Raw genomic sequence first — 114821 nt, forward strand, 5'->3', positions numbered from 1 at the left:
GCTGCAGCAGGACGTTGCCGATCGGATCGGACGGCCACAAGCCTTTGTGTCCAAGGTCGAGAGCGGCGCCCGCCGCCTGGATGTGGTCGAACTGCTCGACTTCTTGCGCGTGCTGGAAGCTGACCCGCATGCCTTCATCGACACGCTTCTGGACAAGCCAATGTCGGCGCTGCCGCGCTGACGATCAGTAATCATCCGGCAGCAGGACCGTCGTCATCGACCGGTCCCACTCCGTCACAACCCACACCTTCTGCCCACCGGGCAGCAGGTAGCTGGACAGCACGCGCTGTCCTGTCATGGCAGCCAGGTTGTTTTGCTGGTGATCTTCCTCCGACAGGTCTCCCCAATCGCCTCGGGCGTGGCGGTTGAGCAGGTTGAAGACCGACACACCAGCCGCAGACAAAGCGGCAGCCGCAGCGGGTGTCGCCAGAAGCTGGCCGAGTGGTAGACGCGGTGGTGACTGCGCCGGTACGGATGGCTCCGTCATGAAATTCTCCTGAAAATGGGCGAACGTCGGCCTCCGGCACAGCCGGATGCTAGATCGCAGAAATAGAGGGAAAGAGGCTGGACGCAGAACGCGCCCGGGGACTACCGTGCTTCCGAGGCAAGCGCGTTCGGGTAATGTTTGGCGAGAATCAGGTTCATCTTCTCAATCAACTCGGGCCGTTTGAAGGTCAGGTGCCCGTTGCCGTTCTTGAACCACTGCAGACGGAGATAGTCGTTTTCCGCCTCGGTCTGCCCTTGCTGCCGTGCGCCGTCGACCAGGTAGTAGACGCTGTGACGGTGATCCGCCTCGGGCTTGCCGTCCAACACATGGAACACGCGCATGAGATCGTCCAGTTCGTTGATGGCGCGGTGGTTGGGGAACCCGTGGCTGACCAAGCTGGTCACGATGATGCGCTTGCCGAAGCGGAACGGCTGATTGGTCCGGTAGTTCCACGACAGCCGGCGGAAGCACTGAATTACGCCACGCTCGAACATGTCGCCGCGTGCGCCGTGCAGTTCTGTGAACGTGGCTTCGATGTTTGCGGCGGTCAGCTCTGGAACCTCGCCTTCGCGAATCTGCTGGTGCCACTGCTCGCGGGCCCGAGCGTCCATGAAGGTGCGCAGCCCGGATTCGCTCAACAGGTAGTCCCAACCCTGCGCATCGACCGTATGCAGGATCGCTTTTTGCGCATCGGCGCGGCTCGCGTACTCGCCTGTCAGTGCCTGGGCTCCACGGAGTGCATGGCTATCGTCCAGCACCAGGCGGGGGAATCCCAGGTGAGCGGTCTTGGCCAACTGTTCGGCTTCGGTGAGCAGGTCGAGTGCTGTTCGGATACGTTCGGCGACAGCGGCGCGCCGGTTGGCGAGGTTGGTGATGCTGAGGCTTTTGACGAGATCGGAAGATTTCATACGTGCGCCCTTCTGTGGTTGCCTTCGGAAAACACCACCGCCTGCGGGTGGAGGTGAGCGAGTCGCGAATACCACCATGGCGGTTTATTGCAGATGCGGTGCCAGTCGCCAGTGCCATCGTTGTCGCTGACGTGGACTTCGAGACAGCGCTCGCAGGCCAGCATGTCGGCCACCAGCTCATCCTCGCGGCCATAGCGGTGCGCGACGATGTTCAGGTGCGAAAGGTCAAGCGCGTATGGCATGCCGGATTCGAAGACCGTGCGGTATTCGTCCCACGTCGAGACCAGTTGCGCGCCATGCCGGTCGGGATAGAGCCCTTCGATGGCGACGGGACAGCCGAACAAGTCGGCGCAGCGCCGAGCGTTGTCCAGCACCCCGGTGAGCGTTGCACGACGCCGGTCACCAGCATGCGCGCTGTAGGCCGGTGCACCGAGACGTTGGCTGATGCGCGCAGCTTGGTCGAACCAGTCGCGATCACCCTCGAAGGTGGACAGATCCGCCATCCGGTGTCGTGCCAGCACTCGCACGTTGGCGTGCAGGCGGAAACGGGCAGCAGGAAACGCGGCAAGCAGCTCATCGACCCGCGCTTCATCGAGCCAGCCGACGCTCTGGGGCACGAGCTGCACGTGCTCGATCGATAGCGTGCCGAACAGCGGTTCGGTATGCGTGCCGGCCAGCAGCTCCGGCATGTGGCCATAGTCCAGCCCCGGCCAGCAGGCGAGCGACAGACAGGCGTTCATAGGTCGGTATCCGTGGCGACTTGCTCGGTATAGAAATCGCGGTGAGCCACGCGTACCGCGTCCGAAGCGCAGTCGAAGGTGATGTCGCCCTCACCTCCTTCACCATTCCAATAGCCGGGGTGATAGCGACCCACCGCACGGTCGGCGAAACCATCCAGTGCGTCGTGCAAGCTCATCTCGACCATGGCGTACGTGGATTGCCATTGGCCGTCGGCGTAGTGGCGGTCCTCCCGCATGATGCTGACGGCGTGGTCTCCATTGACCTCCTGGCCCTCGGCGTCGAGGATCTGGATTTCGTTGGCGTTACCGCTGTCGCCATAGCCGGAATAACTGATGACGGCGGAAGTGGCGCCGGCCGTGCGCAGCGCATCAAGCAGCACTGCACGGTTGTGCGACAGGACAGGATCCGCCTGAGTGTTGGACATAAGAGGCTCCAGGGTAAGGACGTGTGCGGGCCTCCGGAGAAAGCGGATGCGCACGTCGGGTGGAAACAGAAGGGAAAAGACAGCCGGGCCAGAAGGCCCGACTTATGCCGTCAGATCAAGTCGAGCGCGGCGAGCTGACGGCGCAGCGCTGTTGCCCTCGATTGGGAACAGCAGAGATGGCGCCGAATGTCCGCGACGGTCGGGCGGACTCGTCCCGCAGCAACCTCTTGGACGAGCCGAATCATCTCGGAGTCATCCAGTGCTGGATGCGGCAACGGCGCGACCAGATCATTCTCCAGTGCGTCACGGGTGGTGACTGGCTCCTGACTCGCTACCGCTGGCGCGCGACTCTGGGTGACGGGTAGGGATCGCAGCGTGATCGTCCACAACAGGCAGGCAACTCCCTCCAAGACCGCCGCGAACACCAAGCCCGACAGGAGATCCATGCGGGGAACGGTCGTGCCCAGTAACGCTGCCAGTCTCGCCGTGACCGGATCGGCCACCAAAGCGTCACGTCGCGCCACGGCTCGGTCATCCGCTGACTGCCAGCGCCGGATGTCGCCAGCTTCAGCCTCCAGCACGTCAAGCCTGGCGGTCAGCGTGACGCGACGCGCCTCGAGCGTCGTGCAATTGCCGGTACAGCGCTGCATATTGATTGCCGCCAGTCGAGCAATGACACCAGCCCGTTCCGCCATGACCGCCGTGAGACTGCGGCTGGCAGGTACCGGCTCGGCTACAGGAACAGCCGAAGCCCGCAGTTCCCCGGCATGCCGCTGGGCCAGCAGGAAGAACGTCACATGCCCATAGCCGACAGCCACCATGCAACCGAGCCATAACACACCGGCGACGGCACGCGCCCGGTACGGTGACTCCCGGACCAGCGCCGGCAGCAGGTGCGCACTGACGACCAGCACGATGCCGATAGAGACCCACACCAGCCGTTCAGGCAGCGAGCCACCCCGTTGCCAAGCGGCCAAGACCGACAGGCAGACCGCGGTGCCGGTCGCACCGACGGCCAGCACCAGGCAGGACGGCCGGATCATGCGGCCGCCCCGCCGAGCAGCGCCGCCTTGCGGTCCAGCTTGTCGCGCAGCGTGGGGGGCTTGGCATCATCGCCCTTCGCTGCGTCGCCGGGCTCCGAAGTGCTTGCAGTGGCCTCGGGATAGAACTCCTCCATGACGGCTGCCGCCTCTTCCGGGCTGTCCTCGAAGGCTCCATTGCCAAAGCCCAGCTTGGCGGCGGCATCCAACGCAGCCTGGTCGAACCCGGCGGCCTTGCGCCGGGCATCCAACTCCCGTGCCTCGGTGATGGTAGATTCCAGCGTACTGCCTGACCGCACGCCCAAGTCGACGTAATAGATGGCCGACCGGTAGCTCTGGGCCGTGGATTTGCCCCGCAGCTTCAGTTCCAGCGACAGACTGGCCAGCAGGTTGCCGGACACAGCACTGAAGTAATGCAGCCGTGCGGCAAGCGTACGGATCGAGTTGTACGAGGTGGTGCGGAAGATAAAACTGCCCATCTCGTCCTCGTCCCCGACGATTACGTTCAGCCGGCCATACGGCTTGCAGCCACCGGGACCGCCAAACTGGCAGCCTTCTGGCGACGGGCACGGCAAAACCGCAATGCCGTCCCGCTCCACGCGCTTGCATCGCTCACCATAGCCGACGCAGACGGGGCGCCCGGTGTCCCGGTCGAACAGGCAGTATTCGGCGCGCAGGTTCAGGTCAGGCTCGTTGAACAGCAGCCGTACCGGGATCGAGCGTAGCTTGCCGGGTGCTGCTTTGCGCAGCGATTCATTCAATGGGTGCAGCATCCAGCCGTCGCGGTTCTGTACCTGAGTGGTCAAGGTGAACTGGTCGTCCTTCTCCGGCAGGCGTTTGCCGTTCTTCTCGACCACGCGACCAATGGAAATCCGCCCGATGATGGGCGGGGTGATGGCGAGTCCTTTGAGCATGGGGTGACTCCGATTCAGGGATAGATGAGAAAGCGGCGCGAGCCGGCTTTGGGGATGGCGTACTGCTGGGCAAGATCCGGGTGGTCGGCCAGCAGCCGTTCCAGGTCGGTGCTGGTGCCGTCCTTGCTGCGCTTGAAGGTCACTTCACCGGTTTCGAAAAGCGCGCGCGAGGCGTCGCCCATGGCGTACTGAAGGGTCTGTTTGAGCTTGGCGGCCGCCACTTCCTGCGCCTCGATCTGTTCACGGACAGCCACCAGGTCAGCAAAGACAGCCGACAACTGGCGGTCCCCAGAGAAATCCACCGTGCCACCGCTGTCTCTCGGGTACAGGCAGCGCAGTGCGCGGTCGGCCGATTCGGAACCGTCCCCGGGTGGCGGGGTGTCAGTCTCGACGTAGTGCCAGAACTGCGCTTCCAACGGGATCAGCCGGGCGATCAGGTCGTCGTCCCGCTCGATGCGGTGGACTTCCAGGGCCTGCCCGCCGAGCAGGACGGCAACATCGGCAGCGCGCTTGCCCGTCACCGCCAACTGGTGCTGCACCTGCAACTGCACGTATTCAGGCACGCCGTCCTGCCAGTGGCGAGCTCCGAATTCGCCGGCCGTCTTGCATTCCAGGATTTGCACGTCGGGCACGCCGACCACTTCCCTGTCCAGGTTGGCGAGCATGAAGGGGATGGTGGGGTGTTGCAGCACGGCGTTGACCTTGCGCACCCTGTGGCCGGTCTGCTGCGTGTAGGCCGCCGCTACGATCGGCTCCAGCAAGGTGCCCCAGTAGACCGCCTCCGTGGTGTCGTTGGGATCGGGCTTTGGCAGCTCGGCATCGCGGCCGGTCTTCTCCAGCCACAGTTCCAATTGGCTCTTGTAGGGGTTCAGGCCGACGGCTGCCGCAGCATCGGAGCCGCCGATGCCGGTCTTGCGAACGGCCAGCCAGTCGGTACGGGTGAGTTCAGTTGTCTTGACCAGCTTGAGCGCAGCACGACGGGGCCTGGACCGAGTCGGTTCGAGGGCATTCATTGCAACCTCCGGAAAAAGACACGGCCCGGTGAGCGAACTCGACCGGGCCGGTATGTCAGGGAAGAATCGGATACAGCTACACCACGAGCTTGAGCGCTTCCTCGAATGCTTTCTGCTTGAGCGCAGCTCCGGCGCCAAACCAAGCAGCATCGAGCCGGTGGTCACCACTGCGGGCACGGCGGTGGTGGTCGACGTACTCTGTGACCGAATTGAGCAAGCCCCAGGCGGTGCCGGACGCGGACGGCAGACCAGCGCCCTTCCCTCGCCCGCCATAGAGTTGTCCGACCGCCTTGATGGCGCGTTCGTTAACGGCAAGGGTGTCTCGGTCGTCGCCAGTGGTGGTCGAATAGGTCAACACGCGCCGAAAGAACGCTTCTGCGGCCGAATCTGTGACCTTGCGCTCGGCCAGCGCCTTGGTACGGGCCATGAAGGCGTCCCAGGACGACACGGCAATGCCGAGCTGGCGTTTGACCGCCTGGGCGTCGAACTGGCTGCGGTGCGGCACCTTGACGACGCCCGTACCCTCACCCAACGCGATCTGCAGCGTGTTGTTGCAGACGACGCGGACCGACGTGAACTGGGCAGTCGTGGCGAGCGACCCATCGCAGGCCGTCGCCAGCAACAGGTAGCCATCCACTTTGTCTTTGCCCTTGAGCATGCCGGTCTGACCGGTCTTGGCGAGCGCCCAGAGTTTCTTGCCGGATTTGAGGACTCCTGCTGTTTCCAGTTCGAAGCCGCCGACCTCGGTCAGGTCTCGGTAGAACTCCAAAATCTCGGCGGGCTGGACGACCTGATAGCGCGCGGAGACGACTGACAAGGGCGCCTTGGTATCCGAGCGGTACAGCACCTTCTGAGCCGGGAAGGCGTGGATAGCGCCGATGTTGCCTACGCCACTGACAAAACGGACTTCGGATGATTCGATGGTCCAGTTCATGCCGGCGTGTTCCGCCCACGCTTCAAGCGATTGCTTCGGCGCAAGTTTGTTGCCGAGGCCATGCCATGGTTGCTGGCCAACGTAGGCCATGGTTTGAACGAGATGCATGGAAACTCCTTTCCAAAAGACGAGTGCATAAGGCCCGGCGCAAGGCCGGGCCGATAGTCGAAAAGAAACGGGGGAAGAGAGAAACGAAGCCGGTCAGCCCGGCTGGCTGGTGAAGGTTCGGCCGCAGTCGAAGCAGCGCCAGTTGTCGAGCACCATGTGGTCGATGGCTTGGCCGCAGGCGGCGCCCGTGGCACAGCCGGCAGCGCCTGCGACGAGCCCTGCGAGAATGGCGCCGGCGATGCCGCCGCACGCCACACCGATGGGGCCGCCTATCAGGCCGACTGCCGCACCGGCTTCCGCACCAGACAACATGACCGCAATACCGCTGGTCACGCCTGCCGTCGCGCCGACTGCACCGCCAATCCGCCTCGCGACATGGCGCTGCTCAGTCCGCAGGGATTGGCATTGCGGACATGGGTAAGCCACGCCAATCGCGCCAGGGCGGGAGCGAAAGAATTCGCTGGCATCCGGCCGGCGTGCGTCCGCGTCCGACGACCATGCCTCGTCATCGTCGAACCGGGAATGGTCATGCATGTGCTGTGGCCTCCCGTCGGAACTTGCCGATGAAGGCACACATCGACAACAGCGCGCCGCCGGCGAAAGCGAGCGCAAAAGCGGCGAGGTACTCGAGGGGAGAGATAGGAAGCATCACCGGACTCCTTGGATGACGCCGGCACACCATTGTGCTGGCGGAGCGGCAGTCATCTGCCGTGCTCGGGTCGGTGATATGTGGTTGAAAATTTTTTCGAATCAGCGCTGCTTGCGGATCAGCGGAAGGACCGTCAGTACACGATATCAGCAGCGTTGTGGCTTCTAGAGTTGATGACCGCGAAGTAGTGGGCAAGCGGGCCAAACTGGATTCAGGATCAACAACTGCCGCCGGGCTCGCGTAACCCCTACTCGAACGAGGCGCCGGCTCTTCGGGTATGGAGCTTCGTCTCCCCGCCAAACAAATGACGACTCCGCGTTGTTGCCGGTATGGCGAAGTTCCCTTACAAGAATCACGCCGTCGAACTGCTTCCCTTTAGCCTTGTGGATATTCATCACCTGCAGGCCCGGAGGCTCCTCTACCCCGTCCAGTATCTGCTCTTGGGCCAATGCACTATCGAGGGCAAGTCTCGCCCGGGTGTAAGCACCGTCGCGCAGCCATTCATCGGAGAGTGCGGCCGAAATGCGATGCCCGCGCTGAAACGCCACGAGGAAGTCGAGCTGTGCGGCCGCGCGCATCAGTTCAGCTTGGCCGGTGGCGCGCAGTGTGTGTTTCACGAACAACCAGTCTGCAGCCGGATCACCTGCAAATCCTTCTTCACGAATCCGAACCATCACGGATCGCAGGGCCTTTACAAGGTTGATCGTAAGTACCTTCTCTGCCCTGATCTTGGCCGCCTGCTCCAATAACTTATTGACCGCCGCCTTGCCGGTCCCTGTGGCTCTTCTCGCTGTAGCGAGCAACTCCATGCAGGTAGCAATATCCAGATCAGTTGCGGTCTCTTGCTTGGGCTCCAACAGGAACGCCGCGAAGCGTGCAGTCAACAGAGCCTCAGCCTCGTCAAATAGGAGCTTGTGACGGACCACTTTGCCTTGATTCGAGCCCAGCGCATTCAGCGCATTAGAGACCTTCAGCGCGCCCCCCTTTCCCATCGTGAGTATGGCCGCGGACTTCGCAGATCCCTTTCCGTCTGCACGCATGTGTCTGTGCAACACGGACAACGCCCTTCGGAGTAGGTGATTCCAATTCGGTGCGTTCCGTCCTACTCCATAGGCGATGGAGGAAACACCCTTGTACGGGCCGCTTCTCGGTTTTGCGGTCAAGATGTCGTTGCCGAAGGCAAGAATCTCGGTGTCTGGGCTGCGATGGTTGTCGTTCCCCAAATCGACGTCTAGGGGAGCAAGCGCGGCACGAATCTCCTTGATTCGTTCTGGGCCAACCCCTGGAAGAAAATCGAAAATTTGCTGCTCCAGATCGGCCAGACAAATGACCTGCGTATGCGATGACAGCAGTTCAATACAGCGCCAGGCGTTCGCTCCGGTATCCTGCGCTTCATCCACGATGATCAGGGGATAGCTCAGCGCGATGTTGTTCAGGATGTGAGCGCTTTGCTCCAGTAGCTTCGCCGCGTTAGATGCGAACAGATCGAAGGCAACACGTCCCTCCTCCCTGAAGAGCCGATCGCGTTCTGCCAGCCAGGCGCTCCAACCGTCATCGTCCTCATCGATGCCTCCTGATAGCGCCTTCTCGTCTTGGGGCAACAGAATCGCGAGTTTTCGCGGCGCCCCCGTGAGATAGGCGTGAGCCTTCAGTAGCTCCCAGAAGAACGAGTGGAACGTCTGAACTGAAAGCAGCGATAGTTCGCTCCTGGGGACGACAACCTTGGCAGCATCGAGGACTCGGGTAACTGCCGCCCGGGAAAAGCTGAGAAACAGGACGGTTTGCCCGGGAACCACGCCTTCGCGGATGCGCGCCAGAGCCTTTTTCAACGCCAAGGTGGTTTTTCCGCTGCCTGGACCGCCAATGACAAGGGCATGGCCCTTGCAGGCCATGACATGCTCACGCGGATCAGCCTCTTCCTGCCCCATCAAAGCGCTTCCTCATTGGGCGGCATCTCTTCTGCCTCTTGAGCCTCCACGACGTCAGGGATCTGCGGCAATGCCGCGTAGACTGCGAGGAGAAAGTTCATGACCGATCCCGGAATCTCGCTAAACTCACATTCCTCGAACAGCCGCGCGGCCCAGCCAGCACCTTTGCTGCTCTTCAAGGCATTGCGGGCAAGTGTACGAACGCCCGCATCGTCGGGACGTGCAGCCGGCACCCCGATGTTTGCTGCCTCGCCGCTATCACGAAGCGCTGACAGGAACATCCACAATCGATCCGCCGGCATCTCGGCGGCGATCAGGTCCTCGAAGCCCTTATATGCATGCTCCGTATTGATGTCGAAGTTGGCGGCCAAGCTAGCCTTCTGCACTGGCGGGCGATTCGTGACAAGATCATAGAAGGCGAAGGTCTTAAGCCCCAGCGTCTTGAAGAACTTTCCGAACTTCGGTACGTTGGACTCACCATATGCGTAAAAGAAAGTCGCGCCCAGGATATCGAGTGGTTGGAAACCAAGACCGCCCAATGATTCCTCAATGCGCCTGGCTGCTACCGGCAACGCATGGAACTCGGTCAATCCTTCCACCACGATCGCAGCCTTGCCCAACATACATTCGCACAAGCCCCAACGGACGTACTGCTTGAACTCCTTGTCGGTGAGCCCCGCCGCTTCCGAAACCTTGCGCGAAGTCACCACCCCATCTGCACGTGAGAGAAGCAACGTATGCGAAGGCTCGAATCGCTCGATCACGAAGGGCGAATGGGACGTGACGAATGCCTGGGTCGTCTTGGTCAGGAGGTAGTGCGCGATACGGCGCTGTGTGTGCGGTGGGACAGCAATCTCCGGCTCCTCCATCGCGAAGATGACTGTGTCGGGCTTCAACTCAGCGATGAAGGTCAGCAGAGCCAAGACCAAGGTATTCAACGTTCCGGTGCCCGCGTGTGCGAACGGGACATGTTCTTGATCCGGCGAGAGCGCGAGAAAAAATGCCATTGTCTTGCGCAGATGATCTCGGGTCAGCTCTGAGACATGCAGTTTTGTCGCATGACCTCCGGCCTCCATTGCGATGTATCGGGAAAGACGCTGCTCGATGTTCCGCAGGACGGGTGTGATTTCCGCCGCATCGTCCTCCAAATCGAGGGCACGCAGGCGCTGAATGGACTTTTCCCAAAGAGTCGTGCGAATGCCCTTCGCGCGAAGAATGATGTCCAGCAGGCTTCCCCTCTCCAGGCTCAACGCGCGAGTGCCCGTTCGTAACGCACGCAGGTACAAGAAGCCAAAGAGCCGCTTGATCGGTCGTGGCACCGCCTTGAGCTTGCCCTCCTCCTCGTCGGGGCTTCGCGAGAAGTACGTCTTGGCGACGAACTCGTCCTCTTCGGGGTCATACTCCCCGACAGTTTCCAGCCGCAAGCAGCGCACGGAAATCGGTGGGTTCGCAAGTGCAGCCTCCCCCTCCACAAGCAGACGTTGTTCGGCGACGTGCCAGAACTCCAGGTGCCCTCCGCACTTGATCAGAACCTCATCGCTAGGCTCGATCAGAACAACCTCAATCCTGAGTTTTGTCAACGCCGGCGACTCCCCTTCGTGTGGAGCAGGGGTCAAATACCGCGCGTTATAAAAATCGAACTCGTCGATTGGAGGGAACCGATTGAGACGATCCGCCCCCAATACCAGATCAAGCGCTTCGCATATCGTGCTCTTGCCGACATTGTTCGATGCGACAAGGAGGGTATGGCCATCGAACAGAAGCTCGGCCGACTTGATTCCCCGGAAATTACTGATCGTCAACCGAACGACCTTCATGCCGATGCCTCCTCTGGTGGCGTGTACCTCCGAGTCACCAGAGATAAACTCTTGGCGACCATTACCCCAGAGGATACATTTTTTTATTATCCAGAAGGTAGCCTACCGCCTCCCACTGGCAATATCCAGCGTTGGGGGCTTTCATTTTCCTACCTCTGCGGCACGGCTGACTTCATGCTCCACGCAGCAGCATCCGCCAATGTCGAGCCGGCGATGCCCCCGATACCCCTCAACATCGTTCCCCAACCCGCCACTGCCGACGTACCCCCCCCGGCGGTAGACGACAGGATAATCTGGTTCCACACCATCTGCGTACGGCACTAAGTTTCTCGACAGGATCAAAGGAAAATCAATCCAACCATTAAATCAGTCGCTCAAGTATTGATGATATTTTATCAATTTAATTTTTGCATCATACAAGAGTTCAATTTGCTCCTCATGCGAGATAACCAAGCTATCGATACACTTCTCATCGGAGGTCTCAAAGCGCTTTTTCATGTCACGCAAAATTACGTCCCCAAACGTTCTCCCGCGAGCATGCCCTCCCACCTTGGTTACAGGCACTTCACCACGCTTCAATACGGGAGTCTCGTCGCAACTCGCAGATGCCAGCTCATAGAACTGCTGACTGTGCACCTCACCATTATTTACAACATCCGAAAGATGACGAAAGCAAACATTTTTTGGCTGATTGATAAGTGACACAAATGCGCGCAAGTCAGATTTTTCATCCTGACTAAGCCCAAACGTTGTAGGAATCGCCTTGATGCGACGTCTTAGCTGGCGCTCCAAACATTGCAGCTTAAAGCCGTCCAAAGGCTTAACCTCACACCCCGACCGATCTGGCCAATTCCCGTTACAGTATGTGAATGACGTTTGAGAAACCACCTCCGGACTATCGAAATTTAGGTGCACAAAGTAAAGCTTTTTCTTTAACAGGCGATTTACATCCTCCCAGTCCAATCGCACGCCACCCCCACAAACATCGTCTGGCAAACCATCTTTCTCGCACAGCTCCTCACTCCCTGGCGGCATAAACAAGCGCGACTTGAATTCGCCGAGAAGTCTGGCCCTATTTGCCGCAAGCAAAGCATCAAAGCTGGCGAGCGCACTCTTGTGATCGAATAACCAGCCCACCGGAGATGACTCATGAGAGTTTGTGTCACTATGAACCCCTTGCTTCCCGAATGCATCGACCGAGAGAACAGCGATAGTTTCACAGTCCCTTAGCAGCCGATAATCATTCTCGAGAAGCGCCCGCTTGACGCCAAGCAACCCTAGATTGTCAGCGTTCCCCCCATCAATAAGATGCACAAATCTCGGTTTTCCAAGTTGAACTTCGTGCACGCTGCGTCGATAGCGAGGTAGCGTTACAGCAGAAAGCAATCCAGGAAAAGCCGCCGAAGCAGACACAGCCTTCGCGATCGATACCGAATCAATGTCGTCCCCAATTCTAGCGAGATCCGGCCTCGAGAAAACGAATAGCGAACCAAACGGCCTGGGAGCGAAGGAATCCTCTCCTTCAGATGTTGCCATCGCCGAAATAACAAAAATTGGAGGGCGTGACTTATTCAACGATCGATAAGTTATTGGACTCCCTTGGTTAAGAAATATTTCCTTCTCGATTGCTACCTGAAGCAAATCCGTTCTGGTCAGATCCCCGAAAAGATAGGACGACAGAAGGTACGGCTTCACAAGCTCAGTCGCCATCGATCGCCCTAGCGGCTTCGATAGCACATCGTCTGTCAGATTTTCTGACCAAATCGGCCAGACGTGATCATCATTTCCCACTTCAGGCTCATCTCGACTCACGCCGTACAACGCAGCAGTAATGCTTCCACCTGAAACCGAGAATATTCCGTCAATATTTTTTGTAAGCGGGGCTCGATCTACCTGATCTATCTCATGTAGAACACGCGCCGCGAAGTATGCAGCACGACTTCCCCCACCTGACAGAGTGACAAAGAAGGCTGTTTTTCTTTTTCCAGGGCCGCAGAGACCATCACTCATCAAGTGATTCTTTCCCACCTTCTTGTACTCGAACCAGTCATTGAACAGTAGCGAATCCCTCTGGATCGCGCCCGTAGCTTCGTTTACCGGCCGTATATCGTCAACACTCGCAGCACAACCTACCAAACTGAGAACTGCCGCACAGATAGCCAACCCCTTTACCATATCCAATTTAAATATCGACCGATGCATTTTCTCTTAAGAGGTTGTTGCCATTGATATGCTTGACGGCACGTATGGCAATTTCTTGAGTACGTGGGTAACTAGAGCAAAATCGTCAACCGGCATAGTCACTTACAAGGACCATCACCGAACAACCCTCTTGTTCCGGTCGAAACGTGAGACCGACACTTCGGACACGCAAAGGCACAGGTAAGTCCACCCATTGCCGATAGGCAGAGCGCTTGGTGTCACATCCGAATCGACTGGGCACAATTGAAGCGACACGTAGAGGCATCTCCAGCCGTCACCCCTCATCAGCTTCTCGACACTGATTACTGTTGTATGTATTTTTATAACTCCCCTTATATGGTATGCGGGAGAGTAATCAAGCTGATTGGCAGAGCATCTTCGATAGTAGAGAAGGGATACAAGAGAGAAAACCAACCCTATACAAGAGAGGATATAGGGACGCGCACTTAACCTTTCTCATAATCCGGCATCAACGCCACTCTGAATACCCTACCCGCAAGCAGCCAGCGAGATCATTTCGCTGGCTTTTTTATTCATATTCAAGAAAGGGTAGTAACACCATGGCAAGCTTCCACCATTGCATCAAGAGCGGTAAGAAGGGTACCGCTGCGAATCACGCGGCCTACATTGCCCGGCAGGGCAAGTACGGCCAGCGGGAAGATCTTATCTCTACGGGGCACGGCAACATGCCGGCATGGGCAAGCGACAACCCCGCGCTGTTCTGGAAAGCCGGAGACAAACACGAACGCGCCAACGGCGCTGTCTATCGCGAGCATGAAATCGCGCTACCAGCCGAGCTGACGCACGAGCAGCGGAAAGAGTTGGTGGATGACTTGATCCCGGCGATGGTAGGCGACAAGCCCTACCAGTACGCGGTGCATGCCCCCCGGTCCGCCCTCGAAGGGAAAACCAATGCGCACCTCCACGTGATGTTCTCCGATCGCATGCACGACGGCATCGAGCGGTCGCCGGAGCAAATGTTCAGCCGATACAACGCCAAGCATCCGGAGCGAGGTGGTTGCAGGAAGGATAGCGGCGGGAAGAACCGACTGGCGCTGCGAGACGAAGTCATTCAAACGCGCAAGACATGCGCCGAGCTGCAAAACGCTGCATTGGAGAAGGCAGGACAGACAGCACGGGTCGATCACCGGACACTCAAAGAGCAAGGCATTGACCGAACACCGGAACGTCATCTCGGGCCAGTGCGTATCCAGGCGATGTCAGAAGACGAAAAGGCGAGCGTTGTGGAGGCAAGAAGGGATCATCTGCATCGCAGGGCCATGTAAAGATCATGACAGGTACAGGCCGAGCTCTCGGAAGCCGGAACGTCGGCACTTTACGTACAGCCCGAGTCCAGCAAAGCGCAACAGGCTGCCAGAGAGGGCCTTCGCACATGCGGAAGAGAAACAATCGATGTCACTTTGCGATCTCGACAGGCGTCTGCGCCTTGCAAGCCGGTCAGCCACCGGAATGGGAGGCGCCGCTGCTGAGATTTCGGCCATTCCCGCGCTCACGCGCGTTTCGGCTCGCGTGAGAGCAGCAATGGCGCCCTTCGGGAACAAACCGGATCAACCAGTGCCGACCTCATTAATTCGTGGGTGCCATTCCCCAAGACATGCGATTCATGCGACTAGTCGCATGAATCGCATGTCAAATCCGGAGGCTCAAGGAAAAATTGACACGGACCGCACAATCTACCCAGCACGGCCGGGGATGCTTCTATTTTTTTAAGGAGAGTCCGCCGGAATGCGCCCACATCGCGTCTTTCGCGCGGCTGGGCTGGCGAGTGGCCACTTGGAACCGCCGTCACCGCCGAGCAACAACAGATTGCGCCCGTCATTGCATCGACTTCATCTGATCTCATTCCGGCATGCATTGACATCGCCTTGCACCTGCATGGCGCGCAACTGATCAGCACCGCAGTGTTCACGGAACAAAAAAGAGGGCAACTTGCGCCCTCTTCTCACAGCTCACAAAAAGTCCTCTGCCTCGAAACATCCGGCGTGGCCCCAAGGCACCCGACCGCGTACGGCCAATGCCTCAGAATCCCATCGTCGTCTGCGACCCGAAGTATGCCTGGTTGAGATTGATATATTGCTCGTTGCGCAGCCCGACTCCGACCCACACGGCGCCCGCAGCATTCAAGCAGTCCAACGCGGCATCAAGGCGCGACACTGGACGTACCGGCCCATTCCGTAGCACCTTATTTTTCTCCACCACCCATCGGTTCCAACGCGCGTAGCGTTTCCGCAGATAACGTTCGAGCACCTGTGCATCCGCTTGCTCCTGCGGAACGGCATATTCAGGCGAGAAGATTCGCCTGAATTCGTCGATATGCCACCCGACGATGGAAACCGCCCTATTTAGCGTATCAACCGAGATCGCCCCTTCTTGCATCGAGAACACATGCAGCAATGCCGCGACACGACCCGTTATCTCCAACGCCTTGGATGCATGGTCCTTGATATCGTGCAGATCGCCATCAAGGCCCAAGGCGGATTCGAGTTCATTTCCCAGGACGATCCAGCGCGAACTCGCGTCCTCCATGAACTCCAACGTCGTTCGCTCCATGACACCGGCGTCGATACGGCGCCCCCGTTCGTTAAGCACGTCACGCATGCACTCGTGGAACCTCGGCAAATGGCGCCACTCGTTGGTTAGCCGATACGTAAAGCGGATGCCCTGGGTCGACGTCGGACAGCCTACAAGGTATCGCGCCCAGTGACCTGATCCACGCATGACGTCACCCCGCCGGTCTAAGAGCTCTTTGAGGACGGCAGGCTGCACTTGGTAGGAAACCGTCACACGCGGGTTGCGCACAACGATGCTGACGCCATTGCTCCGATCCATCGTCAGCATCTGCGCGCCATCCCACGCCTTATTGAGCACGCCGAGCTGTTTGAGCGCGCCCCCCTTGATGATGACGTCGCCTTCATCGCTGATGAATGCGATGGATTCGCCGTCCCCCTCAAGCGCATCCATGATGGCGCGTTCAGTCGCGTTCTGATGCATGATGCGCCGAGGCCTGGGCATTACCGGTTTAGCCGCCGCTTGCTCGGACAACTGGAGGCACGTCTCTTCGATTGGCTTATCCTCCTGCGTCAGCTTGGTGAGCCGACGACGCAGGCCCTTATCGATCTGCTCCCAGACACGCATATCAAGCTCATATTGCGCGAAATCGGCCTCGTGCCTCCGTATGCGCTCCTGGTCAAACTCATAGAGCGGCGCCGCCACCAGATCGTGCACACCCGTCTTACGTTCGCCCGAGTCCGCAACCGTAAGCAGATTGAGCGAGAGCGGACGAATCTGGCCGGTCGGCAAACGCACGTCGTAAAGTCCTTGCGCCGATGCCGACATATTGGTCAGAAATTCCATCCCGACCAAAGCATCCGGCGCTTGAACGTGCCTCACAACTTCTTCTGCCGCCTCCTTGATAACGAGATGAAACGCATTCAATGGGTAAGGCTGCTGTAGCGTCGTCAACGGATCCACGCAAACCTCCTTACGCCCGATCCGGTATGGCATGCAAATGACATCTGCATGATGTTGCCCAGGCCCTTCTCGCGTTTTACGTAAATCTTCAATGACATGCACTGCCCCGAGGAAGACGGTGCGTGGTCTTTCCTGGCATTCATTTTTCGTCTTTCCAACATGGCTGACTCACGGCTGTACGCTTTCCGTCCCGATCAGGCTGGCCAATCTCGGCGCACCTCTCGAATTCGAGGCGGCGCTCGATGCCGGTAGGACGGAGCCGCAGAATTCACAGCAAACGTACTCGCCCTGCTCGGCGCGCTGTTTGCGCTCAGCTTCGAGTAACGAGCGGAAACCTCCCATGGAGAGAGGCAAGCCCCGAGTTGTCAATTCCGCGATGACCGCTTTCTGCGGTACTTCGCGCGCCAGTGCTCGCTCAATTGCGGGATACAGCTTCCGGAACAACGTCGTCTTTTGCTGTTGCTTGCCCGGCTGTAACGCATCCAGTTGTTCGATCAACTGCTCTGCGTTCGCCAGGGTGAGGGTGCCGGTCGTATTTTGAGGTTCCATCGTTGACTCTCATGCGCGTATGTTGGTTGGAAATCGCTGCCAATCTTCAATTGGCGTAAGCACATCGCGTCAATCAACTGGCCTGTGGGCGACTCGCCAACCAGGCATCCACCTCGGCCTCAAACCAACCGACCGCCCCCAGTCCAAGCCGTATCGGTTTGGGAAACGTTGCGTCGTAATACTTGCTGCGAGGATTGAGCTTGTTGTAGATGCTGCTCCCCGAGATCCCCGTTTTTTCCTTCATGCGTTTCAGGCGAAGGACTTTGCTGCGTGTATTGGCACTCATCGAATAGCTCCTTGGTTTCAGTTGGATTCGATGAACGCAATTTAGGGAAAGCCGCCCCTGACGGATATGCCGTGTGCCGGCAAACTGTGCAGAGAATTTTCTGGGGGAGCGACGTCAGGCGTATTTCGCACAACCGTGACGGGGTGTTCCGGGGGCGTGGCCCCGAAAGGCAGCAGGCGCTGCGCGTACACGTACGCGGCGCCGACCGAAATGAGGTGGCACTGCTCGGGCTGCTGGTTCAGCAGGTGTCAGGCTTTCGTTTTCCTGGATGGGAACAGCACCGATGCGTCTGGCATCTGGGCGAGCCAGCCGTCAAGCGTCCGGCGTAGGCTGTCATTTTTCTTCAGCGCTGGCCCGTGCTCCAGCGAGAAAGCATGGACTTCCTCTTTGATTTTATCCACAGCCTGAGCGCGGGACTGCCAGCCCGATGCCGGCCTGCGCTCCCACGCCAATTGATAGGCACGTTCCTGAACTGGCGCATATGCCCTTTTTCGGGCTTCCGCGCCTGACTTCGCCTTCATGACCAGGGCCTCGGCCGAAGCTTCCCCGATCACCAGTTCACGCGCCTCATCAAGGCCTTGACTCGACATCGCAACACCACACCAATACCGGGCATCGGCCATATTGGACCATGCGAGATTCGGATCGCCCGCCTCCATGACGTCCATGGCCCGCAGGCAGTATGTGCATGACACGAGCACCGAACAGATGGGGGACTTTGCAGCCCACGCCTGCCCTTTGATTTTTTCGGCGTCGGACACGAACTGCATGACGATTTCCAGCGGTTCTTCGACCGAGGAATCGTCTCGCATCTCCACGACGTTGAGGATCTCTCGCATGAAATCCGTCGGCTGCGCCCCCGGCCTGAGGCTAGCGTGGCAGCTTACGAGGTTCCAGAGCGTCATGTTGAGGAACCAGTTGAAATCGCGTTCATGACGCGGCGACCGGCGCGGAATGTTCATATCGATCCTTAGGCTTGGACAATTGGCGATGGGGTGCAGCCCTTTGCCAACGCGGTTTAGCGTTGAATCGCGGCGGGCCGCAACAACGATCTGGTTAACGGCTTCGACGCTATGAGGTTTTACCGCCTTCGTTGTCTTTCAGGATGGTTCGACAGGTAAACAGGAAGCCGCACTATGCCGTGCTCGAATTGGATAGGACTGGCGGCCACCTGCAATGAGGGAGCGACAGATGTTGCCATCGATGGCCAGCAGCGGTCGGGGACCAATACTAGGCTGCGCCCCATAACGCTACTAGCCCAAGCCGGATGATGGGTCGGGTGATGGGCCAAAAAAAACAAAAACCCCGTAAGTCCTTGAACTTACGGGGTTTTTATGCCATTTCTGGCGGAGAGGGTGGGATTCGAACCCACGGTACCGTCGCCGGTACGCCTGATTTCGAGTCAGGTACATTCGACCACTCTGCCACCTCTCCGGTAACTGGGTCGCTGAATCGCGAAACCGCGACTATAACAGAGGTTTGTCGCCCGAATCAAGAGGGCCAACGCAACTCCATCAAACTGCCGGCTTCAGCACTTCCTGGCCGCCCAGGTACGGGCGCAGCGCTGCCGGCACCGTCACCGAGCCGTCCGCGTTCTGGTAGTTTTCCAGCACGGCCACCAGCGTACGGCCCACGGCGAGGCCGGAGCCGTTGAGCGTATGCACCAGTTCCGGCTTGCCCTGGGCATTGCGGAAGCGGGCTTGCATGCGGCGGGCCTGGAAGTCGCCCATGTTCGAGCACGAGCTGATTTCGCGGTAGGTGTTCTGCGCCGGGATCCACACCTCGATGTCGTAGGTCTTGGTGCTGCCGAAGCCCATGTCGCCCGTGCACAGCACGACGGTGCGGAACGGCAGCTCCAGCTTGCGCAGGATGTTTTCCGCGCAGTTGGTCATGGCGTCCAGCGCGGCGAACGACGTCTCGGGTTGCACGATCTGCACCATCTCGACCTTGTCGAACTGATGCTGGCGGATCATGCCGCGCGTGTCCTTGCCATACGAGCCGGCTTCGGAGCGGAAGCACGGCGAATGCGCGGCGAACATCATCGGCAGCGCGTCGGCGGCGATGATCTCGTCGCGCACGAGGTTCGTGAGCGGCACCTCGGCGGTCGGGATCAGGTAGAAGTTTTCGACGCGCTCGCCGTCTTCACCCTCGGCACCGTGACCCATCTTGCGCGGCACGCGGAACAGGTCCTCCTCGAACTTCGGCAATTGGCCCGTGCCACGCATCGACGCGGCGTTGACGATGTACGGCACGTACGCTTCGGTGTAACCGTGCTCCAGCGTGTGCGTATCGAGCATGAACTGCGCGAGCGCGCGATGCAGGCGCGCCACCTGCCCCTTGAGGACCGTGAAGCGCGCGCCCGACAGCTTGGCGCCAGCATCAAAATCCAATCCCAGCGCGGCGCCCAGGTCCACGTGGTCCTTGACCGGGAAGTCGAACGTGCGCGGCGTGCCTTCGCGGCGCACTTCCACGTTCTGCGTTTCGTCGCGGCCGGTCGGCACGCTCTCGTGCGGCACGTTCGGGATCGACAGCATCAGATCCTGCAGCTTGGCCTGCACCACGTCGAGCTGCGCGGCCGATGCCTTGAGCTCATCACCGATGCCCGACACCTCGGCCATCACCGCCGATGCGTCTTCGCCCTTGCCCTTGAGCATGCCGATCTGCTTGGACAGGCTGTTACGGCGCGCCTGCAGCTCTTCGGTGCGGGTCTGAATGGCCTTGCGTTCGGCCTCGAGGGCGGCAAAACCGGCCACGTCGAGCACATAGCCGCGGTCTTTGAGGCGCGCAGCGACGGCGTCGATGTCTTTGCGCAGCAGTTGGATATCAAGCATGGTGGGGAAAAGAACCCGAGGATTGCGAACGATCGAAAGAACCGATTTTATCGCACCGGCCCGTAGATCTTATTTGTTGCGGGAGGATTTGCCTTGTTCGGCGTGCCACTGCGCATCCAACTCGCGCAGGTGCCGCAGCTTGTCGCCGATCTTGCCCTCCAGGCCGCGCGGCGTCGGCACGTACCAGTTCTGCGCGGGCAGATCGTCAGGGAAGTAGGTTTCGCCGGCGGCGTAGGCTTCGGGCTCGTCGTGGGCGTAGCGGTAGGCGTGGCCGTAGCCGAGCTCCTTCATCAGCTTGGTCGGCGCGTTGCGCAGGTGCACGGGCACGGTGCGCGACTTGTCCTGGCTGACGAACGCGCGTGCGGCATTGTAGGCGTTGTAGCCGGCGTTGGACTTGGGCGCGATAGCGAGGTAGATCAGTGCCTGAGCCAGCGCCAACTCACCTTCCGGTGAGCCGAGGCGTTCGTAAGTTTCCGCGGCATCCAGCGTGATGCGACCCGCGCGGGGGTCGGCCAGGCCGATGTCTTCCCACGCCATGCGCACGATGCGGCGCGCAAGGTAGCGCGGGTCGGCGCCGCCGTCGAGCATGCGGCAGAACCAGTACAGCGCTGCATCCGGGTCGGAGCCGCGCACTGACTTGTGCAGCGCGCTGATCTGGTCGTAAAACGCATCGCCACCCTTGTCGAACCGGCGCAGGTTTTCCGACAGCGCGGACGCCAGCAGCGCCTCGTCAATTACCGGAACGGTATCGCCTTCGGCCTGCGAGCGTGCGGCGCGCGTGACGATCTCGACGTTGTTGAGCAGCTTACGGCCATCGCCATCGGCAGACGCAACGATGGCGTCGAGCGCGGTTGGCGTCCATTCCAGGCCGCCCAGCTCCTGGCGCGCTCGCTCGGCCAACTGCTTCAGCTCATCGTCCGACAGGCTCTTGAGCACGTACACCGCGGCACGTGATAACAACGCCCCGTTCACCTCGAACGACGGGTTCTCTGTGGTCGCGCCGATGAAGGTGAACAGGCCGCTTTCCACGTGCGGCAGGAAGGCGTCCTGCTGGCTCTTGTTGAAGCGGTGGACTTCATCGACGAACACCAGCGTGCGGCGGCCGTTGGCGCGGAATTGCTCGGCGCGTTCGACCGCTTCGCGGATGTCCTTCACGCCCGACAGCACGGCAGACAGCGCGATGAATTCTGCGTCAAACGCATTGGCCATCAGCCGCGCCAGCGTGGTCTTGCCGACGCCGGGCGGGCCCCAGAGGATCATCGAATGCGGCTCGCCGGAGGCAAAGGCCACGCGCAGCGGCTTGCCCGGCCCGAGCAGATGCTGCTGACCGATCACATCGTCGGCGGTATGCGGGCGGAGGCGCTCGGCCAGCGGCATGTGAGCGGGCGCATCCGGAAAGAGAGAAGCAGAAGCGTTCATGCGGGGATTGTCGCAGAAACCGGGCGCAGCCCCGGCGCCCCTCTTCCGCGACGCGCGCTCAGTTCGACGCGCGCTGCACCAGCCCCATGAACGCCTTGGCCGGCAGCGGCCCATGGCACGATTGCGCGCCGTTGGGCGAGCGCAGCAGCAGCCAGACATTCTCGCTGGCCGGCGGCTGGACCACGAATGGCTGGCGCGCCGAGGCCTCGGGCAGGCGCGGGTCGGCCGGCGCCTGGATCGGCACAACCTGTCCGGCGTGCCCCTTCACCAAGGCGCTGCATTCGGCACTCGGCAACTCAGTGGCGTGCAGGAAATCCTTGTTGACCAGCGCTTCGGCCAGCACCGTGTCGGGCGCGGTCAGAAAGGAATCAACATCAAAACGGGATGCGCCCGTGGAGGCGCATCCCGCAAACACCACCGCCGACGCGGAAACAGCGGCTGCACGTTGCAGCGATGTGGTGAACGGCAAAGGCATGGTCGGTCTCCTTGTCGAAAACCGGCCTGCACGCGTTACTGCTTGATGACGTCGGCCCCTTTGGGCGGCGTAAAGCGGAACGCGTTGGCCGGCAGTTGCGGATTCTTCTGAATGTTCGAGAACGTCAACAGGGTGGTGTTCCCGAACGCGTCACGCAGCTCCATCCCCTGCAGTTCGCCGCTGCGGAAGCCGATGGCGATGCGCTCGAACTGGGTGTCTTTCGCCTTGGGCGTGAGTTCGGCCCAGTCGATGCCGTCCTTGGTACCGCCTTCCTTGAGCGTGAAGTTCTTCGCCAGGTCATTGCTGCCGAACAGGATGGCGGCCGGGCTGGAGCCCAGCGACGCATCGAGCTTGCGCTCCGTCACCTGATTCAAGTCCTTGTCGAAGATGTAGAGCGTCTGGCCGTCGGCGGAGAGCTGCTGTTCGTACGGCTTCACATAGCGCCAGACGAAGCGGCCCGGGCGCGAGAAGACAAAGTCGCCGCTCGACGTGCCGGCCACGCGCAGCGGGCTGCCATTGGTGCCGCCCTTCACTTGCCGCTGCACGAATTCGCCACGTGCGGTGCTGACGTTACTCACAAAGGCATTGAGCTGCTCGACCGCGCCTGCGTAGGCCCCGGCCGACCACGCCGCCAGCGACACGAGCCCAGCGGCCATCAGGTGACGTGCTTTCAACACAAACATAGGAGTCCCGGTTTTCAGTTGATCTTGTTGTTAGTAGCCGGCCACGCCAGAACATTCCGCTGACGCGGTAACGCGATGTAACGGCAACGTCATTCCTCTTCGACGACGTTGCCGTTACGGTTCGGCGCCAGGATTTCGCGGTTGCCGTTGCCGGACATGGCGGATACGAGCCCCGCCTTTTCCATGTCTTCCAGCAGGCGCGCGGCGCGGTTGTAGCCGATGCGCAGGTGACGCTGCACCAGCGAGATCGACGCTCGGCGGTTCTTGAGCACCACGTCGACGGCCTGGTCGTACAGCGGGTCCGCTTCGCCGCCACCAGCGCCTGCAATGCCTGCGCCACCGCCAAAGCCATCGCCGCCGCCCTCGTCGGCCACGCCGCCTTCGAGGATGCCCTCGATGTAGTTCGGCTCGCCCTGCGCCTTGAGGTTGTCGACCACGCGGTGCACTTCGTCATCCGAGACGAACGCGCCGTGCACGCGCACCGGCAAACCCGTGCCCGGCGCGAGGTAGAGCATGTCACCCATGCCGAGCAGTGCCTCGGCGCCCTGCTGGTCGAGAATCGTGCGCGAGTCGATCTTGCTGCTGACCTGGAACGCAATCCGCGTCGGCACGTTCGCCTTGATTAGGCCGGTGATCACATCCACCGACGGACGCTGTGTCGCCAGCACCAAGTGAATGCCTGCGGCACGCGCCTTCTGCGCAATCCGCGCAATCAGCTCTTCGACCTTCTTGCCGACCACCATCATCAGGTCGGCCAGTTCGTCGATCACGATGACGATCATCGGCAGCTTGTCGAGCGGTTCCGGCGCATCGGGCGTGAGGCTGAACGGGTTGGGGATCTTCTCTTCGCGCGCGGCGGCTTCTTCGATCTTCTTGTTGAAGCCGGCCAGGTTGCGCACGCCCATCTTGCTCATGAGCTTGTAGCGGCGCTCCATCTCGCCCACGGCCCAGTTCAGGGCGTGGCCAGCCTGGCGCATGTCGGTCACCACCGGGCACAGCAGGTGCGGAATGCCTTCGTAGATGCTCAGTTCCAGCATCTTCGGGTCGATCAGGATCAAGCGCACAGCATCGGCCTTGGCCTTGTACAGCAGCGACAGGATCATCGCGTTGATGCCGACCGACTTACCCGAACCCGTCGTACCGGCCACCATGCAGTGCGGCATCTTGGCCAGATCCGCCACCACCGGCTTGCCGGCGATGTCCTTGCCGAGCGCCATCGTCAATTGCGAAGCGCTCTCGTTGTAGACCTGCGAGCCGAGAATCTCCGACAGGCGTACGGCCTGGCGCTTCGGATTCGGCAACTCAAGGCCCATGTAGTTCTTGCCCGGAATCGTCTCCACCACGCGGATGGACACCAGCGACAGCGAGCGCGCCAAGTCCTTGGCGAGGTTCACGATCTGGCTGCCCTTTACGCCCGTGGCGGGCTCAATCTCATAGCGCGTGATGACGGGGCCCGGATAGGCCGCCACCACCTGCACTTCCACGCCAAAGTCCTTGAGCTTCTTCTCGATCAGGCGCGAGGTGAATTCCAGCGTCTCCGCGCTCACGGTTTCCACCACCGGCGGGATCGGGTCGAGCAGCGCCAGCGGCGGGAGGTCGGAATCCTCGATGTCGACAAACAGCGGCTGCTGCTTCTCGCGCTCCACGCGCTCGCTCTTGACCACGGCGGTCGGGCGGACGATCTGTACCGGCGGTGCTTCTTCAATGCGCACCCGGCGGGTTTCGACCACTTCTTCGCGCGCAGCCACGGCCGCCTCGCCAATGGCGCGGTCCTGCTTGTTCTCGCGGCGGGTCTTGAAGCCGACGAACAGCATTTCGACGCCAGCGCCGATCTGCTCGGCCAGGTTCAGCCACGAGAAATGGAAAAACAGCGAGAGCCCGACCAGAAACGTAAACAGCAGCGCCAGCGTGCCGCCGGTAAAACCCAGCGAATGCTGCATCGCCCCGCCGATCACATCGCCCAGCACGCCGCCGGGCGCACGCGGCAGCTTCATGTGCAGCGAGTACATGCGAATCGCTTCCAGGCCCATGCTGGAGGCCAGGATCAGCGCAAAGCCGATCCACGTGACGCTGGCGTCCACGCGCGGCATGGACGTGCGTGGCAAGCGCTCATCCGACATCAATTCGCGCCAGCCACGCCAGACCTTGCGCACCAGAAGTACCGCCCACCAGTAGGCGGACGCGCCAAAGACGAACAGCAGCAGATCGGCCAGCCACGCACCCACGCGGCCACCCAGGTTACGGATTTCGTCGACCTGGCTGGCGTGGGTGAAACCGGGGTCTGCCCGGTTGTATGACAGAAGAATGATCAGGAAGGCGATGGTCACCGCCAGCAACAGGAACCAGCGGACCTCGCCCAGCAGGCGTCCAATGCGGGACGGTAGTGCGGCGGGGTCGGTACGGGTTGTCGGAGTGGTGGAAGCTCGAGCCATGCGGGAGACGGGTGCGCCGCTTGGGACAAGGCCCGCGCGGCTTAAAGACAGCACAAATGCGATGGCAACGATTGTAACGCGGCCCTATCACTGCCATTGGAATTTACAACCGGGCGGACGAGGGGGTGCCACTTTATAATGGCGGCCGTCACCCTCACCTAGCTTGCACGGCGGCCGCTTTACTTTCACCCTCCCCCCCGTGCCGCACACCTACCGAACGCATCATGGCAAAACACGCAAAAGTGCTGATCCTCGGCTCCGGCCCCGCCGGCTACACGGCCGCCATCTACGCCGCCCGGGCCAACCTGAACCCCGTGCTGGTCACGGGCCTGGCGCAGGGCGGCCAGCTCATGACCACCACCGACGTGGAAAACTGGCCAGCCGACAAGGAACATCTGCAAGGCCCCGAGTTGATGCAGCGCTTCCTGGAGCACGCCGAGCGCTTCAAGACCGAAGTGCTGTTCGACCACATCCACACCGCGCATCTGAATGAGAAGCCGATCCGCCTGATCGGTGATTCGGGCGAATACACCTGCGACGCGCTGATCGTCTCCACGGGCGCATCGGCCCAGTACCTGGGGCTGCCCTCGGAAGAGAAGTTTGCCGGCCGCGGCGTGTCCGCCTGCGCCACGTGCGACGGCTTCTTCTACAAGGGCCAGGAAGTGGCCGTGGTGGGCGGCGGCAACACCGCCGTGGAAGAAGCGCTGTACCTGGCCAACATCGCCAGCAAGGTCACGCTCATCCACCGCCGCGACAAGTTCCGCGCCGAGCCGATCCTGATCGACCGCCTGCATGAGCAGGAGAAGAAGGGCAAGATCGAGATCAAGACCAACATGGTGCTCGACGAAATCCTGGGCGACGATTCCGGCGTGACGGGCGCCCGCCTGAAAGGCACGCACGAGAACGAAGGCAAGACCGAAGAGATCAAGGTGGCAGGCGTGTTCATCGCCATCGGCCACAAGCCGAACACGGACATCTTCCGCGGCCAGCTCGACATGAACGACACGGGCTACATCACCACGAAGAGCGGTCTGGCCGGCATGGCCACCGCCACCAACATCCCGGGTGTGTTTGCCGCCGGCGACGTGCAGGACCACATCTACCGCCAGGCCATCACCAGCGCCGGCACAGGCTGCATGGCCGCGCTGGACGCCCAGCGCTACCTGGAAAGCCTGGAATAAGCCGCATCCGACTCCGGGTTCCGGCAGCGGCCGATGGGAAACCATCGGCCGTTTTGCCATGTGCCGCGCATTCGTATAATCCACGCACGCTCGACCTTGATTCGCCCCTCGCCATGAAACGTGCCCCCACCCCCAATGCCAAACTCAGCCTGACCGATCTGGCCAAGTTGCGCGACCAGCTCAAGGTCGAGACCGAGGCACGCGAGGCCGAACGCCAGCGCGCCGAGGAAGCCAAGCGCAAGGCCGCCGAGGAGGCCAACGTGTTCCGCGCCAGCATCGGCGAGGTGAGTGCGCTGCGCCAGAACAAGCGCGTCGAGCATCCGCGCAATCCGCCCGCACCCGACCCGGTGCACTCCCGTGCCGAGGACAAACGCGTGCTGGATGCCTCGCTGTCAGACGAGTTCGACGTCGACAACCTGCTCGACACCGACGACACCCTCTCCTACCGCCGCCCCGGCATCGGCGAAGACGTGCTTAAAAAGCTGCGCCGCGGCGAATGGGCGACGCAAGACCAGATCGACCTGCACGGCCTGCGCCGCGAGGAAGCCCGCGAGGCGCTAGCCGCCTTCCTGCGACGCGCCGTGCAGCGCGGCATCCGCTGCGTACGCGTCATTCACGGCAAAGGCCTGGGCTCGCCGGACAAGACGCCGGTACTCAAGGGCAAAGTGCGCTCCTGGCTGGTGCAGAAGGAAGAAGTGATCGCCTTCGTCGAGCCACGCAACACGGCGGGCGGCGCGGGCGCGGTGCTGGTGCTGCTGCGGCAGCCGCACGGCGCCTGACCGTTTTTCACCCCGAACAATAAGAACACCCCCGAACACCAATGCACGTCGGCCGGCTCGATTTGATCATGCACTGGATGGAGATCCTCGCGGTCTTCTCGTTTGCCATCTCGGGCTTGGCCGAGGCCAAACGGCGCCGGCTCGATGCCGTGGGCGCGTTCATCGTCGCCTTCCTGACCGCGTTTGGCGGCGGAACGCTGCGCGACCTGCTGCTCGATCGCCGGCCCTTTTACTGGGTCGAGCACGAGCAATACCTGCTCGCGCTGTTCGTCATGAGCCTGTTTGCCAACTGGGTGATCCGGCTGGTGAGCCAGCTGGTATCCGACCGCGTGCTGATCGTGGCAGACGCCATCGGCATGGGGCTCTTTGGCGTGCTGGGCACGCAACTGGCGCTCGATGCGGGCGTGCCGGTTTTCGTGTCGGTGATGATGGGCGTGATCACGTCGGCCTTCGGCGGCCTGCTGCGGGACGTGGTCTGCAATGAGGTGCCCATGCTGCTGCGGGACAACCGCCCGTACGCGACCTGCGCGTTTCTCGGGTGCTTCCTCTACATCGGACTGACGCACACGGATTTGCTGCCGAGCGTGTCCGTGGTGATCGCCACGCTGGCGATCGTGACCGGGCGGCTGGTGACGCTGCGCTGGAACATCACCCTGCCGCGCTGACCGGCGATGGTCGCGCGGGCCGGCGCAGGCGCGCCAGCCTGACTGCAACGGATTAAACCGCCGCTTCGTCCTTCTCGCCGGTGCGGATACGGATCACCTGCTCCACCGGCATCACGAAGATCTTGCCGTCGCCGATCTTGCCGGTCTTGGCAGCCTTGACGATGGTATCGATCACGTTTTCGACTTGGCTGTCGGCCACCACCACCTCGATCTTGATCTTCGGCAGGAAGTCGACCACGTATTCAGCGCCGCGATACAGCTCGGTGTGGCCCTTCTGGCGGCCGAAACCCTTGACCTCGGTGACGGTCAGGCCGGTCACCCCCACGTCGGCGAGCGACTCGCGCACTTCGTCCAGTTTGAAGGGCTTGATGATGGCGGTGATCTGTTTCATGGGTGTCTCGCTAACTAGTGGGTGAGGTATTCAAGCGTCCAATAATACTGGAGCCGGTTAATGCGCACATCCTGGGCGATGCCGGCCACCGTCTGCAGCAGGGTCGGATCGTCGGGAAAGTTTTTCAGTACGTCGTGTTCGGTACCGTCCTGCAAGGGTCGGCGCTGCCAAGTGTTGCCATGTTCATCGTTGTAGGCGATGGGCGTGCTGGAGCCGGGCACATACTGGTTATCGAACCACAATACGCGCACGCCCGGGCCAAGCACGTGGTGCAGCGCTTCAACATGCTGACGCAGACGCTGCTGCGGTACATGTGACCACCAGCAGCCCGCCGTCATCACGTCGAACGTGCCGGGCGCAAACGGCAGCGCGTCGTTATCCGCCCGCACGAACGATGCACCGGCGATGCCCTTGTCGAGCGCAATGCGCAGCACGGTGTCGTTGTAGTCGGCGCCGACGATGCTGCGCGCATCCGTCATCGCCTCGGTCCAGAAACCGGTGCCGCAGGCCAGGTCCAGCACGCGTGCGCCGCGTGTGAGGTCACCCACGCGCGCCTTCAACCACGCCAAGTCACCCTGCCGTTCCGGTTTCGCATAGATGCGTTCGTATTCGGGGGCGCGCTTGGCGTAGTAGTCGAGCATGCGGTTTGCTGTTCCCCGCTTATTCCTTGAACCGCGACGTGATCGGATACCGCCAGTCCCGCCCGAACGCCCGCTGCGTCACGCGGATGCCCACCGGCGCCTGACGGCGCTTGTACTCGTTGATCTTGATGAGGCGCACGATCTTCTGCACGTCGCCCTGCGCAAACCCGGCGGCGATGATGTCGGCCACCGGCTGGTTCTGCTCCATATACCGCTGCACGATCGCGTCGAGCGCGTCGTATTCGGGCAGGCTGTCCTGGTCGGTCTGGTTTTCGCGCAGCTCGGCCGACGGCGCACGCGTGAGAATGCGTTCCGGAATCACGTCCGACAACGTATTGCGGTAGCGGCACAGCCGGTAGACCAGCGTCTTGAAGATGTCCTTGATGACCGCAAAACCGCCGGCCATGTCGCCGTACAGCGTGCAGTAGCCGACCGCCATTTCGCTCTTGTTGCCGGTGGTCAGTACGATGCGGCCGGACTTATTGGACAGCGCCATCAGCAATGTGCCGCGGATGCGCGCCTGGATGTTCTCTTCCGTCGCGTCTTCGGGCAGGTTGCGGAATTCCTCGGCCAGCGCGCCCTTGAACGCGTCGAACATCGGCGCGATGGGGATTTCGTCGTACTGCACGCCCAGGCGGGCCGCCATATCGCGCGCATCCACCCACGAGATGTCGGCGGTGTAGCGCGAAGGCATCATCACCGCGCGCACACGATCGGCGCCCAGCGCATCGACGGCAATTGCCAGCACGAGCGCGGAATCGACACCGCCCGACAAACCGATGATCGCGCCCGGGAAGCCGTTCTTGCCGAGGTAGTCACGCACGCCAAGCTTGAGCGCCTCATACACCTGCGCTTCCAGCGAAGCCTCCGGAACAATCGCGCCGGGCAACGCCTTGCCGCCATCGAACTGCACGGTACCGACACCCTCGGCAAACTGGCCCATCTGCACAACGACCTTGCCGTCGGCATCAAGCACGAACGAGCCGCCGTCGAACACGAGTTCATCCTGCCCACCGACGAGGTTCGCGTACACATGCGGCAGGCCCGATTCCTTCACCCGCGCGCCGATGATCTGCTCGCGCAGGTCTTCCTTGTCGAGGTGATACGGCGAGGCGTTGGGAATGAGCACCACCTGCGCGCCGGCTGCGCGGGCGTAGGCTGTGGCGGTGGGGTACCAGGCGTCTTCGCAGATGATGACGCCGAAGCGCGTGCCATCGACCTCGAACACGAAGGGCTCGGTGCCTGGCTGGAAGTAACGCTTTTCGTCGAAAACTTCGTTATTGGGCAGCTCAAGCTTGTGATAGCGGCCGACCACCCGGCCATCGGCGGCCACAGTGCAACTATTGGTCGGCTTGGGCAGCACGCCGGGCGCGGGCGCTTCCAGCGAGATCTGCGGGTGCCCGATCAGCACATGCAGGCCGGAAAAAGCCGCCAACTCGGCGATGAGCGCATCGAGCGCACGGGCGCTGGCGTCGATGAATGCCGGACGCAGCAGCAGGTCTTCGGGAGGATAGCCGGTGAGCGACAGTTCCGGCGTCACGAGAATACGCGCACCAGCCAGGTGCGCCTCGCGTGCGGCGGCGACGATGCGGGCAGCATTGCCGGCGAAATCGCCGACGGTGCAGTTGATCTGGGCGAGAGCGACTGAGACGGTCATGGGGGCAATGTGGAATGCAAGCGCGGCGCTCAAGGCTGGAATTAGAATCGGCGGCATGACCTCCCGCCCCCTCGTTCCTGAGCCCGAAGCTCGCGCTGGTTCGCGACACGAATCGGCCAATTATCGCACGCGACTTGTGACCGACCTGCGCGACATCGGCCGCGATGCGTGGGATGCCTTGCTCGCCCTGCAGCCGGAGTCGACGCCCTTCCTGCGCTTCGACTTCCTGCAGGCCCTGCACGAGAGCGGCAGCGCATCACCAGATACCGGGTGGTCGCCGCAATACCTGACGCTGTGGGAGGACGGCCCGGATGGCCAAGTGCTCGCCGCCGCCGTGCCGCTGTACGTGAAGGGCCACTCCTATGGCGAATATGTCTTCGACTGGGCGTGGGCGAATGCCTATGCACAGCATGGGTTGGAGTACTACCCGAAATGGCTGTCGGCGGTGCCGTTTACCCCGGTGCAGGGGGCGCGGCTGCTGGCGCGTGATGCGGCCGTGCGAGCAGCGCTGCTTGAGACCCTGCTGGACATTGCGCGACGCAGCGAATTGTCATCGCTGCATGTGCTTTTCCCCACCGCCCACGAGGCTGAACAACTGCGCGCGGCCGGCATGCTGCTGCGCCAAGGCGTGCAATTCCACTGGTGCAATACCGGCTTTGCCAGCTTCGACGATTTCCTGGCCGCCCTGGAACAGAAGAAGCGCAAGAACATCCGCGCCGAACGCCGCCGCGTGCACGACGCCGGCATCACCTTCCGCCAGGTGCCCGGCGCAGCCGCCACCGATGCCGATTGGCGCTTCTTCCACCGCTGCTACCGCACGACCTACCGCGAGCACCACTCCTCGCCATACCTGAACCTGGAGTTCTTCCGCCAGATCGGACAGACGATGCCCGAGAACCTGCTGCTGGTGATCGCGCAGCGCGCAGGCAACGACATTGCCTGCGCACTGCTGGTAATCGACCCACGGCCCGAGGCGTCCGTCATGTACGGCCGCTACTGGGGCGCGGTCGAGCATCACCCCTGCCTGCACTTCGAGACGGCCTATTACCAGCCGCTGGCGTACTGCATCGAGCACGGCATCCGCACCTTTGAAGGCGGCGCCCAAGGCGAGCACAAGATGGCGCGCGGCTTTGAGCCGGTGGTCACGCTGTCGGCGCACTGGCTCGCACACCCCGCCTTTGCCGATGCGGTGAGCCGGTTCCTCGACCGCGAAACGGCCGGCATGGAAGCCTATCGGGATGAACTGACGGACCGTTCCCCGTTCAGGCAGCGGCCGGATTCAGACTAGCGACGGGGAGAACTGCAGAGGCGGGAAAGACAGCGTCCGCACGAACGGCGGACGCGAGGTAAAGCTTAGTGCGCAGCAGGCGGCTGCTGGGCGATCACGCAATGTGCCACCGCCGAATCGGCAGCCACGGCGGTGGCCAGCGCGACAGCGCGCTCGCCCGCATGAGCGGCATCCGACGGGCCAACCAGCAGCGCCCACACGGTGAATGCTGCCATGGCCACAGCGGAAAGCACGGGAACGACAACGGTCTTGTTCAACATCGCAGTACCAGGGGTTGGAGTCAAACTTGACGGGGAGTCTAGAGGCGTCGTTTCCCCCGGGCAAATGAGCGTTACTTAAATCTCTGTGTAGCGCGGCTATCTGACCCAAGCATGCAAATCGTGAAAAATTCAACAGAAAATGCATACTTGAACCCCGCCCCTCCCGCAAAGGGCCGTGCAGTGCGGCTTCGGCAAGTGTGATACCCGGCAGGAATCACGCTCGCCCAAACAAAAATCCCGGCGCTCCATCCGGAGGCCGGGATCTTGTCAGACATGCCATACGGCAAAATCCAGAAAAGTCTTACTTCTTATAGTTGGCAACGCCGTCGGCGATTTCCTTATGGGCTTCTTCGATGCCGCCCCAGCCTTCGACCTTGACCCACTTGCCAGCTTCCAGCGCCTTGTATTGCTCGAAGAAGTGCTTGATCTGGTCCAGCAGGTTCTGGCCAATGTCCGACAGATCGGTCATGTGGGCCGTGGCCGGGCTCAGCTTGTTGACGGGCACCGCCACCAGCTTGGCGTCCACGCCCGATTCGTCCGTCATCTTCAGCATGCCCAGGGCGCGGCAGCGCACCACGCAGCCGTGGATGAGCGGGAACGGCGTGACGACCAGCACGTCGACCGGGTCACCGTCGCCCGACAGCGTCTGCGGGATGAAGCCGTAGTTGGCCGGATAGCGCATGCCGGTGCCAACGAAGCGGTCCACGTGCAGCATGCCGGTTTCCTTGTCGGCTTCATACTTGACCGGGTCGCTTTGCGCCGGGATCTCGATGATGACGTTGAAGTCGTTGGGGATGTCCTTGCCCGGCGAGACGTTGTTGAAGCTCATGGAAATGCTCCGGAATGCGCGAAGTGCGTGAAAACGCGACGCAAATGGTTGAAAGGAAGCGTGAAAAACTGTCGGCGGGCATTATAGCCCGTGACACCCGGGCAACCCCCTGCCGTCCCCCGGCCCGTGCGAAAATCGCGCGTTGCCGATCTTTGCAGGAACCCCTCATGCATGCCCAGCACTTCATCGCCAACCGCCTGATGTCGCCCGATTCGGGGATGCGCATCAAGGTATTCGACCCGTCTGACGGCCAGTCCTTCGCCGAGATCGCCCGGGGCAACGCCACCGACATCAGCGTGGCCGTCCATGCCGCGCGGCGCGCATTTGAGGGCGTCTGGGGCCAGATCAGCCCCGCCGAGCGCGGCCGGCTGCTCATGCGCGTGGCGCTGCGCCTGGCCGATCACGAAGAAGAACTCGCCCGCCTGGAAGCCCGCGACACCGGCAAGCCGATGCGCCAGGCCCGCGCCGACGCCCGCGCCATCGCCCGCTATTTCGAGTTCTATGCCGGCGCGGCCGACAAGCTGCACGGCCAGACCATCCCCTATCCGGCCGATACCACCGTGCTGACCGTGCGCGAGCCGCATGGGGTGACGGCGCACATCATCCCCTGGAACTACCCGATGCAGATCTTCGGGCGCAGCGTGGGCGCCGCATTGGCGGCAGGCAATGCCTGCGTGGTCAAGCCGGCCGAAGATGCGTGCCTGTCGATCCTGCGCGTGGCCGAGCTGGCCGCCGAAACCGGACTGCCTGATGGGGCACTCAACGTGGTGACCGGCTACGGCCATGAGGCGGGCGCGGCACTGGCGGCGCATCCCGGTATCAATCATGTGTCGTTTACCGGGTCGCCCGAGACGGGCAAGGCCATCGTTCGCGCGGCGGCTGAAAACCACGTGCCCGTCACGCTGGAGCTGGGCGGCAAGTCGCCGCAGATCCTGTTTGCCGATGCGGACCTGGAAGCGGCGATTCCGGCGGTGGTCAACGGCATCATCCAGAACGCGGGGCAGACGTGCTCGGCCGGCAGCCGCGTGCTGATCGAGCGCGGAATCTACGAAGCGGTGCTGGACCAGCTAGCCACGGTGTTCGAATCCATCAAGGTCGGCCCTGCGTCGCTGGACCTGGACTGCGGCCCGCTCATCAACCCGAAGCAGCAGCAGCGCGTGTGGGATTTCGTCTCGGACGCGCAGCACGCCAACATCCCGGTGATGGCGCAGGGTCAGGTGGTGCCCGAAGCGCCCGAAACCGGCTATTACCAAGCCCCGATGCTACTGCGCGACGTGCCGCACACACACCGCCTGGCGCAGCAGGAAGTGTTCGGCCCGCTGCTGGCGGCCATGCCGTTCGACACCGAGGCCGAAGCCCTGGCACTGGCCAACGGCACGCCGTACGGCCTGGTGGCTGGCGTATGGACGCGCGATGGCGGCCGCCAATTGCGTCTGGCGCGCAAGCTCAAGGCCGGCCAGGTCTTCATCAACAACTACGGCGCCGGCGGCGGCGTGGAGCTGCCCTTCGGCGGCACGGGCCAATCGGGCCACGGGCGCGAGAAGGGCTTCGAGGCGTTATACGGCTTCACCACGCTCAAGACCATCGCTATCCGCCACGGTTAAAAGCAGCACCAACCCACAACACGAGGAGACACCATGCGGCTTGCCGGCAAGATCGCCATCGTCACAGGCGCGGGTTCGGGTTTCGGCGAGGGTATCGCCAACACCTTTGCCCGCGAGGGCGCGCGCGTCGTCGTCAACGACTTGAATGCGCAAGCGGGCGAACGCGTGGCCAACGCCATCCGCGTGGCCGGCGGCGACGCGCATTTCGTGCAGGCCGACGTGTCCGATGGGGATTCCGTTGCCAAGCTGCTCGGTGCCACGCTGGCGCGCTATGGCGATCTGCACATCGTCGTGAACAACGCGGGCACCACGCACAAGAACAAGCCGCTGCTGCAGATCACTGAAGACGAGTTCGACCGCGTGATGGCCGTCAACGTGAAGAGCATCTACTGGACGGCGCACCACATGGTGCCGCACTTCCGGGAGCGCGGCGGCGGCGTGTTCGTCAACGTGGCGTCGACCGCGGGTATCCGGCCGCGGCCCGGGCTCGTTTGGTACAACGCCAGCAAGGGTGCCGTCATCACGGCCAGCAAGGCGATGGCGGCCGAGCTGGGCCCCGACAAGATCCGCGTGAACTGCGTGAACCCGGTGATGGGCGCCACGGGCCTGATCGAACAGTTCATGGGCATGCCCGACACGCCCGAGAACCGCGCGCGCTTTCTGGCGACGATCCCGATGGGGCGGCTGTCCACGCCGCAGGATGTGGCCAACGCGTGCCTCTATCTGGCGTCGGATGAGGCCGAGTTCATCACCGGCACCTGCCTGGAGGTGGACGGCGGGCGTTGCGTGTAGCGCTTTCGCGGTTCAGTGCGCCGCTTGCGCCGAGACCTGCAGCGGATGCACGGTTCCCTGGTCATCGATCCACGCGCCCTCCAGCGAAAGCGCTTGGCCGGGTGACAGGCTGATGCCGCGTAGTTGCAAACGTGCTTCAGACTGCGGCGCAATGGTCCCGGCCTGCAACTGGTCGACCAGGTCCTGACCCTGCCCTCGCAGCGCGTTGAGGCTGACATGCCACGGCGTCGGGTTCTCGACCACCAGCGTTGCGGCACTGTCGGACTGACCCTGCTGCCAGCGCCAACGCAGCGCTGCCGGCGCCTGCGCGGGGTCGCCAGCCAATCCTTGCGGGCGATAAAACAGCTTGATGCGGGAGCGGATGGTGACCGCCATCTGGCTGTCACCCGGCGCCGGTGTCTTCGCCCCTTCAGCGATGCCGCGCACGTTGAGCCAGAACATGGACTCTCGGTCGATCGGCAACCTGGCTGTGGAAAGCCGCGCAATCCGCATGGAGCGCTGGCTGTTGGCCTCCACGCGCACCACCGGGGGTGTCACGGCAAAGGGCGCTTTGCTGGTCTCGGGCGGCTGATTGGCGTCACCCTCGTCCACCCAGGCGGTAACGCGCTCTGCTGGGCCGTCGTTGCCCAATGTGAGAGACACGTCCGAGCGACTGCCATCAAATACGACCCGCGTGCCAGGCAGCAACACCGCAGCCTGGCTGGAAAGCGATGCCATTGCCGTACCCACCGCCAGCAACAGGGCATGCGCTCGAAGGGTGGAAGGCAAACCAGAAAGACGCCAACGCACGAAAATGCCTCCTTGATTCGGGAACAACGTCAGTTGTAGGTGAACGTGTACGACACCGTGGCGTCGGCCTTGCCCGCCTGCGCAATCGGGCCGGTCTGGATGTAGCGGGCACGAAAATCGACCTGCTCGCGGCCACCGGCAGATGTGATATTGGCGTCGAACGTCTGCCCGAGCGTCACGGGATTGCCGTTGTAGATGACCTGAAGACCGACGCCACGCGCAGTGGAACCCGGCGTGAGGGCCACGGTGCCGTTTTCCGGGGGGCCCACCCGCGTGCCATCGAGCGCCACCGAGAGCCTGGTGCCGGCATCGCACATCATGGCGATAAAAAACGGGGTCTCTCCGGCCGTGGTGCCTACGCCGTGGAAGTCCATGGTCGTTGTCCGGCTCATGTTGATGGTGAAGGCTGTGGATACCGGCTGGCATGCCACCTGGGTGACGCCGCCCGCGGTGAAGCTGCCTTGTGCAACGCTCAGCGTGCCCCCGCCGGTTTGCGGCACGGTCCAGGTAAATGCCGTCACGGGCAAGATAGGGGCACTCGTGATGGCGCCAGTCTTCGCCAGACGGATACGGAAAGGGCCCGGGATGTAATAGGGGGCATTGAACTGCCAGCGCGTGGCCAGATTCGTAAATTGCCGATCGGCCAACGCGGTCGGATAGTCGACTCGCACCGCGACACCGGTGATGTTGGTTGTGTAGTAACCGGCCATTCCCGGCACCGCACGTGCACCAGGAAACGCCATCCAACTGGCCTGCCCATTGCCTGTTCCGGTACAAGTCAACAGCGTGCGGTTGTATTGGCTCGACGTGAGTTCACGATCCAGCAACACCGTGCCCACCGGCGCATCGCGCTGCGCAATAAGGTTGCCGATATTGATGTTCCAGACCAGTTCGGAAGCCCCTGCCGCTCGGGTGCAAGAAGCCTGCGCAGCCGCCTTGGCAGACAGCATCAGCAACAGGATCGCAATGGCGGAATGGTAGGTCTTATGCATGTGCAAATCTCGCTGGGAAATCCAAACAGTGATCCGGGTGTGCCGACTCATTCGGAAGCGGGCAATTCACCGCTGCACTGGCTGACCACCATATCGCCGCTGGCTACACCGGCCAGATTGTAGTCAACCGCGCATTGCTCCGCAGCGTCTTCGCCCCAGCGCACGAACAGCCGGCCGCGCTCTTCGACGCCGCGCACCCACAGGCGGCTGGCCTGCCCCACCACGCCGACGACTTCGCCTGCTTCGTTGGCCACGTCCACGCCGAAGGGCAGCGGCTGACCGTCCGCACGCAGGGCTTCGATCAGCGCAGTCCGGCCGCTGCTGGTCGGAACGACCACCCGCACCACCGCACCCGCGGTCGGCACCGTGGTGACCGAGGCGCTCTTGAGTTCAACGTCCAGCGGCAGGCCCTTCGGGTCGATGGTGACTTCATTGCGGCGGTACGGGCTCAGGTACGGCACGACCGCATAGCCGCGCGCATCGGTCTTGACACCGATCGCGTTGTCGATGGCGGCGCCCGGTGCATCAGGCACGTGCACGATGCCGACGGTGTCGCCCATCTGCTGCGAGAACACCACCCCGTCGCTGTGCAGGATCACCCCACCGGACGCGCCGAGCGAGAGCTGCTGGCTGCCATGTCCGCCGCTGTAGCCGGCGCTGAGGTTGGCCACGGACGTCATGTAGCTGACGTCGCCGTTAAAGCGTGCGCCGTCTTGCCCGTTGTGGGTGGCCGAGGCGTTGTAGTTGCCCTGCCGCTGCTCGCCAAAGCTGCCGGATACACCGGCGCGCAGGTTCTGACGGCCGTCGCTATCACGGTCCATGCTGGTGGTCAGGCGCGCGGCATTCCCGGCCTTGCCCAGCGGAATGCTCAGGCTCAGGTTGATGCTGTTCGTCTGGCGCGAGTCTTCATTGCCGTACAGCGAGCGCTCCATCGTGCGCTGCGCCGAAACGGTGTAGGTGACCGGCCCCCAGGTGTTGCTGTAGCCCAGCGTAAAGCTGGTGGCGCGCTGGCCACGGTTCCAATAGTCGGCGCTGCTGGCGGTGACGAACAGAGAGCCGCCACGATCCCCCAGGCGCTGGTTGACGGTCAGATCGAGGCGGCCGCGCTGGCGGGCCACGTCTTGCCCGCCAAAACCTTCGCGCAACGCGCCGCGCACGCGTGCAGCGTCGGCAAGCGACAGATACCCCCGGGTGGAATAGCGATAGGCCGCCACCGTGATGTTCGTATTGGTGGAAGGCAGGTCCTTGCTATAGGTCAGCCGATACGACTGGCCGCTCATGCTGCTGTCAAACCCGGCCTGCTCGCCCGGCAACTGCGTTCTGGCGAAGCTGACATCGCCGGAAAACGCACCGATGGGTGTGTTGACCGCGCCACCGAGGAGCACCGCGCCATAGCCGTTCGATGCCGTCACGCCGCCGAACAGCGTGACCTGATCGCTCACACCGCGCCGCAGCGTGGCCTCGACAAACTGGGCGGTGCCGGGCAAGCCGGTGTCGCGCAGCTGGCCCGCCGTCATGCTGTAGCGCTGCTGGCCCTTGCGCAGCAGCTGAGGCACGGCGGCAAAGGGCACCACGAAGCGCTGCACGCGGCCATCGGCTTCGATCACCTCGACGTTCAGGTCGCCGCTGGACGCGGTGCTGTACAGATCGTTGATCTCGAACGGGCCCGGCGCCACCATGGTTTCGTAGATGACGTTGCCGCGCTGGCGAATGACAACGCGCGCATTGCTTTGGGCCACGCCACGCACGCTCGGTGCATAGCCGTTCTGCGAATCGGGCAGCATGCGCGCATCGGTGCTCACGCTCACGCCGCGGTAGTTCACGCCGTCGAACAGGTCGCCCGCCGTCGCCGCTTCACCCAGCGTGAGCTGCGCATCCATGCCCGGCAGATCGCGCTGGACCAGGGTGCGCCCCGGGCGGTAGCTGCCGCCGGCCTGGCTGTCGTAGGCAAAGTAGCCATCGTGGCGAAAGCGCCAAGCACCCAGGTTGACGCCGGCATTGACCATGGCGCTGGTGGAGCTGCGGCTGCCGTAGCCGCTGGTGTGCATCTGCTGGTGGTTGACGTAGTAGTTCAGGCGCGCGGCGTTGATGCCGTTGTCGCGCAGTTCCGGGTTGACCCAACCGCGCGGATCGTGCGTCAGGTAGGCCTGCGGGATGCCGATTTCCAGCACCTGCTCGCCCGCATCGAAGTTGACGGTGGCGTCGGGCACGTAGTTGGCCAGCACATCGCAGAACACCTCGGTGGGCAGCGGGCGCAGTGGCTTGTCGGAAGCGGCACTCGCCTCTTGCGCTCGGGCCACGCGGCCGGCATCCAGGCCAAGTTGCTCGAACCATGCCGGGTCCAGGCAGACCTGTGTGCGGCCATCATCGGTGGCACGGACTTCGATATCGCGCCGGACCACGAACGTGCCGTTGACGCGGATATCTGCGCTGTAGGTGCCCGCCACATGTTCGTTGCTGGCAAAGCGGCTCCAGTTCGTGCTGCTCGCCGATTCGCCGTAGACCAGGCGCGGGTCGAATTCCACCGCCGCCAGCGCAACGCCCGGCAGCACGCCCGCCACCAGAGCCGCGATGAGGCGGCTCAGGTAGGCAGGCTGCAGTGGACGGCGATGGCGAGTGTTCATGGCACAGGAGCGATCGGTGGGCGGACGCATCCCCCCGCAGCCCGTCACGAACGACGGTCTGGGCGGATTGCACAAACGGGGAACAGACGACTGCGGCGCGCGCGAAGGCGGCCTTGGACTGCGCGGCTACGGCACGCTCAGGGGCACAGAACGCGTGAGGTTGGCCCCCTGGTCAGTGACGTACACGTACTGCACGTCGGCCTGGACCGGCTTGCTGCCGAGGCCCGGCAACGCGAAGGTGGCCGTGGACAGCGGCGGCACCATGCCGATGTCCGAGTGGGGATATGCCTTGCCGCCAGCTTGCAAATCGATCTGGCTGAAGTTGACGTAGTACGGCGTGGGGTTGCTCGCTTGCAGTGCCCAGCCCTTGCCTTCGGGCACCACCTTCCATTGCACCTTTTCATGCGCGGCGGCTGCAGCGCTGGCGGTCAGGCCCTTCGGGCGATAGAAGATCTTGATGCGGGTGCGCACGCTGAACTGCAAGAAGTTGCCGCTCGGCACCTTGTCGGCCGAGGGCTTGGGCGGGATGTCGAGCGCGTTGAACCAGTAGAGGCTCTCGCGATCCTGCGGCAGCGCAGCGCCCGTGAACTGCATGCGCACGACCTGACTCTTGCCTGCATCCAGGCGAAATACTGGCGGACGCAGCAGGAATGGCGTGCTTGCGGTCTCCGGCTTGGCTTCCGGGTTGCCGTCGTCCGTCCAGGTTTGCACCAGGGCCGCACGCTCGGCGGTGTTCTGGAGGCGCACGGTCACTTCCCGCTGGTCGCCCGGAAAGATCACCCGCGTGCCATGGACGATGACCTGTGCCTGTGCCGAAGCGGCAGCAAACGCCAGCACGCCCATCAGGGTGGTGCGGATCGTGGTGTTCATGGTCGTGTTCCTCCGTAACGGTTGGGGGCATCGGCACCCCGGGGATGCCGGAGACGCGAGCCCCCGGCGTGTGTCATCGCGCACCGTTGCGATTACGGATAGACGATCGAGTATTCGACACCGGTGTTCACCGTACCGGCCCCAACGGCACCCGTGGCGTAGTACTGGCCAAAGAAATCGAGCTTGGCGGTACCGCCCGAGATAGGCACCGTCTTCGAGTTGGTGTTGTTGGTCAGGTCGATGTCCTGGTGGTCCGCGTTGAGCACCGCAACGTTGAGGTTGGTGGCAGTGCCCGTGTTGTTCAGCCGACCTGCGGCGTTGACACTGCCGCGATTGTGGAAATACGCCTGCACGTTGTTTTGGGTGCAGGGGGTGCCAGCAGAGCCGACCGTGATGCTGAACGGCGTATCACCGATGCGAGCGCCATTGGCATTCAACGAGTTCTGAGCAACGTTCGGCAGCGTCACGGTTGCGTTGGCGACACCCGAGCCTCCCGCATCGATGACGCAACTGGTAGCGAGCACCTCTCCGGTAAAAGTAATGGTGCCGTCGGATTGGGCCTGCGCCGACGCAGCGGCCCCCAGAGTCAGAGCACCAGCAAGCGCGATAGCGATTTTGTTCATGGTTGGAAGATCCCTTTGATTGACATGGAGAAGTGCTGCGTTCGTAAAGCCGGTCACAGCATTGGGTTGAAGGCGTGTGTTTTTCCCTCAACACAAGGTTACTTTTCGGGCCCAAACCGATGAATGAGAACGCTCCTAAATCGTCAAGAACTGTTGCCGGCAAAGGGCCAACGGCCACTTTGCGGTGCCTCTTAGGGTCGCCACAGCGCGGCGCTTGGCGACACGGGCCAACCCAGCGCACAATGCGCTGGCGGTACATCGGACCAGTCCTATTCTGTCGACCAGCCAGGTTGGGCATCGCAGCGTTGTCGAAGAATTGGATCGGCCCGCTTCACAACAACACAGGAGACCCGATGGCCCTCACCACTCCACCGCTGGGTAGCGCGAGCACCCTGGCACAATCCGCAAGTGATTTCGAAGAAGCCACCTACCGCAAGGTGACGTGGCGCCTGGTTCCGTTTCTGCTGCTGTGCTACGTGGTCGCATATCTGGATCGCGTGAACGTTGGCTTTGCCAAGCTGCAGATGCTCAACGACCTGAAGTTCAGCGAGACCATCTACGGGTTGGGCGCGGGCATCTTCTTCATCGGCTACTTCCTCTTTGAAGTGCCGAGCAATGTGATCCTGCATCGCGTGGGCGCGCGCATGTGGATCGCGCGGATCATGATCTCGTGGGGGATCATCTCGGCCGCCATGATGTTCGTGACCTCGCCGGCCATGTTCTACGTGATGCGCTTCCTGCTGGGCCTGGCCGAGGCCGGCTTCTTCCCGGGCATCATCCTGTACCTCACCTATTGGTATCCAGCGCAGCGGCGTGGGCGCACCACCACGTTCTTCATGACGGCGGTGGCACTCTCTGGCGTGATCGGCGGGCCGCTGTCAGGCTGGGCGCTGAAAAGCTTCGCTGGCGTCTATGGCCTGGCCGGCTGGCAGTGGATGTTCCTAATCGAGGGCCTCCCGTCGGTCGTCATCGGTATCGTCGTGCTGCTCTATCTCGATGACCGCATCAGTCACGCCAAGTGGCTAACCGACGACGAAAAAGCCCTGCTCGCCCGCAACGTCGCCGCCGAAGACGCCGACAAGGAAGACCCCGCCATCGCCACCGTCCTGGCCAGTCCGCGCGTGTGGCTGATGAGCCTGATCTACTTCACCTTCGTGATGGGCCTGTACGGCGTGAGCTTCTGGCTGCCGACGTTGATCAAGCAGACCGGCGTGGCCGATCCGCTCTCGGTCGGCCTGCTGACGGCGATTCCGTATGGCGCGGCGGTGGTCGCGATGATCCTGGTGGCGCGCAGCTCGGACCGCACGCGCGAGCGCCGCTGGCACATCGCGATTCCCGCCGTCGCGGGCGCCGTCGGTCTCGTGCTTTCGGCCGTGTGGCATACCAACACGACGCTGGCGATGGCCGCGCTCACGCTCGGCACCATGGGCATCCTGACCACGCTGCCGCTGTTCTGGAGCCTGCCGACGGCCTTTCTGGCTGGCACCGCCGCCGCCGCGGGCATCGCGCTCATCAACTCGCTGGGCAATCTGGCGGGCTTCCTCAGCCCCTATGCCGTGGGCTGGCTGAAAGACGCCACGCAGAGCACCGACTCCGGCATGTACATGCTGGCCGCGTCGATGGTACTGGGGGCGATCCTCACACTGTCGGTACCGGCGCGGATGGTAAACAAGTAGGCCCGCCTGTGCTCGCGCCACCGCCTCGCGCGGTGGCGTCCCCCTTCCCCGCATTCCCTTCCTTTCCATCGCATTACGTCAGGCCGCCCCCGCGGAAACCACGTATTGCGAATCATTCTCGATTGCCCTAGCCTGCGTCTTCCTGAACCGTCATGCAAAAGGAGACCGCATGCTGAAGATCACCGCCGCCGCCCTGGCCATCGCTTGCTCCACGAGCGCCTTTGCCAGCGCCAAGTGCACCAAGCACCCGAAGACCGAATGGATGCCCGAGGCCGAAGCCCAGGCCAAGATCAAAGCCGAGGGCTACACCATCAAGAAGTTCAAGGTGGACGGCAACTGCTACGAGATTTACGGCACCAACAAGGACGGCAAGAAGGCCGAGATCTACTACGACACCAAGACGCTGGAGGTCGTGAAGTCCGAGATCGAGAAGTAAGACGGTGGTATCGGAATCGCCAACACACGTTCCCGTGTGGGACCGGGTCGTCCGCATCACGCACTGGAGCGTGGCGATGCTGGTGCTGTGGGACCTGTTCGAAGATTCGGGCGGGCCCCTGCATCGCAACGTCGGCTATATCGCCGCCGGGCTCGTGGCGGTGCGGCTGACGTGGGGTGTGGTCGGCAGCCCGAACGCGCGCTTTGCCACGTGGTGGCCGCGGCTGTCGGCCTTGCGCGGCTATGTGGCTTCGCTGCGCGCGGGCACGCCGATGAAGTTTGTAAGCCACAACCCCATCGGCGCGCTGGGCATGCTGACCATGTGGGGACTTATTCTTGCGCTGGCCTTCACAGGATGGCTATCGCGGCTCGATGCACTGTGGGGTGAAGACTGGCCGCGGGATCTGCACGCCTGGCTGGCGTACACGCTGGCCGCGCTGGTGACGGTGCATGTGAGCGCGGCCATTGTCATGAGCATGCTGCACAAGGACAACCTCGTCCTCGCGATGCTCACGGGCAAGAAGCGGCGCCACGACTGACGCCGCTTCCAGCGCGACTTATTTGACCGCCAGCAACGCGCTTTGGCGATAGTGGCGCTGAGCCTCTTCCAGCCGCTCGGTCTGCTCGTACATCTGCGCGAGCGCCAGATGCGCATGAGCGCGCAGATTGCCCGAATGATCCGCATCCGCGTACTTCAACGCCGACTCCAGGTTCGACTGGGCCTTGCCCCAGAGCTGCTCCTTGAAGCACAGCATGCCAAGCGTGTAGAACAGGTCGGCATCCACCGGATGCTGGCTGAGCCATTTCTCGGCCTGCTGGATCAACGGCAGCGCCTTGCCTGGCACCGCGCAATCGGCATAACGGCGGATCAGGCGGCCATCCCAATGCGTCTTCAGGCCATCCTCGACGATGCGCTTGGCTTCGTCGGTGCGACCGAGCTGCGCAAAGTACAGCGCCGCCTGGGATGCAATGCGCGGCGAGCGGCGCTCTTCGGTGGTCAGCTCACGCCAGAAGCCGTTCAGCGCATCGGCATCGTGCCGGCGTTCCGCCAGCAGGGTTTCGCACGCCATCTGCTTGAGGCGCGCGGCCAACACGGAATGGATGGCGTTGCGCTTTTCCAGCGCACGCGTCAGGCGCAGGACTTCGCTCCAGTTCTTCAGGTGCTGGTGCGCGCGCAGCGCAATGCGCTGTGCCTGAATCTGCCGTGAACCCTGCGATTGCAGTTGCGCGATCTTCTCGAGCGCACCTTCCGCATCACGCGCATCGACCAGCAGTTCGGCCATCGACACGAGCTTGGCCTGCTCGCGATCGGGCGAGGCGACCTCGGCCATCCATGCGTCGCGGCGGTCGGTTTCCTGCATGCGGTGCGCGGCGCGGGCACCGATGAGCGCGGCCGTCTCGCGTTGCGGCTCCCACGCCTGGGCTTCACGCGCGAGGCGCTCGGCGCGGCCAAAACGGCCGGCGAACAGGCTTTCCATCGCTTCACGCAGTGCGGCGGACGCCTTCAGGATGCGGTTGCGCTCGCGGTAGGCCGCCGCACGCGCCGGCATGCCCGCCACATGGTGAAACAGGCGCATCACCAGATGCAGCGCCACGAAGGTCAGCAGCAATGCTGCCAGCACGAAGTTGAGTGACATCTCCACCCGGTACGGCGGGTAGAACAGTACGACGTTGCTCAGGTTCAGTTCAGTGAACAGCGCCAGCCCGACGGCGGCGGCAAACAGCAGCGCGACCCAGAATATCCAGCGCATGCTCACTCCTTGCCCTGACCGCGCACGGCGGCAAGGCTGTCGGCCAGCGTCGGTACCTGCAGCGTGCCGGCCGTGGTGCGCACTTGCGCCAACTGGTTCTGCACCGTGGTCACGCGCGAAGACTGCGTATCGAAATAGCGCGCGAGCAGCGCATCGGCGCGGCCCAGATCAGCGCGGAACACCGCGTCGTTGCGCGAGAGCAGCGCCAGGCGCGCGTTCATCAGCCGCAGCTTCAGGTTTTCACGCAGGAACCACGCCTGGTCGGAAGACAGCAGCAGCGCCTCGGTCTGGTCAACGCGGCGCACCTGCACGATCTGGCCCAGTTCACCACGCACGTCGCCCCACAGGCGGCCCCACCAGGCGCGCACGCCGGCGGACCAGCCCGCGTTGGTGGATGTCGAAGCGGCCGGTTCCGATGCGGCAGCAGCGTGAGCCTTGGCACTCTTCGTCGACTTTGCGGCAGCGTGCGGCATCTGTGCGGCCACCTCTGCATCCAGCGGCTGAGCCGACGAGATGAGCGGCAGCGTATCGACCGCGTTGATGGCGTCATCCAGGCGCAGCGCGGCGCCGGCCAGATCAAACGACGGCATGGCCTTGAGCTTGGCCATGTCACGCGAAACAGCGCGGCGCACGGCGTTGAACTGCGGCTTGTCGAGCGTGGCCAGGCGCGCGTCGACGGCTTGCAGTGTCGCCAGCGCACCGGCCACGTTGCCAGTCAGTTGAAGCTGCTCGGCCGTGACCTCGAGCGATCGCTGGATCTCGGCGCGCTGCCAGTCGTCGCGATTGCGCAGCAGATCCTGGTTGGCTTGTTCGAGCGCGGCCTGCCGGTCGCGGGTTTCCGTGGTGCGGGCATCCAGCGCGCCGAACTTCTGCTGCAACTGGGCAACCGAATCCTGATCCGCACGCGAGAGCACGCGCATCTCCTGCGCCAGAGCGTCATTCTGCTGCCCGCGCTGGCGGATATCACGCGCGAGGCGCTCGTTGCGCACCTGCAGCGCAGCGACTGCCGCCACAACCACCACCAGCACGACCCAGATCAGCCAACTGCCGCGGCGCGGTGCAGGGTCGACAGCCTGGGCGGATGTGGAAGCGACCGGTGCGGCGGCGGGCGTCGGGGCCGGGCTCGGCTTGGTGGCCTCGGGTGCGGGCGTCGAACCGGCAGCGGGGGCTGAAGCGGAAGCGGACGAGGAAACGGGAGTCTGCGTCACAGTGGAAGAAGAAGGAGACAGGTTTGATTCAGCCGACGCCGCTGCTGGAGCGTGCGCGGATGCTGGTGTCGGTGCAGACACGGGGCCTGCCCAGACCAGCACGCTGGCGAGCAGGCGGTCGTCGCCCGCGCCGGTGAGCGTGACGTCGCGGAAGCCCAGCGCCGTGGCCTGTTCGACGATGCGGGCATGCGAGGCGAAGCACGGCGCGCCATGCAGCGCGTCCAGATCGGCCGGCGAGAGGTTGGCGCGAGCCAGCTCGTCGAGATTGCGGACGGCCTCGGAGCTGGTAAGCGTCCAGGCGTGGCGGCCGGATAGCACGGCACGCAGCGCGAGCCATGCGGCGGCATCAGGCACGGGTACGCTGCGGCGATAGGCCTCTACGGTGCGCACCAATGCGCCGGCTTCGCGCAGTTGGTCGGCCAGCCACTCGCGGCCGCCATTGCCACGCACGATCAGCACCTCGCGGCCGGCAAGCGACGGCACATCGAGCCGCGTGTACAGCGCTTCGGAATCCTGGCGGGCATCGTCGGCGTGCGTATCGGGCTGGATCACGCGATGCGCGGGTGGCGCGACACCGTGCGTGGCCAGCGCCAGCGCACTCGCAGGGCCCACCACGGCCACCGGCACTTCCTGCGGCCAGCGGAAGCCCTCCGGCATGGCGGCAAATGCCTGCTGTACGGCGTTTGGGCTGACGAACACGACCAGCGCATAACGCGACGGATCGCTCAGCGCGGCACGCAGATCATCGAGATTGGGCGTCGGCGCGATGTCGAGCAGCGGGAACTGGTGCGTGCGCAAGCCGTGGCGCTCCAGCGCCGCCACCAGCATGGGCGCTTGCGCGCGCGGACGCGTGACCACCACGACGGGCGGATCGGCGGGTGGCGCGCTGGGTGAGGGCGATGACAGTGGCAAGTGATCGTCCATGGCGTGCCGTTGGAATCAGGTTGCGGGTGGGGCGTCGGCGCCCAGCATGGCGAGGATGTCGCGCGCGCCGCCGTCCAGCATCTGCTGGGCAACGCGCACACCCAGTGCGTCGGCTTCGGCCAGCGTGGCCGGCGTGGCCTCGCCATCTGCGGCGAGCTTGCGGGTGCCGTCCTGCGAGGCAACAAAGGCGCGCAGGCGCAGCGTACCGGCATCCGACCACTGCGCAAACGCGGCCAGCGGCACCTGGCACGACCCGCCGAGGATGCGCGAGACCGCGCGTTCTGCCGTCACGGCCAGCGCAGTGGGCACATGGTGCAGCGGCGCGAGCCAAGCCTGCACGTCGGCCCGGTCGGCGCGGATCTCGATACCGAGCGCGCCCTGCCCCGCCGCCGGCAGCGATTCTTCCGGCGCGATGGTCGAGCGGATTCGGTCAGCCAACCCCAGGCGCTTGAGCCCCGCCGCCGCCAGGATGATGGCCGCGTAGTCGCCACGATCAAGCTTGCCCAGGCGCGTATCGAGATTGCCCCGCAGCGGCTGGATGACCAGATGCGGAAAACGCGCCCGCAACGAAGCCTCGCGGCGCAGGCTGGAGGTACCCACCACGGCGCCGGCAGGCAGTGAGGCCAGATCGGCGTACTGGTTGGAAACGAAAGCGTCGCGCGGGTCTTCACGTTCCAGAAGGGTCGGCAGCGCGAAGCCTTCCGGCAGCTCCATCGGCACATCCTTGAGCGAATGGACGGCCAGATCGGCACGCCCTTCGGCCAGCGCGACTTCCAGCTCCTTGACGAACAAGCCCTTGCCGCCCACCTTGGCGAGCGAGCGGTCGAGAATCTGGTCGCCGCGGGTGGTCATTCCCAGGATGGACACGTCGCACGCGGGATAGTATTTTTGCAATGCAGCACGCACGTGTTCGGCCTGCCACAGAGCGAGCCGGCTTTCGCGCGAGGCAATGACCAGCTTGGTCGGCGCCTGGGCTGCAGGAGTCGTTGCAAGCTGGGATTCGACGGGAGTCGGGTGGGTAGCGGAAGACATGCGGCAATGGTAGCACGCAGCTTTTTCGCCACAGACCGGCTATCACGTTGAAGTGATGCACAAAGAGGGCCGTTCAGGCACCTTACCGATCCAACCTAGGAGACACCATGACGCAGCCCGCCGCGCGCCGCGCTTCCTCGCGCGCGACCCCCGCCCGCAAGGCTTCCGCCGCCCCCGCCAAGACCACCAAAGCGATCAAGGTCATCAAGACCGCCAAACCCGCCGCCAAGCCGGTGGCCAAGGCCAATGGCGCGGACCAGGCTAACGGCGCATCACTTGGCGTCACCTCCCGTCGTTCGTCGGGAAGCGCGGCCGCCAAGGATCAGCCGCTGAAAGAGGACATCCGCTTCCTCGGGCGCCTGCTGGGCGACGTGCTGCGTGACCAGGAAGGTGGCACCGTCTTCGAAACGGTCGAAACCATCCGCCAGACCGCGGTGCGTTTCCGTCGCGACGGCGACCGCCAGGCCGAGCAGGAACTCGACCGCCTGCTCAAGGCGCTCTCGCGCGAGCAGACCAACTCCGTGGTGCGTGCGTTCAGCTACTTTTCGCACCTGGCCAACATTGCCGAAGACCAGCACCACAACCGTCGCCGTCATGTGCACGCGCTGGCCGGCTCGCCGCCGCAGCCGGGCAGCATGATGCGCGCCCTGCTGTCGGTGGCCGATGAAGGCGTCTCCGGTGAAGCGCTGCGCCAGTTCTTCGATGCCGCGCTCATCGTGCCGGTGCTCACCGCCCACCCGACCGAAGTGCAGCGCAAGAGCATCCTCGACGCGCAGCGCGAGATCGCTCGCCTGCTGGCCGAACGCGACACGCCGCTCACCGCGCGCGAGCGCGAGCGCAACACGAAGCTGCTGCGCGCGCACGTGACCAAGCTGTGGCAGACCCGCATGCTGCGCACCACGCGGCTGATGGTGGCCGACGAGATCGAGAACGCGCTGTCGTACTACCAGACCACCTTCCTGCGCGAGATTCCCGCGCTGTACCGCGAGCTGGAAGAGGACATCGCTTCCGTGTTCCCGCGCCGTGGCGCACGCGGCGAGCCCGCACCGCTGCCGGCGTTCTTCCAGATGGGCTCATGGATCGGCGGCGACCGCGACGGCAACCCCTTCGTCACCGCGGCAACCTTGCGCGACGCTGCACGCAAGCAGGCGAGCGTGATCCTCGCGTGGTATCTGGAAGAGATCCACGCGCTGGGTGCAGAGCTGTCGATGTCCACCTCGCAGGTGGACGTAAGCGCCGAACTCCTGACGCTGGCCGAGCAATCACCCGACCGCTCCGAGCATCGCGCCGACGAGCCCTATCGCCGCGCGCTGATCGGCGTGTACGCACGCCTGGCCGCCACCTGCCGCGAACTGACCGGCGAAGATGCCGGCCGCCACGCCGTGGGCCCGGCCCCGGCGTACACGAACGCAGAAGAACTGCGCGCTGACATCCAGACCGTCATCGATTCACTGGCGGCCCACCACGGCGAGGTGCTGGCCGATGCGCGGCTGGCATCGCTGGCGCGCGCGATTGACGTGTTCGGCTTCCACCTCTCGTCGATCGACTTGCGGCAGGTGTCGGACGTGCACGAAGCGACCGTCGCTGAGCTGCTGAAGGTGGCGGGTGTGGAAGGCGCGTATGCCGCGCTGTCCGAGGCCGACAAGCGCACGCTGCTGCTGCGCGAGCTGCAACAGCCGCGCCTGCTGACGCTGCCGTTCCACACGTACAGCGAGCAGACCACGCAAGAGATCGACATCTTCCGCGCCGCGCGCGAGGTGCGTGCCCGCTACGGCAACCGCATCGTGCGCAACTACATCATCTCGCACACCGAGACGCTGTCCGACCTGCTCGAAGTGATGCTGCTGCAGAAGGAAGCGGGCATGTTCCGCGCGAACGCCAACGGCGCTGGCGTCGGACTCGACGTGATGGTGATCCCGCTGTTCGAAACCATCGAAGACTTGCGCAACGCCCCACAGATCATGGGCGACCTCCTCGCCCTGCCCGGCTTTGATGCCGTGCTGGCCGCACAGGGCAACGAGCAGGAAGTCATGCTCGGCTATTCGGATTCCAACAAGGACGGCGGCTTCCTCACCTCCAACTGGGAGCTGTACAAGGCCGAGCTGGCACTGGTGGAGCTGTTCGAGCGCAAGGGCGTGCGCCTGCGCCTGTTCCACGGCCGTGGCGGCACGGTGGGCCGTGGCGGCGGCCCGACCTACCAGGCCATCCTGTCGCAGCCGCCGGGCACGGTGAACGGGCAGATCCGCCTGACCGAACAGGGCGAAATCATCTCCAGCAAGTTCGCCAACCCCGAGATCGGCCGGCGCAACCTGGAGACCATCGTCGCAGCCACGCTGGAAGCCACGCTGCTCCCCACGCGTAACCGACCGAAGGGTCTGGAAGAATTCGAAGCCGCCATGCAGGCGCTGTCGGACAACGCCTTTGCCGCGTACCGCAACCTCGTCTACGAAACCCCGGGCTTCAAGGACTACTTCTTCGCCACCACGCCGATCACCGAGATTGCCGACCTGAACCTCGGTTCGCGTCCGGCCTCGCGCAAGCTGATGGACAAGAAGCACCGCCGCATTGAAGACCTGCGCGCGATTCCGTGGGGCTTCTCGTGGGGACAGTGCCGCCTGCTGCTGCCGGGCTGGTTCGGCTTCGGCAGCGCCGTGCAGCAATGGCTGGACGATGCCGGCAACGCCAAGGCCCGCGCCGCGCGCCTGGCTACGCTCAAGCGCATGCACAAGCAGTGGCCGTTCTTTGCGAACCTGCTGTCGAACATGGACATGGTGCTGTCCAAGGCCGATCTGAACGTGGCCTCGCGCTACGCGCAGCTGTGCGACGACCGCAAGCTGCGCAACGCAGTGTTCTCGCGCATCTCGGCGGAGTTCACGTTGACCGAGCAGGTGCTGGCAGCCATCACCGGCCACACTGAGCGGCTGGCCGACAACCCGCTGCTGGCACGTTCGATCAAGAACCGCTTCCCGTACCTGGATCCGCTGAACCACTTGCAGGTGGAACTGCTCAAGCGCTTCCGCTCGGGCAAGGCCGGCAGCGACGATGCGCGTGTACGGCGCGGCATCCACCTGTCGATCAACGGGATTGCCGCTGGGTTGCGCAACAGCGGCTAACGCCTTCGCAAAAAAAAACCGCCACGCCGTAACGAGCCGCCGGCGTGGCGGTCCAGCAAATCCCTGCTGGTGACAGTCAGGCGAGAAAAGCAACCGGCACAGGGTCGTCACCCAGCACCGAAAGCAACACCGCCCAGTGCATCGCCTCGTCGCCCATGATGCTGGCGGCGGCCTTGGTCAGATCCCGCGTGTAGAAATTCGGCATCACGCCCAGGTAAGCCGAAGTCGCTCCCTTCTCCAGCCCGGCCGCAAAGCGCAGCACGTCGGCCTGCGTTTTCAACTGGCTGACCGGGAAGTTGTATTCCGCCACCTTCTTTTCCATCACCGGCGTGCCCCCGAGCTTGGACACGGTGCCGGCCAGCACCGACGCATGCGCCTTGTGGTGGCCCTGAAACTTCACGGCCGTCGCCAGTACCGGCTTTTGCAGCAGGCCGCTTTCCGCGCCCACCTGATATGCGGCGATGGCCTGGTACTCCAGCCCGAGCGCCACATTCAGGATGTTGATGTCGTCCTTGACGCTGCCCGACTGGGTCTGCGCCCAGGCCGGCATCGACTGCCCCAGCGACACCGCCGCCAGCGAACCCAGCGCCATCAGCCCCGGCGCGCGCAGCAGCACGCGGCGGCGCGCGTCGATGCGGGGGCCGTCACCGTCGAACAGATCCATTTCTTTGCTCGTATCCATCGTCGTTCTCCTTGCATGTGGGGAAGAAGCACGACCCGCGTACTACCGTGGTGCGGATCGCCGGCGTTGTCCAGCGCCTGACCGCTTATACGGAGCGCACGCCCGATTGGATGCACACCGGATGCAAACCGCTACGCCGCCCACGTGAATTCCCCCCGCGACCGCCGTTTCTTCCTACACTTTGGGCAGAACGCTCCACAACGCCACCCGTGCTCACTTTCCAGCGCACCGCCGCAGACCACGCCGAACAAGACAGCCGCCCGCCGCAGGCGGTTGCAGCAGGCCGCCCGCAAAGCGCCGATGCCGAAGAGCTGGCTGCGCTGCTGCAACGCATCGGCCTGGGCGAGCGCGACGCCCTGCGCACGCTCTACACACGCTGCGCACCGAAACTGTTTGGGCTCGCGCTGCGTATCTTGGTCAGGAAGGACTGGGCCGAGGACGTCTTGCAAGAAAGCTTCGTCAACATCTGGCGCCATGCCGGCGATTACCGCCCGCACCTGGCCGCCCCCATGACGTGGATGACCACCATCGTGCGCAACCGTGCACTCGATTGCCTGCGCCGACAGCATGCCGAACGCGTGCAGGAATCCGTGCCGCTGGACGACACCTACGCCGAGGTCCTGGCCGACCACGCTCCCGGCCCGGCCGACTTGGCGCTCGCCGGCCAGCAGGCCCGTGCGCTGGCGGAATGCCTCAAGCGCCTGGACCCGAAACAGCGCGAGGTCGTGTCGCTGGCCTATCTGCGTGATCTTTCGCACAGCGAGCTCGCGCAAGCCCTCTCGCTGCCGCTCGGCACGGTCAAATCCTGGATGCGGCGCGGGCTGGACCGCCTGCGCGAATGCCTGGGAGCACCCTGATGGACCCACGCCGCCACCCCGACCTCGTCGACAAGCTGGCCGCCGAATACGCGGTCGGCACCTTGCGGGCGGGCGCACGCCGCCGTTTCGAGCAGATCATCCGCCGCGACGACACCGTGCGCGCCACGGTCGAGCGCTGGCAGCGCTACCTGGCCGACCTGCCTGCCTTGCAGCCGGCCACGGCGCCGCTGCCCGAAATTCTCTGCCGCGTGGAAGCGCAACTCGGCTGGCGCGAACTTCCACCCCCGCAGACAACGCTTTGGCAGAAGCTGTGGCAAGGCGCCGGTTTCTGGCGCGGCGCCACGGCGGTGGCGGCGGTCATCGCGGCGGTGGCGGTCGGGTTGAACCTCAGGCTGTCGCAGCAATTGCGCGAGGCACCCGTCGCCAACGCCGTGGCCGTGCTGCAGGACGCGCAGGCGCAGGCCGCCGTCCTCGTCACCTGGGATGCGCGCACTGGCACGCTGTCGCTCAAGCGGCTGGATGCGACGCCGCTCACCACGGAACAAGCGCTGCAACTCTGGGCGTTGCCGCCCGGCGGGAAGCCGAAGTCACTTGGCGTAATCGGGCATCAGCGCGCGGTCCGGCTGACCGTGGCGCAACCGCTGCAGCAAGTACCCGCGCTCGCCATCAGCGTGGAGCCGCGCGGCGGTTCGTCCAACCCAGACGGGCCGACAGGGCCAGTGGTCTTCAAGGGCGCGCTGATCGACAGCACGCTGTAGCCCCAAAGGGGCGAGACGATATAATTGCGGTTTCCTGAATTTTGCGGCTGGCACCCCTCGCCGGCCGCCTCCTCCAGCTGTCCGCCCATGACCTCCCAACTCGCCAAGAAGGCCGAAGCGTGGTCCGCCCGCTTTAACGAGCCGGTGTCCGATCTCGTCAAGCGCTATACCGCGTCGGTGTTCTTCGACAAGCGCCTCGCGCTGTTCGACATCCAGGGCTCGCTCGCGCACGCGGCCATGCTCGCCAAGCAGGGCATCATCGCCGAGGCCGATCGCGCCGCCATCGAGAAAGGCATGGCGCAGATCCGCCAGGAAATCGAAGCCGGCACGTTCGAATGGAAGCTGGACCTGGAAGACGTGCACCTGAACATCGAAGCGCGTCTGACCGCCATGGCGGGCGATGCCGGCAAGCGCCTGCACACCGGCCGCTCGCGTAACGACCAGGTCGCCACCGACATCCGCCTGTGGCTGCGCAGCGAGATCGACAACATCGTCGGTCTGCTCAAGGCCCTGCGCGGCGCGCTGCTGGATCTGGCTGAGCAGCACACCAACACCATCGTCCCGGGCTTCACGCACCTGCAGGTCGCGCAACCGGTAGTGTTCGGCCACCACCTGCTGGCCTACGTTGAGATGTTCACGCGCGACACCGAGCGCATGCTCGACGCCCGCAAGCGCGTCAACCGCCTGCCACTGGGCGCCGCCGCGCTGGCCGGCACGAGCTACCCGATCGACCGCGAATTCGTCGCACAGCAACTCGGCTTTGACGGCGTGTGCCGCAACTCGCTGGATGCCGTGTCCGACCGCGACTTCGCCATCGAATTCTGCGCTGCGGCCGCGCTCGTCATGACGCACATCTCGCGCTTCTCTGAAGAGCTGGTGCTGTGGATGAGCCCGCGCGTGGGCTTTATCGACATTGCGGACCGCTTCTGCACCGGCAGCTCAATCATGCCGCAGAAGAAAAACCCCGACGTGCCCGAACTGGCGCGCGGCAAGACCGGCCGCGTCAATGGTCACCTCATCAGCCTGCTCACGCTGATGAAGGGCCAACCGCTGGCCTACAACAAGGACAACCAGGAAGACAAGGAACCGCTGTTCGACACGGTCGACACCGTGGTCGACACGCTGCGCATCTTTGCCGACATGGCGACGGGCATCACCGTCAAGGCCGATGCCATGCGCGCCGCTGCGCTGCAGGGCTACGCTACCGCCACCGACCTGGCCGATTACCTCGTCAAGCGCGGCCTGCCCTTCCGCGATGCGCACGAAGCCGTGGCCCACGCCGTGCGTGCCTGCGACGACCTGCGCTGCGACCTGGCCGATCTGTCTGTCGCACAACTGCGCGACATCAGCGGCCTGGGCGACAAGGCCAACCTGATTGGTGATGATGTGCACGCCGTGCTGACGCTGGAAGGCTCGGTCGCTTCGCGCAATCACATTGGCGGTACCGCGCCGGAGCAGGTCAAGCAGGCGATCGCCGTTGCACGCGCTGCACTGGCTGACTAATCTGCCGCACGCTCCAAACAAAAACGCCGCGCTGATTCAGCGCGGCGTTTTTTTATTTGCTCTCTGCTACTTGGGAAGATGCCGAAAAGCGTAGCGAGCGGCTCAAGGTTGGTTCGAGAAGCGCAGCCGTACACGGGTACGGCGAGCATCGCAGAGCCAAGATTGAGCCGCGCAGTAGCTTTGCGGCGTGTTCCTAGCGCACGCAGTCGACGAAATAGCCCATCTTGCCGTCGATTTCCTCTTCGACAAGCCCGTGGATATCCGTCTCAAAGCCCGGGAACAGCTTGTTGAACTCACGCGCAAACTGCAGGTACTGCACGATCGTCTTGTTGAAGCGCTCGCCCGGAATCAGCAGCGGAATACCCGGCGGATACGGCGTCAGCAGGATGGCGGTGATGCGGCCTTCCAGGTCATCGATGGCCACGCGCTCGGTTTCGCGGTGGGCCATCTTGGCCCAGGCGTCCGACGGTTTCATCGCCACTTCCATGTTCGACAGGTACATCTCGGTCGTCACGCGGGCCACATCGTTGGCCTGGTAGACACTGTGGATGCTGTCGCACAGCTCGCGCAGGCCAATGCGTTCGTACTGCGGATACTGGCGCACGAACTCCGGCAACACGCGCCACAGCGGCTGGTTGTTGTCGTAGTCGTCCTTGAACTGCTGCAGCTCGGTCACCATCGAGTTCCAGCGGCCCTTGGTGATGCCGATGGTGAACATGATGAAGAACGAATACAGACCGGTCTTCTCGACGATGATGCCGTGCTCGGCCAGATAGCGCGTCACGATGGCGGCCGGAATGCCCGAATCGCTGAACTTGCCGTCCACGTCCAGCCCCGGGGTGATGATCGTGGCCTTGATCGGGTCGAGCAGGTTGAAGTCTTCAGCCAGGTTGCCGAAGCCGTGCCAGCGCTCGTTGGCCTTGAGCATCCAGCCTTCGCGGTCTTCGATGCCTTCGTCCGACAGGTCGTTCGGGCCCCAGACCTTGAACCACCAGTCGTCGCCCTTTCCATTGCCGCCATTCGTGCCGACGTATTCCTGCTCCACCTTGCGCATGGCGCGGCGGAAGTCCAGCGCTTCGGCAATGCTCTCTTCCACCAGCGCGGTGCCGCCCGGCGCTTCCATCATCGCGGCGGCCACGTCGCACGACGCGATGATCGAGTACTGCGGGCTCGTCGACGTGTGCATCAGATACGCCTCGTTGAAGCGGTACGTATCGAGCTTGCGCGTCTCGGAATCCTGCACAAGGATCTGCGAGGCCTGCGACAGACCGGCCAGCAGCTTGTGCGTGCTCTGCGTGGCGAACACCAGCGCATCCTTGCTGCGCGCACGGCCGTGGCCGATGGCGTGCATGTTCTCGTAGAACGGGTGGAACGACGCGTGCGGCAGCCAGGCTTCGTCAAAGTGCAGCGTGTCGATTTCGGTCGACAGCATGTTCTTGATCATCTCGGCGTTGTACAGCACGCCGTCGTACGTACCCTGCGTGATGGTCAGGATGCGCGGCTTCTTGTTCTTGGCCTGACTGGCGAACGGGTGATCGGCGATCTTCTTGGCAATCGTTTCCGGCTCGAACTCGCTCTTCGGGATCGGGCCGATGATGCCGAAGTGGTTGCGCGTCGGCATCAGGAACACGGGAATCGCGCCCGTCATCATGATCGCGTGCAGGATCGACTTGTGGCAGTTGCGGTCCACCACGACGATGTCGCCGGGCGCCACGTTGGCGTGCCACACCATCTTGTTCGACGTGGACGTACCGTTGGTCACGAAGAACATGTGGTCCGATCCGAAGATGCGCGCGGCATTACGTTCGGACGCGGCCACCGGGCCCGTGTGATCAAGCAACTGGCCGAGTTCTTCCACCGCGTTGCACACGTCGGCGCGCAGCATGTTCTCGCCGAAGAACTGGTGGAACACCTGGCCCACCGGGCTCTTCAGGAACGCCACGCCGCCCGAGTGCCCCGGGCAGTGCCACGAATACGAGCTGTCCTGCGCGTAGTCGATCAGCGCCTTGAAGAACGGCGGCGGCAGCGAGTCCAGATAGTTGCGTGCTTCACGGATGATGTGTCGGGCCACGAACTCCGGCGTGTCCTCGAACATGTGGATGAAGCCGTGCAGCTCGCGCAGCACGTCGTTCGGCAGGTGGCGCGAGGTGCGCGTTTCGCCGTACAGGAAGATGGGGATGTCCGCATTGCGGCGGCGCACTTCAGCGACGAAGCTACGCAGGTTTTCAACCGCTTCCGGTTCCGGCTTGTCGCTGTCCGGGTTGATGAACTCGTCGTCGTCGATCGAGACGATGAAGGTCGACGCGCGGCTCGACTGCTGCGCGAACGAGGTCAGATCACCATAGCTGGTGAGGCCCGTGACCTCCATGCCCTCTTGCTCGATGGCCTGGGCCAACGCGCGAATGCCCGACCCGGAGACGTTCTCGGAGCGGAAGTCCTCGTCGATGATGATGACGGGAAAGCGGAATTTCATCGTGGTTCCTTGACAGATGAAATAGAAGACACCGCTCCGGAAACTCGGAAACGGACTACAAAAACTAGGTCTTGGGCAGCGTCACACCGTGCTGGCCCTGGTACTTGCCGCCACGGTCCTTGTACGAGGTTTCGCACTCCTCGTCGCTCTCGAAGAACAGCACCTGCGCGCAACCTTCGCCGGCGTAGATCTTGGCGGGCAGCGGCGTGGTGTTGGAGAACTCCAGCGTCACGTAGCCTTCCCACTCGGGCTCGAACGGCGTGACGTTGACGATGATCCCGCAGCGCGCGTACGTGCTCTTGCCCAAGCACACGGTCAGCACCGTGCGCGGGATGCGGAAGTACTCCATCGTGCGGGCCAGCGCGAACGAGTTCGGCGGGATGATGCACACGTCGCCCTTGAAGTCGACGAACGACTTCTCGTCGAAGTTCTTCGGATCGACGATCGTGCTGTTGATGTTGGTGAAGATCTTGAATTCGTCGGCGCAGCGGATGTCGTAGCCGTAGCTCGACGTGCCGTAAGAGACGATGCGGCGCCCTTCGGATTCGCGCACCTGGCCGGGTTCGAACGGCTCGATCATGCCGTGCTGCTCGGCCATGCGGCGGATCCACTTGTCGGATTTGATGCTCATGGAGCGTCCAGATACCTTGGATGAACAAATGGGGGCAGGCTTCGCGGTGCGAAAACTGTCCCCATTTGGTCATGCAAGCCGGTCCGATCTTTGGCCCGGTTTTGGAACGCGGATTGTACTCCCAAACCCGTGACGGGGACCCCCGTGTCGACCGATGGCTTGCGCAGGGCTTATTGGCCCGATTCCATGGCCTGCGGCAGCTCCCCGCGCGGGCCGACCACGCCGGCCACCGCCGGCTCGGCCACGAAGCGGTCGCGGCCCGTATAGAGAAGAAAGTGTCGGCCCGTGCACCGCGCAAACAGCGTCAGGTTGACCCGCTGCGCCATCTGATAGCCCATCTGCGTGACACCCGAGCGGGACAGCAGGAACGGGATGCCCATCTGTGCGCCCTTGATGACCATCTCGGAGGTCAAGCGCCCGGTGGTGTAGAAGATCTTGTCGCCGCCGTCCATGCCATCGAGCCACATACGGCCGGCGATGGCGTCGACGGCGTTGTGGCGGCCCACGTCTTCGATGAAGTGCAGCAGCTCGCCGCGCGCGTCGAACAGCGCACAGCCGTGCACCGAGCCCGCCTGCTTATAGATCGATTGCTGCAGGCGGATGGTGTCGACCACGCGGTACAGCGTGGTCTGCGTCATGCGCGCTTCGGGCGGCAGGTGGATGACATCGATCTCGTCCATCAGCGAACCGAACACGGTGCCCTGCCCGCAGCCGGTGGTGACGGTGCGGCGGGCTGTCTTTTCGTCCAGGTCGGCAATGCCGGCGCGGGTGGTGACAGCAGCGGATTCGGTTTCCCAGTCGACCTGGACGGAGGCGATGTCTTCGACGCTGCCGACCAGCCGTTGATTGCGCAGGTAGCCGAGCACCAGGGCTTCGGGCGCGCCGCCCAGCGTCATGAGCGTGACGAGTTCGCGCTTGTCGAGATAGACCGTGAGCGGGCGCTCGCCGGGAATGTGCACGGTGCGCACTCGCCCCAACTCGTCGATGACATCGACTTCGTCGAGCAACGGGATGGAAGCGTTGGTCAGTTCGGGGCGCTGCAACATCGATCTCGGTTCAATAAAAAATGCGCACGGCAAGCGTGCGCATGGACTTGCGGCTGGCGCCCATCCGAAGACGAGCACCGTGCTCAGGCGATCAGTTCGCCACGATCACGCCGCAGGCAACGCGCCCGCCGGAATTGCCGGTGGGCTGGGTTACGTAGTCGTCCTTGCCAGCATGGACGACCAGCGCATGGCCGACCAGGCTCGTCGGCCCAGGGGTCAGCGTCACGCCGGAAAGAACGATCGACCCAACGGCCTTGCCATTGGCGTCGGATTGCAGCATCGGGATGTCGCCGGCGTGGTGCGTGCCGCTACGCGGATCGCCATGCTGCTGGCCGGTCGGGTTGAAGTGGCCGCCTGCGCTCATGCCGTCAGCCGAGGAGCAATCGCCCTTTTCGTGCACGTGGAAGCCGAACATGCCGTTGGCCGGCAGGCCGGAAATGTCCACGGCCATGGCAACCCGATTGTCGCCTTGCTGCACCAGCTTCACACTGCCTTGCACGGCGCTGCCGCTCTTGGGCGCCAGGACGGCAGAAGCGCCCATGGCCGAGTCAGCCGCCTTGGCCGTCGACCCAGTATTCGATGCACAGCCGGCCATCAGGCCGATCACGGCGAGTCCAATCGCGAGTTGCTTCATGTGTCACCTCCAGTCAGGGTTCACTTGCGAGCGGACGATTGTACTGCCGGATGGTGAACTCGCAACATCTGCAACGAGGGTTCACCCTTTGGCGGCCGGTGCCGGCGCTGCAGGCGCTGCGGTGGCCGGCACGGGCGGCACAAAGGGGCCGGGGTCGGCGCACGGCGCGCCTGATTGCGTATGCGCGCCCTTACCGCTGGCCTGGTAGCCCGTCACGACCTTGTCTTGAGCCTTGCACAACTGGAACGCAGCCACCTTGTCGCCCCAGGCAGTCTTGGCCTTGGCCAGTTCGGCCTGCGCCTTTTGATCTTCCGTCGGGGCCGGCAACTTGGCGCCGGCCAGCCCGCTCGTCAGGCTCAGCATGGCGGCAGCAAACGCCATACCTGCGGCACGCGTCATCGCAAAGGCATGCATGGTGGGGTTCCTTGAATAGATGGCAGACGATGGCGCGAGGTCAGAGCTTGGCAGGCTGCTCGCTCGGCGCAGGTGGCGCCGGCGGCTGAGACCGCTGCGCGGGAATCTTGCCGGCCTTGATGTCGTCGTACCAGAGTTCGTGGTGTTCCTTGGCCCAGGCCTCGTCGACGTAGCCGTCGCGCATGGCCCGGTAGGCGCCTTCCATGCCGATCGTGCCGATATAGATGTGGCCCAGCGACATGCAGATCATGCCGACAGCCGCAATGGCGTGAATGACCTCAGCCAGCTGCATCGTGCTGCGGTAGTAATCCACACCCGGGACGATGCGGTCGAGCACCCACCCCGACGCAGACAGGATCAGCCCGAGCACGACGAGGCCGCCCCAGAACCAGAGCTTTTCGCCGGCGTTGAAGCGGTGCGACGGCACCTCGGCGCCGTGTTCGCCGGCAAACATGCCGCCCAGGCTGAGCAACCACTTGAGATCGCCGCTGCGCGGCAGGTTGTCCCGCACCCACAGCACAAAGGCCACGATGATGCTGACGGTGAACAGCGGCCCGACGAGGTTGTGCAGGTTCTTCAGCACATACGTGAGCCAGCCGAACAACTGATGGCCCATCACAGGCAGCAGGAAATGCTTGCCCCACAGCATGGCGATGCCCGACACGCCCAGCGTGACGAACGAGATCGCCATGGTCCAGTGCACGTAGCGCTCGGTGGGCGTGAAGCGTTCGATCTTGCGGCCTGTGGGCGCTTCCTTCAGGCGGATCGGGCCCTTCCACAGGAAGAAACCGAGGATGGCCAGCGGCACGAGCACCACCAGCCAGCCGCCCCACACGGTGATGACGCCATTGCGGAACAGCCGCCATTTCTGGCCGGTACGCTGGATCAGCACGCCGGCTTCCAGGCCGGGAATGCTGGCGTAATGCGCCTGGTCGGAATTGACCTCCCGCCACACCGGCGCGTTATTGCCCGGCTGCGTGATGCGACGCGCGGTCTGGTCCTGCGCCTCCTTGGCGAGGTCGCGCTTCTGCACGTCAAACACATTCTCCGAGACGATGTTGGAGAACGGCTGTGCCGGCTGCACAGCCGGATTGACCGGCTGCGCGTTGGCCGCCGGTGCACTGGTCGGCTGCTGGGCGCTGGCGAACATCGCCACACCGCTGAGCAGCACCGCCATCGCGACGCATTTCAGGTGTTTCCAGGAAGTGCCCATGGACGAACCTCCGCTCGTACGTGTCATGGCGTCACGGCGTTTTGTTGTACTCGTTCTGATACTGGCCGCGCGCGCGGATCTGGTTCTCCCAGCTCGTGCGGTCGCCGGGCGTCCAGTTCTTGGCCATGAAGGGATCGCCTTCCGCGCCCTTGTAGGCGGGTGCGTCGTCCTTGCGGTGCGAGGCGAAGGCAGTCTGGGAGCGTTCTCCGCACGCACCGAGCAGCAGCACGGTGCCCAGGGTGACCAGCAGGCCGATCGATCGTGTACGTGGGCTCATGATTGGGCTCCTGGCGCAGAAGCCGGCGCGGCCGGAGCGGCCGGCGCTGCCTGGCCGCCCTTGTTCTGAGCACCGCCCGCGCCACCATAGGCCGTGCCCCACCCGAACAGGTCTGCGCCCTTTCCCCGCTTCATCACGCGGTTACGCAAGATGTCGGAAATCACATCGCCGTCGCCGCCGAGCAGCGCCTTGGTCGAGCACATTTCCGCGCACAGCGGCAGCTTGCCTTCAGCCAGGCGGTTGCGGCCGTACTTCTCGAACTCTTCTTCGCTGCCGTTCTTCTCGGGGCCGCCGGAGCAGAACGTGCACTTGTCCATCTTGCCGCGCACGCCGAAGGTGCCTTGGCTCGGAAACTGCGGCGCGCCAAACGGGCACGCATACGAGCAGTAACCGCAGCCGATGCAGACGTCCTTGTCGTGCAGCACCACGCCGTCTTCGGTGCGATAGAAGCAGTCGACCGGGCAGACCGCCATGCACGGTGCATCCGAGCAGTGCATGCACGCCACAGAGATGGATTTCTCCGCGCCGATCATGCCGTCGTTGATGGTGACCACGCGGCGCCGGTTCACGCCCCAGGGCACCTCGTTCTCGTTCTTGCAGGCCGTGGCGCAGGCGTTGCATTCGATGCAGCGCTCGCTGTCACAGATGAATTTCATACGTGCCATGTTGATCTCCCCGTTCCTTTAAGCGAACCGCTCGATCTGGCAGACCGTCGTTTTCGTTTCCTGCATCATCGTCACGGAGTCGTAACCGTAGGTGGTGGCCGTATTGACGGCCTCGCCGCGCACGATCGGGTGGGCGCCTTCCGGGTAGTAGTCGAGCAAATCCTTGCCCTGCCACCAGCCCGAGAAGTGGAACGGAATGAAGGCGTGGTCCACACCCACGCGCTCCGTCACCAGCGCGCGCACCTTGATCTGAGCGCCGGTCGGCGTCTTGACCCAGACGAAGTCGTTATGCCGGATGCCCCGGTCGGCCGCGGCCTTGGGGTTGATCTCGACGAAGTTCTCCTGCTGCAGCTCGGCCAGCCACGGGTTGGAGCGCGTCTCTTCGCCGCCGCCCTCGTACTCGACCAGTCGGCCGGAGGTGAGGATGATTGGGAATTTCTCGTAGACCTTGTTCTCGATGTTGCGCTGCTGCACCGTCTTGTACAGCGTGGGGAGGCGCCAGAAAGTCTTTTTGTCGTCGTGCGTCGGGTACTTGGCGACCATGTCGGGCCGCGTGGAATACAGCGGCTCGCGGTGCTGCGGAATGCCGTCAGGGAAGTTCCATACGATGGCACGCGCCTTGGCGTTGCCGAACGGATGGCAACCGTGCTTCATCGCCACGCGCTGGATGCCGCCGGACAGGTCGGTCTTCCAGTTCTTGCCTTCGGCGGCCTTCTTTTCAGCGTCGGTCAGGTCATCCCACCAGCCGAGTTTCTTGAGGAAGACATGGTCGAACTCGGGGTAGCCGGTGGTGAGCTCGGAGCCCAGCGAGAACGAGCCGTCTTCGGCCAGCAGGTTGACGCCGTCGCGCTCCACGCCAAAGTTGGCGCGGAAGTTACCGCCGCCTTCCATCACGTGCTTGCTGGTGTCATACAGATTGGGCGAGCCGGGATGCTTGAGTTCCGGCGTGCCGTAGCACGGCCAGGGCAGACCGTAGTAATCGCCGGTCAGGTCGTAGCCGGTTTCAGGGTCCTTACCGCCCTTGCAGCGCAGCGTGCGCACATCAAACAGATGCATGTTGCGCATGTGTGCCTTCAGGCGTTCCGGCGATTGGCCGGTGTAGCCGATGGTCCAGTTGCCGCGGTTGATCTCGCGCAGGATCGATTCGATCTCCGGCTCGCGCCAGGTCATGCCGGCGCGCTTGTATTCGGTGATCTTGCAGCCTTTCGACAGCTCATTGCCAAAGCCGAGACGATCGGCAAAGGCTTGCATGATGACGTGGTCCGGCTGCGACTCGAACAACGGCTCGATCACCTTCTCGCGCCATTGCAGCGAGCGGTTGGATGCCGTGCACGAACCCGACGTTTCAAACTGCGTGGCGGCCGGCAACAAGTAGACGGCGCGGTTCGGGTTCGGCGGGGTGCCGTCAGCGGCGGGCATGTTGGCCATCGCGGCCGTGGCCGACGGATACGGGTCCACCACCACCAGCAGATCAAGCTTGTCGAGCGCGCGCTTCATGTCCATCCCGCGCGTCTGCGAATTCGGAGCGTGGCCCCAGTAGAAGACGGCGCGGACGTTGTTGTCCTGGTCGATCAGGTCATTCTTTTCCAGCACCGCGTCGGCCCAGCGCGAGACCGTCGTGCCGGACTTCTCCATCATTGCCTGCGAGGCGAAGCGGCCCTTGATCCAGTCGTAGTCGACGTCCCATACCTTGGCGAAGTGCTTCCATGCCCCGGTGGCAAGGCCGTAGTAGCCCGGCAGCGAATCGGGGTTCGGACCGACGTCCGTCGCGCCTTGCACGTTGTCGTGGCCGCGGAAGATGTTGGCCCCGCCGCCCGACTTGCCAATGTTGCCCAGCGCCAGCTGCACGATGCACGACGCACGCACGATGGCGTTGCCGATGGTGTGCTGCGTCTGGCCCATGCACCACACGAGCGTACTCGGGCGGTTCATCGCCATCATCTCGGCAACCTTGTGCACCTGCGCCTCGGGCACGCCGCACACCTCCTCGACCTTGTCCGGCGTCCATTTGGCGAGCACTTCTTCGCGCACCTTGTCCATGCCGTAGACGCGGTCGTGGATGTACTGCTTGTCTTCCCAGCCGTTCTTGAAGATGTGGTACAGCACGCCGAACAGGAACGCGATGTCGGTGCCCGAGCGGATGCGCACGTACTCATCCGACTTGGCCGCCGTGCGCGTATAGCGCGGGTCGACCACGATGACCTTGCAGCCGGTTTCCTTGGCATGCAGCAGATGCAGCATCGACACCGGGTGCGCTTCGGCTGCATTCGAGCCGATGTACAACGCGCACTTGGCGTTCTGCATGTCGTTGTACGAGTTGGTCATGGCGCCGTAGCCCCACGTGTTGGCGACGCCCGCCACGGTGGTGCTGTGGCAGATGCGGGCCTGGTGGTCGCAATTGTTGGTGCCGAAGAACGACACCCACTTGCGCAGCAGGTACGCCTGCTCGTTGCTGTGCTTGGACGACCCCACGAAGAAGAACGAATCCGGCCCGGTCTCCTGACGGATCGTCTTCATCTTGGCGACGATCTCGTTGAGCGCCTGCTCCCAGCTGATGCGCTGGTAGCGGCCATCCACCAGCTTCATCGGTGTCTTGAGCCGGTACTCGCCGTGACCGTGTTCGCGCAATGCAGCGCCCTTGGCGCAGTGCGCCCCCATGTTGATGGGGGAATCGAAGACGGGCTCCTGGCGCACCCACACGCCGTTCTGCACCACCGCATCCACCGAGCAGCCCACCGAACAGTGCGAGCACACGGTACGGCGCACAACGATGTCGCCCTTACCTTCGGCGGCCTGCGCCTCACCCACGACCGACTTCTTCACCAGCGAGAGCTGCGTGGCCGCAAGCCCAGCGCCCACGCCAATACCGGAGCGCTTAAGGAACGTGCGGCGATCCATGGTCGGCAGTGCGCCGGCCAGGCTGCGCGCCAGACTGCCGGTAAGGGACGCGGCGCCGGAGCGGCGCGCCTGGGCGGCTTTGGTGTCCTGTACCGCCGGTTTGCGGGTCAGAAGCATATGGGTCACCTGAGGATGTGGGATGCGTGCAGTGACAACGGTGGCTGAGGCGGCGCGAGTGCGGCCGCGTCAGATCCACGTCGTCTTGTAGTACTTGCGGATGTGTTCGCTCAGCCGGTAACCGGTGGCGCCGGAATCGGCACCTTTGGCAACGGGTTCGGCCTCGGGTGCGGCGGCGCCGACGGGCGCCTGCGCCAGATGGCTGGCCGTGGCGGCCGTGCCGGCGGCGGCGGCCACCGCAGCGCCCATCAGGAAGCGGCGGCGCGTGGGGGCCGATTCAACGGAATCCGCCTGCGGGTGAAGGTGAGGGACGGTGTTCGGGCTTGGCATATCGATGCTCCCCCGGTTTTCTCAAACCGATGACCGAATGTAATAGGAAATATCCGACACATTTTAGAAGTAACGGTATGGGAAAACCATGCCTGAAACCCCTTCCCTCGGGATTTTCCTGACGATTTACCGATGAATTTTTTCAATCAGCACAACTTGAACCACACCGCCGGGACGCTTGCGGGGCCTGCCTCTTGATTGAGCCGCCTATTTCTTAAGCCATCACTCAGCGTTATCACGCCAGTTCCAGCGCGAGGCGTTCGACGTCAAAAAACGCTTTTGCCAATCCCGCCACATCGGCATAAAAACGGGCGCGCGGATGCTGCAATACAGCATCACAAGCCTTGTCGACCCACGGGGCCAGATGCCGCTGGAAAAAGGCGCGCTGCTCTTCGATGTGGGCGATGGCGGAGTCGTCCCCCGCGATCAGGTAGCGCATGACCTCGCACAGCGTGGCGAGGTGGTCTTCGGTTTCGGTGACGCCCTCGGCGCGCTCCAGGCCGTAGCGGCGCAAGTCATCGCGCAGCACCACGAGCGGCTTTTCGTTCAGGAAGCCGGCCTGGTAGTACGAGCCATACAGGAACACCTCGGGCTTGCCGACGCCGATGAACAGCTCGGTGTATTCATCGTCGGCCTGCACGGCGGTGGTCTGGCCGGCGTGCGCCACCACGCGGCGCCAGGCCTGGGTGAGCGCGCTGCTGGCAGCGGCTTGCGCATCGGCCGGGTCGGTATCAGCGTCGCCGGCCGGGTCCAGCGGGGCGGCGGCGATGCGCTGCAGCAAATCGGCCTCCGGTGCGTGGAAGAACAGCGTCGCTAACAGGCCGTACAGATCTGCGCGGGCGAGATCCTCGGCGCTGTCGGCGGGCGTGGCGGCGGGCTGGAATTGCAGGGGCTGGGCGTCGGTCATGGGAAACGGCAACGGGTTCGGTTCAGTGCGTGGCGCCCGGACGTTCGCCGCGCTCCATCATGTCGATGACGCGGCAGTCGCCGCACATCTTCAGGCGTTCGGCCGCGGCACCGGAAAAGGCCGGATGTGCGCCCAGTTTGGTCAGCATGGTGGTCACCATCTGAGCGGTGCCGAACGGCTTGTTGCAGCGAATGCAGTGGAACGGCTGCGTCTCGTTGAGCGTGACGGGCTGACGCGCCGCAGCGGACAAATTCAGGCGCGGCACAAGCGCGATGGCGTCTTCCGGGCAGGTGGTCTCGCACAGGCCGCATTGAACGCAGTTGCGCTCGATCATGGAGAGCACCGGGCGTTCGGCCTGGTCGCGCAGCGCTTGCGACGGGCACGCGCCCACGCACGCCATGCACAGCGTGCAGCGTTCGCGGTCCACGGTGATGGCGCCAAACGGCGCGCCGGCCGGCAGCGGGATGACGGCCTCGGTGGCCTTGGCGTGGCGCGCGAGGTGGTCGAGCGCGAAATCGAGCGTCTCCCGCTTGGCGGCCGCCACGGCAAACGTGGCAGCCGGCATGTCACGACGGAAGCCGCGCAGCGCGCCAGACACGTCGGCCGCGTTCAGACGTGCATCGAAGGCGGCCGCGCCAGCCACATCGATGAGCACCACACCAGAGGCGTCCGCCGGTTCGCCCAGGCCCTGCAGCACGGCCTGGACCATGGCGACCTGCTCCGCGAGCATCGCACGGTACTGCGGCGCATCGTCTTCGGTCAGGACGATGGCAACGCGGGCGGCACCGTAGGCCAATGCAGTCAGCCACAGGTCCGGCCCCGTCGACGCCGCATGAAAGACCTCGACCGGCAGCACATTCACCGGCACGCCCTGCGCCTTGCCGATGCACGCGGCACGGCCCAGCTGTTCGATCAACGTGCGTCCGCGTTCACCGTTGTGCAGCAGGACCACGGCGTCACGCCCGCCCGCCGAGGCGTACGTATTCAGCAGCGTCTTGAGCTTGCGCCCCTGGTACGACGCGTTCGGATACGCGTAGGTGATGGCGCCGGTCGGACACGCCGTCGTACAGGCGCCGCAGCCCACACACAGGTTGGGCGTGACGTGCACGCTGCCGCGCCCGTCCTTCCACTGCGATGAAATCGCCGACGCCGAGCACACCTGCACGCACGTGTCGCAGCCCACCTGGCCGTTGCGCCCGTGTGCGCAGATCGATTCCTTGTATTGGAAGAACTTGGGCTTCTCGAATTCGCCCACCATTTGTAGCAGCGCGAGCGACGTCGTCAATTGACGGCCGGCATCGGCGCCTGCATGGAAGTAGCCCTGCGGCGGCTGGTGTTGGGCAAACGCAGGCGCGTCGCTCAGATCGAAGATCAGGTCGAACTGGCCCGACACCGTCTGGGGCGCATCCACGCGGCCAAAATCGATGGCCATCGCTTCTCCGCAGGCTTTGACGCACGCGCGGTGGTCCCGGCAGCGGTCCAGGTCGATCTGGTAGAGCGCGTCGATCGCGCCCTCCGGACACACGTCGATGCAGGCGTTGCAGCGCGTGCATCGATCGAGGTCGATCGGATTGCCGCTGCGCCACTTCACCTCGAACGCGCCGAGCCAGCCCTTGACCTCCACAAGCTCTCCGGCGTGGACCGGCCAACGGCGCTCCAGCGGCGCCGACACCGCACCGATTGTGCGATCACGGCCCGTCGCCAGCACCGTCACGCTCAGTTGATCGGCCAGACGTTCGGCCCAGGGCATCACCCGTTCCGCAGGACCGACGATCAGCACGTTGCCGTCAGACCGGTAGTCGACCACCGGCACTGGGTCCGGCTCAGGCAAGCCCGCCACGGCCAGCAGCGCCGCCGTCTTGGCATGGAAGCCACGCGCATCGCGCCTGGCGCCGGCGGACCAACCGCCCGTCTCACGCACGTTGACGAAATGGATCGGCGCGGTCACGCCCTCGCGCGCGGCAGCCACCTCGGCAAACAGCGCCTTCTCCTGCGTGCAGGCGACGATCACGTCTTCCGCACCGTCAAGCGCCTGCGTGAAAGCACCGATCTCCCGACGGCACAGCAGGTGGTGCGTCTGGCCGGGTGTATCGATGGCGGCAGCGGATGCGCGCAGGGCTTCGCCGATCGTCGAGACAGCATCGGCGTCGAGCGGCATGGTGTGATTGCAACTGCAGACCAGCGTGGGCATGGATGTGTGCGTGTGCGCCCGCGTCGGGTACACGGACGGTGGGGCGATGGGGACATGGCCGCCCGGCTCGCAGCCGCGCGGTCCTCTTTTTTATTCTACGGACGGAGGCTTAGCGCCGCCATGCGGGGTTGCCTGAGCGGGGGCATCAACCAACGGCGGCTCGGCGGCAAGTCCGGGCGGGGCTTCGTCCGTCACAGGCGGCACTGTCTCGGCGTCGGGTTCGAAATCCACCCTTTCCGCCACCGCTTTCTCTTCATCCAGCGGCTCAAACAACCGCAGCTCGGCTGTGTGGCGCAGTTCCCGCAACATCTCGGGCGGGATCGGGTCGGGCTGCGAGTAATCGTCGATGTACGTGTCGAGCCCGTCCATCACATTGAAGTGCGGATCGGTGAAGAGCTTCTTGAGCGCGGCACGCTTGACCGTCTCATCAACGCCGCGGGCGATGAAAGGCGCGAAATCGTCGGCCGGCGTGAGCTTGGCGGCGTCTTCCAGCGTGAGCGGAGGCGGCGCATCGGGCACGGGCTCGGTCGGCACCGCCTCAGGCACTACGACCGGGACCGCCTCAGCGGGCGGTGCTGCCGCCTCAGGCTCGGGCTCGCCGCGCCGCTCGGCGGCCTTGCGGCGCGACCAGCGCGACAGGAAGGTTTCGTCGCTCACGGCAGCCTCGCTCAGTACTTCGCGCGGTCTTCCGGCGGCAGGAACGACTCGGGGCGGCGCCGTTTCTTCGGCTCGGGCCGGTAATTCTCGGCCACGTACGCCCGCAGCCACTCCAGCGCGGCACTGTCCAGCGGCACGTTTTCGACCGTTTCCCCGCCATCGAGCCAGCGGCCCGCCTCGTTGTAGCTGAGCGACACCGTATGCGGAATCGCCCGGCCCTCTTCGTCACCCTTGGCCGTGCCCGCCTCGCCCAGGCGCCACAGCACGAACCAGCATGGCGCGGCGGACGTCACGTTCAGGTAGTAGCCCTCGGCCTCGTCGCGAAACAGCGTGACGTCGAAGCCGGGCGTGAGCCAGCGCTCTTCGGTGTCGGAGCGATCAAGACAGCGCGGCTCGCTGCCGTATTCGCCCAGATCGGGCACCACCGCTTCCAGCCGCCACTGAAACGGCTGCCAGCGATTGGCCGTCGGCCGGCGGCACAGCACCACCGCCATCCTTACGGACGGGCGCTCCGCCTTACGCTCATCGGATAGCGGCTCGGTGGTGTCCATGGTGTTGCGCTTACGTGTTCTGGACGACGATCGACGGGAACTTGCTCGTCATGTCCTTGGCCTTTTCGGCCACGGCAATGGCGACGCGGCGCGCGATCTGCTTGTAGACGCCGGCAATCGCGCCATCCGGGTCGGCCACCACGGTCGGGCGGCCCGAATCGGCCTGCTCGCGAATGGACAGGTTCAGCGGCAGGCTGCCCAGGAACGGCACGCCGTACTGCGCGCACATCTTCTCGCCGCCGCCCGCGCCGAAGATGTGCTCGGTGTGGCCGCAGTTCGGGCAGCAGTACACCGCCATGTTCTCGACCACGCCGATGATGGGAATGCCCACCTTCTCGAACATCTTCAGGCCCTTCTTGGCGTCGAGCAGCGCAATGTCCTGCGGTGTGGTGACGATCACCGCGCCCGTCACGGGCACCTTCTGCGACAGCGTAAGCTGGATGTCACCCGTGCCCGGCGGCATGTCGACGATGAGGTAATCCAGATCGCGCCAGTTGGTCTGCTTGAGCAGCTGCTCCAGCGCGGACGTGACCATCGGGCCGCGCCAGACCATTGGGTTGTCCTGCTCGATGAGGAAGCCGATCGAGTTGGCCTGCAGGCCGTGGCCTTCCATCGGCTCCATCGTCTTGCCGTCGGCGGATTCGGGCTGGCCCTGGATGCCCAGCATCATCGGCTGGCTCGGGCCATAGATATCCGCATCCAGAATGCCGACATTGGCGCCCTCGGCGGCCAGCGCCAAGGCCAGGTTCACGGCGGTGGTCGACTTGCCCACCCCGCCCTTGCCCGAGGCCACGGCGATGATGTTCTTCACATTCGGCATCAGGTGCACACCGCGCTGCACCGCGTGCGCGACGATCTTCATCGACACCTGCACGCTCACATTTTCGACACCTTGCACCTGGCGCAGCGCGCCGATCACCAGCTTGCGGATCGGCTCAAACTGGCTCTTGGCCGGATAGCCGAGCTCCACATCGAGCGACACCTGGCCGCCATCGACACGGATGTTGCGCACCGACTTGGAGGACACAAGGTCACGCTCGGTATTGGGATCCACCACGCCGCGCAGGGCTTCGGTGATCTGTTCGACGGTTACGCTCAACATTTGCTCCACAAATCTAATGCGAATGGGGGACAGGCCAACAGTGGCGCCGCGTGAACTTTGCAATCCATCCGCCACTCTATGTGCTGATTTGCTATTGTATTTGCCCGGCGCCCTGTTCGGCCGATTCCCCCTAAATATCCCTCGGTCGCTCCGGTTATCGGCAAACCACACAAGAACCGACCTGTTATCTCGAAGGAGAACTCATGAAAGCCAAGCTTATTTCCGTCTCGCTCGTCGCACTGCTGGCCGCCGGCTGCGCCACTGAGCAGCAGAACCAGACTGCCGTGGGCACGGGCGTCGGCGCGGCGGTTGGTGCCGGCATCGGCGCGCTGGTCGGCAACGGCCGCGGTGCAGCCATTGGTGGCGCAATCGGTGCGGCAACCGGTGCGGCCGCCGGCTACAACTGGAATGCCATCAAGTCCAAACTGGCCGGCGACACCGCTGGCACAGGCACGCAAATTTCGGAGCAGCCCGATGGCTCACTCAAGCTGAACATCCCGAGCCAGGTGTCCTTCGATACCGACAGCGCGGTGATCAAGCCATCGTTCCGCGGCCCGCTGGATAGCGTGGCCCAAACACTGACGCAGCATCCGGAGCTGGCCGCCAACGTGGTCGGCCACACGGACAGCACCGGCAACGCCAGCTACAACATGACGCTGTCGCAAAAGCGCGCCCAGAGCGTGGCGGGCTATCTGACCGACCGTGGGGTCGCCCGCAACCGCCTCTCGGCTGAAGGCCGCGGACAAACGCAGCCGGTTGCCGACAACGCAACCGAGGCCGGGCGCGCACAAAATCGCCGCGTCGAAATTTATTTGAAACCTATCCAGGGGTAACCCTGTCATAGAAAACAGGTGCCGCTTGCCACACGTTGCTGGCTCGCGATGCGTGGCTGACCTCCCGGGCGGTACCTGATTTCTCCTCCTTTTCCGTTGTGGAAAGCTGCGCCGGCACTGACCGGCGCTTTTTTTTTTGGGGGTCACGCCATGCGCGGCATCGTGACGCACATGGTCGTTCTGCCATCCCAGGCATTCACTTGTGACCGGCCTGCCGCCGCCGGGCGCGGTAAAATATGCGTTTCTCCGCGCGCCGCCCCCTGTTTGCGGCCCGCCCGCACTTTTCTGGCCCGCCCATGTCCGAACGTCGCATCCTCGTCACTTCCGCCCTGCCCTATGCCAACGGGCCGATCCACATCGGCCACCTGGTCGAGTACATCCAGACCGATATCTGGGTGCGCTTTCAGCGCATGCGTGGGCATGAGACCTACTACGTGGGCGCCGACGACACCCACGGTACGCCTGTCATGCTGCGCGCCGAGAAGGAAGGCCTGACCCCGCGCCAGCTGATCGAACGCGTCTGGACGGAGCACAAGCGTGATTTCGACAACTTCCTGATCTCGTTCGACAACTACTACAGCACCGACTCCGAAGAGAACAAGGCGCTCTGCCAGAGCGTCTACCTCAAACTCAAGGACGCCGGCCTGATCGACGTGCGCGAGGTCGAGCAGTTCTACGACCCGGTCAAGGAGATGTTCCTGCCGGACCGCTTCATCAAGGGCGAGTGCCCAAAGTGCGGCGCGAAAGACCAATACGGCGATTCGTGCGAAGTGTGCGGCGCGACCTACCAGCCGACCGATCTGAAGAACCCGTACTCCGTGGTGTCGGGGGCGACGCCGGTGCGCAAGTCGTCGGAGCACTACTTCTTCAAGCTGTCCGACCCGCGCTGCGAAACCTTCCTGCGCGAGTGGGTGGCAGACCTGGCCCAGCCGGAAGCCACCAACAAGATGCGCGAATGGCTCGGCGACGAAGGTGAAGCCAAGCTGTCGGACTGGGATATCTCGCGCGATGCGCCGTACTTCGGCTTTGAGATTCCAGGCGCACCGGGCAAGTACTTCTATGTGTGGTTGGATGCGCCGGTCGGCTACTACGCCAGCTTCAAGAACCTGAGCGCAAAGCTCGGCCTCGATTTCGACGCGTGGATCAACGAACATTCGACCACCGAGCAGTACCACTTCATCGGCAAGGACATCCTGTATTTCCACACACTGTTCTGGCCGGCGATGCTCAAGTTCTCGGGCCACCGCACGCCGACCAACGTGTTCGCGCACGGCTTCCTGACCGTGGACGGCGCGAAGATGAGCAAGTCGCGCGGCACCTTCATCACAGCGCAGAGCTACATCGACACGGGCCTGAACCCGGAATGGCTGCGCTACTACTTCGCCGCAAAGCTCAACGCGACGATGGAAGACCTGGACCTGAACCTGGATGACTTCATCGCCCGCGTGAACAGCGATCTGGTGGGCAAGTTCGTCAACATTGCCAGCCGCTCGGCGGGCTTCCTGGTCAAGCGCTTCGAGGGCCGCGTAAATGACACCGCCCTGGGCCATCCGCTGATGGTGCAACTGCGCGAAGCCGCCCCGCAGATTGCCGACCTGTACGAGAAGCGCGAATACAGCAAGGCGCTGCGTGCAGTGATGGAACAGGCCGATGCCGTCAACGCGTTCGTCGACACCGAAAAGCCGTGGGACCTCGCCAAGGACGAAGCCAACCGCGAGAAGCTGCACGCCGCGTGCTCAGTCGCACTGGAAGCGTTCCGCCTGCTGGCCGTGTACCTCAAGCCGATCCTGCCGACCACGGTCGAGCGCATCGAGGCGTTCCTCAATGTCGAGCCGCTGACGTGGCGCGCGATTGACTCGCAGCTGTCATCGGCCAAGCCGATCCAGCCGTACTCGCACCTGATGACGCGTGTGGACAAGAAGCAGGTGGATGCATTGGTCGAAGCCAATCGCCAATCGCTGCAGGCCACAGCGGATACTCCGGTTGCTGCGGGCAATGGTGCTGCCACCATCGAGCCGATGGCCGAGACCATCACCATCGACGACTTCGCGAAGATTGATCTGCGTGTCGCCAAGATCGTGGCCTGCCAACGCGTAGAGGGCTCGAACAAGCTGCTGCAACTCACGCTGGATGTGGGTGAAGGTCAGACGCGCAATGTGTTCTCGGGCATTCAATCGGCGTATGCACCGGAAGACCTCGTGGGCAAGCTGACCGTGATGGTGGCCAACCTCGCGCCGCGGAAGATGAAGTTCGGGATGTCGGAGGGGATGGTGCTGGCGGCTTCGGCTGCGGATGAGAAGACTCAACCGGGTCTTTACATTCTTGAGCCACACTCCGGAGCCGTTCCGGGCATGCGCGTGCGTTGATCACCTAAGCCACGCCAGAAACAGCAAGGCCAACCCCACGGGGTTGGCCTTTGTCTTTTGACGCGCCACTGAGTCGGCACGCGGTCAGGCTCCGTTCAACCGATTATCGCTACGGGAAGTGGTCGTAACCCGCCCGTCCGGCCCGAAGTGGACATTGAAGAACGCCTTCTCCGTCGGGCTTTCCATCCATTTGTAGCCCCAGACCTCTTCCTGTTTCAGCTTGAACGCTTCCACCTTGCCGGGCTTACCAAGCATCCGGCGGATGTCGTCCTTGGTCTGCCCAACCCGTACACGGCCAAAATTCTCGGCGGTCAGTACCTGATCGATTTTCTGTACGCGACCGTCGGGGCCGATCGTCACCATCCACGTTGAAGTCCCTTCCGGCCCGCGCGGATATTCCAGTTGCCGCGTGCCGCCCTCGCTCTCCCAGATCATCTCGGGCTGCCCCGCGGTGGCCCTCACATCGTCCTCGGTGGACTGCCCAGCGACGATGCCCTTGAACAGCAGGTTGTCGGGCTTGGCCGATTGCCATACCCGTTTGGCCGCGTCCCCGGCGCGATCGACCGCCTGATCAACCTTCTGCTGATCGCAGCCGAACAGGCCGAGCAACGACGCCAGAATCCCCATGGTGACCCCCACTTGTGCCAGTTGACGATGCGGCATGAAACCCCCTTGGTTGGAACATGTATCCGTCGCCATTCTGGCAGCCGGATCCACCGATTACCAACGCTTGTTGAACAGCACCGATGCCCCGTTGATTGTGCCGCCGCGCGCCACGACCGACCAGCGCCGTGAGAATTGCCACGTCAGCTTGACGATCGAATCGGCCGTCGACAGGCTCTGCTCGTAACCGACCGTGATGCGCTCCGAGATCGCCTTGCCCAGGCTCACCACCTGCGGGTCAGTCAGGCCGGCGGTGGACGGCCCGATCGAGAACTCGTCGAGCCCGAAGCGTCGCGCCACGTTCTTGCCCGCCACGTTGCCCAGCAGACCGAGCGCCGCGCCGGACATCGCCTGCTGCTGGCCGAGGCCCGCGTTGGACGCGCTGTAGCCGAACATCAGCCACGAGAGCTTGTCCTCATCGGGCACGTTGGGCTCGGAGACGAGCTTCACGCGCGGCTGGCGCACGGTGCCGGTCACCTGCACGCCTGCCTCGACTTCCTGGTTGCGACGCATGGCGATGATGTTGAACGAAGGATTATTGATCGGCCCGATGAAGTTCAGCACGCCCTGGTCGATGGCGAGCTTGCGGCCGAACGCCTCGTAGGTGCTGCCCGGACGCACGTAGATCGTGCCCGTGCCGCGCAGGGGCACCAGGGGTTCGCTGTGCACATGCATCTGGCCGCCGAGCGACAGGTCGGCGCCCGCGCCCTTGAAGCGGAAGTTGTCGCCAAAGTCGACGTCGATATCGACGATCGGGCTGAAGCGGCCGGCGGGCTTTTCCTCGCGCTTGACGCCACGTTCGGCCTGGTTGCGAGCGGCATCGGCGCGACGCACGATGACCACGTCGTCGCCGAGTACCGGGGCGCCATCCTTGGGCAGGTCGAAGAGACCACGGTCCACCTTGAACTTGCCCGTGATGGCCACGCGGTCGTTGTCATTGGCGATGCGCGCCTGGCCCGAGAGCACCAGCGTGCGGTCCGGATCGGCAAAGAGCTGCAGCTTGTCGGCGACGATGGAGCCGGTGAGGTTCGGATTCGCCTCGCCGAGCTGCACGCGGCCCTGCGCACGCACGGTGCCGTCGCCGCCGTGGAACACCACCTGCTGCAGGTCAACGACGTTCTGATCCAGCGCCACGCGTAAAACGCCGCCGGTCAGACGAATACCCTGGTCGTACAGCGCCACCTCGACGTCCTGGCCGGTCAGGAAGCCGCTCACCTTGGGCGCGCCCACCGTGCCGGCAAACGTCAGGCTTGCGGCGAGCTGCCCTTCCGTTGCCACATCCGGCCCCAGCAGATCGCCGATGCTCTTGAGGTGCGGCAGGTTGATCGTCAGCCCCCCCGACAACGGCGAGTTGGGCGCCATCAGCGCCAGCGCACCCGGCGCCGGATCGCGCACGAGCCCGACACCTGCATCGAGATACAGATTACCGACGCGGGTGGATTGCACGTTGCCGCGCAGCGCGAGGCGCATGCCTTCGCCCTGCGCTTCCACCGTCGCCTCGGTCAGGCCCAGCGGGGTGAAGCCGCGCCCGGCGTTGATCGACAGATCGCCGCTGCGGCGGGCAATGCGTGCCGTGCCGATGGCTGTGCTGCCGAGGTCAAGATCCCATTGACCATCGATGACGAGGTCGGTCCGCACCGGCGGCGCCTGGCCCGTCCAGGTGCGCACGAGCTCCAGCACGCGTGCGATCTGCAGCCCGTCGATGCGGCCGGCGCTGCGCACGTGGCCCCGGGTCGATTCAACACGCTCGATATGGATGGGCGTCTTGTCCAGCGTGAGATCGGTGCGCCCCACCATCAGGCGACCCGGTGCCACCGAAACTCGCACCGGCGCCGTGAGCTGCAGGTTGGGCTCGCCTTGCGCCGTGAGCGTGGAGATCGTGCCGTCCCAGCCGTCGCCGTCCTTGCCCGGCGTCAGCGCGCCATCACCCGCCAGCGCAAACTTGAACGGCTGGTTGCGTACAGTGCCGTCGGCATCGGCGCGGAAGCGGTGGGCACGTCGCGTGCCGTCCAGCGTGGCGTGCACCTCGCGCAACGACAGGCTCGGGCCTGTCACTCGCTGCGCGGTCAGCTCAAGCAGCAAGGGGCCGTCGATTCCGTCGCGGATCTGCGCCCGGCCATTGGCGGTGTCGATCTTATTGCCCTGATAGGCAAGCTGGTTGGCGCGGAACGTGGCCTCCACCTGCGGCCGCTTGATCGTGCCCGACACATCGCCGGACAGGCTGAGCGCCCCACTCACGCCGAGTTGCAGGCGCGCCAGCTGCGGCGCGTCGACCTCAACGTGCATGCGGTCGCCTGCCGCGCCGAAACTGCCACGCAGGCTAGCCTTGTTGCCGGCCACGTCGAGCTTCGCGTCGCTGGGCAGCAGGCGCATCAGTTCGTCAACCTTGCGCAGATGGACGTTGCCGTCGCCGGTCATCGGCAGGCCGGCATATTCGCTGTTGCGCACGGCAAACTTGATGGCGGCGTCGATCGGCTCGCCGAGCGTGCCTCGTGCATCGAAATCGGCGTTGATGCGGCCCTTGGCCACCTTCGCCAGCCGCGACGGATCGAACTCGGCCAAGTTGCCTTTGAAGGCGAACGACTGCGCGTCGTCGTGCTTGAGCGTGCCCGCCAGCGTCAGCCGCGAGCGGCCGAGCGACACCTGCGCGCTATCCACCGCCACCTGCGCTGCGTCCAATACAGCCTTCGCCTGCGCGCGCATGTCGCCACCGGCCAGATCGAGCGCCACATGCTGCGTACCGCCCGCAAAATCGACGGTGATGGGGCCGCCGAGCTTCGTCTTCTCCAGCGATGCATGCACCGCCTGCAGGTCGAGCTGGTGCACATCGACGCGCAGCGTGCCGTGGCCCTTCTGCACATCGGCGCCACCCGTCAGTTGCGCGCCGCCCAGCAGACGCACGTCCAGGCCGGTGAGCTGCTGATCGTCTTCGTTCAGCCGAACCTGTGCGCGCAGCGATTGCAGCGGCAGCTTCTGCTTGTCGAGGGTACCGGCCTGCGCGTTGTCGATCTGGATGGGGCCGGCCACGGTCAGCGTCTTGGCCTGTTCGTCCGGGCGCAGGTCGGCGTGAATGGAGAGCGACGCTTCCGGCGCACCCGGTGCAAACGCGCGCGGGTTCACGTGGTCGGCCGACACCACCGCCCGCGACAGCGGCAACGCGCCGAACGGCGTGGCGTCGATCTGCGCCTGCGCGGTGAGCTTGGCGCCGGTGCCGGTCGCGTCGATATGCAGCGCCTCCAGCGAGCCCGACAGTTGCGCCGACACCGACGCATCCTGCTTCTGCCTGTTTTGCCCACCTCCTGCCTCGAACTGCGTGGCCAGCGTCGCGGCCCCGGTGAGCGGATACGGCCGCGTGCCGGTCATGTGCAGCGTGGCGGTCAGCTTGCCGGCCGGCGTCTCCATGCCGTCGAGCATCACGTTGTGATGCGTGCCATCGGTGTGCAAGCTGCCGGCGATCGACTTCAACTCGGTGCTCGACGTGCCCTCGCGGATGGCGAGACGATCCACGGCAAGCCGGTCCACATCGATCGCCAGCGGCAACACCAGAGACGTGGGCGGACCACTCGGCGGCGACGGCGGTGTCGGATGCTGGATCACCTCGATATTGCCGGCACGCAGATACGCGAAATGCGCATGCCATGGGCCGCGTGTGATCGCCCAGCGGCCCTCGACATGATCGATGCGCACCTCGGTGCTGCCCGCACGTACGTGCACATCGCGCAGCGACAGGCCTTCGCGCAACGTGCCACCGTCCAGCTTGCCAGACACATAAGCATGGCCGAAGCGCGTGGCCAGCGACCACAACTGCGCCGTGCCGGACTGCGAATGGATGGCCCAGAGCAGCCAGCCGGCCGATACCAGCACAATCACCAGCACCAGCACAACCAAGCCCCCGAACCAGCGCAGCGTCCGGCGCCCCCAGCCCCGCTTGGGACGTGCCGGGCGAGGCGCTTCAGGTGGGTTCGTGTCAGGCGTTTGCGAGTCGGCCGTCGTCATATTCAAAATGCGATGCCCAGCGACACGCTCGGGCGGAACTGTTTCTCCTGGATGCCGTAGCCCAGGTCGAGCTGGATCGGCCCGACCGGACTCTTCCAGCGCACGCCCACGCCCACACCGTTGAACCAGCGGCGCTGCGACCAGTTGTCGGTGGCGGTGCCGGTGTCCCAAAACACGGCGGCGCCCCATTGCGGCAGGAACCAGCGCTGGTATTCCAGCCCGCCGGTCACGAGGAACTTGGTCGGCAGCGTACTGCCGTTGACGGTGTTGCCGATGCTCTGGAAGTCGTAGCCGCGCACCGACTGCGTGCCCCCCGTGCGAAAGCGCAGCGTGGCCGGAACGCCGTCACCCGGGCCGTTGGTGATGACCGCCCCCAGTTCGCCGCGCGCCACCAGGATGTCGCGCTGCCCCACCGGGACGAACTGACGGATGCGGCTGTAGGAGCGCACGAACGACTGGTCCGTCAGCACGCCCTTGACCGCCGCGCCGATCTGCGTGGTGATGATGTTGCCGCGGCGCGGGAACAGCGGGTCGTCCACGTCGCGGCGCGTCCAGGCAAAGCCGGGCACCAGCGCCTTGCTCAGCTGGCGCTCGGCGCCGTCGGGGCGCAGGTCGTCGTAGTAGAAATCGATGGTGAACGACGTCTCGTAGATGCCGCGCACGCGTGTCTGCTTGAAACCGGCGCGGTAGCTGCGCGTATCGGTACCCGAGGTGTCGGTGCGGTCCATGCTGCTGTAGATGCTGTTGACGTACTGCTTGTCGTCGGGCGGCAGCGTCACGCCGGCAAACAGGTACTGTCGACGCTGTTCGAGGCGCGCCTGGGTGTCGACCACCCACGCCTTGTTGAACAGATTCAGATACTGATAGCGCCCTTCCACCGAGGCACCCGTATCCGTGCCGTAACCCACGCCGCTGGTCAGGCGGTTGGGCGGGTACTCCCGCACGCGCACGCGCACCGGCGCATTGACCGGGTCTTTCGGGTCGTCGCCCAAGTCGACGATGGCGTTGGAGAAATACGGCTGCCCCTGGATGGCGGCCTGCAACGACTGCAGGCGATCAGCGGAGTAGTCCTCGCCCACGCGCAGCGGGTTCACGTGCTCGATGATGCTGCGCGGATAGCGCGACAGGCCCTGCACATCTAGCGGGCCCAGCGTGTAAGCGGGACCGCTGTCGTAGTCCACCGACAAGTCCGCCTTGCTTTCGTCCGGATCGACACGCGCCTGCGAGTTCGTCTGCTTGGCCGCGTAATAACGTTTGCTCTGCAGCGCGGCCAGGCTATCGTCCTTGGCCTTGTCCCAGCCGGACTGACGAAAGGCCACGCCGTGCGGCAGGCCCCAGGCCTTTTTCAACTCGTCGATGCGCTTCGGGTCCTGCGTGATGGCGCCGGTAAAGTCGAGCGCCACGTTGTCGATCGTCGTGCGCGGCCCCGGTTCGACCTTCACGTTCACCACGCGCTTGTCAGGCGCGCCTTCCAGCTGCGCGGTCGCCTTGGGCACGAAGTAGCCCTCGGTGGCCGTCAGCTTGGTGACCTGGTCGCCAATGGTCTCGACCATGTACTGGAGCTGGTCTTCGGTGATGTCCTTGCGGTCTTTGTAGCGCGAGAGGTCCAGGTGGCGCTCGAGCAGGTCTCGGATCGCCTTGGGCGCCTCGATTTTGACCTGATATTCGGCGCGAGCCGGCACGCAGGCGAGGGACAGGACAAAGCCCGCCACCAGCGCGGCAGCATGCACACCCAGAAAACGGAAGCGTGATCGTGACAGTCGCAATGCGCGACGAGGACCGGTCATCGTGGCAAGAATGGCGCCGCACCCACGGGCCGGCCGAGTCGAGGAAAGGCGTATTTGACCATACCGAACCTGCAGGGTGCCCACGAAAATGCGCCGCGGGCGTCCTTTCAGAGCGATCCGAAGCTGCTCGCAGGCGCCGTGCCCGCCGGCCAATACGGTAAAATGCGCCGGTTTTCCGCCTGGGAACGTCCTGGGCGGGGCAAGGTCATCCAACATCACTTACTGCCATGTCCCTGTACAAGTCCGAGATCACCCAGTTCCTGGAAGAACTCAAGACCCAGAAGCCCGATCTGGAAGCGCAACAGCGCCAGGGCCGCTCCCTGCTGTGGGACAAGGACCCGATCGACCTGGAAGAGCGCGCACGCGCCAAATCCGCTCGCGTGCCGCAAAAGCCGTACGTCTACTCGCTGGACTGATCGGCCGACCGGCCCTCAGCCCACCAGGCCCACCGCCGCATGACCACTACCGCGCAGGACAAGCTGCCGCTGCCCGTCGAGCTGCCCAGCGTGGCGCCCGAGCAGGATTCCACGCCCGCGCAGGTCGACGGCCTCGCGTTTGCGCGGCTGTACGGCGAGCCGCTGTTCAAGCTCCCGCAGGATCTCTACATCCCGCCTGACGCGCTCGAGATCTTTCTCGAAGCGTTTGAGGGGCCGCTGGACTTGCTGCTGTACCTGATCCGGCGCCAGAACTTCAATGTGCTGGACATTCCGCTGGCGCAGGTCACGCGGCAGTACCTGGCGTACATCGAGCAGATCCGCGCGACCAACCTCGAATTGGCCGCCGAATACCTGCTGATGGCGGCCATGCTGATCGAGATCAAGTCGCGCATGCTGCTGCCGGTCAAGAAGACCGACTCCGGCGAAGAACCCGAAGACCCCCGTGCCGAACTGGTACGCCGCCTGCTCGAATATGAGCAGATGAAGCTGGCCGCGCAGAAGCTCGACACGCTGCCGCAGCTCGGCCGCGACTTCCTGCGCGCGCAGGTGTACATCGAGCAGAGCCTCGCGCCGCGCTACCCCGACGTCGATACTGAAGACCTGCGCGTGGCGTGGGCCGACGTGCTGCGCCGGGCCAAGCTCACGCAACATCACAAGATCTCGCGCGAAGAATTGTCCGTGCGCGAGCACATGAGCCAGATCCTGCGCCGCCTGCAACACGCGCGGTTCATGGAGTTCACCGAGCTGTTCGAAGAAGCGATCCAGTCCGGCAAGGGCGCGCCCATCGTGGTGGTCAACTTTGTCGCCATGCTGGAGCTCTCGCGCGAATCGCTGCTCGAAATCACGCAGGCCGAACCGTACGCGCCCATTTACGTGCGCCTCGCCTATTCTCCGACGTAATTCGTCCGACCTGACCCGGGCTGAATCACACAACCACTATGAAAGTCATCTCGTCGATCCAGGAGTTGCGCGACCAGCTGCGCGGCCAGAACCGCGTCGCCTTCGTGCCGACCATGGGCAACCTGCATGAGGGCCACCTGAGCCTGATGCGTCTGGCACGCCAGCACGGCGACCCGGTGGTAGCGTCCATCTTCGTGAACCGCCTGCAGTTCGGTCCGAACGAAGATTTCGACAAGTACCCGCGCACGCTGCAGGACGACATCGAGAAGCTGCAGAAGGAAGGCGTGTACGTGCTGTTTGCGCCCACCGAGCGCGACATGTACCCCGAGCCGCAGGAGTACCGCGTCGACCCGCCGCACGACCTGGGCGACACGCTCGAAGGCGAATTCCGCCCCGGCTTCTTCAAGGGCGTGTGTACGGTGGTGATGAAGCTGTTCTGCGCCGTACAGCCGCGCGTGGCGGTGTTCGGCAAGAAGGACTACCAGCAGCTGATGATCGTGCGCCGCATGGCCCATCAGTTTGCACTGCCGGTGGACATCATCCCCGCCGAGACGGTGCGCGCCGATGACGGCCTGGCGCTGTCATCGCGCAACATGTATCTCTCCAACGAAGAACGTGCCGAAGCGCCCGAGCTGTACCGTACGCTGCACCAGGTGCGCCAGGACGTGCTGGAAACCGTGCTGCAAGGCCAGGCCTCGCACGAAGAGGTGACCAACAAGGCGATGGAGTACCTGCGCGGCCGCGGCTGGCAGCCCGATTACGTGGCCGTGCGCCGCCGCTCCGACCTGCAGATGCCGACGCCCGACAACATCGCTGCCGGCGAGCCGCTGGTGGTGCTGACGGCCGCCAAGCTCGGCAAGACGCGCCTGATCGATAACCTCGAAATTTGAGCGACGCGTCGTCCAACAAAAAGCCCGGCCTGTGCCGGGCTTTTTTCATGCCGCCGCCGAGGTGTCAGCGGCTGCCGTCTGCAGCGGCGTTTCCCCCAACCAGTCTAGGATGCTGCTCCACTGCTCCACGTCCTTCGCCACGCGCGAGGGCGCCACGTCCCACAGGGTCAGGCCGTGCGCGGCCAGTTGCACGTAATTCTGGGTATCGCGCAGATAGCCGAGGATCGGCACATCAAGCCCCTGCACGAAGCGCTGCAGCTGCTCCGCCGCACGCGTGCGCATATCCACGCGCATGCCGACCACGCCCAGCTTGACCTCGCCGTGGCGGACGGGCTTTTCATCAGCCAGTTTGCGCAAGAAGGCTTGCGTGGCCAGGATATCGAACATCGACGGCTGCAGCGGCACGATCACGTGCCCGGCCATCTTGATGAGGTCGCCCAGCCGCCAGCCATGCAGGCCGGCAGGGGTGTCGAGTACCACGTGCGTGGTGCCCTTGGGCGGCTTGGCGATGTGGTCGGCGTTGATTTCCCAGGTGCGGATCGGCTTGGCGGTCTCGGGACGCAGGGCCAGCCACTCGCGTGAGGACTGCTGGCGATCGGTATCGCCCAGCATCACGGCGTGGTCTTGCGCGGCAAAGTAGCCGGCCAGATTGGTCGCCAGCGTGGTTTTGCCCACGCCGCCCTTCGGATTCGCTACAACAGCCACCGGCATGCCTGCCTCCTCGCGCTCATCGAGTTTGAGTGCCGAGTCGATCACTCGGCGGATCTGCGTATCCGATAATTATGGCTCAGCCTGCACGCTGGAGCGCCTCGAACAGCGCGGCGAGATCGAGGTGCGCCTCGCATGTATCGGCAAGGCGTTCGAGCGACGCCTCGCGCAGGGCGGCGTAGTCTTGCGCCTGTGCGTCACGCACGCCGGCCCAGGCAAGCAGCGCGCGGCAGGCGTCGGGGGCATCGAACAAACCGTGCAGATAGGTGGCGAGAATCTGCCCATCGGCAGAGATGGCGCCGTCCGCACGCCCGTCGTCGAGCCGCACGGCGGGCCGCGCGAGGCCCGGCCCCTCCGTCACGCCCATGTGGATTTCGTAGCCGTCGATGGCGGCATCGCCTGCCCCCTTCCCAACCAGCGTGCCGCGTACCTGCCGTAACTGCTTGGCCGCCGCCAGCGTGGTCTCGAAATCGAGATAGCCAAGCCCATCGACGCTGCCGGGCGCGCCCTCCAGCCCCTGCGGATCATGCAGACGCCGCCCCAGCATCTGCATGCCGCCGCAGATGCCGATCAGCTTGCCGCCGTAACGCAGGTGCCGCGCGATGGCCGCCTCCCAGCCATGAGCGCGCAACCAGGCGAGATCGGCCTGCACGCTCTTGCTGCCCGGCAGGATGATGAGATCGGCCGGGGGAATGGGTTGGCCCGGGCCGACCAGGCGCACATCCACCTGCGGGTGCGCGCGCAGCGCATCGAAATCGGTGTGGTTCGACACGCGCGGCAGCACCGGAATCACCACGCGCAGGGCATCGCCGGAGGTCGCATGCTGCGCCGTCTGCACCGCATCTTCCGCATCGAGATGCAAGCCATGCAGATACGGCAGCACGCCGAACACCGGCTTGCCCGTCTGCGCGGTCAGCCAATCGAGGCCGGGCGTGAGCAGCGAGATGTCGCCGCGAAACCGGTTGATGACGAAGCCCGCCACGCGCGCGCGCTCGCTCTCCGACAAACACGCAAGCGTGCCGATCAGGTGTGCGAACACGCCGCCGCGGTCGATATCGGCGACGAGCACCACGGGACAATCCACCGCCTCCGCAAAGCCCATGTTGGCGATGTCGCGGTCGCGCAGGTTCACCTCGGCGGGGCTGCCGGCGCCTTCCACGAGCACGAGGTCGTACTGTGCGCGCAGACGCGTGTGCGATTCGAGCACGGCGGCCATCGCGGTCGGCTTGTACGCGTGATACGCGCGGGCGTCGAGATCGCAGCGCGGCTGGCCGTGGATGATGATCTGCGCGCCGGTGTCGCTGTTGGGCTTGAGCAGCACGGGGTTCATGTCGACCGTGGGGGCGACGCCCGCGGCCTGGGCCTGCAGTGCCTGCGCGCGGCCGATTTCGCCGCCGTCTGCGGTGACGGCGCTGTTGAGCGCCATGTTCTGTGGCTTGAACGGCGCCACGCGCACGCCGGCGCGATGGGCAACGCGGCACAGCCCCGCCACCAGCGTGCTCTTGCCGGCGTCAGACGTGGTGCCCTGGATCATGAGCGTGCCCCGTAGCCCATTCGGCAGCACGGAAAAAGGGAGCTTTGACATGCGCGGATTATCGCACCCGGCCTTGTGCAGCCTCGCTAGAATGCACGGATGTCACGCCGTCTCACACTCGTCCTCGGTGGTGCCCGCTCGGGCAAGAGCCACCACGCCGAACAACTCGCGCTGCAATGCGCGGGGCCCGTCACGTACATCGCCACCGCGGGTGAAGGCGACGAAGAAATGCAGCTGCGTGTGGCCCTGCACCGCGCGCGCCGCCCTGGCACCTGGGGGCTCGTCGAAGAGCCCGTGCGCTTGGCCGAGGCGCTCTACACGCACGCCCAGCACGGCGGCTGTGTACTGGTCGATTGCGTCACGCTGTGGCTGAACAACCTGCTCTTTGGCGAGCCCGGCGAGCACCACGAATACCCCGACACCGGCCTCATCACCCCGCCCGCCGCGTGGACCACCGAAATCGACGCGCTGCTCACCGCCCTGCCGCTGCTGCCCGGCGAGGTCATCCTCGTGAGCAACGAGATCGGCCTGGGCGTGGTGCCGATGGGCGCCGTCACACGTTTCTACGTCGACGAACTGGGCCGGCTGAACCAGCGCCTCGCCGCCCTGGCCGACAACGTGCACCTGCTGGTGGCCGGCATTCCGATGGTGGTCAAGGGGCCGGCCCTCGGCACCGCATCGTGAGCGTCCCGACCGGCGGCGTAGGCGACCTGGGATGGTCGCTCGTTGCACTGGCCGCGCTCGCAGGCGTGCTGCTCGACCGGCGCTTCGGCGAGGTGCCACGCTGGCATCCGCTGGTCGGCTTCGGGCGCATCGCCACTGCCATTGAACACGCCATGAACCGCAGACCGGCCGCGCTGGCGCGCTCGCGCATCGTCGGCCTCATCGCATGGGCAATCACCGTGTTGCCGTTCGTGCTGCTGACGGCGTGGCTTGCCGCCGTGGCGCGTACTGCCTCGCCGTGGCTGGTGGTGGTGCTGGATGCTGTCGCGCTCTACTTCGCCATCGGCGCACGCAGCCTGCATGACCACATCGCGCCGATAGCGCTGGCCCTGCGCGATGCTGATCTGCCCCGCGCACGCGCGCTCGCCTCGCGCATCGTCTCGCGCGACCTGTCTGACGCGGCCGACGAACCTATCGCCCGCGCCGCCGTGGAATCCGCGCTGGAAAACGGCAGCGACGCCATCTTCGCGCCGCTGTTCTGGATGGTGGTCGCCGGCGCGCCGGGCGTGGTGCTGTACCGACTGGCCAATACGCTTGACGCCATGTGGGGCTATCGCAATGCACGCTTTGCCGGCTTCGGCTGGGCAGCCGCGCGCATCGACGACGGATTGAACTGGATACCCGCACGGCTCACGGCGATGAGCTATGCCGTACTTGGCCAGACCGTGGGCCACACCGCCGATGCCCTGCGCTGCTGGCGCACGCAGGCGCCGCACTGGTCGAGCCCCAACGCGGGCCCGGTCATGGCCGCCGGCGCGGGCAGCCTGCGCGTGCGGCTTGGCGGCGCGGCGCGCTACGAAGGCGTGGACGAGGCACGCCCGCCGCTCGGCACCGGCGACCGCGCAACCGCGGCCGACATCACGCGTGCGCTGACGCTGGTCTCGCGCACGTTGTGGCTGTGGCTGGGCGTGCTGGCGCTCATCGCAGCAGCAACGCAGAGTCTGTCATGAGCGGCATCGTCCACGGCGGCAACGTGATGGCGGCACGCGTGCTTTACGGCGAGCCTTCCGACGGCTGGCTGGACCTCTCCACCGGCATCAACCCGAACGGCTATCCCATCCCGACGATCCCGCCCGAGGCCTGGCTGCGCCTGCCCGAAGACGACGGCCTCGAAGCGCAGGCCGCCGCGCATTACGGCGTGCGCGATGTCCGTGCGGTGCTGGCCGTTGCGGGCTCGCAAGCGGCCATCCGCACGCTGCCGCATCTGTTGCCGCACGGGCCACATGGACGTGTGGGCATTGCGCAGATCGGCTACAGCGAATACGCGCCCGCCTTTGCGCGTGCCGGTCACGACGTCGTTCTGCTGCCTGAAGCGGCCTTCCTGGGCGACCTGCCCGATGACGTGCGGCACCTCGTCGTCGTCAACCCCAACAACCCGACCGCACGCCTGCTGCCGGCCGAAACGCTGCGTGACTGGCATGCGCGGCTGCACGCGCGCGGCGGCACCTTGATCGTGGACGAGGCATTCATCGAAGCGTTCGACAATGGCCCGACGCTCGCCCCCTTGGCCGGTGCACCGGGCCTCGTCGTGCTGCGCTCGATCGGCAAGTTCTACGGATTGGCGGGCGCGCGCATCGGCTTCACGCTGGCGGCGCCCGAGTTGCTGGCCGCGCTGCGCGAGGCACTGGGGCACTGGACCGTCAACGGCCCGGCCCGCGCCGCCGTGCGTGCGGCGCTGGCGGATACCGCCTGGCAGGCAACCACCCGCTCGCATCTGCAGCAGGCGGGCAGGCGGCTGTCGGCGTTGCTCGATCACCACGGCTTGCCGAACACTGCCACGCCGTTATTTGCCTGGGCGCCCACGCCGCGCGCACACGCGCTGCATGCCGGGCTCGCCCGCGCGGGCATCTGGACGCGCCTGTTCGACCTGCCGACGCTGCCCGGCCTGCCGGGTGTGCGCTTTGGCTTGCCTCCCGATGAAACCGGATGGCAGCGCCTTGCCGATGCGTTAGCATCCGTTTCGCCTTCCGCTTGAACCGCTCCCCCCGATGACCGCTTGTCTGCCCCGTCTTGCACATTGCCTGTGCGCGCTCGGTCTTGCCGCGCTGGCTGCCGCTGCCCCGGCACGCGCCGCCATCTCCGTGACCGACGACACCGGCGCCACCGTCACGCTGCAGCGCCCGGCGCAGCGCATTGTCAGCCTTGCGCCGCACGCGACGGAGCTGCTGTTCGCGGCCGGCGGCGGCCCGCGCATCGTCGGCACGGTGGCCTACAGCGACTACCCGCCGCCCGCGCGCGACATTCCGCACGTGGGCGACAACCGCTCGCTGGACCTGGAGCGCATCGCCGCGCTCAAGCCCGACCTCGTGGTGGTCTGGCGCCACGGCAACGCACAAAAGCAGATCGACCGGCTGCGCGCACTGGGGATTCCGCTGTACTTCTCCGAGCCGCACCGCATGAGCGACATTCCGCGCTCGATTGAAACGCTGGGCACGCTGCTCGACACCCGCGCCAGCGCGCACGATGCCGCCCAGCAATTCCGCCAGCGCGTCGATGCGCTGCGCCAACGCTATGCCAGCCGGCCGCCGGTGCCCGTGTTCTATCAGGTGTGGGAACAGCCGCTGATGACACTCAACGGCCAGCACATCTTCTCCGACATGCTCGCGCTGTGCGGCGGCCGCAACGTGTTTGCGGGCGAGCCGCTGCTGGTGCCGACCGTGTCGATGGAAGCCGTCATCGCGGCCAACCCCGAAGTGCTGCTGACCGCAAGCATGGGCGCCACGCAGGGCAACCGCCCCATTGACACGCTCGATGCATGGAAGCGCTGGCCGCAATTGCTGGCCGTGCAGCGCGGCAACCTGTTCACCATCAACGGCGACCTCATCAACCGCTTCGGCCCGCGCCTGGTCGACGCAGCCACGCTGCTGTGCGAAGACCTGGAGCAGGCGCGCACGCGGCGCCTGGGGCAGCAGGCCACTGTAGGACGCTAGGGTCGGGGCTCGCAGCATCGCCTGCGGGTCGTTGAGCGCCGGCTTTGGGCCTCTGAGCACCAGCGATGACTCCCGGAGAGTCCGCAGCGAAGCTCGGAGCATCGACCTCGGGTCTCTGAGAGCCAGCTTCGAGTCTCCAGGCACCCGCTTTGACTCTCGGAGAGCCAGCAGCGGGGCTCAGAGCGTCAACCTCGGGGCTCTGAGAGCCAGCTTCGAATCTCCAGGCACCCGCTTTGACTCTCGGAGAGCCAGCAGCGGGGCTCAGAACGTCAACCTCGGGGCTCGGAGAGCCAGCTTGGCATTCCAGGGCGGCCAATGTCGGCTCTCAAAGCGTCGGCACTGGCTCTCGACGTGCCGGCAGCGAGTCCTTGAGTATCGGTGTCGCGTCTTTAAGCATCGAGATCGGGTCTCGGAGCACCAACATCGGGTCTTGGAGAGCCGGCGTCGAGGCTCAGCGCATCACCGGTTCCAGAACAACAGCACCGGCAAGGAGCCCGGCGCATCGGGCCGCACGCGAAAGCCGCAGGCACCGCCCCATTGCAGCGGCCATTGCAGCGTGTCGGCCAGCGGGCGCTGCAGCCAATGGGCCGCAAGCGCGCGCATGCAACCCGCGTGCGTGACGGCCCAGACGCACGATGCCTGGGTGGCTACCGTCGCATCGGCCCAGGCCGTCACGCGCGCCAGCAAATCCGCCGCCGATTCCCCGCCATGCGGATTGCCATGCACGAGGTCACGCGCCCAGCGGTCGACTTCCGCACGCGGGATGTCGTCCCACCGGCAGCCCTCCCAGGTGCCGAAATCGAGCTCCATCAAGTGCGCCTCGACCTCGATGGCGGGCAGCGGCGCCGCTTGCGCCATGGCTTCGGCCGTCAGACGGCTGCGCTGCAGCGGGCTCGCCAGCAAGCGTTGCGGGGTATGGGCGGCGAGCTTTTCGACGATGGCGGAGGGGTCCGGGTCCATCGGCGAATCGAGTGCCAGATCGGTGCGGCCATAGCAGAGACCGGCCGTCATGGCAGGCCGCGCGTGGCGGATCAGGATGATGTCCATGCCAGCAATCCCCACAGGATCAACAACTCGAACACCTGCTGCGCCATGCCCAGACAGTCGCCCGTGATGCCGCCGATGCGGCGCACGAAGTAGCGGCCCAGCAGCCAGCGCACCACGATCAATCCCGCCACAACGAGCGCTGCGCACACCGGCCCGAACCACAGCAGCGGCACGATGCCGAATACGCCGGCCCACAGCGCGTCGCTCCAACGCATGCGTTGTGCAACGGGCTTGGCCTTGCCCTCGGCGCGCACATAGTCGTGCGTGAGCAGGTAGCTGACGGCCGCCGCGCGGCTTGCGGCGTGGGCGGCCACCATGGCAACCAGGATGGCAACGCCGTGCGGCGCCATGGCCGTCAGCAGTTGCCACTTGAGCAGCAGCGCCATGCACACGGCAATCGCCCCGAACGCGCCGATGCGCGAGTCGTGCATGATGCGCAGCCGGTCTTCGGGCGTGTAGCCGCCACCGAAGCCATCGGCACAATCGGCCAGGCCGTCTTCATGGAAGGCACCGGTCAGCAGCAGCGTGGCCACCATCGATGCGGCCACGGCCACGCCCGGTGCAGGCACGGTGCGCGACACCAGCCAGTACACCGCAGCCGCCACTGCGCCCACCAACCAGCCGATCAGCGGAAAGTAGCGCGCTGCGCGGTTCAGTCCGGCCTGCGAGAACCCGACCGACGCCGGCACGGGGATGCGGGTGAAATACCCGACCGCCGTCCACAGCGCTTGCCAGTGCTCGCGCAGGGTGTTCATGGCTACGCGCGCTCGCTCACGCCTGCGCTGGCGAAGGTCGCCATCTCGCGGAGGAATGCCACCGCCGACACGAGCAGCGGATACGCGAGCACTGCCCCGCTGCCCTCGCCCAGGCGCAGCGACAGCGACAGCAGCGGCCGCGCATCGAGCACCTCCAGCAGCGCACGGTGCCCGCGTTCGTCCGATACATGCGCGAACACGCAATAGCGGAGCACATCGGGCACCACGCGCGCCGCCGCCAGCACAGCCGCCGTGGCGATGAACCCGTCGACGAGGACGATCATGCGGCGCTGCGCCGCCTCGATCACCGCGCCGGTCATGGCCGCCACCTCGAAGCCGCCGAAGCAGGCCAGCACGTCCAGCGGGTCGCGTACGTCGGCGTGCTTTGCCATGACCGCTTCCAGCACGGTGCGCTTGTGCGCCACGCCCGCATCGTCCAGCCCCGTGCCGCGCCCCACGCATTGCGCCACCGGCACGTCGCACAGCCGCGCCATCAGGCAGGCGGCGGACGCCGTGTTGGCGATGCCCATTTCGCCCAGCGCGATCACGTTGGTACCGAGTGCCGCGTGGTGTGCCACGCGCTGCGCGCCGAGTGCCATGGCGCGGTCGCGCTCTTCGGCGGTCATGGCGGGCTGCTCCGCAAAGTTGCGCGTGCCGGGGCCGACAGGCGCGTCGATCAGGCCGGGTGTGTCCGCCGCCCACAGCGGTGCGGCCACGCCCGCGTTCACCACTTCCAGCGCGAACCCATGCTGGCGGCAGAACACGTTGACGGCTGCGCCGCCGGCGATGAAGTTGAGCACCATCTGCGCGGTCACCGCCTGCGGATAGGCGCTCACGCCCGCATGGGCGATGCCATGGTCTGCGGCAAACACCACCATCGCCGGACGTGTCAGCGCGGGGGTCTCGGTGTTCTGGATCAGGCCGATCTGCACGGCCAGCGATTCAAGCCGGCCCAGCGCGCCGAGCGGCTTGGTCTTGCTGTCCACAGCGGCCTGCAAACGCGCACGCAGCGCTTCATCAAACGGCGGAATATGCATCGATGGGTTCATTACAGTTCAACTCCCGGCTGCGCCTGGATGCCTTGGGAAAATGCGTGCTTGACGAGCGTCATGTCGGTCACGGTATCGGCGGCGTCGATCAGCTCGGGCGGTGCGCCGCGCCCGGTAATGACGACGTGCTGCGCGGCTGGGCGGGCACGCAGGTCGGCCAGCACCGTCTGCACGTCAAGGTAATGGTATTTGAGCGCGATGTTCAGTTCGTCCAGCAGCACCAGGCCGATGGACGGATCGCTCAGCAGCTCGCGCGCGCAGGCCCATGCGGCCTGTGCCTTTTCGATGTCGCGCGTGCGGTCCTGCGTCTCCCACGTGTAGCCCTCGCCCATCACGTGGAAGCGGCACTGCTCGGGAAAACGGCGCAGGAAACGCTCCTCGCCCGTCGCGCCGTTGGGCAATGCGGCGCCCTTGATGAACTGCACCACGCCGACCTGCATGTCGTGGCCCATCGCGCGGATCACCATGCCAAAGCCCGAGCTGGACTTGCCCTTGCCATTGCCGGTGTTGACCAGCAGCACGCCGCGCACGTCGGTGGCGGCGGCGATCTTGGCATCCACCACGGCCTTCTTGCGCTGCATGCGCGCGCGGTGGCGCTCGTTCAGGCCATCGTTGTTGTCTTCAGAAATCGTCATCGGGGTCATCAGGAATCAAAGCCGTGCGGCGGCCGTCGGCCACCTCGGCAATCGGGGTGCGCAGCACGCGCGCGCAGTGCTCAGGCGTGAGCACATCGGCAGCCGGGCCGGAGATGGTGTGACCCGCGCCGTCCATCAACAGCGCATGCGTGGCAAAGCGGCGTGCGAGATTCAGATCATGCACGGTCAGCACGACCAGCCAGCCGTGTGTGCGGCAGCCCTCGCGCAGCAGGCGCAGCACGGCCATCTGCTGATGCAGGTCGAGATGCGCGACGGGCTCGTCGAGCAGCAGCACACGCGCTTCCTGCGCCACCACAGCGGCCATGGCCACGCGCTGGCGTTCACCGCCGGAAAGCGTGCGCACATCACGCTGCACGAGTGGCTGCAATTGCAGCGCAGACACGGCGGCATCCACAGCGCGAGCATCGGCATCGCCCTCCCACTCCCAGCGGGCGAGGTGCGGGTGGCGGCCGGTCATCACCGCGTCGTAGACGGTGATCGGGAAGGTGTCGTGCAAGGTCTGCGGCAGGAATGCGCGGCGGCGCGCCATCGCCACAGCCGGCCAGTCGGCCAGCGGCACACCGTCGAGCGTGACGCGGCCACCCTCCGGCGCGCGCAGCCCTGCCAGCACCGAGAGCCACGTCGATTTGCCCGCGCCATTCGGGCCGACCACGCACCAGAGCTGGCCGGCTGCGGCCGTCATCGACAGGCGCTCGATCAACACGCGCCCATCCACCGCCACACGCAGATCGTGCAGCGCGAGTTCGGGCGCTGCATCCAGGTGTGCAAATGCGTCCGGCGCGAGCGCACGGCGGAACCAGCTCATCGCGCGCTCCGCATCAGCAGATAGAGAAAGGTCGGCACGCCGAGCATGGTCGTGATCACACCCACCGGCAACTGCGTCGGGGCGATCAGCGTGCGGGCGATCAGATCGGCCAGCATCAGCAGGCATCCGCCCGCCATCGCCGTGGCGGGCAGGTGGATGCGCACGTCGCGCGTCCACGCCAGGCGCACCATGTGCGGCACCAGCAGGCCGACAAACGCAACGGAGCCCGCGATCGTCACCGCCACCGCCGTGCACAGCGAGGCCACCACGTAGATCAGCGCCCGCACGCGCGCCACCGGCACGCCGAGCGCACGGGCACGGGTTTCACCGGTCAGCAGCACGTTGAGGTCCCGGGCATGCGGGAGTACCACGGCTACCGCCACCACGAGTGCAACCAGCGCACCTGCGTAACGATCGGCACCGCCCAGGTCGCCGACCATCCAGAAGATCATGCCGCGCAGCTTGTTCTCTGGCGCGACGGTCAGGATGAGCGTGATCAGGCCGACCCAGCCGGAAGCCATCACCACGCCGCCGAGCAGCAGGCGCGCATTGGCCTCGCCCGGTTCACCACGCCAAAGGTGCTGGCGCGCCAGTGCAGCCACCAGCGCCATCGACAGCAGCGCACCGGCGCCGGCACTCGTCTGCACGGCCCACCACGGCAGCGAGAACAGCATCGCCGTGAGCGCCGCCACCGCGCCGCCGCCGGACACCCCCAGCACATACGGATCGGCCAGCGGATTGCGCAACAGCATCTGCATCAGCGCGCCGGCAAAGGCCAGCAGGCCGCCCGCGGCAAACGCAGCGCCCGCACGCGGCAGGCGCAACTCGGTGACGATGCCTGCAGCCAGACCATCGCCACCGCTATTGCCGAAAAAGAGGGCCCGCCAGACTTCGGCGGGCGACAGCTTCACACTACCGAACATCAACGACGCCACCAGCACCACCACGCACGCGAGCGCCAGCAGCAACCACAGTCGCCAGGCGTATCTACGTGCGGGCAGTGCAGGCGTTGTCATCGCTTCGGTTCGTGCTGCTGCCACGACAGCGTGAAGAACACCCCACGCGATGCCGTGTTGTAGCTATACACAGTTTGGTAGTTCTTGTTCGTCACGTTCTCGACGCGGGCCGACAGCGCCCAGTCAGGCGTGATCTGGTAGCGGCCAACCAGGTTCAGCAGGCCGTAGCCGCCGAGCGTCCTGATGGAGTCCTGGCGATCACCCGCGGCATTCCACTCCACGCCCGCCGAGAACGGCCCAAAGGTCTTGTATGCCGACACGCTGCCGAAGTGCCGCGCGCGGCGCGACAGCAGCTGGTTGGCAGACAGGTCCTGCGGGTTCTGCATGGTAAAGCTGGCACGCAGATCCACGCCATAGATCGAACCGCGATACGAGGTCTCGACGCCGTTCACGCGCGCGCGGTTGACGTTCGCTGCCGAGCAGTTGAACGATGCATCGCACACCGCCGTGATCAGGTTGCTGTAGTCGGTCTCGAACACCGTCATGCGCACCAGGCCGATCGCGCCGCTGTATTCCACGCCGCCCTCCACCGAGCGCGCCTTTTCAGGTTGCAGGTTCGGGTTGCCGAAAAAGGGGTAGTAGAGCTCGTTGAAGCTCGGCGCGCGGAACGCGTTGCTCACGCTCGCCACCGCCTTCCACTGCGGGTTGAATGCGAAGCCGTAACCGGCGTAGTAGCTGTTGGCCCCACCAAAGTCCGAATAGCGATCGCGGCGCAGGTTCAACTGCAATTGATGCGGGCCGAATTTGCCTTCGTAGCCGATGTAGCCCGAATCGACGTTGCGCGTGGGCGCGTCGTAGGCATCGCTGTCGATGGTGGTTTGCGAATGCTCCAGGCCGACCTTCAGCAATTGATCGGGCATGAACACCCAATCGTTCTGCCAGCTCGCCTGCTGGTTGCGCGTGTTGAAACGACCGTTCTGCGCGCCGTTCAGGAAGTTCAGGTTCTTGTCGTCCCCTTGCGAGAGCGTCACGCGCGTCTTCCAGTCCTGCGTCACCTTGCCGTCCACATACGCCGACATCGACCGCACCTGGTTATGCGCGATGTTGATGTCGGTTGGGCTGCCGAAACCGCTGTCGTAACTGACATCGCCCCAGGTCTGGAAGTACGTCAGCCCTGCCTGCCAATCCGCGGAAAAGCGATGCGACAACTGCGCCGACACGCTCTTGTTCGTGTAGGGGTTGTCGTTCGGGTTGGCATTCTTGGCCTGCTGCGGATTGATCGACGAGAACCCAGTGGTCTTCAGCTCCGACACCGACACCGCGAACGACGTATCGCCTCGCTCGCCCAGCGAGCCACTGATACCCGCCTGCCCGCGCTTGGTGTTGCGTGCGCCGTACTCAATTTCTGCGTTAGCCAAGGGGGCATGCCCCTTGCCGCTGCGCGTGAAGATCTGCACCACGCCACCCACCGCGTCGGAACCGTACAGCGCCGAGACGTTGCCGCGCACGATCTCGATATGGTCGATCTGATCGGCCATCAGTTGATCGATCTGCGTGGAGCCCAGCGTGGCGGAACTCACCCGCACGCCATCAATCAGAACCAGCGTCTGGCTGGAACTGGCACCACGCATGAAAAGGCTGGCGCTCGTGCCGGGGCCGCCGTTCTGCGTGATCTCGATGCCGGCCTCGCGGCGCAGCAGCGTCACCGCATCCGGCGCCTGCGAGCGCTCGATGTCGGCGCGGCTGATCACCGTGGTGTGCGGCAAGGTATCCGACAGAGGCTGCTCGCTGCGCGAGGCAGTCACCACCGTCGGATTCAGTTCACTCACCGGCGTGCTGGCCGTCTGCGTATTGCTTTGTGCCCAGGCCGGCGCGACTGCACCCGCCATAACCCCCGCAAAAACTCCCAATCCGGCGCTGGCAAGCGCGCGCATGGCCGTCCGGGGCATCCGGAGTGGCCGCTTTGTAGTCAAGCTCATGTTTTGAAAAGACAAGAAGCGTCAGCCGGACCCGTTCCCCCGCGGGTCGCTGGCAGCAGGATCTCGATGCGGTTCCCTCACATCGGCTCAGAGCCGGCTCACGATCCGTAGCGAGCAGTCCGAAGTTGGCCCGAGAAACGCAGCCGCACATGGGTACGGCGAGTATCACAGGGCCAAGATCGGACCGCGCAGCAGGATCGTGGACCGGTTCTCGGAGATCCACCGTCCTGGCCGGTATCCGGGCTGGCGAAGCGGCGTGTCCGCCTTCCCATTCCCGAAGGAACAGTGGCTGGTTGGACACACCGCGCGGCGCCCTCCTCTTCTTGCGAGAGATGGCGGGCACACGCGACGTTCGCTTACCGTTGCGGGGGCAGCGCAGGTTGGCGCATCGCTTGGGGCGGGCGCTCCCTGCTTCCCGTTTAACTGCAGATGGTGCTGCGGGCACCAGGACGCCGCGAAGTTTAACGGAAAAGCACACCAAACCCCATCTGCCCGTGCTACCAGGCCAAAATGCACGGGCCGGCACCGTTGTGCCCTTACCGCCCCGCATGGCGCCTCACCTTGCGCATCCGTATGGAGGAAAGGCGTTGCGCGCATGATCGGCTAAAATCCCCCCACTCGATTCTGATTGACACCCAATGCTGAACGAACTCGAACAACTTGCCGGCAAGATCACGCGCGTGCTGCGTCACGCCGACGCACTTGCCGCCGAGAACCAGCGCCTGCGCGCCGAAGTCGAGCGCCTTCAGGCAGACGCCGAGACCGCCAAGACCGAACGCGACGCGATGATCGCCGACCGCAGCGTGCTCAACGCCAAGATCGAAGAAGCGCAGCTGCGCATCCAATCGATTCTCGACAAGCTGCCCACGGCCACCGACGCCCGCCAGCTTGACCTCCTCGGCCAGGCCGCAGGCACCGACGACACGACGGCCGCCCCCGCCCCGCACTCGGAGACTTAAGCATGAGCAGTAAGCAGATTGAAGTGAACATCGCCGGGCAGGCCTACAAGTTTGCCGTCTCGCCCGACAACGAAGCCGCGCTGCGTGAAGCCGCCGCCATGGTCGACGGCCAGATGACGCGCATCAAGAACGGCTCGAACACCAAGGGCATCGAGCGTGTTGCCGTGATGGCCGCGATCAGCATCGCGTCGGATCTGCTCTCGATGCAGCGCCAGGCCGCCTCCGATTCCGCCCTGCCGATCGACACGATTCGCGCCAAACTGGCCGACCTGAACGCCCGCACCGACGAGGCACTTCGCCAGTACGGCGAAGTTATTTGACTCCAGACAAAACGTGTTTGTAACCGGATCGCATCCGGGCTTGGGTTCGGATGCGAACGGGTGTATAGTGTCACCCAATGGCTTCCGGCATCTCCCGCAAACCCTTGCAGCATAAGGCTTTAGCAACTAGAGGTGCGTCAGTTCGGTTGCCTGCGATGAATCTCTCAGACGCATCGCCATGCAGTGAAAAACAGCGTGGTGATGCGTCTGACAGTTTCCCTGCCTGGTTCGCCATGGCCATTAATTCCTTGAACCGATAAGCATTGCTTGGTGCGGGATATGCCGTGTGGGCGAGCGCGTCTTCCAGTGCACAGCGTGCGACGCAAGTCGTACGCTCCCTGCGCCGGTGATGTACCCGAAATGCGGCTTCCGCAGCCACTCTGAACCTCACTTGGGTTCAGGATGCGGGTCTAGCGGCCGAGGTGGGGACCCAACAAAAGGCGGTAGTGCACGTGTGCGCTACCGCCTTTTTCTTTGCGTATTTCCCTTGCCGGCGCGTGGTGCACTGCCAATGGCAAGGCCATGGCCGTGTTGCTATGCTGCGCACACCGTCACTTCCGCACGTGCACACCATGGCCGCCCAATATTGGTTGATGAAGTCCGAGCCCGACGAGGCCAGCATCGACACGCTGCAGACCGAAGGCACCCTGCCCTGGACCGGCGTGCGCAATTACCAGGCGCGCAATTTCATGCGAGACCGCATGCGCATCGGCGACGGCGTGCTGTTCTACCACTCGTCCTGCCCGCAACCTGGTATCGCGGGCCTGGCCGAGGTCTGCTCAACCAGCTACCCCGATCCCACCCAGTTCGACGCCAAAAGCCACTATCACGACCCGGCATCGAAGCCGGATGCGCCGCGCTGGATGCTCGTCGACGTGAAGTACGTGCGCAAATGCGCGCTGATCGACCTGCCCACGTTGCGCGCGCAAGAGCCGCTGGCCGACATGACCGTGCTGCAGCGGGGCAATCGACTGTCGATTACACCGGTCACGCCGGCGCAGTGGCGCTACATCACGACCAAATTGATGCGCGATCCTGAGTGAATAGCCTGCAACGGATGGGAATTGTTACAAACGTGATGAACGATGCGCGCAGTCGCCAGTCAGACGCATCACATTGCTTTTTTGGGAGAACACAATGAAATCTGTCCTGGCCGCAACCATTTTGGGGACTGCAATGATGACCACTGCCTTCGCACAAGCCGCGCCCGAGACGAATCATTCTGGCGTGCTCTCGCTGGATGCACAGGCTGTGGCCGACGTGCCCACCGACACCGTCACCCTGACGCTGAGCGCGGAGCAGGAAGGCGCGGACCCTGGCGCGATCTCCACGGCGCTGTCGCGCAAGGCCGATGACGTGATCAACCAGGCCAAGCGCACCGCAGGGGTGCAGGCGGAAACAGGCGGCTTCAACATCTATCCGAACACAGACCGCAACGGCAAGATCAGCGTCTGGCGTGGCCGCGCCGAGGTGCGCCTCACGTCGAAGGATTTTGCGGCGGCGTCCAAGCTGGCCGGTCAGCTCGCCAACCAGATGCAGGTGCAGAACGTGAACTTCACGCTCTCGCGCGAGGCACGCACGGCGGCTGAGGCAAAGCTGATCGACCAGGCCGTGAATGCGTTCCGCGACAAGGCATCGGCGACCACCAAGCTGTTCGGCTATACGAGCTACACCATCCGCGACGTGCATGTGAGCGAGGGCAGCAACAACCCCGGCCCGCGCCCGATGATGCGCATGGCGGCAGCGCCGGCGTCGTACGACTCAGCGCCGGTGCCGATCGAAGGCGGCAAGGCGCAGGTGACGGTGACCGTTTCCGGTGCCGTGCAGATGCTGAAATAACCAGGTCATCGCCCATGAAAAAAGCCACCGCATGCGGTGGCTTTTTCTTTGCACGGATGCAAGTTCAGGCGTGTGCCTGGGTTTTCGCACCGTTGCCTGCGCGCCGATAAGACCAGACCAGCATGGCGATGCCGATCAGGATCATCGGCAGCGACAGCCATTGCCCCATCGACAGGTTCGCAGCCAGCAGGCCGAGGAAGTTGTCCGGCTCACGCGCAAATTCGGCGAGGAAGCGGAACACACCGTAGCCGAGCAGGAACGCGCCAGAAACCGCGCCCATCGGTCGCGGCTTGCGCGCGTACAGCCACAGCAGGATGAAGAACAGCACACCCTCACCCGCGAACTGGTAGAGCTGCGACGGGTGGCGCGGCAGCATGTGGTACTGGTCAAACACGGCTTGCACGCCGCTGGTCACGGCCTGTTGCGCGTGCGAGAGCAGCCACTCGCGGTCTTCGGCCTGTGCCTGCGGGAACATCATCGCCCACGGCAGATCGGGAGACGACACACGCCCCCACAGTTCCCCGTTGATGAAGTTGCCCAGGCGCCCCGCGGCGAGCCCGCACGGCACCATGGGCGCGATGAAATCCGTCACCTGCATCCACGAGCGACCGCGCATGCGGGCGTACAGCATCATCGCCACGACTACGCCGAGGAAACCGCCGTGGAAGGCCATGCCACCCTCCCACACCTTGAAGATGTCGAGCGGGTGGGCGAAGTACCAGTCGGGCTTGTAGAACAGCACGTAGCCGAGGCGCCCGCCCAGGATCACGCCCAGCACGCCGTAGAACAGCATGTCGTCGAGGTCACGGCCGCTCCAGCCCTCGGCGGCGATGTGCGGCTGGCGCGTGCGCAGCCGGCCGAACCACAGGAACATGATGAACGCCGCCAGATACATCAGGCCGTACCAGCGGATGGCGAGCGGCCCCAGATGCAGGGCGACGGGGTCGAATTGCGGATGGATGAGCATGAATCCTGGGGTTCAGGGTTAACTGTGTTCGTGCAGCCCGGCGACGGAATCGGCACAACGCGCTCGAAATAGACCTCACGAGCCCGGCGCAGGTTGCATTGCGAGGCGTGGCAATCTCGGTTTCACCGGACGGCCTAGTCTGCTGCGCGGCATGATAGCCGGTAATGATGTCATGTGGCGTTGCTGCAGACGGGCACGGCAGCGCCGATTTTGTTCGTCAAAAGCGCCTCAATCCGCACACCTACGGCTGTTTCCTGCAATTGAAACCGCATGGGAGGCCGCGTTTCGCGCATTTGACGCCCCTTGTGCCCAAGCGCATGCTGCGTGGATAGCCGCGTCCACAGCGGCAATGACGCCCCCCGCCCCACGGAGACCCTCATGCCGGACAACAAGCGTTCCCAGCACATCACGCAAGGTGTGGCGCGCTCGCCCAACCGCTCGATGTACTACGCGCTGGGCTACACGAAAGACGACTTCAACAATCCGATGATCGGCGTGGCCAACGGCCATTCGACCATCACGCCGTGCAACTCGGGCCTGCAGAAGCTGGCCGATGCCGCTGTGGCTGCGGTGAAGGATGCCAAGGCGAATCCGCAGATCTTCGGCACGCCGACGATCTCCGACGGCATGTCGATGGGCACCGAGGGCATGAAGTTCTCGCTGATCTCGCGCGAGGTCATTGCCGATTGCATCGAAACCTGCGTCAACGGCCAGTGGATGGACGGCGTGATCGTCATCGGCGGCTGCGACAAGAACATGCCCGGCGGCATGATCGCCCTGGCGCGCACCAACGTGCCGGGCATCTACGTGTACGGCGGCACCATCAAGCCGGGCCACTGGAAGGGCAAGGACCTGACCATCGTGTCGTCGTTCGAGGCCGTGGGCGAATTCACCGCCGGCCGCATGAGCGAGGAGGACTTCGAAGGCGTGGAACGCAACGCTTGCCCCACCTCGGGTTCGTGCGGCGGTATGTACACCGCCAACACGATGAGCTCGTCGTTCGAAGCGCTGGGCATGTCGCTGCTGTATTCGTCGACGATGGCCAACCCCGACCAGGAGAAGGTCGACAGTGCGGCCAAATCTGCCCGCGTGCTGGTTGAGGCCGTGCGGCGCGACCTCAAGCCGCGCGACATCATCACGCGCAAGTCCATCGAAAACGCCGTGGCCGTCATCATGGCCACCGGCGGCTCGACCAATGCGGTGCTGCATTACCTGGCCATCGCCCACGCGGCCGAGGTGGAATGGACCATCGACGATTTCGAGCGCGTGCGCCAGCGCGTGCCCGTGATCTGCAACCTCAAGCCGTCGGGCCAGTACGTGGCCACCGACCTGCACGCGGCCGGCGGCATCCCGCAGGTGATGAAGCTGCTGCTCAATGCCGGCTTACTGCATGGGGACTGCATCACCATCACCGGCAGGACGCTCGCCGAAGAACTGGCCAGCGTGCCCGACCAGCCGCGTGCCGATCAAAACGTGATCCTGCCGCTCGACAAGGCGCTCTACAAGGAAGGCCACCTCGCCATCCTGAAGGGCAACCTGGCCCCAGAAGGTGCCGTGGCGAAGATCACCGGACTGAAGAACCCGGTCATCACCGGCCCCGCCCGTGTATTCGACGACGAGCAGAGCGCGATGAGCGCCATCCTGAGCGACCAGATCCAGGCCGGCGACATTCTCGTGCTGCGCTATCTGGGGCCCAAGGGCGGCCCGGGCATGCCGGAGATGCTGGCGCCGACGTCGGCCATCATCGGCAAGGGCTTGGGCGAATCGGTGGGCTTCATTACCGATGGCCGTTTCTCGGGCGGCACGTGGGGCATGGTGGTCGGGCACGTCGCGCCGGAAGCGTATGTGGGCGGGACGATCGGTCTGGTGCAGGAAGGTGATTCAATCACCATCGACGCGCACGAGCGCCTGCTGCAACTGAACGTGCCGGACGATGAACTCGCCCGCCGCCGCGCCGCATGGAAGCAGCCGGCACCGCGCTATACCCGTGGCGTGCTGGCGAAGTTTGCCAAGCTGGCGGCGCCGGCCAGCAAAGGTGCCGTAACGGACTGATTCCAAGCGCAGCCGGCGAAACAAAAAAACCGCCTTCCGGCGGGTTTTCTCTTGGGCGATCAGCGTTGTGGCGGCTTGTGCTGATCAACCAACGCATCCTCCAGCGCGGCGCCCAGCCATTCGATCAGGCGGGCTTCCAGCGTGCGCGTGAGATCGGCCGCCAACTGCTCGGTCAGCATGGAAAGACGGGACTCCAGCGCCGAGCGGCATTGCGCCTCGATCATCGCCGGCCATTCGGTCTGGAAGCGCCACATCACGTGGCCCATCACGCGCGCCGCATCGGTACCGGGCGGCGGCATGGGCGAGGTCGGCGCCAGGCCTTGCTCGCGCAGCGCGGGCGGCACATGGGCCTCGGCTGGCACAGGGGTCTCAACGGGCTCCGGCGCCTGCGCGGCGTCATCCAGCTCGACGATCTCCGTCAGGACCGGGATGTTGTTGTCCGGGTGGGAGCCGGGATAGCGTCCGTCGCTCATGCGCGCCCCACGTCGTGGTGTTGGATCGGATAGCCGCGATCGCGATAGAAGCGAAAGCGGTCACGCGCGGCGGCGCGATCGGCATCATCATCGCCGACGATCTCGATGAGCCGCTCGAAGCGCGCAAACAGCGGCGGCGGCTCGGGCGACAGGTTGACCAGGATGTCGTGATGCGGTGCGTCGTCCAGCGGCTCGGCGGCATCGGCGAGCAGGATCGGCGTCTGCGCGGCCAGCGGGTGCCGCAGGCCGCAGTGCGGCAGAAAATCGAGCGCGCTGAACGTCCACAGTTGCGTGTCGAACGCTTGCAGCGCCGCCTGATCCCCTACCACGATCACCTTCTGGCCCGCGCCATACGCCTTGCGCACGAGCCGGCAGGCATAGGCCAGCTTGCCGGGCACGTTGCTGTGGAAATCGACGCGGGTCATAGGTTTGAGGGTTTTAGAGACCGTTGCAAAATGAAGTGAAGCGGTCTTTTTCAGGCGCGGTCCATCAGGAAGCGCGTCAGCAGCGGCACCGGACGGCCCGTGGCGCCCTTGGCCGCGCCGCTCTTCCAGGCAGTGCCGGCGATGTCGAGGTGGGCCCAGTCGTACTTCTCGGTAAAGCGCGCCAGGAAGCAGGCCGCCGTCACGCTGCCGGCCGGGCGGCCGCCGATGTTGCCCATGTCGGCAAAGTTCGACTTGAGCTGCTCCTGGTATTCCTCGTCCAACGGCATGCGCCAGGCGGTGTCGAGCGATTGCTTGCCGGCCGCGATCAGCGAATCTGCCAACGCATCGCTGCGGGCGTACATGCCGGTGTTGATATGGCCCAGCGCGATGATGCAGGCGCCCGTGAGCGTGGCCACGTCGATCACCACCGCCGGCTTGAAACGCTCCACATAGGTGAGTGCATCGCACAGGATCAGGCGACCTTCGGCGTCGGTGTTCAGGATCTCGATGGTCTGACCCGACATGCTGGTGACGACGTCGCCCGGCTTGGTTGCGATGCCGCTGGGCATGTTCTCGCAGGTCGGCACCACGGCGATGACGTTCTGCTTGAGGCCCATCTCGGCCACCGCACGCAGCGTGCCCAGCACCGAGGCCGCGCCGCACATGTCGTACTTCATCTCGTCCATGCCCTCGCCCGGCTTGAGCGAGATGCCGCCCGTATCAAACGTGATACCCTTGCCCACGAGCACGACCGGTGCCTGCTTGGCCGGGCCGCCTTCGTAGCGCAGCACGATGAACTGCGGCGGCTCTTCGCTGCCCTTGGTCACGGCCAGGAAGGCGCCCATCTTCAGGGCTTCGATCTGTTTGCGGCCGAGCACTTCGACCTTGAGCTTGAATTCCTTGGCGATCTGGCGCGCGGTGTTGGCCAAGTACGTCGGCGTGCAGATGTTGGACGGCAGGTTGCCCAGGTCACGCGTCAGGTCCATGCCGTTGGCGATGGCGGTGCCGCGCGCGGCGGCCACGCTGGCGGCCTTGGCGTCGGCAGCGGGCACGACCAGCGCGACCTTGCGCAGCGTGGTGCCGTTCTTGTCACCCTTGCTCTTGAGCGACGGATGGCGCTCGATGAAGCGGTAGCTGGTTTCGCGGATGAGCGTGACGGCGGTCAGCACGGCCCAGGCGGTGTCCTTGTCACGGGCGGTGTGCTCAGTGAGCGTCCACGTCACGTTGGCGGCCTTGGTGCCGGCCAGCGCGCGCAGTGCGGTGCGCACGGCTTCGGCGTAGGCACGGTCGGTGAAGTCGGCTTCCTTGCCCAGACCGACCAGCAACACGCGGGCAGCGCCCACGCCGGCTACTTCGTGCAGCAGCAGCGACGTGCCCCGCTTGCCTTCAAAGTCGCCCAGCTTGACCAGGCGGCCGACCAGGCCCTTGGTGGCCACGTCCAGCGCCTTGGCGGCGCCGGCCAGGGTCTGCGACTCGAACAGACCGATCACGAGGCAATCGCTCTTGGCGGCCAGGGCGCCCGCTTTGGCCCAGTCCAGGGCTTTTGTGCTAAATTCCATCGCGCTTCTCTCTATGAGGCGAGTCAACGAAAGCCCACATTATCCGCGATTTTGCGCGCGGGCTCCGGTGGAACTCACATCGGCCAAGACCTCGCCCCCCATCCCGCATCCGCATGATTTTCGAACAAGCCCTGCGACGCGAGCTGTCCTTTACCGCCGGCGCCGTCTTCCTCGTGCTGCTGACGTTCATGCTGACCACCCTGGTGATCCGCATTCTCGGCATGGCTGCCAACGGCGAGGCCAACCCGAACGACGTCCTGCTCCTCATCGGCCTGGCCACGCTGGGCTACCTGGCGATTCTGCTGTGCGCCACGCTGTTCATCTCGGTGCTGCTGGTGCTCACGCGCTGGTACAAGGATTCCGAGATGGTGGTGTGGTTCACGTCGGGCATCAGCCTGACTGACTTCATCCGCCCGGTGTTGCGCTTCTCGCTGCCGTTCATCGTGCTGGTGGCGCTGCTGGCGCTGTTCGGCTGGCCCTGGGCCAACCAGCAGAGCGCGCTGTTCCGTGACCGCTTCGAGCAGCGCGACGTGCTGTCGATGATCTCCGCCGGCCGCTTCATCGAGCCCGCGCACGGCAACTACGTGCTCTTCATCGAGGGCGTGGACTCCGGTATGAAACACGCCCGCAACCTGTTCGTCGCCAATGCCGAGCAGGACAAGATCGGCGTGGCCATGGCCAAGACCGGCGAGTTCAAGACCATGCCCAACGGCGACCGCTTCATCGTGCTCGACAAGGGCCGCCGCTATGAAGGTACGCCCGGCAAGCTCGACTACCGCATCGTCGAATTCGACAAGTACGGCGTGAAGGTCGCCAACAAGCCGCCACAGACCGACGCCAATCTGCCGACCAAGAGCCGCTCCACCAAGGACCTCATCGCCAATCCGACGCCTGAGAACCTGGGCGAACTGGTGTGGCGCATCGGCCTGCCGCTGCTGGCGCTCAACTTCGTGCTGATCGCCATTCCGCTGGCGTACGTCAACCCTCGCCTGGGCCGCTATACGCCGATGATCTTTGCGGTGCTGATCTACCTGACGTATTCCAACCTGCTGAACTTGTCGCAGGCGTGGGTGTCGCAGGGCAAGATGAACGTCTTCATGGCCTGGTGGCCGATCCACCTGGCGGCCTTCATCTGCGCGGTGCTGCTATTCCGCTTCCGCCACTACAGCGCGGCCGGCCTCAAGGGCATCTTCGCCCTGCTCGGCTTTGCACCGAAATCGGCATCCAACAAGGCGGGCGCATGATGAAGATGCCCGTCTACGAGAAGTACTTCGCGCGCCAGATCTACGGCGTGTTCGTCTTCATCCTGTTTGCGGTGCTGGCGCTCTTTATCTTCTTCGACATGCTGGGCGAGCTGGGCTCGGTCATGGGGCGCTACACCACGCTCATCGCGTTCTTCCACGTGATGTTGCAGGCGCCGACGCGCGTGTATGAAGTCATTCCGGTGGCGGCGCTCATTAGCGCCATCTATGTGTTCTCGCAGATGGCGAGCCAGTCGGAATTCACCATCTTTCGCGTGGCGGGGCTCGATACGAAGCGCGCGCTGCTATCGCTGTTCAAGATTGCGCTGCCGCTGGCGCTGGTGACGTACATCTTCGGCGAATTCATCGGGCCGAAAGCGGAAGAATACGCACAGAAAGTTCGGCTGGAAGCGTTGGGCGCGACGGTTTCTGCCGGCTTCCGATCGGGCGTGTGGGTCAAGGACCGCGGCCCGGCCAAGGCGGACGGCACGGGCGGTGAAGTCACCCGCTTCGTCAACGTGGGCAGCCTGCAGCCGGATCAGTCCATCAAGGGCCTGCGCATCTATGAATTCGATCCGGATTACCGCCTGAGCTCGATTCGCGTGGCGGAACAGGCGCGCTACCAGGGCCATCAGAATTGGCAGCTGAATAACGTGACCGAGACGCGCTTCGTTGAATTCGTGCGCAAGCCCGGTACCGTTGCCCCGCAAGACACTGTGCAGGCCGTGCCCGGTGCGCCCGATGCGCTGGCGCCGGACTTCCGCGGTGAGCAGATCAAGCTGCCGCAGCAGGAGATGCGCTCCGAACTTACGCCGCAAATTCTGTCAGTGCTGATGGTGACGCCTGACCGCATGGCCACGCTGGACCTGTTCCAGTACATTCGCCATCTGCGCGACAACAAGCAGGACACGCAGCGCTACGAGATCGCCCTGTGGAAGAAGGTGGTCTACCCGTTCACGGTGCTGGTGATGATGGCGCTGGCCCTGCCCTTTGCCTATCTGCACGCACGTGCCGGCGCCGTGGGCCTGAAGGTGTTCGGGGGCATCATGCTGGGCCTGTCGTTCCAGCTGGTGAACAACCTGTTCTCGCACGTGGGCCTGCTGAACACGTGGCCGGCCATCTTCACGGCCATCGTGCCGGGCGCGTTGTACTTGGCATTGGCGCTGGTGAGCCTGCGCTGGGTGGAGCGCCACTGATGGCCACGCGCGCGCTCGTCCTGTTTGCCCACGGCGCGCGCGATGCCCGCTGGCGCGAGCCGTTCGACCGCCTGCGCGAGCGCCTTGCCGCGCAGCAACCCGACGTCGATACGCGCCTCGCCTTTCTTGAACTGATGACGCCCAGTCTGCCGGGCACCATCGCTGACCTGGCCGCGAACGGCACGCAAAGCATCACCATCGTGCCGGTGTTCTTCGGCCAGGGCGGCCACTTGCGGCGCGATCTGCCCGCGCTGGTTGCGCAGTGTGCCCAGGCCCATCCCGCGCTCTCCATCCGCTGCGCCGATGCCGTTGGCGAAGACGACGCTGTCCTCGACGCCATCGCCGGCTACTGCGTCCGTCAGCTCGGCTGAGCCGAGGTTCTCGTTACTGCGGTTCCGCCACGTGCGCAAAACGCGCGTGCACGTTGTTCTCGACGTGAAAGCCGTGCGCGTTGAACTCCTCCAGCTCCAGCGTCAGGCCCAGATAGCGGCGTGCAAACACATCCGACAGATGCGCGCGCATGGCGGTAAACATCTCCGCGCAGATCGGCCCTGTCACGGCTTTGGGCCGACCCGCCTTGATACGGAAGGCGACGTGGATAAAGGCGTCGTCTGCAGCGCCGTCGGCCATGCGGTATTGGTCGAGGCGCAGCGCGCGCGTGCGGATGCCACCGATGGGAAATACGTCCGCATGGACGATCAGCACATCGTTGAGCACGCGCATGAGCTCAGGAATGCGCGCATCGGCTTCGACGTTGGCGGTGTACTCGATGATGACGTGCGGCATGGCACAGATTTCCCCCCCGGGAATGGAATACGTAATACCTCACAGCATCTCATGCCCGGCAGCGTCGGTGCTGCAACGGGCAGTTTTGCGTGCTTGAACAGGGGCGGGAGAAGCGCTGACGTTCCGAGCGCGGCTCAGGCGGCCAGGATAGGTGGCTCGCTGACGAGGACTTCCGGTGCGGATGCGGTGGCTCGCGCGGCAAACGCATCGCCGATCATCAGCAGGCTCGGGTGATCCGGGTTGATCCACGCCGCGGCGGCACCATCGGCCATCTGCTGCAGCGTGAAGCGCGCCGAGCGCTGCTCGGGCGTGGTGGCGGCCTCGACCACCCAGGCGGGCGTCGACGGTGCGCGGCCACGGGCGATCAGGTCAGCCGCGATGGAGGCAGCCTGATCGCGGCCCATGTAGTAGACGAGCGAGTCAGCCTGCGCAGCAGGCTCGGGCGTCACGCCTTCGGGTTGCGGCGTATCGGGGTCGGCGGCCTTGGCTTGCGTGACGAAGGCGACACTGCGCGCCACACCACGCTTCGTGAGGGGTTGGCGAATGGCGGATGCGGCGGCCAGCGCCGCGGTGACGCCCGGCACGATTTCGTAGTCGATGCCGGCCTGCTCCAGCGCCTGCAGCTCCTCGTCGGCGCGACCAAACAGCATCGGATCGCCGCCCTTGAGGCGTACCACGCGCTCATACTTCGTCGCCAAATCGACGAGCTGCCGGTTGATGAAGCGCTGCGCGGTCGACCGCTTGCCGCAGCGCTTGCCGACGGCAATCAGCACGGCCTGCGGGCAATACTGAAAGACCTCGGGCGAGACCAGCGCGTCGTGCAGCACGACCTCGGCTTCGCCCAACAACCGTGCACCGCGCACCGTGATGAGGTCTGCGGCACCGGGGCCCGCGCCAATCAGGCTCACGCGGCCAAACGTCTTGTGGGTCTTCGCTTCCATTTGCAGCTTCCTTTGCCTTTTCCCTGCGGGGCGCAGCTTACTGCGCCCCATCTACTTTAGGAAAATGCACGGATCATGCCAGCCGCCACCGTATGGTGCGTCGCTTCGTCCACCAGGATGAACGCGCCAGTGGCGGGGTTGTCGCCATAGGCGTCGCACACGATCGGCTTCTGCAGGCTGATGTTGACCGTGCCGATGTCGTTCAGCGCGATCTGCTTGCGGCCGGTGCCGTGCGACAGCGTGTGCACGTCCAGCACGCGCTCGACTTCCGACACGCGCGCGAACACGGTGGCCGTGGTGTGCTTCAGCACGTACTTGCGGGCCGGGTTCAGCTCGTGTTCGTCGAACCAGCAGAGATCCGCGTGCAGCTTCTTGGCGGCGTTTGCAGCCGTCGTCGGGGCAGCGACGATGGTGTCGCCGCGCGAGATGTCCACGTCGTCCGCCAGGCGCACGGTGATGGTCTCGCCAGGGCCGGCAGAGTCAGCAGCACCGTTGGGCGTCAGCACCTCAGCCACGGTGGTCTCGCGGTTGGCGGGCAGCACGCGCACGGCCTGGCCGACGCGCACGGTGCCGGCCTCCACGCGGCCCATGTAGCCACGGAAGTCGTCCGCCTGCGAGCCATCCTGGCGTGCCACGAACTGCACCGGGAAGCGCAGCGCGTCGTCGCCCGCCGGAGCGGTGTCTTCCACCTTCAGGTCTTCGAGCAGCGGCAGCAGCGGCTCGCCCTGGTACCACGGCATGGCTTCGGACGCATGCACGATGTTGTCGCCGCGCAGGGCCGACACCGGCACGTAGCGCACATCCTTCAGGCCCAGTTGCGCGGCCAGTGCGTCGTAAGCGGTGCGGATCTCGTTGAAGCGCGCTTCGCTGTAGTCGACGAGGTCCATCTTGTTGACGGCCACGATCACATGCTGCAGCTCCAGCAGCTTGACGATGGCCGAATGGCGCTTGGTCTGGGCCAGCAACTCGGCCTTGCCGTCGACGGTCGTCACGCGCGTCACGTCGATCAGGATGATGGCGGCGTGCGCGGTCGAGGCGCCCGTCACCATGTTGCGCGTGTATTGCTCGTGGCCCGGCGTGTCGGCAATGATGAACTTGCGGCGCGCGGTCGAGAAATAGCGGTACGCCACGTCGATCGTGATGCCCTGCTCGCGCTCGGCTTCGAGGCCGTCGGTCAGCAGCGAGAAGTCGATCTGCTCGCCGGCGGTACGCTTGTTCTTGGCGTTGGCCAGCGCTTGCAGCTGGTCGGTCAGCACGGCCTTGCTGTCGTACAGCAGACGGCCGATCAGCGTGCTCTTGCCGTCGTCGACAGAACCAGCGGTGATGAAGCGCAGCAGGCCTTGGTGCGATGCTTGGTTGCTCATATCAGAAATACCCTTCCTTCTTGCGCTTTTCCATCGAGGCTTCGCTCGTCTGGTCGTCCATGCGCGTGGCACCGCGTTCGGTGATCTCGGTGATGGCCGTCTCGGCGATGATCTCGGCCGGCGTGGCAGCCGTGCTTGCCACCGGGCACGTGCAGCTGATGTCGCCCACCGTGCGGAAGCGCACCGACAGGACTTCGCTCACATCGCCGTCGGCCTTGGGCGTGATCGGCGTGACCGGCACCAGCAGGCCGTTCTTGCGCACCACTTCACGTTGATGCGCGTAGTAGATCGGCGGCAGGGCGAGGTTCTCGCGAGCGATGTACTGCCACACGTCGAGTTCCGTCCAGTTGGAGATCGGGAACACGCGCATCTGTTCGCCTTGCGCCATGCGGGCGTTGTACAGACTCCAGAGTTCCGGGCGCTGGGCCTTCGGATCCCACTGGCCGAATTCGTCGCGGAACGAGAAGATGCGCTCCTTGGCGCGGGCCTTCTCTTCGTCGCGGCGGGCGCCGCCCATCAGGGCATCGAAGCCATTGGCCTCAATGGTTTCCAGCAGCGTGACGGCCTGTGCGGCGTTGCGCGAATCGGTTTCCTTGCGCAGACGAACCGTGCCGCGCTTGATGGAATCTTCCACATGGCCCACCACCAGGCGCGCACCCAGCTTGGCGACCTGCTCGTCGCGGAACTGGATCACTTCCGGGTAGTTGTGGCCCGTGTCGATGTGCACCAGCGGGAACGGCAGTTCGATCTTGCGATCGCCCAGCCGGAACGCCTTGAGTGCCAGGTGCAGCATGACGATCGAATCCTTGCCGCCCGAGAACAGCAGCGCCGGGTTGCGGCACTCGGCCACCACCTCGCGGATGATGTAGATCGACTCGGCTTCCAGCCAGTCGAGGTGCTCGTTCTGCACGGCCGTCAGTGCCGTGCCGGGGATTTCGCTCATGACTCCCATGTTCCTTTCCTTAGCTCTTTTGCGACACGTTGGTCGCATGCAGACCGCATTCCTTGCTGTCGCGCGATTCCCACCACCAGCGGCCGGCGCGCACATCTTCACCAGCGCGCACCGCACGCGTGCAGGGCTCACAGCCAATGCTCGGGTAGCCCTTGTCGTGCAGCGCGTTGGTGGGCACGTTGTGCTGCTCGAGGTAGGCCCAGACTTCAGCCTCGGACCAGTCGAACAGCGGGTTGTACTTGGCGATGCCGCGGGCATCGTCGTCTTCGGCAAACGGCAGGTCGGCACGGGTGACGGCCTGCTCGCGGCGCTGGCCGGTGAGCCATGCGTCGGCGTCTTTGAGTGCGCGATTCAGCGGCACCACCTTGCGGATGTTGCAGCAGGCCTTGCGCAGCTCGATGCTGTCGTAGAAAGCGTTAAGACCGTTGTCACGCACGTAGGCTTCGACTGCGCGGGCGTCCGGTGCGTATTGCTCGATCGCATAACCGTAGTGCTCGCGGATGCGGTCGAGCATCGCCAGCGTCTCAGCGTGCAGGCGGCCGGTCTGCAGCGTGAAGATCGGCAAGTGCGCGCGCACGGCCTCGGGGCTGCGCAGGATCGCATCCGTCACGACCATGTCTTCGGCGGCCAGGCTGGTGGCGAACTTCGCCACGCCGTGCTTGGCGGCAATCTCGGCCAGGCGCTCGAACAACGCGGCTTCCTTGGCGGCCAGGGCCTCAGCCGTACCGGTATAGACGGGGCGCGTCCACAGCGCCGGGCGCCCGATTGCGGACACCGGCACTTCGGACACGGCAGCCTCTTGGAACTCGCTCATGCTGCGCTCGCCTCGGTAGCACGCTCGCGGCGGAACAGCGGACGCGGCTCATCAACGGCACCCTGGTAGCGCACACTGATCTCGCCGAAGCCGTTCAGGGCATCGTCGATGCTCTTGTCGGCGCGCACGGCGTAAGCGTCGAAACCGCAACGGCGCATGAAGTCGAGCTGGTCGCGCAGCACGTCGCCGATGGCGCGCAGTTCGCGCGTGAAGCCCAGGCGCTGGCGTAGCAGGAATGCCGTGCTGTAGCCGCGACCGTCGCGGAAGACCGGGAAATCCACCGCCACCAGAGGCAGGTTCGGCAGGTCGGCTTCCAACGCAAACGGCTCGTCGTCCGGGGCCAGCCACACGGCCAGCGTGCCGGCGCGGGCACGCGTCAGCAGCGCGTCGCGATTGGCTTGCCAGAAGGCCAGCGGCACGATGGCGTGCGCGGCGGCATCCACATCGGCTTGCGCCAGTTCACCACCTTCGGGCGCGCGCAGTACCGTCCACTCGTCGGCCACGATTTGCGGGGCACCGTTTTGCAGCTTGATGATCTTGCTCATGTTCGTTTCCCTCGGCGTTCAGGCTTCTTCACGGGCGTAGACACGTTCCTTGAACGGGGCCATGCCGATGCGGTGGTAGGTGTCGATGAAGCGTTCGTCTTCCGTGCGATTGGCGACGAAGGTGTCGATGATGCGTTCGATCACGTCGGGCATTTCTTCGGCCTTGAACGACGGGCCGATGATCTTGCCGATCGCGGAGTCGTTGCCCTGCGCACCGCCCAGCGACACCTGGTACCACTCTTCTTCGTGCTTATCGACACCCAGGATGCCGATGTTGCCGACGTGGTGGTGACCGCACGAGTTGATGCAACCCGAGATGTTGAGCGAGAGCTCGCCCAGGTCGTGCACGTAATCAAGATCGTCGAAACGCGCTTGAATCGCCTGAGCGATGGGGATCGACTTGGCATTGGCCAGCGAGCAGAAATCGCCGCCCGGGCACGCGATGATGTCGGTCAGCAGGCCGATGTTGGCGGTGGCCATGCCGTGTTCCTTGGCGAGTTGCCACAGGTCGAACAGGTCGCGCTTCTTCGCGTCCGGCAGGATCAGGTTCTGCTCGTGCGCCACGCGCAGTTCGCCAAAGCCGAAGCGCTCGGACCAGTCGGCCACCAGCGCCATCTGTTCGGCCGTCGCATCGCCCGGGGGCAATGCCGCACCCGGCTTGAGCGACAGCGTGACAGCGGCATAGCCCGGCACGCGGTGCGGATGCACGTTGCGGCTCACCCACCGCGCGAACGCCTTGTTCTCGAGCAGTGCCTTTTCATAGGCGGCGTCGGTGTCTGGCAGCTTTTCATACGCGGGCGGCGCGAAGAATTGCGCGACGCGGTCAAACTCGGCCTGCGTGATGGTCGACGGGCCGTCCTTGATGTGCTGCCACTCTTCTTCCACCTGGCGGGCGAATTCTTCCGCGCCGATGGCCTTCACGAGAATCTTGATGCGCGCCTTGTACTTGTTGTCGCGGCGGCCGTAGCGGTTGTACACGCGGATGGCAGCCTCGATGTACGACAGCATGTGCTGCCAAGGCAGGTCTTCCTTGATGATCGCGCCCAGGATCGGGGTACGGCCCATGCCGCCGCCGGCCAGGATGCGCAGCAGCGTCTGGCCGTCCTTTTCATAGGCGTAGACGCCGATGTCGTGCAGTTGCGTGACGGCGCGGTCTTCGCGCGATGCCGAGATGGCGATCTTGAACTTGCGCGGCAGGAAGGCGAATTCAGGGATGAACGTCGACCATTGGCGCAGGATTTCCGCCAGCGGGCGCGCATCGATCACCTCGTCCGGTGCCACACCCGCAAACTGATCGGTCGTGATGTTGCGGATGCAGTTGCCCGAGGTCTGGATGGCGTGCATTTCCACCGAGGCCAGCTTGGCCAGGATGTCCGGCACCTGCTCCAGCTCGATCCAGTTGTACTGGATGTTCTGGCGCGTGCTGAAGTGGCCATAGCCGCGGTCGTGCTCGGCGGCGATATGGCTGAGCATGCGCATCTGGTTGGCACGCAGGTGGCCGTACGGAATCGCCACGCGCAGCATGTAGGCGTGGCGCTGGTAGTACAGGCCGTTCTGCAGGCGCAGCGGCAGGAATTCTTCTTCCGTCAGTTCGCCCGAGATACGGCGGCGCACCTGGTCGCGGAACTGCTCAACGCGGTCGGCGACGAGGCGGTGATCGTAAGCGTCGTATTGGTACATGACTGTTCAGTCCAATCCGGCTGGGCCGGCATGCGATTCAATTGGGGGAAAGCGATTTGTTATGTGGCTGCTGCCGTCGGTTCAACGACAGCAGCAACAACCAAGCAGGGGCGGCATCAAGTCATGCATCACGACACCAGCTTGATGGCCGTGATCGTCAGCGTGGCGGCGAGCGCGCCGCGCACCAGACGTTCCGGCAGATTCTTGGACAGGCGCGCGCCCAGCCAGATACCCGGAATGGAGCCCACCAGCAGCGAAAGCAGCAGATTCCAGTCGATCGTGCCCAGGTACATGTGGCCCAGGCCTGCGACGGCGGTCAGCGGCACGGCGTAGGCGATGTCAGTGCCGGCCACTTCGGCGCTCTTCAAGTC

The 114821-nt window shown here is 64.5% G+C and carries 106 protein-coding genes, 1 tRNA gene, 1 other RNA gene and 1 riboswitch (2 of these 109 cut by a window edge); of the genes, 33 read left to right on the forward strand and 75 right to left on the reverse strand.

Annotation, left to right across the window (positions count from 1 at the left end):
- Positions 1–181, forward strand: the 3' portion of a protein-coding gene (locus NG900_RS16190) for a helix-turn-helix domain-containing protein (RefSeq protein ID WP_029240340.1). The gene continues 77 nt to the left of window position 1, outside the view; 181 of the gene's 258 nt are visible here — the last part of the coding sequence; the start codon falls outside the window, past its left edge; the stop codon is at positions 179–181.
- Between the two features lie 3 nt (positions 182–184).
- Here the strand turns inward: NG900_RS16190 and NG900_RS16195 are convergent, their stop codons facing one another.
- From NG900_RS16195 to NG900_RS16250, 12 genes are all read right to left on the reverse strand, one after another.
- Positions 185–487, reverse strand: a complete 303-nt coding sequence (locus NG900_RS16195; protein WP_252682314.1) for a hypothetical protein — start codon at positions 485–487, stop codon at positions 185–187.
- Between the two features lie 101 nt (positions 488–588).
- Positions 589–1395, reverse strand: coding sequence for a DUF4942 domain-containing protein (locus NG900_RS16200; RefSeq protein ID WP_252682316.1), 807 nt, complete (start codon positions 1393–1395; stop codon positions 589–591).
- The gene (locus tag NG900_RS16205) at positions 1392–2135 is read right to left on the reverse strand and encodes an apurinic/apyrimidinic endonuclease family protein (protein ID WP_252682318.1); all 744 of its coding nucleotides are present in this window, start codon (positions 2133–2135) and stop codon (positions 1392–1394) included. The genes NG900_RS16200 and NG900_RS16205 overlap by 4 nt, the downstream gene beginning before the upstream one ends.
- Positions 2132–2560 (reverse strand): DUF6878 family protein, encoded by a 429-nt coding sequence (locus NG900_RS16210; RefSeq protein WP_252682320.1) that lies wholly within the window; start codon positions 2558–2560, stop codon positions 2132–2134. The genes NG900_RS16205 and NG900_RS16210 overlap by 4 nt, the downstream gene beginning before the upstream one ends.
- Before the next feature lie 110 nt (positions 2561–2670).
- Complete coding sequence (locus NG900_RS16215; RefSeq protein WP_252682322.1) at positions 2671–3603, reverse strand: hypothetical protein; 933 nt, start codon at positions 3601–3603, stop codon at positions 2671–2673.
- Positions 3600–4514, reverse strand: coding sequence for a recombination directionality factor (locus NG900_RS16220; protein ID WP_252682324.1), 915 nt, complete (start codon positions 4512–4514; stop codon positions 3600–3602). Before NG900_RS16220 ends, NG900_RS16215 begins: the two co-directional genes overlap by 4 nt.
- A 14-nt stretch (positions 4515–4528) precedes the next feature.
- Positions 4529–5527, reverse strand: coding sequence for a YqaJ viral recombinase family nuclease (locus NG900_RS16225; protein WP_252682326.1), 999 nt, complete (start codon positions 5525–5527; stop codon positions 4529–4531).
- A gap of 76 nt (positions 5528–5603) precedes the next feature.
- On the reverse strand, positions 5604–6569 hold the full coding sequence (locus tag NG900_RS16230) for a DUF932 domain-containing protein (RefSeq protein WP_252682328.1): 966 nt from the start codon (positions 6567–6569) through the stop codon (positions 5604–5606).
- Positions 6570–6662: 93 nt separating this feature from the next.
- Entirely contained in the window at positions 6663–7103 is a 441-nt protein-coding gene (locus tag NG900_RS16235; RefSeq protein ID WP_252682330.1) for a hypothetical protein, read from the reverse strand.
- A 279-nt stretch (positions 7104–7382) separates the two neighbouring features.
- Positions 7383–9146 (reverse strand): UvrD-helicase domain-containing protein, encoded by a 1764-nt coding sequence (locus NG900_RS16240; RefSeq protein WP_252682332.1) that lies wholly within the window; start codon positions 9144–9146, stop codon positions 7383–7385.
- Positions 9146–10963, reverse strand: coding sequence for an ATP-dependent nuclease (locus tag NG900_RS16245; protein ID WP_252682333.1), 1818 nt, complete (start codon positions 10961–10963; stop codon positions 9146–9148). Before NG900_RS16245 ends, NG900_RS16240 begins: the two co-directional genes overlap by 1 nt.
- A gap of 366 nt (positions 10964–11329) precedes the next feature.
- Positions 11330–12973, reverse strand: coding sequence for a patatin-like phospholipase family protein (locus NG900_RS16250; RefSeq protein ID WP_252682335.1), 1644 nt, complete (start codon positions 12971–12973; stop codon positions 11330–11332).
- Positions 12974–13725: 752 nt separating this feature from the next.
- On the opposite strand from NG900_RS16250, the gene NG900_RS16255 reads away from it, so the two are divergent.
- The gene (locus NG900_RS16255) at positions 13726–14451 is read left to right on the forward strand and encodes a MobA/MobL family protein (protein WP_252682337.1); all 726 of its coding nucleotides are present in this window, start codon (positions 13726–13728) and stop codon (positions 14449–14451) included.
- A gap of 754 nt (positions 14452–15205) precedes the next feature.
- Here NG900_RS16255 and NG900_RS16260 read toward each other — a convergent pair.
- From NG900_RS16260 to NG900_RS16305, 10 genes are all read right to left on the reverse strand, one after another.
- Positions 15206–16657 carry a YfjI family protein gene (locus NG900_RS16260; RefSeq protein WP_252682339.1) on the reverse strand — a complete coding sequence of 484 codons (1452 nt, stop codon included), beginning with the start codon at positions 16655–16657 and terminating at the stop codon, positions 15206–15208.
- A 168-nt stretch (positions 16658–16825) separates the two neighbouring features.
- On the reverse strand, positions 16826–17206 hold the full coding sequence (locus NG900_RS16265; protein ID WP_252682341.1) for a hypothetical protein: 381 nt from the start codon (positions 17204–17206) through the stop codon (positions 16826–16828).
- A gap of 73 nt (positions 17207–17279) precedes the next feature.
- Positions 17280–17492: a helix-turn-helix transcriptional regulator gene (locus NG900_RS16270; protein ID WP_252682343.1), complete on the reverse strand. Its 213-nt coding sequence runs from the start codon at positions 17490–17492 to the stop codon at positions 17280–17282.
- A 248-nt stretch (positions 17493–17740) separates the two neighbouring features.
- Complete coding sequence (locus NG900_RS16275; protein WP_252682344.1) at positions 17741–18454, reverse strand: hypothetical protein; 714 nt, start codon at positions 18452–18454, stop codon at positions 17741–17743.
- A 382-nt stretch (positions 18455–18836) separates the two neighbouring features.
- Positions 18837–18926, reverse strand: a tRNA-Ser gene (locus tag NG900_RS16280).
- A gap of 80 nt (positions 18927–19006) precedes the next feature.
- Entirely contained in the window at positions 19007–20323 is a 1317-nt protein-coding gene (gene serS, locus NG900_RS16285) for a serine--tRNA ligase (RefSeq protein WP_252682346.1), read from the reverse strand.
- A gap of 69 nt (positions 20324–20392) precedes the next feature.
- Positions 20393–21700, reverse strand: coding sequence for a replication-associated recombination protein A (locus NG900_RS16290; protein WP_252682829.1), 1308 nt, complete (start codon positions 21698–21700; stop codon positions 20393–20395).
- Between the two features lie 100 nt (positions 21701–21800).
- Entirely contained in the window at positions 21801–22217 is a 417-nt protein-coding gene (locus NG900_RS16295) for a hypothetical protein (RefSeq protein WP_252682348.1), read from the reverse strand.
- A 35-nt stretch (positions 22218–22252) separates the two neighbouring features.
- On the reverse strand, positions 22253–22900 hold the full coding sequence (gene lolA / locus NG900_RS16300) for an outer membrane lipoprotein chaperone LolA (protein ID WP_252682350.1): 648 nt from the start codon (positions 22898–22900) through the stop codon (positions 22253–22255).
- An 89-nt stretch (positions 22901–22989) separates the two neighbouring features.
- Positions 22990–25332: a DNA translocase FtsK gene (locus tag NG900_RS16305; RefSeq protein ID WP_252682352.1), complete on the reverse strand. Its 2343-nt coding sequence runs from the start codon at positions 25330–25332 to the stop codon at positions 22990–22992.
- 224 nt (positions 25333–25556) lie between these two features.
- Between NG900_RS16305 and trxB the strand changes: the two genes are divergently transcribed.
- The 3 genes from trxB to NG900_RS16320 all read left to right on the forward strand — a co-directional run bounded on the left by trxB (position 25557) and on the right by NG900_RS16320 (position 27957).
- Positions 25557–26513, forward strand: a complete 957-nt coding sequence (gene trxB, locus NG900_RS16310; protein WP_252682354.1) for a thioredoxin-disulfide reductase — start codon at positions 25557–25559, stop codon at positions 26511–26513.
- 113 nt (positions 26514–26626) lie between these two features.
- Entirely contained in the window at positions 26627–27292 is a 666-nt protein-coding gene (locus NG900_RS16315) for a Smr/MutS family protein (protein ID WP_252682356.1), read from the forward strand.
- A 41-nt stretch (positions 27293–27333) separates the two neighbouring features.
- The gene (locus NG900_RS16320; RefSeq protein ID WP_252682358.1) at positions 27334–27957 is read left to right on the forward strand and encodes a trimeric intracellular cation channel family protein; all 624 of its coding nucleotides are present in this window, start codon (positions 27334–27336) and stop codon (positions 27955–27957) included.
- 52 nt (positions 27958–28009) lie between these two features.
- Here NG900_RS16320 and glnK read toward each other — a convergent pair whose 3' ends face one another.
- From glnK to NG900_RS16335, 3 genes are read right to left on the reverse strand one after another with little or no spacing between them, the layout of a single operon-like run.
- Positions 28010–28348 (reverse strand): P-II family nitrogen regulator, encoded by a 339-nt coding sequence (gene glnK / locus NG900_RS16325; protein ID WP_045787417.1) that lies wholly within the window; start codon positions 28346–28348, stop codon positions 28010–28012.
- Positions 28349–28362: 14 nt separating this feature from the next.
- Complete coding sequence (locus NG900_RS16330; RefSeq protein ID WP_252682360.1) at positions 28363–28989, reverse strand: class I SAM-dependent methyltransferase; 627 nt, start codon at positions 28987–28989, stop codon at positions 28363–28365.
- Positions 28990–29008: 19 nt separating this feature from the next.
- Entirely contained in the window at positions 29009–30646 is a 1638-nt protein-coding gene (locus tag NG900_RS16335) for an NAD+ synthase (protein WP_252682362.1), read from the reverse strand.
- 55 nt (positions 30647–30701) lie between these two features.
- On the opposite strand from NG900_RS16335, the gene NG900_RS16340 reads away from it, so the two are divergent.
- A complete protein-coding gene (locus NG900_RS16340; RefSeq protein WP_252682364.1) occupies positions 30702–31934 on the forward strand; it encodes a GNAT family N-acetyltransferase in 1233 nt (410 codons plus the stop codon).
- Between the two features lie 65 nt (positions 31935–31999).
- On the opposite strand, the gene NG900_RS16345 is transcribed toward NG900_RS16340, so the two are convergent.
- Entirely contained in the window at positions 32000–32194 is a 195-nt protein-coding gene (locus NG900_RS16345) for a hypothetical protein (protein ID WP_252682366.1), read from the reverse strand.
- Between the two features lie 301 nt (positions 32195–32495).
- Complete coding sequence (gene ppa, locus NG900_RS16350; protein WP_252682368.1) at positions 32496–33023, reverse strand: inorganic diphosphatase; 528 nt, start codon at positions 33021–33023, stop codon at positions 32496–32498.
- 167 nt (positions 33024–33190) lie between these two features.
- Between ppa and NG900_RS16355 the strand changes: the two genes are divergently transcribed.
- Positions 33191–34627 (forward strand): aldehyde dehydrogenase family protein, encoded by a 1437-nt coding sequence (locus NG900_RS16355; RefSeq protein ID WP_252682370.1) that lies wholly within the window; start codon positions 33191–33193, stop codon positions 34625–34627.
- Positions 34628–34660: 33 nt separating this feature from the next.
- On the forward strand, positions 34661–35419 hold the full coding sequence (locus NG900_RS16360) for an SDR family oxidoreductase (RefSeq protein WP_252682371.1): 759 nt from the start codon (positions 34661–34663) through the stop codon (positions 35417–35419).
- 12 nt (positions 35420–35431) lie between these two features.
- Here NG900_RS16360 and NG900_RS16365 read toward each other — a convergent pair whose 3' ends face one another.
- The 5 genes from NG900_RS16365 to NG900_RS16385 all read right to left on the reverse strand — a co-directional run bounded on the left by NG900_RS16365 (position 35432) and on the right by NG900_RS16385 (position 41317).
- Positions 35432–36235 (reverse strand): fimbrial biogenesis chaperone, encoded by an 804-nt coding sequence (locus NG900_RS16365; RefSeq protein ID WP_252682373.1) that lies wholly within the window; start codon positions 36233–36235, stop codon positions 35432–35434.
- A 2-nt stretch (positions 36236–36237) separates the two neighbouring features.
- Complete coding sequence (locus NG900_RS16370; RefSeq protein WP_252682375.1) at positions 36238–37251, reverse strand: fimbrial protein; 1014 nt, start codon at positions 37249–37251, stop codon at positions 36238–36240.
- On the reverse strand, positions 37248–39824 hold the full coding sequence (locus tag NG900_RS16375; RefSeq protein WP_252682377.1) for a fimbria/pilus outer membrane usher protein: 2577 nt from the start codon (positions 39822–39824) through the stop codon (positions 37248–37250). Before NG900_RS16375 ends, NG900_RS16370 begins: the two co-directional genes overlap by 4 nt.
- A 126-nt stretch (positions 39825–39950) precedes the next feature.
- The gene (locus tag NG900_RS16380) at positions 39951–40694 is read right to left on the reverse strand and encodes a fimbrial biogenesis chaperone (protein ID WP_252682379.1); all 744 of its coding nucleotides are present in this window, start codon (positions 40692–40694) and stop codon (positions 39951–39953) included.
- Positions 40695–40786: 92 nt separating this feature from the next.
- Positions 40787–41317: a fimbrial protein gene (locus NG900_RS16385; RefSeq protein ID WP_252682381.1), complete on the reverse strand. Its 531-nt coding sequence runs from the start codon at positions 41315–41317 to the stop codon at positions 40787–40789.
- 353 nt (positions 41318–41670) lie between these two features.
- Here NG900_RS16385 and NG900_RS16390 point away from each other — a divergent pair, with 353 nt between their 5' ends.
- From NG900_RS16390 to NG900_RS16400, 3 genes are all read left to right on the forward strand, one after another.
- A complete protein-coding gene (locus tag NG900_RS16390) occupies positions 41671–42993 on the forward strand; it encodes an MFS transporter (RefSeq protein ID WP_252682383.1) in 1323 nt (440 codons plus the stop codon).
- Between the two features lie 169 nt (positions 42994–43162).
- Positions 43163–43429 (forward strand): PepSY domain-containing protein, encoded by a 267-nt coding sequence (locus NG900_RS16395; protein WP_252682385.1) that lies wholly within the window; start codon positions 43163–43165, stop codon positions 43427–43429.
- Between the two features lie 76 nt (positions 43430–43505).
- Entirely contained in the window at positions 43506–43967 is a 462-nt protein-coding gene (locus NG900_RS16400; protein WP_252682830.1) for a cytochrome b/b6 domain-containing protein, read from the forward strand.
- Between the two features lie 18 nt (positions 43968–43985).
- On the opposite strand, the gene NG900_RS16405 is transcribed toward NG900_RS16400, so the two are convergent.
- Genes NG900_RS16405 through hemC form a run of 3 tightly spaced genes read right to left on the reverse strand, consistent with a single transcriptional unit; the run spans position 43986 to position 48343 of the window.
- Complete coding sequence (locus NG900_RS16405) at positions 43986–45179, reverse strand: heme biosynthesis protein HemY (protein WP_252682387.1); 1194 nt, start codon at positions 45177–45179, stop codon at positions 43986–43988.
- Between the two features lie 2 nt (positions 45180–45181).
- Positions 45182–47311, reverse strand: a complete 2130-nt coding sequence (gene hemDX, locus NG900_RS16410; RefSeq protein WP_252682389.1) for a fused uroporphyrinogen-III synthase HemD/membrane protein HemX — start codon at positions 47309–47311, stop codon at positions 45182–45184.
- A 15-nt stretch (positions 47312–47326) separates the two neighbouring features.
- Positions 47327–48343 (reverse strand): hydroxymethylbilane synthase, encoded by a 1017-nt coding sequence (hemC, locus tag NG900_RS16415; RefSeq protein ID WP_252682391.1) that lies wholly within the window; start codon positions 48341–48343, stop codon positions 47327–47329.
- 107 nt (positions 48344–48450) lie between these two features.
- Here hemC and ppc point away from each other — a divergent pair, with 107 nt between their 5' ends.
- Positions 48451–51456, forward strand: coding sequence for a phosphoenolpyruvate carboxylase (gene ppc, locus NG900_RS16420; protein WP_252682393.1), 3006 nt, complete (start codon positions 48451–48453; stop codon positions 51454–51456).
- 76 nt (positions 51457–51532) lie between these two features.
- Here the strand turns inward: ppc and NG900_RS16425 are convergent, their stop codons facing one another.
- Entirely contained in the window at positions 51533–52138 is a 606-nt protein-coding gene (locus NG900_RS16425) for a ferritin-like domain-containing protein (protein WP_252682396.1), read from the reverse strand.
- Positions 52139–52347: 209 nt separating this feature from the next.
- On the opposite strand from NG900_RS16425, the gene NG900_RS16430 reads away from it, so the two are divergent.
- From NG900_RS16430 to argH, 3 genes are all read left to right on the forward strand, one after another.
- On the forward strand, positions 52348–52995 hold the full coding sequence (locus NG900_RS16430) for an RNA polymerase sigma factor (protein ID WP_252682397.1): 648 nt from the start codon (positions 52348–52350) through the stop codon (positions 52993–52995).
- Entirely contained in the window at positions 52995–53714 is a 720-nt protein-coding gene (locus NG900_RS16435; RefSeq protein ID WP_252682399.1) for an anti-sigma factor, read from the forward strand. Before NG900_RS16430 ends, NG900_RS16435 begins: the two co-directional genes overlap by 1 nt.
- An 87-nt stretch (positions 53715–53801) precedes the next feature.
- A complete protein-coding gene (argH, locus tag NG900_RS16440; RefSeq protein ID WP_252682401.1) occupies positions 53802–55217 on the forward strand; it encodes an argininosuccinate lyase in 1416 nt (471 codons plus the stop codon).
- A 193-nt stretch (positions 55218–55410) separates the two neighbouring features.
- On the opposite strand, the gene NG900_RS16445 is transcribed toward argH, so the two are convergent.
- The 15 genes from NG900_RS16445 to apbC all read right to left on the reverse strand — a co-directional run bounded on the left by NG900_RS16445 (position 55411) and on the right by apbC (position 71320).
- Positions 55411–57690: an arginine/lysine/ornithine decarboxylase gene (locus NG900_RS16445; RefSeq protein WP_252682403.1), complete on the reverse strand. Its 2280-nt coding sequence runs from the start codon at positions 57688–57690 to the stop codon at positions 55411–55413.
- Between the two features lie 64 nt (positions 57691–57754).
- Positions 57755–58321 carry a dCTP deaminase gene (dcd, locus tag NG900_RS16450; RefSeq protein ID WP_012762552.1) on the reverse strand — a complete coding sequence of 189 codons (567 nt, stop codon included), beginning with the start codon at positions 58319–58321 and terminating at the stop codon, positions 57755–57757.
- 170 nt (positions 58322–58491) lie between these two features.
- Entirely contained in the window at positions 58492–59367 is an 876-nt protein-coding gene (locus NG900_RS16455; protein ID WP_252682406.1) for a formate dehydrogenase accessory sulfurtransferase FdhD, read from the reverse strand.
- A 91-nt stretch (positions 59368–59458) separates the two neighbouring features.
- On the reverse strand, positions 59459–60001 hold the full coding sequence (locus tag NG900_RS16460) for a superoxide dismutase family protein (RefSeq protein ID WP_252682408.1): 543 nt from the start codon (positions 59999–60001) through the stop codon (positions 59459–59461).
- An 81-nt stretch (positions 60002–60082) separates the two neighbouring features.
- On the reverse strand, positions 60083–60415 hold the full coding sequence (locus NG900_RS16465) for a hypothetical protein (RefSeq protein WP_252682410.1): 333 nt from the start codon (positions 60413–60415) through the stop codon (positions 60083–60085).
- 40 nt (positions 60416–60455) lie between these two features.
- Entirely contained in the window at positions 60456–61628 is a 1173-nt protein-coding gene (locus NG900_RS16470; RefSeq protein ID WP_252682412.1) for a formate dehydrogenase subunit gamma, read from the reverse strand.
- Between the two features lie 31 nt (positions 61629–61659).
- The gene (locus tag NG900_RS16475) at positions 61660–61905 is read right to left on the reverse strand and encodes a hypothetical protein (RefSeq protein WP_252682415.1); all 246 of its coding nucleotides are present in this window, start codon (positions 61903–61905) and stop codon (positions 61660–61662) included.
- Complete coding sequence (fdh3B, locus tag NG900_RS16480; RefSeq protein WP_252682417.1) at positions 61902–62570, reverse strand: formate dehydrogenase FDH3 subunit beta; 669 nt, start codon at positions 62568–62570, stop codon at positions 61902–61904. Before fdh3B ends, NG900_RS16475 begins: the two co-directional genes overlap by 4 nt.
- A gap of 18 nt (positions 62571–62588) precedes the next feature.
- On the reverse strand, positions 62589–65585 hold the full coding sequence (locus tag NG900_RS16485; protein WP_252682418.1) for a molybdopterin-dependent oxidoreductase: 2997 nt from the start codon (positions 65583–65585) through the stop codon (positions 62589–62591).
- 69 nt (positions 65586–65654) lie between these two features.
- Positions 65655–65915, reverse strand: a complete 261-nt coding sequence (locus NG900_RS16490) for a formate dehydrogenase (RefSeq protein ID WP_252682420.1) — start codon at positions 65913–65915, stop codon at positions 65655–65657.
- A gap of 235 nt (positions 65916–66150) precedes the next feature.
- Positions 66151–66822, reverse strand: coding sequence for a TorD/DmsD family molecular chaperone (locus NG900_RS16495; protein ID WP_252682422.1), 672 nt, complete (start codon positions 66820–66822; stop codon positions 66151–66153).
- 22 nt (positions 66823–66844) lie between these two features.
- Positions 66845–69013: a 4Fe-4S binding protein gene (locus NG900_RS16500; RefSeq protein WP_252682424.1), complete on the reverse strand. Its 2169-nt coding sequence runs from the start codon at positions 69011–69013 to the stop codon at positions 66845–66847.
- 90 nt (positions 69014–69103) lie between these two features.
- On the reverse strand, positions 69104–69670 hold the full coding sequence (locus tag NG900_RS16505; protein WP_252682425.1) for a DUF3306 domain-containing protein: 567 nt from the start codon (positions 69668–69670) through the stop codon (positions 69104–69106).
- An 11-nt stretch (positions 69671–69681) separates the two neighbouring features.
- Positions 69682–70221 (reverse strand): DUF3305 domain-containing protein, encoded by a 540-nt coding sequence (locus NG900_RS16510; RefSeq protein ID WP_252682427.1) that lies wholly within the window; start codon positions 70219–70221, stop codon positions 69682–69684.
- 10 nt (positions 70222–70231) lie between these two features.
- Positions 70232–71320: an iron-sulfur cluster carrier protein ApbC gene (apbC, locus tag NG900_RS16515; RefSeq protein ID WP_252682831.1), complete on the reverse strand. Its 1089-nt coding sequence runs from the start codon at positions 71318–71320 to the stop codon at positions 70232–70234.
- Between the two features lie 206 nt (positions 71321–71526).
- Here apbC and NG900_RS16520 point away from each other — a divergent pair, with 206 nt between their 5' ends.
- Both NG900_RS16520 and metG read left to right on the forward strand, forming a co-directional pair.
- Positions 71527–72156, forward strand: coding sequence for a YiaD family glycine zipper/OmpA-like lipoprotein (locus NG900_RS16520; protein WP_252682429.1), 630 nt, complete (start codon positions 71527–71529; stop codon positions 72154–72156).
- 296 nt (positions 72157–72452) lie between these two features.
- Entirely contained in the window at positions 72453–74522 is a 2070-nt protein-coding gene (gene metG / locus NG900_RS16525) for a methionine--tRNA ligase (RefSeq protein WP_252682432.1), read from the forward strand.
- 84 nt (positions 74523–74606) lie between these two features.
- On the opposite strand, the gene NG900_RS16530 is transcribed toward metG, so the two are convergent.
- From NG900_RS16530 to NG900_RS16540, 3 genes are all read right to left on the reverse strand, one after another.
- A complete protein-coding gene (locus tag NG900_RS16530) occupies positions 74607–75149 on the reverse strand; it encodes a hypothetical protein (protein ID WP_252682832.1) in 543 nt (180 codons plus the stop codon).
- Between the two features lie 93 nt (positions 75150–75242).
- Complete coding sequence (locus tag NG900_RS16535) at positions 75243–79181, reverse strand: translocation/assembly module TamB domain-containing protein (protein WP_252682434.1); 3939 nt, start codon at positions 79179–79181, stop codon at positions 75243–75245.
- A gap of 2 nt (positions 79182–79183) precedes the next feature.
- On the reverse strand, positions 79184–80968 hold the full coding sequence (locus NG900_RS16540; protein ID WP_252682436.1) for an autotransporter assembly complex protein TamA: 1785 nt from the start codon (positions 80966–80968) through the stop codon (positions 79184–79186).
- A gap of 227 nt (positions 80969–81195) precedes the next feature.
- Here NG900_RS16540 and NG900_RS16545 point away from each other — a divergent pair, with 227 nt between their 5' ends.
- From NG900_RS16545 to panC, 3 genes are read left to right on the forward strand one after another with little or no spacing between them, the layout of a single operon-like run.
- A complete protein-coding gene (locus tag NG900_RS16545; protein WP_252682438.1) occupies positions 81196–81384 on the forward strand; it encodes a DUF3460 family protein in 189 nt (62 codons plus the stop codon).
- A gap of 39 nt (positions 81385–81423) precedes the next feature.
- Positions 81424–82305 carry a segregation and condensation protein A gene (locus tag NG900_RS16550; RefSeq protein ID WP_252682440.1) on the forward strand — a complete coding sequence of 294 codons (882 nt, stop codon included), beginning with the start codon at positions 81424–81426 and terminating at the stop codon, positions 82303–82305.
- A gap of 38 nt (positions 82306–82343) precedes the next feature.
- Positions 82344–83195 (forward strand): pantoate--beta-alanine ligase, encoded by an 852-nt coding sequence (gene panC, locus NG900_RS16555; protein ID WP_252682441.1) that lies wholly within the window; start codon positions 82344–82346, stop codon positions 83193–83195.
- 45 nt (positions 83196–83240) lie between these two features.
- Here the strand turns inward: panC and NG900_RS16560 are convergent, their stop codons facing one another.
- The gene (locus tag NG900_RS16560) at positions 83241–83906 is read right to left on the reverse strand and encodes a ParA family protein (protein WP_252682444.1); all 666 of its coding nucleotides are present in this window, start codon (positions 83904–83906) and stop codon (positions 83241–83243) included.
- Positions 83907–83982: 76 nt separating this feature from the next.
- The gene (locus NG900_RS16565) at positions 83983–85488 is read right to left on the reverse strand and encodes a cobyric acid synthase (protein ID WP_252682446.1); all 1506 of its coding nucleotides are present in this window, start codon (positions 85486–85488) and stop codon (positions 83983–83985) included.
- 48 nt (positions 85489–85536) lie between these two features.
- Between NG900_RS16565 and cobU the strand changes: the two genes are divergently transcribed.
- Genes cobU through NG900_RS16585 form a run of 4 tightly spaced genes read left to right on the forward strand, consistent with a single transcriptional unit; the run spans position 85537 to position 89090 of the window.
- A complete protein-coding gene (gene cobU / locus NG900_RS16570; protein WP_252682448.1) occupies positions 85537–86121 on the forward strand; it encodes a bifunctional adenosylcobinamide kinase/adenosylcobinamide-phosphate guanylyltransferase in 585 nt (194 codons plus the stop codon).
- Complete coding sequence (cbiB, locus tag NG900_RS16575; protein ID WP_252682450.1) at positions 86118–87110, forward strand: adenosylcobinamide-phosphate synthase CbiB; 993 nt, start codon at positions 86118–86120, stop codon at positions 87108–87110. Before cobU ends, cbiB begins: the two co-directional genes overlap by 4 nt.
- Complete coding sequence (gene cobD / locus NG900_RS16580; RefSeq protein WP_252682452.1) at positions 87107–88135, forward strand: threonine-phosphate decarboxylase CobD; 1029 nt, start codon at positions 87107–87109, stop codon at positions 88133–88135. The genes cbiB and cobD overlap by 4 nt, the downstream gene beginning before the upstream one ends.
- A gap of 13 nt (positions 88136–88148) precedes the next feature.
- A complete protein-coding gene (locus NG900_RS16585; RefSeq protein ID WP_252682454.1) occupies positions 88149–89090 on the forward strand; it encodes a cobalamin-binding protein in 942 nt (313 codons plus the stop codon).
- Positions 89091–89549: 459 nt separating this feature from the next.
- Here the strand turns inward: NG900_RS16585 and cobC are convergent, their stop codons facing one another.
- From cobC to NG900_RS16620, 7 genes are read right to left on the reverse strand one after another with little or no spacing between them, the layout of a single operon-like run.
- Positions 89550–90137 (reverse strand): alpha-ribazole phosphatase, encoded by a 588-nt coding sequence (gene cobC, locus NG900_RS16590; RefSeq protein ID WP_252682456.1) that lies wholly within the window; start codon positions 90135–90137, stop codon positions 89550–89552.
- Complete coding sequence (locus NG900_RS16595) at positions 90122–90892, reverse strand: adenosylcobinamide-GDP ribazoletransferase (RefSeq protein WP_252682458.1); 771 nt, start codon at positions 90890–90892, stop codon at positions 90122–90124. The genes cobC and NG900_RS16595 overlap by 16 nt, the downstream gene beginning before the upstream one ends.
- A gap of 2 nt (positions 90893–90894) precedes the next feature.
- Entirely contained in the window at positions 90895–91941 is a 1047-nt protein-coding gene (gene cobT, locus NG900_RS16600; protein WP_252682460.1) for a nicotinate-nucleotide--dimethylbenzimidazole phosphoribosyltransferase, read from the reverse strand.
- Positions 91941–92585 carry a cob(I)yrinic acid a,c-diamide adenosyltransferase gene (gene cobO / locus NG900_RS16605; protein WP_420804162.1) on the reverse strand — a complete coding sequence of 215 codons (645 nt, stop codon included), beginning with the start codon at positions 92583–92585 and terminating at the stop codon, positions 91941–91943. Before cobO ends, cobT begins: the two co-directional genes overlap by 1 nt.
- Positions 92563–93402 (reverse strand): ABC transporter ATP-binding protein, encoded by an 840-nt coding sequence (locus NG900_RS16610; protein ID WP_252682464.1) that lies wholly within the window; start codon positions 93400–93402, stop codon positions 92563–92565. The genes cobO and NG900_RS16610 overlap by 23 nt, the downstream gene beginning before the upstream one ends.
- Positions 93399–94418 (reverse strand): FecCD family ABC transporter permease, encoded by a 1020-nt coding sequence (locus tag NG900_RS16615; protein ID WP_252682466.1) that lies wholly within the window; start codon positions 94416–94418, stop codon positions 93399–93401. The genes NG900_RS16610 and NG900_RS16615 overlap by 4 nt, the downstream gene beginning before the upstream one ends.
- On the reverse strand, positions 94415–96292 hold the full coding sequence (locus tag NG900_RS16620) for a TonB-dependent receptor domain-containing protein (RefSeq protein WP_252682469.1): 1878 nt from the start codon (positions 96290–96292) through the stop codon (positions 94415–94417). The genes NG900_RS16615 and NG900_RS16620 overlap by 4 nt, the downstream gene beginning before the upstream one ends.
- A 257-nt stretch (positions 96293–96549) precedes the next feature.
- Positions 96550–96801: riboswitch (cobalamin riboswitch) on the reverse strand.
- 174 nt (positions 96802–96975) lie between these two features.
- Between NG900_RS16620 and NG900_RS16625 the strand changes: the two genes are divergently transcribed.
- From NG900_RS16625 to NG900_RS16645, 5 genes are all read left to right on the forward strand, one after another.
- On the forward strand, positions 96976–97296 hold the full coding sequence (locus NG900_RS16625) for a hypothetical protein (protein WP_252682471.1): 321 nt from the start codon (positions 96976–96978) through the stop codon (positions 97294–97296).
- A gap of 2 nt (positions 97297–97298) precedes the next feature.
- Complete coding sequence (locus NG900_RS16630) at positions 97299–97616, forward strand: cell division protein ZapA (protein ID WP_252682473.1); 318 nt, start codon at positions 97299–97301, stop codon at positions 97614–97616.
- Between the two features lie 213 nt (positions 97617–97829).
- A non-coding RNA gene (ssrS, locus tag NG900_RS16635) (6S RNA) lies at positions 97830–98049 on the forward strand.
- A 139-nt stretch (positions 98050–98188) separates the two neighbouring features.
- Positions 98189–98659, forward strand: coding sequence for an EVE domain-containing protein (locus NG900_RS16640; protein WP_252682474.1), 471 nt, complete (start codon positions 98189–98191; stop codon positions 98657–98659).
- A 94-nt stretch (positions 98660–98753) separates the two neighbouring features.
- Positions 98754–99455: an SIMPL domain-containing protein gene (locus tag NG900_RS16645; protein ID WP_252682475.1), complete on the forward strand. Its 702-nt coding sequence runs from the start codon at positions 98754–98756 to the stop codon at positions 99453–99455.
- 64 nt (positions 99456–99519) lie between these two features.
- On the opposite strand, the gene lgt is transcribed toward NG900_RS16645, so the two are convergent.
- Positions 99520–100422 carry a prolipoprotein diacylglyceryl transferase gene (gene lgt / locus NG900_RS16650; protein ID WP_252682476.1) on the reverse strand — a complete coding sequence of 301 codons (903 nt, stop codon included), beginning with the start codon at positions 100420–100422 and terminating at the stop codon, positions 99520–99522.
- Positions 100423–100800: 378 nt separating this feature from the next.
- Between lgt and ilvD the strand changes: the two genes are divergently transcribed.
- Positions 100801–102474 (forward strand): dihydroxy-acid dehydratase, encoded by a 1674-nt coding sequence (ilvD, locus tag NG900_RS16655; protein WP_252682477.1) that lies wholly within the window; start codon positions 100801–100803, stop codon positions 102472–102474.
- Positions 102475–102533: 59 nt separating this feature from the next.
- Here ilvD and NG900_RS16660 read toward each other — a convergent pair whose 3' ends face one another.
- The 3 genes from NG900_RS16660 to NG900_RS16670 are packed head-to-tail and all read right to left on the reverse strand — an operon-like array spanning position 102534 to position 104931.
- On the reverse strand, positions 102534–102947 hold the full coding sequence (locus tag NG900_RS16660; RefSeq protein WP_252682478.1) for a DUF2486 domain-containing protein: 414 nt from the start codon (positions 102945–102947) through the stop codon (positions 102534–102536).
- On the reverse strand, positions 102944–103372 hold the full coding sequence (locus NG900_RS16665; protein WP_252682479.1) for a DNA polymerase III subunit chi: 429 nt from the start codon (positions 103370–103372) through the stop codon (positions 102944–102946). The genes NG900_RS16660 and NG900_RS16665 overlap by 4 nt, the downstream gene beginning before the upstream one ends.
- 50 nt (positions 103373–103422) lie before the next feature.
- The gene (locus NG900_RS16670; RefSeq protein ID WP_252682480.1) at positions 103423–104931 is read right to left on the reverse strand and encodes a leucyl aminopeptidase; all 1509 of its coding nucleotides are present in this window, start codon (positions 104929–104931) and stop codon (positions 103423–103425) included.
- A 113-nt stretch (positions 104932–105044) separates the two neighbouring features.
- Between NG900_RS16670 and lptF the strand changes: the two genes are divergently transcribed.
- The 3 genes from lptF to NG900_RS16685 are packed head-to-tail and all read left to right on the forward strand — an operon-like array spanning position 105045 to position 107739.
- On the forward strand, positions 105045–106175 hold the full coding sequence (lptF, locus tag NG900_RS16675; RefSeq protein WP_252682481.1) for an LPS export ABC transporter permease LptF: 1131 nt from the start codon (positions 105045–105047) through the stop codon (positions 106173–106175).
- The gene (gene lptG / locus NG900_RS16680) at positions 106175–107368 is read left to right on the forward strand and encodes an LPS export ABC transporter permease LptG (RefSeq protein ID WP_252682833.1); all 1194 of its coding nucleotides are present in this window, start codon (positions 106175–106177) and stop codon (positions 107366–107368) included. Before lptF ends, lptG begins: the two co-directional genes overlap by 1 nt.
- A complete protein-coding gene (locus tag NG900_RS16685) occupies positions 107368–107739 on the forward strand; it encodes a sirohydrochlorin chelatase (protein ID WP_252682482.1) in 372 nt (123 codons plus the stop codon). Before lptG ends, NG900_RS16685 begins: the two co-directional genes overlap by 1 nt.
- A gap of 13 nt (positions 107740–107752) precedes the next feature.
- On the opposite strand, the gene NG900_RS16690 is transcribed toward NG900_RS16685, so the two are convergent.
- The 8 genes from NG900_RS16690 to NG900_RS16725 form a co-directional block, all read right to left on the reverse strand.
- Positions 107753–108154 (reverse strand): 5-carboxymethyl-2-hydroxymuconate Delta-isomerase, encoded by a 402-nt coding sequence (locus NG900_RS16690; RefSeq protein ID WP_252682483.1) that lies wholly within the window; start codon positions 108152–108154, stop codon positions 107753–107755.
- A gap of 134 nt (positions 108155–108288) precedes the next feature.
- Positions 108289–109095, reverse strand: coding sequence for a uroporphyrinogen-III C-methyltransferase (gene cobA / locus NG900_RS16695; RefSeq protein ID WP_252682484.1), 807 nt, complete (start codon positions 109093–109095; stop codon positions 108289–108291).
- A 56-nt stretch (positions 109096–109151) separates the two neighbouring features.
- Positions 109152–110459: a sulfate adenylyltransferase subunit 1 gene (locus NG900_RS16700; RefSeq protein ID WP_252682485.1), complete on the reverse strand. Its 1308-nt coding sequence runs from the start codon at positions 110457–110459 to the stop codon at positions 109152–109154.
- A gap of 1 nt (position 110460) precedes the next feature.
- Positions 110461–111411, reverse strand: a complete 951-nt coding sequence (gene cysD / locus NG900_RS16705; RefSeq protein WP_252682486.1) for a sulfate adenylyltransferase subunit CysD — start codon at positions 111409–111411, stop codon at positions 110461–110463.
- A 10-nt stretch (positions 111412–111421) separates the two neighbouring features.
- The gene (locus NG900_RS16710; protein ID WP_252682487.1) at positions 111422–112225 is read right to left on the reverse strand and encodes a phosphoadenylyl-sulfate reductase; all 804 of its coding nucleotides are present in this window, start codon (positions 112223–112225) and stop codon (positions 111422–111424) included.
- Positions 112222–112770 (reverse strand): DUF934 domain-containing protein, encoded by a 549-nt coding sequence (locus tag NG900_RS16715; RefSeq protein ID WP_252682488.1) that lies wholly within the window; start codon positions 112768–112770, stop codon positions 112222–112224. The genes NG900_RS16710 and NG900_RS16715 overlap by 4 nt, the downstream gene beginning before the upstream one ends.
- A gap of 18 nt (positions 112771–112788) precedes the next feature.
- Positions 112789–114450, reverse strand: a complete 1662-nt coding sequence (locus NG900_RS16720) for a nitrite/sulfite reductase (protein WP_252682489.1) — start codon at positions 114448–114450, stop codon at positions 112789–112791.
- Positions 114451–114578: 128 nt separating this feature from the next.
- Positions 114579–114821, reverse strand: partial view of a sulfite exporter TauE/SafE family protein gene (locus tag NG900_RS16725; protein WP_252682490.1) — the end only. The gene runs 531 nt beyond the window's last position; the window shows 243 of its 774 coding nt (coding positions 532–774); the start codon falls outside the window, past its right edge — the gene reads right to left on this strand; the stop codon is at positions 114579–114581.

It is taken from the genome of Ralstonia soli, assembly GCF_023955655.1.
GTDB lineage: Bacteria > Pseudomonadota > Gammaproteobacteria > Burkholderiales > Burkholderiaceae > Ralstonia > Ralstonia soli.

Coding starts and splice junctions, on each gene's coding strand:
- NG900_RS16195 (WP_252682314.1), bottom strand. CDS start 487: ATGACGGAGCCATCCGTACCGGCGCAGTCACCACCGCGTCTACCACTC.
- NG900_RS16200 (WP_252682316.1), bottom strand. CDS start 1,395: ATGAAATCTTCCGATCTCGTCAAAAGCCTCAGCATCACCAACCTCGCC.
- NG900_RS16205 (WP_252682318.1), bottom strand. CDS start 2,135: ATGAACGCCTGTCTGTCGCTCGCCTGCTGGCCGGGGCTGGACTATGGC.
- NG900_RS16210 (WP_252682320.1), bottom strand. CDS start 2,560: ATGTCCAACACTCAGGCGGATCCTGTCCTGTCGCACAACCGTGCAGTG.
- NG900_RS16215 (WP_252682322.1), bottom strand. CDS start 3,603: ATGATCCGGCCGTCCTGCCTGGTGCTGGCCGTCGGTGCGACCGGCACC.
- NG900_RS16220 (WP_252682324.1), bottom strand. CDS start 4,514: ATGCTCAAAGGACTCGCCATCACCCCGCCCATCATCGGGCGGATTTCC.
- NG900_RS16225 (WP_252682326.1), bottom strand. CDS start 5,527: ATGAATGCCCTCGAACCGACTCGGTCCAGGCCCCGTCGTGCTGCGCTC.
- NG900_RS16230 (WP_252682328.1), bottom strand. CDS start 6,569: ATGCATCTCGTTCAAACCATGGCCTACGTTGGCCAGCAACCATGGCAT.
- NG900_RS16235 (WP_252682330.1), bottom strand. CDS start 7,103: ATGCATGACCATTCCCGGTTCGACGATGACGAGGCATGGTCGTCGGAC.
- NG900_RS16240 (WP_252682332.1), bottom strand. CDS start 9,146: ATGGGGCAGGAAGAGGCTGATCCGCGTGAGCATGTCATGGCCTGCAAG.
- NG900_RS16245 (WP_252682333.1), bottom strand. CDS start 10,963: ATGAAGGTCGTTCGGTTGACGATCAGTAATTTCCGGGGAATCAAGTCG.
- NG900_RS16250 (WP_252682335.1), bottom strand. CDS start 12,973: ATGAGTGATGGTCTCTGCGGCCCTGGAAAAAGAAAAACAGCCTTCTTT.
- NG900_RS16255 (WP_252682337.1), top strand. CDS start 13,726: ATGGCAAGCTTCCACCATTGCATCAAGAGCGGTAAGAAGGGTACCGCT.
- NG900_RS16265 (WP_252682341.1), bottom strand. CDS start 17,206: ATGGAACCTCAAAATACGACCGGCACCCTCACCCTGGCGAACGCAGAG.
- NG900_RS16270 (WP_252682343.1), bottom strand. CDS start 17,492: ATGAGTGCCAATACACGCAGCAAAGTCCTTCGCCTGAAACGCATGAAG.
- NG900_RS16275 (WP_252682344.1), bottom strand. CDS start 18,454: ATGAACATTCCGCGCCGGTCGCCGCGTCATGAACGCGATTTCAACTGG.
- serS (WP_252682346.1), bottom strand. CDS start 20,323: ATGCTTGATATCCAACTGCTGCGCAAAGACATCGACGCCGTCGCTGCG.
- NG900_RS16290 (WP_252682829.1), bottom strand. CDS start 21,700: ATGCCGCTGGCCGAGCGCCTCCGCCCGCATACCGCCGACGATGTGATC.
- NG900_RS16295 (WP_252682348.1), bottom strand. CDS start 22,217: ATGCCTTTGCCGTTCACCACATCGCTGCAACGTGCAGCCGCTGTTTCC.
- lolA (WP_252682350.1), bottom strand. CDS start 22,900: ATGTTTGTGTTGAAAGCACGTCACCTGATGGCCGCTGGGCTCGTGTCG.
- NG900_RS16305 (WP_252682352.1), bottom strand. CDS start 25,332: ATGGCTCGAGCTTCCACCACTCCGACAACCCGTACCGACCCCGCCGCA.
- trxB (WP_252682354.1), top strand. CDS start 25,557: ATGGCAAAACACGCAAAAGTGCTGATCCTCGGCTCCGGCCCCGCCGGC.
- NG900_RS16315 (WP_252682356.1), top strand. CDS start 26,627: ATGAAACGTGCCCCCACCCCCAATGCCAAACTCAGCCTGACCGATCTG.
- NG900_RS16320 (WP_252682358.1), top strand. CDS start 27,334: ATGCACGTCGGCCGGCTCGATTTGATCATGCACTGGATGGAGATCCTC.
- glnK (WP_045787417.1), bottom strand. CDS start 28,348: ATGAAACAGATCACCGCCATCATCAAGCCCTTCAAACTGGACGAAGTG.
- NG900_RS16330 (WP_252682360.1), bottom strand. CDS start 28,989: ATGCTCGACTACTACGCCAAGCGCGCCCCCGAATACGAACGCATCTAT.
- NG900_RS16335 (WP_252682362.1), bottom strand. CDS start 30,646: ATGACCGTCTCAGTCGCTCTCGCCCAGATCAACTGCACCGTCGGCGAT.
- NG900_RS16340 (WP_252682364.1), top strand. CDS start 30,702: ATGACCTCCCGCCCCCTCGTTCCTGAGCCCGAAGCTCGCGCTGGTTCG.
- NG900_RS16345 (WP_252682366.1), bottom strand. CDS start 32,194: ATGTTGAACAAGACCGTTGTCGTTCCCGTGCTTTCCGCTGTGGCCATG.
- ppa (WP_252682368.1), bottom strand. CDS start 33,023: ATGAGCTTCAACAACGTCTCGCCGGGCAAGGACATCCCCAACGACTTC.
- NG900_RS16355 (WP_252682370.1), top strand. CDS start 33,191: ATGCATGCCCAGCACTTCATCGCCAACCGCCTGATGTCGCCCGATTCG.
- NG900_RS16360 (WP_252682371.1), top strand. CDS start 34,661: ATGCGGCTTGCCGGCAAGATCGCCATCGTCACAGGCGCGGGTTCGGGT.
- NG900_RS16370 (WP_252682375.1), bottom strand. CDS start 37,251: ATGAGTCGGCACACCCGGATCACTGTTTGGATTTCCCAGCGAGATTTG.
- NG900_RS16375 (WP_252682377.1), bottom strand. CDS start 39,824: ATGAACACTCGCCATCGCCGTCCACTGCAGCCTGCCTACCTGAGCCGC.
- NG900_RS16380 (WP_252682379.1), bottom strand. CDS start 40,694: ATGAACACCACGATCCGCACCACCCTGATGGGCGTGCTGGCGTTTGCT.
- NG900_RS16385 (WP_252682381.1), bottom strand. CDS start 41,317: ATGAACAAAATCGCTATCGCGCTTGCTGGTGCTCTGACTCTGGGGGCC.
- NG900_RS16390 (WP_252682383.1), top strand. CDS start 41,671: ATGGCCCTCACCACTCCACCGCTGGGTAGCGCGAGCACCCTGGCACAA.
- NG900_RS16395 (WP_252682385.1), top strand. CDS start 43,163: ATGCTGAAGATCACCGCCGCCGCCCTGGCCATCGCTTGCTCCACGAGC.
- NG900_RS16400 (WP_252682830.1), top strand. CDS start 43,506: ATGCTGGTGCTGTGGGACCTGTTCGAAGATTCGGGCGGGCCCCTGCAT.
- NG900_RS16405 (WP_252682387.1), bottom strand. CDS start 45,179: ATGCGCTGGATATTCTGGGTCGCGCTGCTGTTTGCCGCCGCCGTCGGG.
- hemDX (WP_252682389.1), bottom strand. CDS start 47,311: ATGGACGATCACTTGCCACTGTCATCGCCCTCACCCAGCGCGCCACCC.
- hemC (WP_252682391.1), bottom strand. CDS start 48,343: ATGTCTTCCGCTACCCACCCGACTCCCGTCGAATCCCAGCTTGCAACG.
- ppc (WP_252682393.1), top strand. CDS start 48,451: ATGACGCAGCCCGCCGCGCGCCGCGCTTCCTCGCGCGCGACCCCCGCC.
- NG900_RS16425 (WP_252682396.1), bottom strand. CDS start 52,138: ATGGATACGAGCAAAGAAATGGATCTGTTCGACGGTGACGGCCCCCGC.
- NG900_RS16435 (WP_252682399.1), top strand. CDS start 52,995: ATGGACCCACGCCGCCACCCCGACCTCGTCGACAAGCTGGCCGCCGAA.
- argH (WP_252682401.1), top strand. CDS start 53,802: ATGACCTCCCAACTCGCCAAGAAGGCCGAAGCGTGGTCCGCCCGCTTT.
- NG900_RS16445 (WP_252682403.1), bottom strand. CDS start 57,690: ATGAAATTCCGCTTTCCCGTCATCATCATCGACGAGGACTTCCGCTCC.
- dcd (WP_012762552.1), bottom strand. CDS start 58,321: ATGAGCATCAAATCCGACAAGTGGATCCGCCGCATGGCCGAGCAGCAC.
- NG900_RS16455 (WP_252682406.1), bottom strand. CDS start 59,367: ATGTTGCAGCGCCCCGAACTGACCAACGCTTCCATCCCGTTGCTCGAC.
- NG900_RS16460 (WP_252682408.1), bottom strand. CDS start 60,001: ATGAAGCAACTCGCGATTGGACTCGCCGTGATCGGCCTGATGGCCGGC.
- NG900_RS16465 (WP_252682410.1), bottom strand. CDS start 60,415: ATGCATGCCTTTGCGATGACGCGTGCCGCAGGTATGGCGTTTGCTGCC.
- NG900_RS16470 (WP_252682412.1), bottom strand. CDS start 61,628: ATGGGCACTTCCTGGAAACACCTGAAATGCGTCGCGATGGCGGTGCTG.
- NG900_RS16475 (WP_252682415.1), bottom strand. CDS start 61,905: ATGAGCCCACGTACACGATCGATCGGCCTGCTGGTCACCCTGGGCACC.
- fdh3B (WP_252682417.1), bottom strand. CDS start 62,570: ATGGCACGTATGAAATTCATCTGTGACAGCGAGCGCTGCATCGAATGC.
- NG900_RS16485 (WP_252682418.1), bottom strand. CDS start 65,585: ATGCTTCTGACCCGCAAACCGGCGGTACAGGACACCAAAGCCGCCCAG.
- NG900_RS16490 (WP_252682420.1), bottom strand. CDS start 65,915: ATGCCAAGCCCGAACACCGTCCCTCACCTTCACCCGCAGGCGGATTCC.
- NG900_RS16495 (WP_252682422.1), bottom strand. CDS start 66,822: ATGACCGACGCCCAGCCCCTGCAATTCCAGCCCGCCGCCACGCCCGCC.
- NG900_RS16500 (WP_252682424.1), bottom strand. CDS start 69,013: ATGCCCACGCTGGTCTGCAGTTGCAATCACACCATGCCGCTCGACGCC.
- NG900_RS16510 (WP_252682427.1), bottom strand. CDS start 70,221: ATGGACACCACCGAGCCGCTATCCGATGAGCGTAAGGCGGAGCGCCCG.
- NG900_RS16520 (WP_252682429.1), top strand. CDS start 71,527: ATGAAAGCCAAGCTTATTTCCGTCTCGCTCGTCGCACTGCTGGCCGCC.
- metG (WP_252682432.1), top strand. CDS start 72,453: ATGTCCGAACGTCGCATCCTCGTCACTTCCGCCCTGCCCTATGCCAAC.
- NG900_RS16530 (WP_252682832.1), bottom strand. CDS start 75,149: ATGGGGATTCTGGCGTCGTTGCTCGGCCTGTTCGGCTGCGATCAGCAG.
- NG900_RS16535 (WP_252682434.1), bottom strand. CDS start 79,181: ATGACGACGGCCGACTCGCAAACGCCTGACACGAACCCACCTGAAGCG.
- NG900_RS16540 (WP_252682436.1), bottom strand. CDS start 80,968: ATGACCGGTCCTCGTCGCGCATTGCGACTGTCACGATCACGCTTCCGT.
- NG900_RS16545 (WP_252682438.1), top strand. CDS start 81,196: ATGTCCCTGTACAAGTCCGAGATCACCCAGTTCCTGGAAGAACTCAAG.
- NG900_RS16550 (WP_252682440.1), top strand. CDS start 81,424: ATGACCACTACCGCGCAGGACAAGCTGCCGCTGCCCGTCGAGCTGCCC.
- panC (WP_252682441.1), top strand. CDS start 82,344: ATGAAAGTCATCTCGTCGATCCAGGAGTTGCGCGACCAGCTGCGCGGC.
- NG900_RS16560 (WP_252682444.1), bottom strand. CDS start 83,906: ATGCCGGTGGCTGTTGTAGCGAATCCGAAGGGCGGCGTGGGCAAAACC.
- NG900_RS16565 (WP_252682446.1), bottom strand. CDS start 85,488: ATGTCAAAGCTCCCTTTTTCCGTGCTGCCGAATGGGCTACGGGGCACG.
- cobU (WP_252682448.1), top strand. CDS start 85,537: ATGTCACGCCGTCTCACACTCGTCCTCGGTGGTGCCCGCTCGGGCAAG.
- cobD (WP_252682452.1), top strand. CDS start 87,107: ATGAGCGGCATCGTCCACGGCGGCAACGTGATGGCGGCACGCGTGCTT.
- NG900_RS16585 (WP_252682454.1), top strand. CDS start 88,149: ATGACCGCTTGTCTGCCCCGTCTTGCACATTGCCTGTGCGCGCTCGGT.
- cobC (WP_252682456.1), bottom strand. CDS start 90,137: ATGGACATCATCCTGATCCGCCACGCGCGGCCTGCCATGACGGCCGGT.
- NG900_RS16595 (WP_252682458.1), bottom strand. CDS start 90,892: ATGAACACCCTGCGCGAGCACTGGCAAGCGCTGTGGACGGCGGTCGGG.
- cobT (WP_252682460.1), bottom strand. CDS start 91,941: ATGAACCCATCGATGCATATTCCGCCGTTTGATGAAGCGCTGCGTGCG.
- cobO (WP_420804162.1), bottom strand. CDS start 92,585: ATGACCCCGATGACGATTTCTGAAGACAACAACGATGGCCTGAACGAG.
- NG900_RS16610 (WP_252682464.1), bottom strand. CDS start 93,402: ATGAGCTGGTTCCGCCGTGCGCTCGCGCCGGACGCATTTGCACACCTG.
- NG900_RS16615 (WP_252682466.1), bottom strand. CDS start 94,418: ATGACAACGCCTGCACTGCCCGCACGTAGATACGCCTGGCGACTGTGG.
- NG900_RS16620 (WP_252682469.1), bottom strand. CDS start 96,292: ATGCGCGCGCTTGCCAGCGCCGGATTGGGAGTTTTTGCGGGGGTTATG.
- NG900_RS16625 (WP_252682471.1), top strand. CDS start 96,976: ATGCTGAACGAACTCGAACAACTTGCCGGCAAGATCACGCGCGTGCTG.
- NG900_RS16630 (WP_252682473.1), top strand. CDS start 97,299: ATGAGCAGTAAGCAGATTGAAGTGAACATCGCCGGGCAGGCCTACAAG.
- NG900_RS16640 (WP_252682474.1), top strand. CDS start 98,189: ATGGCCGCCCAATATTGGTTGATGAAGTCCGAGCCCGACGAGGCCAGC.
- NG900_RS16645 (WP_252682475.1), top strand. CDS start 98,754: ATGAAATCTGTCCTGGCCGCAACCATTTTGGGGACTGCAATGATGACC.
- lgt (WP_252682476.1), bottom strand. CDS start 100,422: ATGCTCATCCATCCGCAATTCGACCCCGTCGCCCTGCATCTGGGGCCG.
- ilvD (WP_252682477.1), top strand. CDS start 100,801: ATGCCGGACAACAAGCGTTCCCAGCACATCACGCAAGGTGTGGCGCGC.
- NG900_RS16660 (WP_252682478.1), bottom strand. CDS start 102,947: ATGAGCGACGGACGCTATCCCGGCTCCCACCCGGACAACAACATCCCG.
- NG900_RS16665 (WP_252682479.1), bottom strand. CDS start 103,372: ATGACCCGCGTCGATTTCCACAGCAACGTGCCCGGCAAGCTGGCCTAT.
- NG900_RS16670 (WP_252682480.1), bottom strand. CDS start 104,931: ATGGAATTTAGCACAAAAGCCCTGGACTGGGCCAAAGCGGGCGCCCTG.
- lptF (WP_252682481.1), top strand. CDS start 105,045: ATGATTTTCGAACAAGCCCTGCGACGCGAGCTGTCCTTTACCGCCGGC.
- lptG (WP_252682833.1), top strand. CDS start 106,175: ATGAAGATGCCCGTCTACGAGAAGTACTTCGCGCGCCAGATCTACGGC.
- NG900_RS16685 (WP_252682482.1), top strand. CDS start 107,368: ATGGCCACGCGCGCGCTCGTCCTGTTTGCCCACGGCGCGCGCGATGCC.
- NG900_RS16690 (WP_252682483.1), bottom strand. CDS start 108,154: ATGCCGCACGTCATCATCGAGTACACCGCCAACGTCGAAGCCGATGCG.
- cobA (WP_252682484.1), bottom strand. CDS start 109,095: ATGGAAGCGAAGACCCACAAGACGTTTGGCCGCGTGAGCCTGATTGGC.
- NG900_RS16700 (WP_252682485.1), bottom strand. CDS start 110,459: ATGAGCAACCAAGCATCGCACCAAGGCCTGCTGCGCTTCATCACCGCT.
- cysD (WP_252682486.1), bottom strand. CDS start 111,411: ATGGGAGTCATGAGCGAAATCCCCGGCACGGCACTGACGGCCGTGCAG.
- NG900_RS16710 (WP_252682487.1), bottom strand. CDS start 112,225: ATGAGCGAGTTCCAAGAGGCTGCCGTGTCCGAAGTGCCGGTGTCCGCA.
- NG900_RS16715 (WP_252682488.1), bottom strand. CDS start 112,770: ATGAGCAAGATCATCAAGCTGCAAAACGGTGCCCCGCAAATCGTGGCC.
- NG900_RS16720 (WP_252682489.1), bottom strand. CDS start 114,450: ATGTACCAATACGACGCTTACGATCACCGCCTCGTCGCCGACCGCGTT.